This window comes from Candidatus Paceibacterota bacterium, assembly GCA_035652395.1.
GTDB lineage: Bacteria > Patescibacteriota > Minisyncoccia > Phycocordibacterales > CAJBRS01 > JADGRH01.
The window spans coordinates 112,666-209,154 of record DASRDX010000012.1; the positions used below are offsets into that span (position 1 = coordinate 112,666).

The 96,489-nt window shown below is 42.9% G+C and carries 109 protein-coding genes, 4 tRNA genes and 1 pseudogene (1 of these 114 only partly in view); 77 read left to right on the forward strand and 37 right to left on the reverse strand.

Annotation, left to right across the window (positions count from 1 at the left end; all coding sequences use genetic code 11):
- Positions 1-964, reverse strand: the 5' portion of a protein-coding gene (dnaN, locus tag VFA52_03375; GenBank protein ID HZS43229.1) for a DNA polymerase III subunit beta. The gene continues 140 nt to the left of window position 1, outside the view; only the first 964 of its 1,104 coding nucleotides appear in the window; its start codon is at positions 962-964; its stop codon lies beyond the left edge, outside the window.
- Between the two features lie 235 nt (positions 965-1,199).
- Positions 1,200-2,531 (reverse strand): chromosomal replication initiator protein DnaA, encoded by a 1,332-nt coding sequence (gene dnaA / locus VFA52_03380; protein ID HZS43230.1) that lies wholly within the window; start codon positions 2,529-2,531, stop codon positions 1,200-1,202.
- A 313-nt stretch (positions 2,532-2,844) separates the two neighbouring features.
- Between dnaA and rpmH the strand changes: the two genes are divergently transcribed.
- The 3 genes from rpmH to VFA52_03395 are packed head-to-tail and all read left to right on the forward strand — an operon-like array spanning position 2,845 to position 4,121.
- Positions 2,845-2,979 carry a 50S ribosomal protein L34 gene (gene rpmH / locus VFA52_03385; protein ID HZS43231.1) on the forward strand — a complete coding sequence of 45 codons (135 nt, stop codon included), beginning with the start codon at positions 2,845-2,847 and terminating at the stop codon, positions 2,977-2,979.
- Between the two features lie 55 nt (positions 2,980-3,034).
- Positions 3,035-3,358 (forward strand): ribonuclease P protein component, encoded by a 324-nt coding sequence (gene rnpA / locus VFA52_03390; GenBank protein ID HZS43232.1) that lies wholly within the window; start codon positions 3,035-3,037, stop codon positions 3,356-3,358.
- Between the two features lie 34 nt (positions 3,359-3,392).
- A complete protein-coding gene (locus VFA52_03395) occupies positions 3,393-4,121 on the forward strand; it encodes a YidC/Oxa1 family membrane protein insertase (GenBank protein ID HZS43233.1) in 729 nt (242 codons plus the stop codon).
- On the opposite strand, the gene VFA52_03400 is transcribed toward VFA52_03395, so the two are convergent.
- From VFA52_03400 to VFA52_03455, 12 genes are all read right to left on the reverse strand, one after another.
- Positions 4,118-5,518, reverse strand: a complete 1,401-nt coding sequence (locus tag VFA52_03400; protein HZS43234.1) for a hypothetical protein — start codon at positions 5,516-5,518, stop codon at positions 4,118-4,120. The two genes, VFA52_03395 and VFA52_03400, sit on opposite strands and share 4 nt — an antisense overlap.
- Positions 5,518-6,444 carry a pilin gene (locus tag VFA52_03405; protein HZS43235.1) on the reverse strand — a complete coding sequence of 309 codons (927 nt, stop codon included), beginning with the start codon at positions 6,442-6,444 and terminating at the stop codon, positions 5,518-5,520. Before VFA52_03405 ends, VFA52_03400 begins: the two co-directional genes overlap by 1 nt.
- A gap of 43 nt (positions 6,445-6,487) precedes the next feature.
- Entirely contained in the window at positions 6,488-7,552 is a 1,065-nt protein-coding gene (locus VFA52_03410) for a hypothetical protein (protein HZS43236.1), read from the reverse strand.
- Positions 7,553-7,588: 36 nt separating this feature from the next.
- Positions 7,589-8,029 (reverse strand): hypothetical protein, encoded by a 441-nt coding sequence (locus VFA52_03415; protein HZS43237.1) that lies wholly within the window; start codon positions 8,027-8,029, stop codon positions 7,589-7,591.
- A gap of 2 nt (positions 8,030-8,031) precedes the next feature.
- A complete protein-coding gene (locus tag VFA52_03420; GenBank protein ID HZS43238.1) occupies positions 8,032-9,855 on the reverse strand; it encodes a DUF87 domain-containing protein in 1,824 nt (607 codons plus the stop codon).
- A 20-nt stretch (positions 9,856-9,875) separates the two neighbouring features.
- Complete coding sequence (locus VFA52_03425) at positions 9,876-10,514, reverse strand: hypothetical protein (GenBank protein HZS43239.1); 639 nt, start codon at positions 10,512-10,514, stop codon at positions 9,876-9,878.
- A 2-nt stretch (positions 10,515-10,516) separates the two neighbouring features.
- Positions 10,517-10,966 carry a PrgI family protein gene (locus VFA52_03430; protein HZS43240.1) on the reverse strand — a complete coding sequence of 150 codons (450 nt, stop codon included), beginning with the start codon at positions 10,964-10,966 and terminating at the stop codon, positions 10,517-10,519.
- Positions 10,966-11,340: a four helix bundle protein gene (locus VFA52_03435; GenBank protein HZS43241.1), complete on the reverse strand. Its 375-nt coding sequence runs from the start codon at positions 11,338-11,340 to the stop codon at positions 10,966-10,968. Before VFA52_03435 ends, VFA52_03430 begins: the two co-directional genes overlap by 1 nt.
- On the reverse strand, positions 11,340-12,152 hold the full coding sequence (locus VFA52_03440) for a hypothetical protein (protein ID HZS43242.1): 813 nt from the start codon (positions 12,150-12,152) through the stop codon (positions 11,340-11,342). Before VFA52_03440 ends, VFA52_03435 begins: the two co-directional genes overlap by 1 nt.
- Before the next feature lie 9 nt (positions 12,153-12,161).
- The gene (locus VFA52_03445) at positions 12,162-14,117 is read right to left on the reverse strand and encodes a hypothetical protein (GenBank protein HZS43243.1); all 1,956 of its coding nucleotides are present in this window, start codon (positions 14,115-14,117) and stop codon (positions 12,162-12,164) included.
- On the reverse strand, positions 14,117-16,015 hold the full coding sequence (locus VFA52_03450; GenBank protein HZS43244.1) for a hypothetical protein: 1,899 nt from the start codon (positions 16,013-16,015) through the stop codon (positions 14,117-14,119). Before VFA52_03450 ends, VFA52_03445 begins: the two co-directional genes overlap by 1 nt.
- A 68-nt stretch (positions 16,016-16,083) precedes the next feature.
- Positions 16,084-17,157 carry a thrombospondin type 3 repeat-containing protein gene (locus VFA52_03455; GenBank protein ID HZS43245.1) on the reverse strand — a complete coding sequence of 358 codons (1,074 nt, stop codon included), beginning with the start codon at positions 17,155-17,157 and terminating at the stop codon, positions 16,084-16,086.
- A 15-nt stretch (positions 17,158-17,172) separates the two neighbouring features.
- On the opposite strand from VFA52_03455, the gene VFA52_03460 reads away from it, so the two are divergent.
- The 3 genes from VFA52_03460 (at position 17,173) to VFA52_03470 (ending at position 21,226) form a co-directional block, all read left to right on the forward strand.
- Complete coding sequence (locus tag VFA52_03460) at positions 17,173-18,156, forward strand: peptidoglycan-binding protein (protein ID HZS43246.1); 984 nt, start codon at positions 17,173-17,175, stop codon at positions 18,154-18,156.
- A 3-nt stretch (positions 18,157-18,159) separates the two neighbouring features.
- A complete protein-coding gene (locus VFA52_03465; protein ID HZS43247.1) occupies positions 18,160-19,353 on the forward strand; it encodes a D-Ala-D-Ala carboxypeptidase family metallohydrolase in 1,194 nt (397 codons plus the stop codon).
- A 121-nt stretch (positions 19,354-19,474) separates the two neighbouring features.
- Positions 19,475-21,226 carry a peptidoglycan-binding domain-containing protein gene (locus tag VFA52_03470; protein HZS43248.1) on the forward strand — a complete coding sequence of 584 codons (1,752 nt, stop codon included), beginning with the start codon at positions 19,475-19,477 and terminating at the stop codon, positions 21,224-21,226.
- Here VFA52_03470 and rsmA read toward each other — a convergent pair.
- Genes rsmA through VFA52_03485 form a run of 3 tightly spaced genes read right to left on the reverse strand, consistent with a single transcriptional unit; the run spans position 21,209 to position 24,528 of the window.
- Positions 21,209-22,006, reverse strand: coding sequence for a 16S rRNA (adenine(1518)-N(6)/adenine(1519)-N(6))-dimethyltransferase RsmA (gene rsmA, locus VFA52_03475; GenBank protein HZS43249.1), 798 nt, complete (start codon positions 22,004-22,006; stop codon positions 21,209-21,211). The two genes, VFA52_03470 and rsmA, sit on opposite strands and share 18 nt — an antisense overlap.
- Before the next feature lie 4 nt (positions 22,007-22,010).
- Positions 22,011-23,936 carry a UvrD-helicase domain-containing protein gene (locus tag VFA52_03480; GenBank protein HZS43250.1) on the reverse strand — a complete coding sequence of 642 codons (1,926 nt, stop codon included), beginning with the start codon at positions 23,934-23,936 and terminating at the stop codon, positions 22,011-22,013.
- A 22-nt stretch (positions 23,937-23,958) separates the two neighbouring features.
- Positions 23,959-24,528 (reverse strand): hypothetical protein, encoded by a 570-nt coding sequence (locus VFA52_03485; protein ID HZS43251.1) that lies wholly within the window; start codon positions 24,526-24,528, stop codon positions 23,959-23,961.
- Between the two features lie 288 nt (positions 24,529-24,816).
- Here VFA52_03485 and VFA52_03490 point away from each other — a divergent pair, with 288 nt between their 5' ends.
- Positions 24,817-25,848, forward strand: a complete 1,032-nt coding sequence (locus tag VFA52_03490) for a peptidoglycan DD-metalloendopeptidase family protein (protein ID HZS43252.1) — start codon at positions 24,817-24,819, stop codon at positions 25,846-25,848.
- Positions 25,849-25,902: 54 nt separating this feature from the next.
- Here the strand turns inward: VFA52_03490 and VFA52_03495 are convergent, their stop codons facing one another.
- The 6 genes from VFA52_03495 to rpsO form a co-directional block, all read right to left on the reverse strand.
- Positions 25,903-27,465, reverse strand: a complete 1,563-nt coding sequence (locus VFA52_03495) for a YifB family Mg chelatase-like AAA ATPase (protein HZS43253.1) — start codon at positions 27,463-27,465, stop codon at positions 25,903-25,905.
- A 53-nt stretch (positions 27,466-27,518) separates the two neighbouring features.
- Positions 27,519-27,884, reverse strand: a complete 366-nt coding sequence (locus tag VFA52_03500) for a TraR/DksA C4-type zinc finger protein (protein HZS43254.1) — start codon at positions 27,882-27,884, stop codon at positions 27,519-27,521.
- Between the two features lie 31 nt (positions 27,885-27,915).
- Positions 27,916-28,926, reverse strand: coding sequence for a hypothetical protein (locus VFA52_03505; GenBank protein HZS43255.1), 1,011 nt, complete (start codon positions 28,924-28,926; stop codon positions 27,916-27,918).
- Positions 28,927-28,952: 26 nt separating this feature from the next.
- A complete protein-coding gene (locus VFA52_03510) occupies positions 28,953-31,061 on the reverse strand; it encodes a polyribonucleotide nucleotidyltransferase (GenBank protein HZS43256.1) in 2,109 nt (702 codons plus the stop codon).
- A gap of 160 nt (positions 31,062-31,221) precedes the next feature.
- Positions 31,222-31,761 (reverse strand): NYN domain-containing protein, encoded by a 540-nt coding sequence (locus VFA52_03515; protein HZS43257.1) that lies wholly within the window; start codon positions 31,759-31,761, stop codon positions 31,222-31,224.
- Positions 31,762-31,788: 27 nt separating this feature from the next.
- Positions 31,789-32,055, reverse strand: a complete 267-nt coding sequence (rpsO, locus tag VFA52_03520) for a 30S ribosomal protein S15 (protein HZS43258.1) — start codon at positions 32,053-32,055, stop codon at positions 31,789-31,791.
- A gap of 103 nt (positions 32,056-32,158) precedes the next feature.
- Here rpsO and xerA point away from each other — a divergent pair, with 103 nt between their 5' ends.
- The 3 genes from xerA to VFA52_03535 all read left to right on the forward strand — a co-directional run bounded on the left by xerA (position 32,159) and on the right by VFA52_03535 (position 34,518).
- A complete protein-coding gene (gene xerA, locus VFA52_03525; GenBank protein ID HZS43259.1) occupies positions 32,159-33,079 on the forward strand; it encodes a site-specific tyrosine recombinase/integron integrase in 921 nt (306 codons plus the stop codon).
- Positions 33,080-33,212: 133 nt separating this feature from the next.
- Positions 33,213-33,668 (forward strand): hypothetical protein, encoded by a 456-nt coding sequence (locus VFA52_03530; GenBank protein ID HZS43260.1) that lies wholly within the window; start codon positions 33,213-33,215, stop codon positions 33,666-33,668.
- Positions 33,669-33,747: 79 nt separating this feature from the next.
- Positions 33,748-34,518: an exodeoxyribonuclease III gene (locus VFA52_03535; protein HZS43261.1), complete on the forward strand. Its 771-nt coding sequence runs from the start codon at positions 33,748-33,750 to the stop codon at positions 34,516-34,518.
- 450 nt (positions 34,519-34,968) lie between these two features.
- Here VFA52_03535 and VFA52_03540 read toward each other — a convergent pair whose 3' ends face one another.
- Positions 34,969-36,462 (reverse strand): HD domain-containing protein, encoded by a 1,494-nt coding sequence (locus VFA52_03540; GenBank protein HZS43262.1) that lies wholly within the window; start codon positions 36,460-36,462, stop codon positions 34,969-34,971.
- A gap of 67 nt (positions 36,463-36,529) precedes the next feature.
- Here VFA52_03540 and VFA52_03545 point away from each other — a divergent pair.
- The 8 genes from VFA52_03545 (at position 36,530) to VFA52_03580 (ending at position 41,582) form a co-directional block, all read left to right on the forward strand.
- A tRNA-Arg gene (locus VFA52_03545) sits at positions 36,530-36,601 on the forward strand.
- Positions 36,602-36,791: 190 nt separating this feature from the next.
- Positions 36,792-36,862, forward strand: a tRNA-Gly gene (locus VFA52_03550).
- 426 nt (positions 36,863-37,288) lie between these two features.
- The gene (locus tag VFA52_03555; GenBank protein HZS43263.1) at positions 37,289-37,669 is read left to right on the forward strand and encodes a YraN family protein; all 381 of its coding nucleotides are present in this window, start codon (positions 37,289-37,291) and stop codon (positions 37,667-37,669) included.
- A 62-nt stretch (positions 37,670-37,731) separates the two neighbouring features.
- Positions 37,732-37,804 (forward strand) — tRNA-Pro (locus tag VFA52_03560).
- 385 nt (positions 37,805-38,189) lie between these two features.
- A complete protein-coding gene (locus VFA52_03565; GenBank protein ID HZS43264.1) occupies positions 38,190-39,068 on the forward strand; it encodes an MYG1 family protein in 879 nt (292 codons plus the stop codon).
- A 96-nt stretch (positions 39,069-39,164) separates the two neighbouring features.
- On the forward strand, positions 39,165-39,875 hold the full coding sequence (locus VFA52_03570; GenBank protein ID HZS43265.1) for a hypothetical protein: 711 nt from the start codon (positions 39,165-39,167) through the stop codon (positions 39,873-39,875).
- A 72-nt stretch (positions 39,876-39,947) separates the two neighbouring features.
- Positions 39,948-41,288, forward strand: a complete 1,341-nt coding sequence (locus VFA52_03575) for a hypothetical protein (protein HZS43266.1) — start codon at positions 39,948-39,950, stop codon at positions 41,286-41,288.
- Positions 41,289-41,582 (forward strand): RNHCP domain-containing protein, encoded by a 294-nt coding sequence (locus tag VFA52_03580; protein HZS43267.1) that lies wholly within the window; start codon positions 41,289-41,291, stop codon positions 41,580-41,582.
- Here VFA52_03580 and VFA52_03585 read toward each other — a convergent pair.
- Positions 41,579-42,847, reverse strand: coding sequence for a trypsin-like peptidase domain-containing protein (locus VFA52_03585; GenBank protein HZS43268.1), 1,269 nt, complete (start codon positions 42,845-42,847; stop codon positions 41,579-41,581). The genes VFA52_03580 and VFA52_03585 overlap by 4 nt on opposite strands.
- 122 nt (positions 42,848-42,969) lie before the next feature.
- Here VFA52_03585 and VFA52_03590 point away from each other — a divergent pair.
- Positions 42,970-43,040: transfer RNA gene (locus VFA52_03590), tRNA-Gly, on the forward strand.
- Positions 43,041-43,132: 92 nt separating this feature from the next.
- Here the strand turns inward: VFA52_03590 and VFA52_03595 are convergent.
- The 3 genes from VFA52_03595 to clpP form a co-directional block, all read right to left on the reverse strand.
- Positions 43,133-43,405 carry an HU family DNA-binding protein gene (locus VFA52_03595; protein ID HZS43269.1) on the reverse strand — a complete coding sequence of 91 codons (273 nt, stop codon included), beginning with the start codon at positions 43,403-43,405 and terminating at the stop codon, positions 43,133-43,135.
- Positions 43,406-43,596: 191 nt separating this feature from the next.
- Complete coding sequence (gene rny / locus VFA52_03600) at positions 43,597-45,129, reverse strand: ribonuclease Y (GenBank protein ID HZS43270.1); 1,533 nt, start codon at positions 45,127-45,129, stop codon at positions 43,597-43,599.
- 363 nt (positions 45,130-45,492) lie between these two features.
- The gene (gene clpP, locus VFA52_03605; protein HZS43271.1) at positions 45,493-46,065 is read right to left on the reverse strand and encodes an ATP-dependent Clp endopeptidase proteolytic subunit ClpP; all 573 of its coding nucleotides are present in this window, start codon (positions 46,063-46,065) and stop codon (positions 45,493-45,495) included.
- Between the two features lie 111 nt (positions 46,066-46,176).
- Between clpP and VFA52_03610 the strand changes: the two genes are divergently transcribed.
- Both VFA52_03610 and VFA52_03615 read left to right on the forward strand, forming a co-directional pair.
- On the forward strand, positions 46,177-46,893 hold the full coding sequence (locus VFA52_03610) for an RsmE family RNA methyltransferase (protein ID HZS43272.1): 717 nt from the start codon (positions 46,177-46,179) through the stop codon (positions 46,891-46,893).
- Between the two features lie 2 nt (positions 46,894-46,895).
- The gene (locus VFA52_03615) at positions 46,896-47,069 is read left to right on the forward strand and encodes a hypothetical protein (protein HZS43273.1); all 174 of its coding nucleotides are present in this window, start codon (positions 46,896-46,898) and stop codon (positions 47,067-47,069) included.
- On the opposite strand, the gene VFA52_03620 is transcribed toward VFA52_03615, so the two are convergent.
- The 4 genes from VFA52_03620 to nusA all read right to left on the reverse strand — a co-directional run bounded on the left by VFA52_03620 (position 47,060) and on the right by nusA (position 50,295).
- Entirely contained in the window at positions 47,060-48,073 is a 1,014-nt protein-coding gene (locus VFA52_03620) for a trigger factor (GenBank protein HZS43274.1), read from the reverse strand. The two genes, VFA52_03615 and VFA52_03620, sit on opposite strands and share 10 nt — an antisense overlap.
- Positions 48,074-48,087: 14 nt before the next feature.
- Positions 48,088-48,303 carry a hypothetical protein gene (locus VFA52_03625; GenBank protein ID HZS43275.1) on the reverse strand — a complete coding sequence of 72 codons (216 nt, stop codon included), beginning with the start codon at positions 48,301-48,303 and terminating at the stop codon, positions 48,088-48,090.
- Position 48,304: 1 nt separating this feature from the next.
- On the reverse strand, positions 48,305-48,886 hold the full coding sequence (locus VFA52_03630; GenBank protein HZS43276.1) for an inorganic diphosphatase: 582 nt from the start codon (positions 48,884-48,886) through the stop codon (positions 48,305-48,307).
- A gap of 116 nt (positions 48,887-49,002) precedes the next feature.
- Complete coding sequence (gene nusA, locus VFA52_03635) at positions 49,003-50,295, reverse strand: transcription termination factor NusA (protein HZS43277.1); 1,293 nt, start codon at positions 50,293-50,295, stop codon at positions 49,003-49,005.
- 222 nt (positions 50,296-50,517) lie between these two features.
- Between nusA and VFA52_03640 the strand changes: the two genes are divergently transcribed.
- The 12 genes from VFA52_03640 (at position 50,518) to pgk (ending at position 61,867) form a co-directional block, all read left to right on the forward strand.
- The gene (locus tag VFA52_03640) at positions 50,518-51,741 is read left to right on the forward strand and encodes a fibronectin type III domain-containing protein (protein ID HZS43278.1); all 1,224 of its coding nucleotides are present in this window, start codon (positions 50,518-50,520) and stop codon (positions 51,739-51,741) included.
- Positions 51,742-51,743: 2 nt separating this feature from the next.
- Positions 51,744-52,070 carry a hypothetical protein gene (locus VFA52_03645; GenBank protein ID HZS43279.1) on the forward strand — a complete coding sequence of 109 codons (327 nt, stop codon included), beginning with the start codon at positions 51,744-51,746 and terminating at the stop codon, positions 52,068-52,070.
- 40 nt (positions 52,071-52,110) lie between these two features.
- Positions 52,111-52,734 (forward strand): tail fiber domain-containing protein, encoded by a 624-nt coding sequence (locus VFA52_03650; GenBank protein HZS43280.1) that lies wholly within the window; start codon positions 52,111-52,113, stop codon positions 52,732-52,734.
- Between the two features lie 2 nt (positions 52,735-52,736).
- On the forward strand, positions 52,737-53,492 hold the full coding sequence (locus VFA52_03655) for a hypothetical protein (GenBank protein ID HZS43281.1): 756 nt from the start codon (positions 52,737-52,739) through the stop codon (positions 53,490-53,492).
- A gap of 124 nt (positions 53,493-53,616) precedes the next feature.
- Positions 53,617-55,356, forward strand: coding sequence for a GspE/PulE family protein (locus VFA52_03660; GenBank protein ID HZS43282.1), 1,740 nt, complete (start codon positions 53,617-53,619; stop codon positions 55,354-55,356).
- Between the two features lies 1 nt (position 55,357).
- Positions 55,358-56,569, forward strand: coding sequence for a type II secretion system F family protein (locus VFA52_03665; protein ID HZS43283.1), 1,212 nt, complete (start codon positions 55,358-55,360; stop codon positions 56,567-56,569).
- Entirely contained in the window at positions 56,566-57,030 is a 465-nt protein-coding gene (locus tag VFA52_03670) for a prepilin-type N-terminal cleavage/methylation domain-containing protein (GenBank protein ID HZS43284.1), read from the forward strand. The genes VFA52_03665 and VFA52_03670 overlap by 4 nt, the downstream gene beginning before the upstream one ends.
- Positions 57,020-57,544 carry a type II secretion system protein gene (locus VFA52_03675; protein HZS43285.1) on the forward strand — a complete coding sequence of 175 codons (525 nt, stop codon included), beginning with the start codon at positions 57,020-57,022 and terminating at the stop codon, positions 57,542-57,544. Before VFA52_03670 ends, VFA52_03675 begins: the two co-directional genes overlap by 11 nt.
- Positions 57,544-58,068: a prepilin-type N-terminal cleavage/methylation domain-containing protein gene (locus VFA52_03680; protein ID HZS43286.1), complete on the forward strand. Its 525-nt coding sequence runs from the start codon at positions 57,544-57,546 to the stop codon at positions 58,066-58,068. The genes VFA52_03675 and VFA52_03680 overlap by 1 nt, the downstream gene beginning before the upstream one ends.
- Position 58,069: 1 nt before the next feature.
- Positions 58,070-59,905, forward strand: a complete 1,836-nt coding sequence (locus tag VFA52_03685; GenBank protein ID HZS43287.1) for a choice-of-anchor R domain-containing protein — start codon at positions 58,070-58,072, stop codon at positions 59,903-59,905.
- Between the two features lie 79 nt (positions 59,906-59,984).
- Positions 59,985-60,740 carry a triose-phosphate isomerase gene (gene tpiA, locus VFA52_03690; protein ID HZS43288.1) on the forward strand — a complete coding sequence of 252 codons (756 nt, stop codon included), beginning with the start codon at positions 59,985-59,987 and terminating at the stop codon, positions 60,738-60,740.
- 8 nt (positions 60,741-60,748) lie between these two features.
- Positions 60,749-61,867, forward strand: a complete 1,119-nt coding sequence (pgk, locus tag VFA52_03695; protein HZS43289.1) for a phosphoglycerate kinase — start codon at positions 60,749-60,751, stop codon at positions 61,865-61,867.
- A gap of 11 nt (positions 61,868-61,878) precedes the next feature.
- Here the strand turns inward: pgk and VFA52_03700 are convergent, their stop codons facing one another.
- Positions 61,879-62,139, reverse strand: a complete 261-nt coding sequence (locus tag VFA52_03700; GenBank protein HZS43290.1) for a hypothetical protein — start codon at positions 62,137-62,139, stop codon at positions 61,879-61,881.
- 36 nt (positions 62,140-62,175) lie between these two features.
- The gene (locus VFA52_03705) at positions 62,176-62,583 is read right to left on the reverse strand and encodes an HIT family protein (GenBank protein ID HZS43291.1); all 408 of its coding nucleotides are present in this window, start codon (positions 62,581-62,583) and stop codon (positions 62,176-62,178) included.
- A gap of 30 nt (positions 62,584-62,613) precedes the next feature.
- On the opposite strand from VFA52_03705, the gene recJ reads away from it, so the two are divergent.
- From recJ to VFA52_03720, 3 genes are read left to right on the forward strand one after another with little or no spacing between them, the layout of a single operon-like run.
- Positions 62,614-64,320, forward strand: a complete 1,707-nt coding sequence (gene recJ / locus VFA52_03710; protein ID HZS43292.1) for a single-stranded-DNA-specific exonuclease RecJ — start codon at positions 62,614-62,616, stop codon at positions 64,318-64,320.
- Between the two features lie 2 nt (positions 64,321-64,322).
- Positions 64,323-65,030 (forward strand): ribonuclease HI, encoded by a 708-nt coding sequence (gene rnhA / locus VFA52_03715; GenBank protein HZS43293.1) that lies wholly within the window; start codon positions 64,323-64,325, stop codon positions 65,028-65,030.
- Positions 65,031-65,070: 40 nt separating this feature from the next.
- Complete coding sequence (locus tag VFA52_03720) at positions 65,071-66,492, forward strand: ComEC/Rec2 family competence protein (GenBank protein ID HZS43294.1); 1,422 nt, start codon at positions 65,071-65,073, stop codon at positions 66,490-66,492.
- On the opposite strand, the gene VFA52_03725 is transcribed toward VFA52_03720, so the two are convergent.
- Positions 66,489-67,091 (reverse strand): Fe-Mn family superoxide dismutase, encoded by a 603-nt coding sequence (locus VFA52_03725; protein ID HZS43295.1) that lies wholly within the window; start codon positions 67,089-67,091, stop codon positions 66,489-66,491. The two genes, VFA52_03720 and VFA52_03725, sit on opposite strands and share 4 nt — an antisense overlap.
- Positions 67,092-67,188: 97 nt before the next feature.
- On the opposite strand from VFA52_03725, the gene VFA52_03730 reads away from it, so the two are divergent.
- Positions 67,189-68,028 carry an MBL fold metallo-hydrolase gene (locus tag VFA52_03730; GenBank protein ID HZS43296.1) on the forward strand — a complete coding sequence of 280 codons (840 nt, stop codon included), beginning with the start codon at positions 67,189-67,191 and terminating at the stop codon, positions 68,026-68,028.
- Between the two features lie 38 nt (positions 68,029-68,066).
- On the forward strand, positions 68,067-68,396 hold the full coding sequence (locus VFA52_03735) for a hypothetical protein (GenBank protein HZS43297.1): 330 nt from the start codon (positions 68,067-68,069) through the stop codon (positions 68,394-68,396).
- Between the two features lie 17 nt (positions 68,397-68,413).
- On the opposite strand, the gene VFA52_03740 is transcribed toward VFA52_03735, so the two are convergent.
- A complete protein-coding gene (locus VFA52_03740; GenBank protein HZS43298.1) occupies positions 68,414-68,656 on the reverse strand; it encodes a bL28 family ribosomal protein in 243 nt (80 codons plus the stop codon).
- A 44-nt stretch (positions 68,657-68,700) separates the two neighbouring features.
- On the opposite strand from VFA52_03740, the gene VFA52_03745 reads away from it, so the two are divergent.
- The 6 genes from VFA52_03745 to VFA52_03770 all read left to right on the forward strand — a co-directional run bounded on the left by VFA52_03745 (position 68,701) and on the right by VFA52_03770 (position 73,266).
- Positions 68,701-69,321 carry a site-2 protease family protein gene (locus tag VFA52_03745; GenBank protein HZS43299.1) on the forward strand — a complete coding sequence of 207 codons (621 nt, stop codon included), beginning with the start codon at positions 68,701-68,703 and terminating at the stop codon, positions 69,319-69,321.
- 51 nt (positions 69,322-69,372) lie between these two features.
- On the forward strand, positions 69,373-69,780 hold the full coding sequence (gene rpsL, locus VFA52_03750) for a 30S ribosomal protein S12 (protein ID HZS43300.1): 408 nt from the start codon (positions 69,373-69,375) through the stop codon (positions 69,778-69,780).
- A 9-nt stretch (positions 69,781-69,789) separates the two neighbouring features.
- Entirely contained in the window at positions 69,790-70,260 is a 471-nt protein-coding gene (gene rpsG, locus VFA52_03755) for a 30S ribosomal protein S7 (protein HZS43301.1), read from the forward strand.
- Between the two features lie 90 nt (positions 70,261-70,350).
- Positions 70,351-70,572 (forward strand): hypothetical protein, encoded by a 222-nt coding sequence (locus VFA52_03760; GenBank protein ID HZS43302.1) that lies wholly within the window; start codon positions 70,351-70,353, stop codon positions 70,570-70,572.
- A 92-nt stretch (positions 70,573-70,664) separates the two neighbouring features.
- Entirely contained in the window at positions 70,665-72,806 is a 2,142-nt protein-coding gene (gene fusA / locus VFA52_03765; GenBank protein ID HZS43303.1) for an elongation factor G, read from the forward strand.
- Positions 72,807-72,897: 91 nt separating this feature from the next.
- Complete coding sequence (locus tag VFA52_03770; protein HZS43304.1) at positions 72,898-73,266, forward strand: VOC family protein; 369 nt, start codon at positions 72,898-72,900, stop codon at positions 73,264-73,266.
- Positions 73,267-73,311: 45 nt separating this feature from the next.
- On the opposite strand, the gene VFA52_03775 is transcribed toward VFA52_03770, so the two are convergent.
- A complete protein-coding gene (locus VFA52_03775; protein ID HZS43305.1) occupies positions 73,312-73,767 on the reverse strand; it encodes a hypothetical protein in 456 nt (151 codons plus the stop codon).
- A gap of 414 nt (positions 73,768-74,181) precedes the next feature.
- On the opposite strand from VFA52_03775, the gene tuf reads away from it, so the two are divergent.
- The 33 genes and pseudogenes from tuf to VFA52_03940 all read left to right on the forward strand — a co-directional run.
- Positions 74,182-75,384 (forward strand): elongation factor Tu, encoded by a 1,203-nt coding sequence (tuf, locus tag VFA52_03780; GenBank protein ID HZS43306.1) that lies wholly within the window; start codon positions 74,182-74,184, stop codon positions 75,382-75,384.
- A gap of 169 nt (positions 75,385-75,553) precedes the next feature.
- A pseudogene (gene rpsJ, locus VFA52_03785) lies at positions 75,554-75,853 on the forward strand (30S ribosomal protein S10).
- Positions 75,854-75,884: 31 nt separating this feature from the next.
- On the forward strand, positions 75,885-76,493 hold the full coding sequence (rplC, locus tag VFA52_03790; protein ID HZS43307.1) for a 50S ribosomal protein L3: 609 nt from the start codon (positions 75,885-75,887) through the stop codon (positions 76,491-76,493).
- Position 76,494: 1 nt separating this feature from the next.
- A complete protein-coding gene (rplD, locus tag VFA52_03795; protein ID HZS43308.1) occupies positions 76,495-77,139 on the forward strand; it encodes a 50S ribosomal protein L4 in 645 nt (214 codons plus the stop codon).
- A gap of 16 nt (positions 77,140-77,155) precedes the next feature.
- Entirely contained in the window at positions 77,156-77,440 is a 285-nt protein-coding gene (rplW, locus tag VFA52_03800; protein ID HZS43309.1) for a 50S ribosomal protein L23, read from the forward strand.
- Positions 77,441-77,449: 9 nt separating this feature from the next.
- Positions 77,450-78,292: a 50S ribosomal protein L2 gene (gene rplB, locus VFA52_03805; GenBank protein ID HZS43310.1), complete on the forward strand. Its 843-nt coding sequence runs from the start codon at positions 77,450-77,452 to the stop codon at positions 78,290-78,292.
- Positions 78,293-78,655: 363 nt separating this feature from the next.
- A complete protein-coding gene (gene rpsS / locus VFA52_03810; GenBank protein ID HZS43311.1) occupies positions 78,656-79,015 on the forward strand; it encodes a 30S ribosomal protein S19 in 360 nt (119 codons plus the stop codon).
- An 11-nt stretch (positions 79,016-79,026) separates the two neighbouring features.
- The gene (gene rplV, locus VFA52_03815) at positions 79,027-79,359 is read left to right on the forward strand and encodes a 50S ribosomal protein L22 (GenBank protein HZS43312.1); all 333 of its coding nucleotides are present in this window, start codon (positions 79,027-79,029) and stop codon (positions 79,357-79,359) included.
- A gap of 1 nt (position 79,360) precedes the next feature.
- On the forward strand, positions 79,361-80,029 hold the full coding sequence (gene rpsC / locus VFA52_03820) for a 30S ribosomal protein S3 (GenBank protein HZS43313.1): 669 nt from the start codon (positions 79,361-79,363) through the stop codon (positions 80,027-80,029).
- A 9-nt stretch (positions 80,030-80,038) separates the two neighbouring features.
- On the forward strand, positions 80,039-80,458 hold the full coding sequence (rplP, locus tag VFA52_03825) for a 50S ribosomal protein L16 (protein HZS43314.1): 420 nt from the start codon (positions 80,039-80,041) through the stop codon (positions 80,456-80,458).
- Positions 80,459-80,494: 36 nt separating this feature from the next.
- A complete protein-coding gene (rpmC, locus tag VFA52_03830; GenBank protein ID HZS43315.1) occupies positions 80,495-80,692 on the forward strand; it encodes a 50S ribosomal protein L29 in 198 nt (65 codons plus the stop codon).
- A 29-nt stretch (positions 80,693-80,721) separates the two neighbouring features.
- Positions 80,722-80,949 carry a 30S ribosomal protein S17 gene (gene rpsQ, locus VFA52_03835; protein ID HZS43316.1) on the forward strand — a complete coding sequence of 76 codons (228 nt, stop codon included), beginning with the start codon at positions 80,722-80,724 and terminating at the stop codon, positions 80,947-80,949.
- A gap of 2 nt (positions 80,950-80,951) precedes the next feature.
- Entirely contained in the window at positions 80,952-81,323 is a 372-nt protein-coding gene (gene rplN / locus VFA52_03840) for a 50S ribosomal protein L14 (protein ID HZS43317.1), read from the forward strand.
- 12 nt (positions 81,324-81,335) lie between these two features.
- A complete protein-coding gene (gene rplX / locus VFA52_03845) occupies positions 81,336-81,641 on the forward strand; it encodes a 50S ribosomal protein L24 (GenBank protein HZS43318.1) in 306 nt (101 codons plus the stop codon).
- A gap of 27 nt (positions 81,642-81,668) precedes the next feature.
- On the forward strand, positions 81,669-82,223 hold the full coding sequence (gene rplE, locus VFA52_03850; protein ID HZS43319.1) for a 50S ribosomal protein L5: 555 nt from the start codon (positions 81,669-81,671) through the stop codon (positions 82,221-82,223).
- Between the two features lie 307 nt (positions 82,224-82,530).
- A complete protein-coding gene (locus VFA52_03855; GenBank protein HZS43320.1) occupies positions 82,531-82,716 on the forward strand; it encodes a type Z 30S ribosomal protein S14 in 186 nt (61 codons plus the stop codon).
- Positions 82,717-82,729: 13 nt separating this feature from the next.
- Positions 82,730-83,122 (forward strand): 30S ribosomal protein S8, encoded by a 393-nt coding sequence (gene rpsH / locus VFA52_03860; protein ID HZS43321.1) that lies wholly within the window; start codon positions 82,730-82,732, stop codon positions 83,120-83,122.
- Between the two features lie 38 nt (positions 83,123-83,160).
- Positions 83,161-83,694 carry a 50S ribosomal protein L6 gene (gene rplF / locus VFA52_03865; GenBank protein ID HZS43322.1) on the forward strand — a complete coding sequence of 178 codons (534 nt, stop codon included), beginning with the start codon at positions 83,161-83,163 and terminating at the stop codon, positions 83,692-83,694.
- 5 nt (positions 83,695-83,699) lie between these two features.
- On the forward strand, positions 83,700-84,041 hold the full coding sequence (gene rplR, locus VFA52_03870) for a 50S ribosomal protein L18 (GenBank protein ID HZS43323.1): 342 nt from the start codon (positions 83,700-83,702) through the stop codon (positions 84,039-84,041).
- Between the two features lie 53 nt (positions 84,042-84,094).
- Entirely contained in the window at positions 84,095-84,739 is a 645-nt protein-coding gene (locus tag VFA52_03875) for a 30S ribosomal protein S5 (GenBank protein HZS43324.1), read from the forward strand.
- A 5-nt stretch (positions 84,740-84,744) separates the two neighbouring features.
- Positions 84,745-85,185, forward strand: coding sequence for a 50S ribosomal protein L15 (rplO, locus tag VFA52_03880; GenBank protein ID HZS43325.1), 441 nt, complete (start codon positions 84,745-84,747; stop codon positions 85,183-85,185).
- A complete protein-coding gene (secY, locus tag VFA52_03885; GenBank protein ID HZS43326.1) occupies positions 85,185-86,456 on the forward strand; it encodes a preprotein translocase subunit SecY in 1,272 nt (423 codons plus the stop codon). The genes rplO and secY overlap by 1 nt, the downstream gene beginning before the upstream one ends.
- 105 nt (positions 86,457-86,561) lie before the next feature.
- On the forward strand, positions 86,562-87,170 hold the full coding sequence (locus VFA52_03890; GenBank protein HZS43327.1) for a nucleoside monophosphate kinase: 609 nt from the start codon (positions 86,562-86,564) through the stop codon (positions 87,168-87,170).
- 3 nt (positions 87,171-87,173) lie between these two features.
- Positions 87,174-87,944, forward strand: a complete 771-nt coding sequence (gene map, locus VFA52_03895) for a type I methionyl aminopeptidase (GenBank protein HZS43328.1) — start codon at positions 87,174-87,176, stop codon at positions 87,942-87,944.
- Positions 87,945-87,985: 41 nt separating this feature from the next.
- Positions 87,986-88,522, forward strand: a complete 537-nt coding sequence (locus VFA52_03900) for an NUDIX domain-containing protein (protein HZS43329.1) — start codon at positions 87,986-87,988, stop codon at positions 88,520-88,522.
- Positions 88,523-88,660: 138 nt separating this feature from the next.
- Complete coding sequence (locus tag VFA52_03905; protein HZS43330.1) at positions 88,661-89,155, forward strand: hypothetical protein; 495 nt, start codon at positions 88,661-88,663, stop codon at positions 89,153-89,155.
- Positions 89,156-89,219: 64 nt separating this feature from the next.
- The gene (locus VFA52_03910) at positions 89,220-92,003 is read left to right on the forward strand and encodes a TraM recognition domain-containing protein (protein HZS43331.1); all 2,784 of its coding nucleotides are present in this window, start codon (positions 89,220-89,222) and stop codon (positions 92,001-92,003) included.
- Positions 92,004-92,010: 7 nt separating this feature from the next.
- Positions 92,011-92,358, forward strand: coding sequence for a hypothetical protein (locus VFA52_03915; protein HZS43332.1), 348 nt, complete (start codon positions 92,011-92,013; stop codon positions 92,356-92,358).
- Positions 92,345-92,950 (forward strand): nucleoside-diphosphate kinase, encoded by a 606-nt coding sequence (locus tag VFA52_03920; GenBank protein ID HZS43333.1) that lies wholly within the window; start codon positions 92,345-92,347, stop codon positions 92,948-92,950. Before VFA52_03915 ends, VFA52_03920 begins: the two co-directional genes overlap by 14 nt.
- Positions 92,951-93,572: 622 nt before the next feature.
- Positions 93,573-93,962, forward strand: a complete 390-nt coding sequence (locus VFA52_03925; protein ID HZS43334.1) for a hypothetical protein — start codon at positions 93,573-93,575, stop codon at positions 93,960-93,962.
- Positions 93,963-93,980: 18 nt separating this feature from the next.
- Positions 93,981-95,348: an MBL fold metallo-hydrolase gene (locus VFA52_03930; GenBank protein ID HZS43335.1), complete on the forward strand. Its 1,368-nt coding sequence runs from the start codon at positions 93,981-93,983 to the stop codon at positions 95,346-95,348.
- Positions 95,349-95,364: 16 nt separating this feature from the next.
- Positions 95,365-95,997, forward strand: a complete 633-nt coding sequence (locus VFA52_03935; GenBank protein ID HZS43336.1) for a hypothetical protein — start codon at positions 95,365-95,367, stop codon at positions 95,995-95,997.
- A gap of 70 nt (positions 95,998-96,067) precedes the next feature.
- A partial coding sequence (locus tag VFA52_03940; GenBank protein ID HZS43337.1) for a hypothetical protein occupies positions 96,068-96,489 on the forward strand: 422 nt, incomplete at its 3' end.

A 96,489-nucleotide genomic window follows, 5' to 3' on the forward strand; every position in this document is an offset into this window, starting at 1 on the left:
AATTAAAACTAATCTCTAAATCTTCTCCCTTAAGAGCGGCTTCCAGTTTGTCCTGACTTTCCCCCACCTCACCATTTCGACTACTTAATTCAAAAAGTTTGTTTTTGGGGGACAAAGACAGACTAATCTGATTAAAGTTGTTGGAAAATATATTGGCAATCTTTAAAGCGTTAATTAAATCCTGTTTTAGAATTACCGCTTCGGAGGTCGATTCTTTTGGAATAATTTGTTTGTAGTCTGGGAAAATTCCATCCACCACTCGGGAAAATAATCTTATACCGGGAAGTTCGAAAGAAAGTTGATTTTTATTGAGCGATAATTCCACCTGGGCTTCACCTGTTTGCTCCAAGACGCGCACAATTTCCGGAATGTTTTTAAAAGGAATCAAAATTTGCGAAAAATCTTTTTTGTTTTTTATTTTTAGTCGCTTTTCGGCCAACCTAAATGAGTCTGTGGCCACAAACACCACCTCATCATGATCTGGGTAAATAAAAACACTAGAAAGCTCTGGCTTCATGCTGGAAACAGAGGCACTATACCAAACGGATTTAAATCCGCGGATTAAATCCTTGGTGTTAAAAGTGATTTTTTGTCCGTTTTCTACTTTTGGAATGGAGGGAAAATCTTGGTGTGGAACAGCTTTAATTAGGGTCTGGTGTCGCCTGGTAGAAACTTTTAAATTTCCTTCTTTTGTTTCAAAGCGAATATTTTTGTCCTCTAAAGAACTGTTTATGAAATTATTTAGGACGCTCCCAGGCACAGCCACTTCCCCTTTTTCCTCGGTCTTTACCGGCACCTCCAGCTCAATTCCGATGTCTAAATTAGTGGCTTTAATTATTAGGTTGTTGGTTTCCGCCACGAAAAGAACACATTTCAAAACCGGCAAAGTGGCGCTTTTCGCAGTAATTTTTTCAGCTAAAGATATAGCTGTGCTTAATTTTTCTTTCAATCCTTCTAATTTCATATTGTTAACAAGTATTAATATTTCTCTTTATAAAATTTATTATTGCTATTATGGGTGTGGATTTGTGTATAACTTTTTTAAACCATAATTTAGAACACCTTTTTCAATTCCTTTAATTTTTTATTGGGGATAATTGAATTATACAATCTTCCAATATTTAACCTTTTATAAGTTTATGTTGTTTTCCCTAAAATTCTCCCCACCAGCACAACTACTTTCCCCATCCTTTACCTCCCTATATCAACGCCCTAATCTGATTTAGCTCCTGGGCCAGTAAATTATCCACCTTCAACTCATTTTTTATTTTCTCACAGGAATGAATAACAGTGGTGTGGTCGCGGCCACCCAATTTTTGACCAATGGTCGGATAAGAGACGTTAAAATCTTCCCGCAAAATATACATTGATAACTGTCTTGGCCGAACCACTTCTTTCCGCCGAGTCTTGTCGTAAATACTATCCTCCTCCACATTATAAAAGCCAGCCACAATCTTAATAACGTCTTTCACCGAAACATTTTTAGTCGGTTTGGCACTGTTTTTAATGAGAGTTTTGATTTCCAGAAGATTTAATTCCCGCCCACGGACCTCGGACTGATGAATGAGGCTGTTTAAAATTCCTTCAAGCTCACGAATGTTTCCTTGAATGGAAGTGGCTAAATACTGCGAAACCTCCTGCGAAAGACTGAAATTGTGAGCCCGACTTTTAGTTTCCAGGATAGCTACTCGCGACTCGTGATCGGGCGGAGGAATATCAACAATCATACCGGCCACAAACCGAGACTTTAAACGCTCTTCCAGGTTCGGAATAAAATTAGGATGAATATCGGAGGAGAAAATAATCTGTTTGTTGTTGTCATGAAGGTGGTTAAATAAATGAAATAACTCTTCCTGACACTTGTCTTTGTTGGAAATAAACTGGATATCGTCCATGATCAGGACATCGTATTTTCGGTATTTGTCCTTAAAATTGTTCATTTTATTGGTCTGGATGTGGTTGACGACGTCTTGAGCGAATTTTTCAGAAGTAATGTAGTAAATTTTTTTGTTACTCTGAATTTTCAAGTGATTGCCAATAGCCTGCATCAAATGAGTTTTACCGAGGCCGGTATTTCCATAAATGAAAAGCGGATTGTAAGCGATAGGTTTTTTAATAATGGCCTGGGCGGCAGCGTACGCCAATTCATTAAACGGACCGACTACAAAAGAATCAAAAGTGTAACGCGGGTTAAGATTATCTTCTTTGTTGATATAAAGATCTGAAAAAGGCAGCTCTTTAGTCGGTTGCGGCGCAAAAGAAGCTTCCTGTTTAGGAGCGGTGGTTGAAGTAATGGTGTATTCGAGCGAGCGGATATTTTCTTGGAGCGAGCGGAGAATCCTTAAAATATTTTTATGGAATTTATTGACTAACCAGTCTTTAACAAAAGCGCTAGGGACGGCTAAAGTTACCACCCCGTCTTCTTGTTTAAGAATATAGGTGGGTTTAAACCAGATGTTAAAGTTTCCTTTTGATACCGAAAGCTCAATTTCAGCCAGCACCTTGTCCCAAAGTTTCTTGTTATCTAACATAGTTTAAACACCAGATAAAGATTTAATAAATTTTTCTCATTATAGCCCTCTCTCCAAAATAGCAATCTTGTGAACAGTTTATAAGTGTGTTGATAAATTGTGGATAGTGGAGCCGACAGAGTTTTTGGCAGACTGTCAAACCAGCCACTTTTTGAATTTTAATTGTATAGCAAGAAACACTAATAAATTTTTGTATTCGAAATATTCAGAGAATACAAGAAGTTTTAACTTTACGGTAAAGAGTCAGCAAGCTCCGACATTCGAACAAAGAGATTTTTTTGGCACAGAGCTAATTTTGAGCTATACTACTTCCATGTCACGAACTTATCAACCGAAAAAGCGAAAAAGAGCTAAAACTCATGGTTTTTTGGTCAGGAATCGAACGAAAGGCGGGCGCAAAACCGTTAAAAGACGACGCCAGAAAGGCAGACGACGACTAACTGTTTAAATAACCCATCTCCTAAATCTCCTAGATTTTTAGAGGACTCTACCTCTAATCTATTATGACTAAAATACAGCGCACCAGCCGCGAACTCTTCAAGAGAGTGATGAAAAAAGGGCGAGGACGAAACTCAAAACACCTATCTTTAAAATTTTTACCCCTTCAGGCTGATGAAAAAAGTTTTGTCGCCGTAGTTTCCAAAAAAAATTATAAAAGAGCGGTGGATCGTAATAAATTGAAGCGCCGGGCGCGGGCCATTTTCCGGAAATTAGAGGAAAATGCCGCGCCCGGCTCCTACATTCTTTTTTTAAAATCCAAATCCCTCCTCCTCACTTATCAAGAGCTTGAAAAAGAAGTGGCCGATTTAATCGGAATTAATAAATAAGATAGGCTCGTGGCATTCATGTTACTATAATTAAATGATCCAATACTTTTTCAAACCGCTCTTCTATATTCCCCTCTACAATGCTCTAGTTTTTCTTCTCTCTATCTTACCGGCTGCCAGTGTGGGTCTCGCCGTCATTCTTTTAACCTGTATTGTCAAATTAATTCTCTTTCCCTTAACTCGCCAATCGGTTGTTACTACCGCTAAATTAAAAAAACTTGAACCGGAACTGGCCGTTCTTCGAAAACAATACGAAAAAGACAAACAGGAACAAGCTCGGCAAGTAATGGCATTTTATAAGAAGAACCAAATCAATCCTTTTTCCGGAGTTTGGCTTTTGCTGATTCAAACGCCTATTATTTTAAGCCTCTATTACATTTTCTTAAAAGGAGGGTTGCCAATCATTGATGTATCTCTCCTTTACCCATTTATTCACCCGCCGCAGGTGGTGGACATGACATTTTTGGGTCTTAACATCGCGCACCCCCAATTTATTTTTGGCCTCCTGGCCGGCGTTACACAATTTATTCAGATTCAATTGTCTGTACCGCCGGTGAAAAAGCTGGCTGACGGCACAACCCCAACTTTCAAAGACGATTTGGCCCGCAGTATGAATATGCAGTTTCGTTACGTGCTGCCTGTCGTCATTTTTATTATTTCCCTAAAAGTTTCCGGAGCAGTCGCTCTTTACTGGGCGACCAGCAACCTATTCATTATCGGGCAGGAATTAGTAGTTCGACGGCAGCTTAAAAAAACCTCTTAATGAGCCGGCGGAGTGTAAGGAGTGCTGGTTGGAGCTACAACAGGGCCTGTAGTAGCTGGCGTGCTGCTAGAAACAATTGGACCGGGAGGCTGCGTAATTAAAAGATTCCACAAGGTCAGATCTCGTTTGTTGGTAAACATTAAATAATTTTCGTTTGGATCAAGCGAAAGATTGACGGCGTCGATTGCTTGTTTGGTTAGATCGGCCGTTCTGGCAACGACAGTACGTTCTCCAGTCTGAACATTGATTTTCCAGAAATTATCGTTGAAGAAAACACTTCCCTGATACCAAACGTCCGGATAGTTTCCTTTCTTCACTAAAATTGGCACGGCACAATAAACCACCGTAGTTGCTTTCTGACTCCAAACACATTTTTCGGGCAGAGTTTTCAAGGAAAGACTGGAAGCGCTACCGCTTTTAGTGTTGAAAAGATTTAAATCAAAATCCACCGTATTACTTTCGTTAAAAAGAATATAACTAAGATCCGGTGAGGTTAAAGTAGTTAAGCCCGGCACATTTCCCAGAACTTTAGTTAGGGAACCTGTCGTACTATTCATAAAGAAAACATAGCCGGGAATATAAGCTGAAGGTCTGGTGGTCAGAGTTAAAGTGTTAGTCTTTGGCCAACTAACTTGCCACTCTTTTAAGGGGAAATTAAAAATCTGTTTTGGCTTGGCATTATTTGGCGAAGCGACGGAACCTATTCCTCCCTGCCCCCCGGCTCGGAGATAAAAAATCTGGTCTCTCCCCGGCGAGAGAGCCAACTCCGTAATATTTTCCGGCAGGGCATAAGTGAATAAAGATTTTGGCCCACTATTTCCTCCGACCGTTGTAGTGGTGGCGGTGGAGGTGGAAACTAGAACATAAGAAGTCTCAATTGTATTTTCGTCAGAGCCTAAGTACCGAAGTAGCGCTGAATTACCCTGATTAGTAATAAGAGCTTGGTAGATTTTAGGCAGCGTGGTGTTAGTTATTTCAGCCACATCCAAAGAATCAGGTTTGGTTTCAAAGAAGTGGCTAGTAGCCCGATCAACATACCGAATAAAAGTCTGAACCAGAGAAACATTTTTAACTTGTCCTTGATTATCTACCGTGGTTGAAGCCACCACTCGTTGAATAAAACCCGCGCCCGCTACCGGCGCTTTAGTAACCTGGCGCAAACGCGGAATGGTGACCATCGCACCGCTATCAGATTGAATGGTAGCCGTCGGGCTGGAACTAGCCGTTCCTTCCGGGCCGCCGTTAAATAAAGAAAAAATTGTACCAAAAATTCCTCCAGAACTTTGACCTTGCGACGACGACTTTCCTTTCATAATAGCCAAAGCAAATAAGACGCCGATAATTATCACCACAATTATCAAAACAACTATAACAATTTTAACTATTCTTGAAGTCATTAATGTTTAGAATTATAGAAAGTAAAGCTGAGATTACTTCCGTCATAAACAGCATTCTTTCCCGGCACCGCCAATCCCAGTGTTTGAGCGGCGTGAAGTGAGATCTCGCCGTATCCAGTCGCGCCAGCGTCTCCTACAACGGCCCAGGCGGTTTTACCAGTCTTGCTATCAGTTATTAAAACAGGAGTTCCCATGGGAATACCTGAACCAGTGGGCACTGCTACATAGTTGTCAGTTGTGGCATCCAGGCAAGAATTATTCGGGACATAACTAGTACAACTTTTATGTGTGGTCGGATCCAAACCCGGATCAGTTCGTCCGTCGGTATCAATAGCCACATTATCAGAGTTAATAGTGTACCCTTCTATGTAGTTGTCGTTTGAATCCAGTAAATAATTGGAGCCATCGGGGTTAATCACCGCAGTAGAGCCGTCATTGTAATCAATGTAATGGATTCCGTTACTATCATATTCATCAGCGATACCATTGCCTCCACCAGTTGTACCAACGGTCCCGCCCGGACCATATTGACCAGCCGGCACCAGAGTTCCTCCTCCAGTCTGAGCGGCCCCGCCAACAGAAACAGGAGTAATTTGAAGATTGGTTTTAAGAAGGGCCGGATTAATAGTGTTAAGAATAACGTAGGCTCCCAAAGCCAGAATCAATCCCCAAATCGCCGAAGTCATTCGGTTGATTCCTTCGGATTTATTAGAAACAGCATCACTTGACATATATTGGATTCCTCCAATGACTATCATGATTACAGCTAAGCCGCTGGCTAGAGCTACCCCGAACTTAAACATAGTATTTAGATATCCGCTCAAACCTCCGGCTGCACTGTTTGTGTCAGTGTAACCATCGATTGGGGCCAAGGGCACATATCCTTGGGCTAACCCGACAAGCGGGATCGCAAAAAACCCCAACATACTAATTAGAAAAAAGATTTTAAAAAGATTATGAAATTTTGATTTAGAAAGAAGCATTTTGGCTACTATTGTTTGAGAAGTTAACAATGATATTGGTGGAAGCGGACTGTAAAATACTTGACGGCACAGTGGCCGATACAGAAATCGCGGATTGTCCATTTTGATTATCTGGCTTTCGGAAAACTACTTCACTTTGATGAGGATCAAGAGCCATGGCTGAATTATTTAGATACCAAGCATAATTAATAGTCTTATCAGTAGGAGAAGTGGCACTAAAATAAAATGGAAAAGCGCCAAATGTAACTTCCGAGGCGGTTAAATCGAACTGGCTGTCTAAAATTTTATTAAAAAGAATGCCGTTTAGCGGACTGTCTTCATATAAAAGTACTTGAGGATTTTGAGACGCTACACTTATAGCTCCCGAACCACTAATGTTATTTTTTACCAAAGACGCCTCAACACTTACATTAATTGGTTGATTCAAAATATCGCCGGTAACAGTCAGGGTTCGTTTACCGTATCCAGATTTGTCTCCAAGTACGGAATTGTTTAGGCGCCATTTATACACCAAAGTGTTAGGGTCCACCGTCACCCCATTCGAAACAAAATTAGGGAGAGCAACGAAGGTTAAAGTGCCTTGAGGTGGATAGAGACGTTTCCCTTCATAAAATGGGGGCACATACGAATTTGCTTCCCAAACAATATCAACGCTGGCCGGACTAATATTTACCGTCTTCGTAATTCTAGTGCCGTTAACCGGTAAAATAATAACCTGTACAGCCGAGAGACTGCCTGCCGCGCCAGTTGTAAATTCAAAGGAGGTAGCACCCACGCCGTTTTTTTGAACGACTCCATTTACTAACCAGGAAATGTCAGCTCTATTTAGATCCGTGCCAAAGGCTTCAAGAGAAAGATTAACTAGTTGACTTGGTGCAGGATTTTCAGGATTAACCTTAATATTTATCTGCTCCTCAAGCCCAGGAATTAGACTAGGTAAAGAAGGACTATTATAGTCCGTATTCTGGGCGTAGCCAATTGAGAAAAAAGAAAAAAGAAGAATCAGTAGAAGAGAAAAAGTCAGCCGAGAGTATAAATGACTAAACTTCATTCTCTCAATTATATAATTTTAGACCCTTTTTTACTACTAAGCGGTATCTCCGAGGGTATCTGATGAGGCATTTTCAATCGAAATCTTATTGATTTGCTTCTGATTATAAACATCATCTTCTTCTCGGGTAATTTCAGTTACTTGTCGAACAAAAGCCCTAACACTTGGTTCAATCAACCCTTTTTTGGTGCGGCTAAAGGCGAAGACGTTCACAATGGGAATGAGAGATAGAACAAATTTGCCGGCTGCTGCCCCAGCTATTTTCCCTTTGAAAACTGAAACACCTTTAGTGGCAAACCAGAAAGCAAACATACAATAAACTAAAGCCATAAAAATAAAGCTCACTATCTCTCCTATTCCAAACCAGTCACCGAGAATATTTACTAGAAAATTAATCCCATAGGCAGCCCAAGCCACTGCCCCCATCAACATTTCTGAAGCGGCAGATATTCTGTTGCGTGTATAAATAACTGCCATGATTAGGTCTGCGTAGATTCTTCAGCAACTTGAGCCTTGGCCTGTTTGATGGCCAGAAGCTGGTGCGGATCGGAAGTGATGATCTGATCTTCGGTGTAAGAAGCGATGACTTTAATGGCGACGTGTTTGAGGCCGGCGAAGAAAATTCCTTCCCCAACATCTGATTCCAAAAGCAGGTATTTTTCTTCCTCGGTTAAGTTGAAAGTTTTCTGCACCACATCAATGGAAGAAGCCGATTGTTTCATTAACATTTGAATTGACGAGTTCGTGATAATTGGCATGCCGTATTGCGACTTCATGAAATCTTCCACGTCTTGAGTAATGGTGGCGAGCCCCAAGAAATATTTTCGGCCTCGTTTAGCCAGACCGAGTAAGAACGAAGCGGTGTCTTCCGATTTCATCATCCACCAAGCCTCGTCAATTACCAACAAACGCTTTTTCAGTTCCTTGCGAATAGAATTCCAAATGAAGTGAGTGACGATATACATTGCAACCGGTTTTAATTCATCTTCCATGTCGCGAAGTGAAAAGACCACGAACTTCTTATTAATATCCACGTTTGTCGGGCGGTTAATAAATCCGGCCCAAGTTCCTTTAGTGTATTTTGAAAGTCTTTGAACCAGCGATTCTCCCCCCTCCATGCCCGCCAGCACCAGTTCGAAGTCTGAAAGAAGGGGTGGCTCAATATTGGCGAAATTGCTCTCGGAAGTGATATCTTTAAGAGCGTAAGTTTCAGTGATGGCCCGATCAATAATGGAATCTTCTTCCGGAGTTAATCCTCCAAGCATTAACCGGAATAGACCGACTAAATTCACAATGTTGGAGCGCAAAATATCTGCTTGTGATTCGTCTTCGCGAGCGATTGGCAAATCAAATGGATTGATGTGGTTGTCGGAAGTCAAAGAAATATTGAAGTATCGGCCACCAGTCGCTTCGGCTAGGAATTCATATTCTCTTTCCGGGTCAATGACAATGACATCGGTATCGAACATCAACGAACGCAGAATTTCCAGTTTAGTGAAATAAGATTTTCCGGAACCGGCCTTGGCAAAAGTAACGGAGTTGTAATTTTCCAAAGAAAAGCGATCAAAGAGAATCAAGCCAGAATTATGACGGTTAATTCCGTAAAGAATTCCTTTATCGGAAGTTAAATCAAAAGAAATAAAAGGAAATAGGCTGGAGAGCGGCGAGGAATTTAATTTTGATCGAACTTCCAGAAGGTCGGTAGCAATTGGCAGAATGCTTTTATATCCCTGCTCCTGCTGGAAAAGAGCCGGTTTGACGTAAACTAGACTGGCTTCCAGAATCGATTTCACTTCGGATTCCAATTTATCCAACTCACCTTCATTGGCTCCGTAAATGGAAATGTAAAGACCGACATCAAAGATTCTTTCTTGGGCTTGTTGAAGATTGTCGCGAAGTTGTTCCAAATCCTGATAAGCAGTGTCAAGAACTGGATCGCGTACCAGTCCTTTTTCTTCCCGAATGGAAATCTGACTTTCTACTTCGGCCACCTTTTTCTGAAACTGGCGGAGAATAGTGGCAGTATCAATCGGATGAACAAAAATGGAAATATCGAAGACCTTGTCCAAGTTGATGATGGGAGAAAACCATGATTCGCCAAGAAATCTAGGGTAGGAAATGACAAAGAAAGTGCGCACCATTTTATCACCCAGATTCATTTCCCGCGGCGTAATTTTTAGGGCAGACGGAGCGATAATATCTTTCAGCTCCAAAACCCCTGATTGATAAATCTCCTGCGGCAGGATGGAAGTAATCTTAGGTGTCTCCTTCTGTTCGGGTTTTAAAAAGTCCAATAAAGCCATGGTTTTTTGGGAATTATACCTTAAGTGAGAGGAATAGGTTTTTCCGTATCTCCCGGATTAAAAATTTTATAAAAGAGCTCGATTAACTCCTCTGTTCCGAGCTGAACCACTCGAATACCGCAACGCACCAACCCCTGTTCCACAACGTCAATTCGCTGTTCCAGCTGGGTTCGATGCTCCTCAAAACTTTGGATGTTATCAGCCGCCACTTCCTTTGGGTTTTTTCTTTTCAAGAATCCCCCACCAATAGTTTTTTTGGCTTGAAGCATGGCCGGAGTATATGGAATAACAATAAAAAAACTTTTAGTCATGATATTGGTGTTTTCAGTAAAATTTTTGATGAACTCAATGTATTCATGAGTCTGGATTTTCATCAGATCGATTTTTTGTTCTTTTTCCCGCTGCTCGAGAAGGGCGATGTAAGGACGAATGTCGAGTTTGCGCGACTGAACGAAAATCTGAATGGAAAAATTCAGGGAGTTTAGAAAATTTTGAAATTGGAAAATAATGGAATTCTGCTCATCCGCTGATTTCAGGGCAAAGTTTAAAGAAGAAGTCATAATTAAGGAGCGCAATGATCCGTCTTTCAATACAATAACGCCGTCTCGAATTTCTTTGATCGGTACAAATTCCTGTGTTGCTTTTGAAGGAGTAGCCATTTTTAAATTCTTAAGCCTAAATCTTCATCGCGCTTCTTGCGAGTTTCCTGTGAATAAAGAGTGTCATTGATGTCCAGACTCCAAGTTAAATCTTTCAATTTGCTTTCGGAAAGCTTTGGCACATAAATGGAGGAAACAGCGGCACTTTCTTCTTTTTTCTCTTCCGGTTTTCTCTCTTCCTTTTTCCAGATGTAGAGCTTGTGACTGATGGCGTAATTAAAAGCCGATTCCATAAGGAGAATAAACGGACGATTATTGACCTTGTAAAAAGCCAAAGCGATTCCCAGGCCGAGCGATCCTAAAATGGGTAGGACGGCTACGTAAAGAGGAAGGTAACGGAAAAAAATGTAAGAAAGTCCCGCTCCACCGGCCAAATAAAGGAACTGTTTGAAAGTTAGCGGTCCAAAGATCTTATCCTCTACTTCAATGAATTGTGGAACTTGATAGCGCATTATCGCTTACCTCCCTTGACCAGCTTGCCGATTTCCTTACTCACAAGGGCGGTTTGTGATGCTATTTTATCAAATGAATCGGGCTTTAGATAGCCGAGATCGCGCGCTACAAGAAGATAATTTTGAATTTCCCGCACCGCCTTTAGGGAAAAGGTGTAAAACTGCACCTTTTCCCTAAAGGCGGTGCGTCCAAAACCCTCCGCAATATTGGTAGTAATGGCCAGAGCCGAACGTTTTAACTGGCTACTTAAACCACTCTGATCCTCTTGAGGAAAGTTTCGGACCACTTTGAAAATAAGGAGGATTAATTGATGACCTTCCTGCCAGGCGCTAAGATCGGTGAAGGATTTTATTTTTTCAATCCTTATTTCCATCAATTAACAGGTTCTCGATACGGATCGATTTTAGAAGGAGTGGGCGGTGTGGGAGTTGGTGGTGGCGTTTCTTTTACTTCGATTTCTTGTCGCGGGGCTCGCACGGTTTCAGTCAATTTGTCCGGAAGGATAGTAGCAGCCGGAACTTCAGAAGTTGGTGTACTTATTGGTTGCGCCTTCGGCGCAACCTCAACTCTCTCTTCCGTTCGGCTCTTCATCTCTTCCTCCATGGCTGCCCTTCTAAAATCATCCATTCTTTTAGCATCGGTGGTCACGCTCATATCACGATCTCTCAACCTTTCGCCAATATTTGCCAGTCCACTAGAACTTCTTTTCGGCATTACATTTTGGTGGTCCGGTACAGTAATTGGTCTAGAATGTGCCGCAACTCTCACTGGCTCCTCAATTTCTCTCAAAAGATTGTCTTTATTTAGATTTTGTTCGCTCTCTGTATTAGATTGACGAGCCTCTTGTGCGTCCTCCTCTTTAATTTTTTCTGCCATTGTCTGAAGAGAGGATTTTATAGAAGAAAAAATACTATTATTTACATCATCAACAATTAGCGAGGCTTTATCTCGGGGGATTCTAAGTTCCCGTACTAAATTATTAAGATACTCATCAGCGCTTTCAAGACCCACCAAAATCATCAAGGTTTCATTCTCTAATATGTCGGCCTGGTCAATGTGGAGCTGATGTTTCTTACTAATTTCCGCCAGCTTTGCTCCAATATCATTATTCAAAATAGCCTCCTTAATATTACTCGGAAGGTTTTGGAGTTGTGGCTCTATGATTTTAAAAATTTCTTCGTTCATGAATCTATATTAATGAGTTGGTGTCCCGGGGCTTGGCTTATTTCTTCCCTCATCTGTATTTTTGGCAATATCCTCAAGTTTTCTTTCCATCTTACTTTCAATTTTACCTTCTTTTTCCAAGATTTCTCTAATCTTTTTAAAACCACTTTCTTCTTCTTTTTTCTTGGATTCATCTAAATAAAGTTTTCCCTCTCGCACATTCTTCCTCAATTCTTTAGCGGCCGCACGACGGGAACCGACCTTAAAACTACTAGCTTCCAGTTCCTCCGTTTGTTTTCTTTGTTCCTCAAGTCTGACATTTTTACTAAATTCATTTTGGGCCGCCTCTAAATCTTTTTGCGCGCCCTCTCTAGCGCGTGAAGCGTCAGCCAAATTCTTTCGTGCCTCTTTTGTTGCCGTATCGCCAACCGCTGTCGTTAACTGTTGTTTAGCAGCCTGATAGTCCTGTTCAGCCTTTTCTCGAGCCTTTCGAACATCTTCTGTTTTGAGGGGCATTTCTCTTTCTAGTCTGTTACCAGCTCTTTTATCGGCCTGAAGCGCTTCAAATTTAGTACGTCTTGTATTGATTTCTTCCACCCGCTTATCTATATCTTTAACGGACTCTTTTGCTCCAAACCTAGTCGCAACAAGTCTTCCGGTAGTTGCTCTTTTTACTGCGTCTCCAACACGAGTATTCCCAAATCTTTCAAATCTCCCTCCCTTCTCGAAAGATTTGTTAAGTGCATTAATACCAAAACCCCGCACAGCACTCCTACCAGCGATCCCTTGTGCGCGTTTTCTTATCCCGTGAAAAGTTTGAAGAGCTAATTTTCCTCCTCGCGTTCCCCCGTTTTTGGCTAAAATTAAGGAAGCAATAAGAAAACCTATGACAACGGCATAACTAAACAGTACTCCAATAGCCGCCCTGCTACCCGAAGCGAGAGCCACAAAAGGGTTTCCTGAAATATTTTGATTATTTAGAAATGAGGTGGAATTTAAAATTCGGAGACTAACCCAAATCAACATAAAAAAAATGGGCGCAACCAAAGCTTCAGAAAATAATTTATCCCACCACTGAGAAGCGTATTTATTTGTTTGGGGTAAGATCATGGCGATAAAAGCCACCGGCGAAAAAATCATCAGGATAACTAACATTAGAAATCTGACAATGAAAATGATTGCTCCTGCCAAAAATACAAAAGCAGCTATTAAATAAACTACAATGCCTAACACAATAGCCATTAACTTAACGTTCGCGTTTGCCGTCTGGTTAACTGGATCTTCTACATAATTTCCATTTTGGTCAGTTTGATAATTATAAAGATCTTTTAGGTGTAGCGGACCAACAAAGGCATCCATTAAACCAGTTGCCGTTACTCCATTTGTATTTGCAGAATTATTTAAAGGCAAAGCAGAATAAAAGCTGTACGAAAAGTAATTTGAGGCATCTATAATCACTTTGGTAAAGAAAAGGCTAAAATTAATTAACAAGGCAATAATAATAAGATTAATCAATAACTTTTTGGTATTAAAACCGTTAATTTGAAGAATAGTCGAGATGGCGATAAACAGAATAATAAAGATAAAAAAGATATTGGCTAAATCTCGAAAAGCTTTCCACGCTTCAGGCAAAGCTCCAATACGATCAATATTGTCTCTCATATGAATTACCGTCTGGTCGATAATGAAATTGAAAGCCACAGCCACTAACCAAAAAATAAAAGCAGCTATCTTTAGAATAAGATATAAGAATGTTATGAAATATCCATAGATAACACTTAAAGAATAAGTAGCTACCGCTTTTCCTCCAGAACTCAAGCAATCACTGGCCGAACCCGTTACAATTGACCACAATCCGTCATTCCCTGCCTTTAAACAATTGATAAGACCGCTGCTCTGGGCATGAGTTACATGGGCAGAAGCAAAAAAGACAATGGCTACAATTATGAAGAAAATTTTTAAAATCTTTTTATTTACTCGCTTCATCACTGTTGAATTACTTTAAATAATTGTCCCAACGCCGTTTGAATCAAATTGTTTACTAATTGAGTGACCATTTGATCATATCCTCCAGCGTTATTGGCCAATCTTTGAGTAGCCAACTGGTTATTTGCATTAAATTGAGCTAAAGATTGAGCACCCGTAACTTGGGTTAGACAATTGGTAGGTTGCCCGAAAGCATCTACTGTTCTTACGCCACTACAACTGTCTATGTTTAATTGTCCTTGGTTGGCTAAATATTTTAAAGTCTCAGACCTATCACTTTGATTGAGAGCAGTCTGTAGTTGATCTGTCAATTTTAATTCCGCACCAAAAATATTGTAATCATCGTTTTGGCTAACGGCAAAGATTCCATCAAGACCTTGTTGATTAACCGCCTGAGCATTATATGGCGCTAACCCGCCTCCACCCGACGAATAATTTTTAACTAAATTTTGAATCACTTGACCTTGAAAGGGGGCACCACTATTTTGAGATTGTAAATAAGTGAAATAATTTTTTGCAGTCTCATTTTGGACTCCTAATAAAAATTGTGAAAGATTCTGAACGAAAGCAGGGTTGCCATTGAAGGCGGTATACATCCAATTAAGGGTGGACTGCTGAATGTATTTGATCATAGCGTTTTCCAAACAATATGAGACAGCGTCCCAGCTCGGTTGATTTGGGAAACCAACTTGAGCCGCTCTAATATAACGTGCATCGTTAGCATTTTGAGTAACGCTGCCATTGATTTGAGGCAAGGTGCTGGTGATGTATGGCGCTGTTGCGTCATTGATATCAATTGAGCCTCCTCCACCAGCGCCTCCTCCTCCTAGGCGTTTTGGAGTGGCCAGAAGAGCACGGTCTCCCGAGATTACTCCCCTGATCGCCGGTGTCAGAATCTGACCGATAGTACAACCAAGAGCGTTAGTAGTGGCTTGAGAAATTCCTTGAAGTGCGCTGGCTTGCGGTCCAACGGTACTTGCTCCGCCCCCAGTATAAGAAGCGACTTGCGAGCGAGTTGGACGCGTACTAGTGCCGGTAGTGGTTGCTCCATTATTCAAATCGCCGGGCGCGCTGGCAAAATCGGAAAAGTCCTGACTGAAATGCCAATAAAGATCGATGTATGAGCCGGCCGGCACATTCAATAATCCATTACTATTAAGATATGGCGGCGTGTTAGTAGTTAAGAAATTAATACTGACAGATTTTCCGGCAATTGGAATGTCGTCATGACACGTCACATTATTAATACAAAGAGTGAAACCGGAATACCATCCGTCGGGTACGGTTACGGAAACAGTGTGCAAACCCGGAGGTAAAGTGTCGAAAGAATAACTGGTAGTTGTGGCCGTATATCGTCCGTCCAAGGTAACAACTTGAGAATCGGCCACGCCACCAATCGGTACTTTAAATCCCATAATGCAATCTGCCGTGCCTCGACACAGATAGAGAGGACCTTGATATGTGCTGGTTGAATTGCAACTGTTGCCACTACAATCGTTTGTAACATTAAAAGCATAAGCATTGCTGGTGCCGTTGGCGTTAGTAATGGAAATTGGATAAGCACCGCTCGGTAGTGGCGTAGTGCCGTCACTTAAAGTGGTTGGAACATTAAAAAATAGCGAGGTGCCATCCGGTGAACTAATGCCGCTTAAGTGTTGATTGCCAAAGTTAACTGTGTTGTTAGATGAAGTAAAACCGGTGCCGTATAAATTAACGACTGTGCCAGAAGGTCCGGAAGTCGGAGTTCCATTGCTTAGAGTAACCGCCGAAGCTTGGGCATTTGCATTGTAAGATCTGACGAAAAGCTGCGCGATTTTAGGGACGACTAAAACGGCCACTAAGACTACGGCTATGATCGCCACTCCCCAAATAATTTTTCTGTATTCAATTTTATTCACCTCGTAAAATAAGCCTTTATTTTAGCGATATTTTCTGGACTTCTATTGAACTTCCCCTCTTTTAAAAATTAGATGTTATTCCACATCAATCCAGGCTCATCTTTATTGAAGATTATAGCATTTTCCCGCAGATATTGGGCAATTTTAAGGTAGAAAGTGGGTAAAATATTGCGGTTGTTCTGATAAAGTTTAGCGTCCAGCACTCCTTTTACGGGGTCGGTCTGATAATTATTCAAATCTGAAAGAGCTACATACATTTGATTGTAACCGTTGACGATCGAAAGATGGATTTCTCCTATTTCATTCGGTACGGCAATTTTAGAAAGATCATTTGCCAACTTTTTATAATAACTGGCGGATTGATCGTAGGTTGGATTGGAAATGAGTAAATAATCGTCCGAATCTTTCTGGTAAACTGAAGCAAGGGCGTTAGCGTAAGTTTTAATTTGATCTTTAGATGGAGAGTTTATGATATTCAAACTATCCAAAGTATATTTTTGAGCGGCTGGCGTAGAAGAGGGAACGCCGGAGAGAATATTTTGAATTAAAGTGCTTTTGTCCGGTTCTGAAACTTTACCGTTTTGATCTTGAGCTGTTAGATAAGAAGTAAAGAAATTTTTGGAGAGACTTTGAGTGAGATTGTTACTGGCAGAATTGTCGGTAGAAACGGCGATCTGTACGGCAGTGGTGATACGCGAATCTCCCGCTGAAAGGTAATCAGTGTAAGGCGGCGAGGCTCCGTTCGAACTTAGTTTGCTTGGGTCTCTTCCTTCATTTACTTCTACCCCGTCCAATGTGCCGTCACCGTCCGTGTCTGGATTTTTTGGATTGGTGTGCCAGATATTTATTTCCGCGTAATCACTCAAGCTGTCGCTGTCGGAATCTTTCTGGTTTTGAAGATTGTTTGCGGCTGAATATGAGAGATTTTTCTCGCCCAAAACCGAACTGGCGATATGATTTTTAGAAATAAAGACAACTAAAATTACCACTAGAGCAAGAATGCCGAGATAAAGGATTTTTTTACTTGGTTTTTTACTGTTTGGAGTCAAGAAAGTAAGCCTTTTAGCTATTATAGCATGGGGAAGCAAGCGGCCGGCCGTATCTTCGGCCGGCCGCTTGCTTCCCCAATCATTGTGCGCCATAATTAAGTCGTCTTTATGAAAAAATTTTTCATACCCCTTTCTTTTACTCTGTTATTTCTCCTCTTATCATTATTCTTTATCTCGGAAACAAAAGCCCAGAATACTACTTATATCCCGCAAGGTAGTTTTCACTACGGTGCCACTGGATCCGAAGTAGAACGGCTTCAAGACGCTTTAGTTGTCTTAGGCTATCTCCAACTCTCCTCCAGCGATTATGATAATGGCGGCTATGGTAGTTTTGGACCGAAAACTCGAGCAGCGCTAGCTCAATATCAAGCGGATAACGGAATTTTTGGCGGAAACAATGGATATTATTACGGCCCCCAGACACGTCAAAACCTCCAAGACGATCTAAGTGTTTCAGCAAGCTCTAATCCCAATTCAGGATTGGCCGTTCAGCCTACTGTTCCTGGAGCGAATGGTGGCATATCTTCTAACGGCTCTACTCAAACTTCGCCACCGCCAGTTGTTAACGGAAACCCTACTCAGTCGAACAATTCAACCGCCAATCCTCCCGCTTCTCAGACAACTACTTCTTGTTTTAAACCGACCACTTCTGTTCCCTCTTACACATTACAAGCTCGAGTTACTTATTTCTACCCAGGTGACGGATCTTTCGGGGGTTGGGGAACGGCTACTAATTTAGATCTTCATAATTTTGTTCTCAGTCAGAATTCACCTTACTTTCCATACCCTTGTCGTATCTTTGGAGCAGCCGCCGTGGATCCGCATCTTATTCCTTATGGAAGTTTAATTAAAGTCTCTACTCCTTCGGTTGGAGATTTCTATTACATTGCTGCCGACACCGGTCCAGATGTGGTGTCTCGCAAAGCTTCCATAAAGTCCAGATCGTACGGAGCAGATGGCAAACCGCTTCCAATTGTGGACTTATTTAGTCAAACTCCGAATTACAATGCATTCAACAGTGTTGTAACCATTACTCCGAAATTTTTCACGATCAGTGGGGGTAGCTACAATGTTTCTGGTGGTTCAATTTAAACTATGTTACTCAAAACTAAAATTTTTTTACTGTCCCTCTTGATTTTCAGTCCAATTTTCTTTATTCATGCCGAAAACTATCTTTCCATTTCCGCTTCCTCCACCTTCTCCCGCGATCTGGGCCTAGGCAATCGTGGCCAGGATGTTGAAAATCTACAATGCATTTTAGAAGTCAGTACACCCACAGGCTATTTCGGTCCGATTACCCAAGGAGCTCTGGTGCAGTTTCAAAATGCTCACGCCGCTGACATCCTAACTCCGGCGGGGTTAACTCAAGGTACCGGTTATTTTGGGGCCAGGACTCGAGCCTTCATTAACACACAATTAGCTCAAAAAGGAGCAACCTCAACTACTCCAACTTGTCCGACGTATGTACCGCCTGGTTCCACCCCAACTCCTACTCCAAATCCTTTACCAAACCCACAACCAACACCGAATCCAAGTCCTAATCCCAGCCCAACCCCGACCTCATGTCCAACTGGCTACAGTTGCACCCCAACTCAGCCCGCTAATTGTCCTATCGGTTATAGTTGCTTACCTACACAACCAACCTTCAATTCTTATGGACTAAACGGTTACGGGAATATCAGTGATCCTTACAACAATCCTTACTCCGCTTACAGTCCTTCTATAAACGCGAATGCTTACACAAACCCGAATATTAGTCCGTTAGTTGGTCATGCTTCTCCCAATAATCAATATGCTGCATATGCCGAGGACGTTAATCCAGCCGAGCTTCAGGCTTATCTGAATCACGGTTGGTATTACGGTAAAGACAATGGCGGAAATGATTGCCGAATTGATCCCGTAATCGAATTCTTGATTGAAAAAGTGCCGAAGCTTTTCCCATGGGCACAGGTCAATAGCAGTTGTAGAACGCAAGCATATAACAACCAGGTCGGAGGCTCTCCATCCTCTGCGCACATTACCGGTGAGGCAGTAGATTTTGGCAGTCAAAGTGGTATGAGCGGCCTCCTAAACAGTACCGATCCAAAATGTCCGGCCAGCATCAAAGCCAATTGTTTGGGTCAGGGGCAGCAACTAGTTATCTGGGCTCAGCGAAACGGCGCTATCTTAGGATTACATCAAATCATTTTCGACGGAGTCTTATACAATTCTCCCGACGGAATAAACTGGACAAATAAACCATATACTGAATACGGGGGTCACTATGACCATGTTCACCTTGGCCGCTAATACTGAGGGAACAGCTCATTCGATATACATCCTGGACTGTGACAAAAAGCAGCGACCAAAATCAAAGGCCGCTGTTTTCTTTCTCTTGTTGCCTTTTTCTATTGGGGTATAATTACTTCAAATGAAAAACAAATCTATTTTTTTCAGTCTTTTAATAGCCGCTCTCTTAATCCTGTTCGCTAAAAATTTTTCCTCCCATATTTTGGCCCAAAGTTACTCAAGTCTATTTAATAATCCTCAGACCACTACAACCACCACTACCACTACTCAAACCACCGGCACCTCCTTTACACCGGTCTATGCTAATAGCCGCTGGTCCGAAGATACAATGCGAAGCTATTTCGGCCAGTACAACATTAGCGTAGGGAACGGTGCCACGGTATATGGTTTGGGAAACTTTGCTGTTACCGGCATCATTTCTTTGAAAAAAACCACTGACTATTACAATGCTGTAGTTCGCGGATCGAATACGCCAGCCAATATTGTAGTTGTACGAGCTACCGAAACTTACGGAATAGACAAACCTGTTCTTGATGTTCAAACCGACGCCGTCTTGGATAATTTCATTACTACTTTGGCCACCAATCGCGGCAATACTTCAAGTGGCAATCTCTATCAGCTCGGGGACGATTACTTCTTTCAGCAAAGCGGCTACTGGCACATCATCTTCGGCCCCTCAAATGGCGCATTTGTTAAAAACACCATTGCCTTCTTTGGTATCGTCCGCGACAATTTCAATGTTCAGCATCCGACTTTGACTAACACCAATGTCCCCTCTTCCGTTAATTTTTATCGAACCCTTTCACTTGGATCGAGCGGATCGGACGTCCGAGATCTTCAAAAACTTCTTAATACTGATCCTTATACTCAAGTCGCCCCAAGTGGTGCCGGCTCTCCCGGAAACGAATCAACTTACTTCGGTGCTCGCACTCAAGCGGCGGTCAAAGCTTATCAATACAAAAACAATGAAATCCTGGATGCGGCCGGCATCACTACTCCTTCCGGCATCGTTGCTTCGTTCAGCCGCGCTCATCTCACTGCATATTGGAATTATCTAAATACAAATTTGCGCGGCACCGGTCATTCTCCGGTTTTGCAATACCCAACTCCAACTAAACCACTTCAGGATATTCCGTTAAACGGCACTTATCCGGCCACGACTGTTTCTGCTACTTCCACCATAACTATTACTCCGACAACCACCCCAATTGCTGTTATTACTACTCCTAATGCGCCAACTTATAGCGGCTCATACGGAGACCTGCCAGTGCAAGGCAACCCTAACGACTCACTGAATAACTTGCCGGTCTTTCAACAGCCACCAGTGGTTAATGGTAGCAATGTTACAGATCCAAATAACTCCGCCAATCAATCGAGCGCCCAACAGCCGTCATTACTTCAAAGCTTACTACCAACCATTCTGCAGACAGCTACTAGATTTTTGACGGGTAGTACGGGAGGATTAGGGGGACCTTCTGCTCTACCTGAATTTGGAGGCCATACTCTCTATAATTCAGTTTATGACAATAGTCCTTATAAACCGTGTGGAGTTAGCGCAGCAGTTTCTATTGTAGTAAACGATAATTCGGCCAAACCCACCGGAATTAAACCCATTGTCTTGGCACAGTCTCCCTCAACACTATTAATTAATGGATCTCCTCCTATAGGAGCTTGTGTTTTGGGTAGTTATACTCCAAGTGGCGCTGCAGCTATTGCTGGCTGTCAAACCAAAGTCAAAATAAATAACCAGGATGTTGTGGTTCCCGGAACAGGGCAGGCCCTCAATATTGACCCACAATTCCAGCCTTATAAAGTACTTCCGGTTACGGGTGCTATCGGTATGATGAATCAAAATTCAGGAGCTTGTCACTAAACTCCTCCAATTTTCTAAACTCAAATCCTCTGCCCGAGATTTTTCCGAAAGGCCGCAACTTCGGAATTTCTCCGGCCAGGAAATGGCGCCGATAGGCGCCATTTCTTTTAGATTACTGACGAGAAATTTGCGCTTGTGGGCAAAACCGGCCCGCACCAGATCGAAAAATTTTTCCTCATCAATTTGATTATCGTGAAAAATTTTTCTGGAAATATCTTTAATTAAAAGAATGGCCGAATCTACTTTCGGTGCCGGCGAAAAATACTTCGCCGGCACCGTTTTAATATATTTCGGCTCTCCATAAGCTTTAACACTAATCGAAAGCAGGCTTTCTTTGCCGTCTTTCGCTACGATTCTTTTCGCCACTTCCTTTTGGAGCATCAAAACCATCAATTCCGGTTGTAACTTAGCCGTGAGGAACTTTCGCAAAAAAGTACCAGTAATGTAATAAGGAATGTTGGCGATAAGCTTATAGCTTATAGGGATTAGCTTATAGAAGTTTTCAAAATCAAAATTTAAGATATCCTGATGGATTAACTGAAATTTTCCACTCTTTATCTCATTTGAGAATTTTTCTTGAAGTTGTTCAATTAATCGATCATCTTTTTCTACGGCAATCACTTTAGCTCCGGTGGTCAGCAAGGCTTCCGTCAACACTCCTTTTCCGGGGCCAACCTCAAGCACTAAATCTTCTGGCTTGAGGTTGGCCACCTTTATAATTTCAATTACCGCCGCTTTTGACTTTAAGAAATTTTGACCGAGTGATTTTTTTGCCCGCATAGAATTAATCGTAATGAATAGTTTTTTCGCTCAAATTCTCTTCCGGCTCCAATAGTTCCTCGTCAAGATCAATAATAAATTCAGACGGAATGCTAATTCGTTTGGACCCGTAGATGGTGCGCACCGAGGCATAAGATAAATACAATTTTTCTTTTGCTCTGGTCAGAGCCACGTAAAAAAGTCGTCGCTCCTCTTCCTGATTTTCCTCGCTTAACTCCTCTTCAGATAACCGAAGATGCGGAAAAAGCTCGCTTTCGAGCCCCGAAATGAAGACATAAGAAAACTCCAGACCTTTTGAGGCATGAACGGTCATTAATTTTACTGATCGTCCCCTTTCTTCCATCTCATCTTGATCAGTGGCTAAGGCTGCGTCGGCTAAAAGCTCTTCAATTCCCTCCTGTGGTGCCAGAGCATCATATCGGGTCGCCAAGGTTACTAATTCTTTCATGTTTTCCAAGCGCTCCTCGTCTTCTTCTTTGCCTTTTTTATACATTTCTTCCATACCGCTTTCTTTAATGATGTATTTAATAGTATTCGAAGGTTTTTCTTTCAGAGCTTGAATTTGAATTCTCGACAAAAGATTTCGAAATTCCGCAATTTTCTTTTTTATTGCTGGCGAAAGAGCCTCCTCTCTGTTAGAAGCAATGGCTAAAAGAGTAACTTTGCCCAAGCCACGAGCTGGTACGTTAATAATTCTTTTAATATCGGAGAGACTGTCAGGATTAAGAGCCGCTCGCAAATATGAAAGAACATCTTTCACCTCCTTTCGTTCAAAGAAGCGTACCCCTAAAATTTGATAAGGAATTTCCCGCATTAAAAACATTTCTTCAAGTACGCGAGACTGGAAATTGGCGCGATAGAGAACGGCAATTTCTTCCGGCGCCACCCCACCCTCAATTAATTCGGCTGATTTTCGAGAAATGAAATCGGCCTCATCAATTTCATCATATGCGCTATAAAGCCCAATCTTAGCGCCACCCTTTTTTCGAGTAAAAAGATTTTTCTCCTTGCGATGAACATTTTTCTGAATGATTTTATTGGCGGCTTGAAGAATGATTTCGCTAGAACGGTAATTTTCTTCCAGCAGAATAATCTTGGCTTCCGGATAATCCTTTTCAAAATTTAAAATATTCCGAATATCGGCCCCCCGCCAGCTGTAAATGTTCTGATCAATATCTCCAACTACGCAAATATTTTTTTCTTTCTCGGCCAGAAGTTTGGCAATCATATACTGCACTCTATTAGTGTCCTGATACTCATCAATGTGAATGTATCGCCAGATTTTCTGGTATTTTTCCAGAATTTCTCGATTATTTTTTAAAAGATCAACCGTTTTCAATAGCAAGTCATCAAAATCCAAAGCTCTTTCTCGTTTTAGAATTTTCTCATACTCCTGCCAAACTGATGCCGCTATTCGGCCAAAATATTCACGGCCCACGGACTCAGCGTATTCAGTCTGATTAATGTTATTACCTTTTTCTCGGGAAATTACGTGCAAAATTTTAGCCGGCTCAAATTTTTTCGGATCCAGATTAAGAATCTCAAGAGATTCTTTGACCGCGCGCTTGGAGTCCGCGCGGTCAAAAATCGAAAAGTGTCTCGGCAAATCAAGTAGCCGCGAATTTTCTTTTATGATGTGCACTCCTAAGGCGTGGAAAGTGGAAACAAAAGGTCGTTCAAAAAAAGAAATGGGACGATTAAGTTCCTCGTCGCTCTTAAGAAGATCAAATACTCTTTCGCGCATCTCCTTGGCTGCTTTGTTGGTGAAAGTAATGGCCAAAATAGAATGCGGCGAAACACCCTCCTTAATTAAATGAAGAATCCGATGGGTAATAGTCTTAGTCTTTCCGGCACCCGCACCGGCCAAAATTAAAAGCGGACCAGAAGTGGTTAAGACCGCTTCTTTTTGCCGTTCATTTAAATTTTCCATCAGGAAAACTATAACACACTGGCTAAGCAGCCTTCTTCTTAAAAGATTCCTCTTCCGCTTTCCTTTCTAGAACAGCCAAACTAAGCTTGGCTATTCTATCCAAATTCTTTTCAATTTGTTTTTGATTGCCAAGTTCTTGGAGGTTTGTATTTTCAGCTTTTAATTTTTCAATTACTACCGGCGCTTCCTTTAGAAACCAATCTAAATCGTTCCTGAATGAGGGAGCTTTCGAGAATTTTACAATTTTCTTTGACTCGTTTGGTTCGAAGAATTCAGGCTTAAAAGCATTCGGAAAATTTTTATCAAGATAATCAATTAATTTATCAACCCTGCTCTGCAGATTATCTGATTGATAAATATCTCGCCTCTCTTCATTTTCTTTAAATTTCTCTACCTTTTTCCCATGCGGACGTTCTTTTTGTCGATGACTTTCTCTCGAGGCGGCGCCTGGACTCTCAGTAGATTTAGGGCCATCATTTTTCAGATATTTTTCCACGTTTTCTGCCTGTCTAAGTTGATTTTTCTCGGCATTTTTAATAAAGGCATTTTGAAGGTCAGCCAACCCCTCCGGTTCAGGCTTATTTTCAGGCATTTTTTCCATGATTTAAAATTATACCTAATTTTTTGATTAGGCGCAAGGGTGAAATGGCTCAAAATAAGGCTAGATTTGTCCACACCCTACCGGCCAAAGCATTGACAGGCTTGGCCCATAAAATATCATTATGTCTATCACTGATATCATGCCAATTGGGTGAGAGGGATCCCCCGATAGAAAGGCAGCAAATTCTGATTTATCATTAATTTTAGGCTTATTTTATCCAACCGTCGGTCTACTGTTTCTTATACTAAACGTCTTTTAACTGGCCTCTTCTACGGAAGAGTGATCTTTGCTTTGATTGTTATTTCCCTCCCCGCCAATAGTCAGGCCAGTGTTTTCTTCTTTGTTAACGGCCTATTCTCAAGCGCTAGAGCCGCCGATGTCACCCCGGCAACCGCTCTTAACTCCCAGAAAATAGCTCTATTGGAGCCCGTTTTGAATATTGACCCAAATCCCACCAAAGCTAGCTCAACCTTAGCTGTTGAAAATAACGCCCTGGTTACGGAAGCCGGTCCGGTAGGCGGCGGAGCCCAAGCTTTTAATGATTCTGCCTCTTCGGACCAGATTAGCCTCTATACTGTTCGTGACGGAGATACCTTGCCCGGTATCGCCAAAATGTTTGGAGTATCAGTCAACACTATTTTGTGGGCTAACGATTTGAAGAAGGGTGCCACCATTCATAAAGATCAAGTTTTAACCATCCTGCCAGTCTCCGGAGTGAAATATACAGTTAAGAAGGGAGACACCTTAGGAAGTATTGCCAAACAATTCAAGGGAGATGTAAATGAAATTGCCGTCTTTAACAACCTTGAAGATGGGCAGAGCCTTTCTCCGGGAGACGAACTGATTATTCCTAACGGCGAAGCCAATTCTGTAACACCTACAGTTTCTACTTCTAAAGCAAAGACAACCGGTTTGATAGGTTCAGCTGGAACGTCCGTTAATTTCAATGGCGGGCCGGTTGACTCCGGGGCCTTGCGACGCCCAATTGATGGTGGAGTTAGAACACAAGGTATTCACGGTCATAATGCCGTTGATCTAGGCTCTCCGGTTGGAACCCCGATTCATGCAGCTGCCGGTGGAGTAGTATTGATCAGTAAGAATAATGGTGGCTGGAACGGCGGATATGGAAATTACGTGGTAATCTCTCACCCAAATGGTGTACAGACGCTGTATGCTCACATGAAATCCACCACCGTTTCAGTTGGTGAGCACGTCGCTCAAGGAGAAACTATTGGTTACATTGGCATGACTGGCGACACCTCGGGCCCTCACGTTCACTTTGAAGTTCGAGGAGGAGTAAATCCTTTTTAAGAAGTTTTAGATAAGAGCAAGATTAAGAGGCCAAGCGCAACGCGCTTGGCCTCTTTAAATTTCCACCTTTTTAGGTCGGTATTGCAAAGCCTCGAGCATATGATTAACTTCCACCTCTTCTTTCTCTTCCAGATCGGCAATGGTGCGAGCCACTTTAATCAAACGATGATAGGCTCGAGCCGAAATATTAAGTTTGTAAGCGGCCTGATCTAAAATTTCCCGCACTTTCTTCTGAAGCGGTACTAAGGTCAGAAGATCTTTCGGCCGAATCTCGTTGTTAGTTAGAATGTTCAAGCCTGATTTAGCTAGCCTCTCCTTACTTCTAGCTCGCGCCTTGAGAACCCTCTCTTTAAAATCATCTGTCGTTTCCCCACTTCTTTCACTTCCGAGCTTTTTGTAATCAATTTCACTCACTTCAAGCCAGAGATCAATTCGATCTAAAATTGGTCCGGAGAGCTTGCGCTCGTAATTTAGCAAGTTTTGGCTGCGACAGAGACATTCTTTATTTTTACTTCCTCGATTACCGCAGGGACAAGGATTCATAGCTGCCATTAAAATAAAATTGGCCGGAAAAATAGCCGAACTTTTAGTTCGGGCTACGCTAACCACCTTTTCTTCAAGCGGCTCTCTCAAAGCATCAATCACTCGTCGGTCAAATTCCGGAAATTCGTCCATAAAAAGCACTCCGCGGTGTGCCAGAGTTACTTCGCCGGGTTTGGGAATAGTGCCTCCACCAATCAAGGCCGGATAAGAAGAGGTGTGATGTGGCGATCGAAACGGCGGATATAAAATCAAAGGCGTGTTTCCGAGATTGCCGGAAACGGAATGAATGGAAGTTACCTCGAGCATTTCCGAAAAGGAAAGAGGCGGGAGAAGATGACAGAAAGCCTTAGCCAGCATCGTTTTGCCCGTGCCAGGCGGACCAAACATTAAGACATTGTGAGCCCCGGCGGCGGCGATTTCTAATCCTCTTTTGGCTTTTTCCTGACCTCGAATGTCGCCAAAATCAATTTCATATTCCGTCATTTCATAGAGAATGGGAGTGGAAGGCGCGGGCGAAAGTTTTGGTGGAGAAGAAGCGGCCGGCTCCGCCGGCCGCTTCTCATTCAAATGCTCCACCGCCTCTTTAAGAGTGGCTACTCCAAAAACATCTATGTCGGTAATAATGGCCGCTTCTCGCACATTCTCCATCGGCACATAAACTTCTTTAAAGTGGTGCTGCTTTGCCTCGATTACCAAAGGCAAAACACCTTTAATAGCTCTTAGCTTTCCATTGAGCGACAATTCGCCTAAAAATAACTTCTCTCTCGGATCAAATTTAATATCGTCAGCCGCCAATAAATATCCCAGTGCCATAGCTAAATCAAAATTCGGTCCCTCCTTTTTTAAATCGGCTGGAGCCAGCGAAATTACCACTTTCTGATTTTTATGTTTTGGTGAAGTAAAGCCACTGTTCTTAATGGCCGCTCCGATGCGATCTTTTGATTCCTCGACCGCTTTATCCGGCAAGCCCACTACTGAAAACTGGTAAAGTCCTTTAGCTAAATCAACCTCAATATCAATAACGCGCGCTTGGAGCAGATGACTTTGAGCGCTATGAACTTTGGAAAAACTCATGCCGCCCATTTTAGAATGGGCGGCATGAACATCCCTTAAAAAAATTATAAAAACTAACTTAACTTAACGTTCAAGTGAGCTTTGCAGGTTCTGGCCGCTGGATTGGCTTTCAATCTGTCTGCTTCAATCTCCGCCTGACAGACTTCGCATTTTCCATAAGTACCCTTTTCGATCTTATCCAAAGCTAAATTTATATCGTTTAATTGAGGCTCCAACTCTCGAAGAATGGCCGCATCTCCCTCAATATTGCCAATTTTATCAGCCACTTCGTTTCGATCAGAAGTCAAAATATCCAGATTTTCAGCAGCTGGCTGCCAGTCGTTTGGATTATCAGGATCCTGCCGACTCAGGCCTTTTAATTCGGATAACAAAGTTTGCTTTTCCGATTCCAATTTACTTTTGAAAAAATTTATATCCATACCTGAAGTATACCAAGAATTAAATTCCTGCCTATTGAAGCTGTTTATTTTGTAAATAACGGCTCAAAATCTCATCAAAAGCGTTATGACTCTGGACTAAAACAATCGTATTGGGATCGAGGAAAGAATAAATAAGCAGAATATTACCATTCTCGTCTAAAAGAGTTCGCGTGTCGCGATTGTCAAAGACCTCGTCCTTAAATGGAGTGGGCACAAAATTTGGATTTCCGTTTCCTGTCGGTAAACCAAAGAGGGCAGCCAGATCAGCTTGCATATTACTCTCCCATTGCAACATTCCGGAAAAAGCATTTTGATAGGAGTCAGTTTTTAAGATTAAAAACGGTTCCGGCCCGTTAGAATTTTGATAAAACCCCACAAGATAGCCGGACAGAGAACGATACAATGAACCCGGCAGACGTGCCTGCAGCAGATTCATGAAATCCTGAGTCGATAAAACTTTCCGCCCCACTTGATCAACCGAAGTAGCGTTGCCTAAATTACCTCTGACGGTGACAACGACACTTTCCACGGAGCCGCTATCAAGACTAAGTGGTTTAATAGCTTGAAACTGACTGAGAAAAGATTGCAGAGTGACGCTATCCAATTTTATTTCAACCTGTTTATCCGGATGAATAATTTCGTGAGGCAGGTTTACGGTTAGAACCCCGGTGTTTTTGGTTTTGCTAATCAAAAAATAGCCGACGATTAAAAAACCGGCCACAACTAAAACCACGCTGGCAGCAATGATCACCACGCGTTTTTTAGATTCCTTGCCAACTGCTTCCGCGGTCAGACCCTGTTTTTCTTGACGGCGTTTTTCAGCCACAGCCATCTTGATAACGGAGACATTGTCGCGTTGAATTGCCTCCGCCACATCGCTTTGATAGGTCTTTATAGCCTTAATTGAACCTTCCTGTTTTTCTTTTTTGGCTTCAGCTAAAGCCTCCGACAGTTTTTCCGCCGGACTTTTATCGGTTAGAGGTTTAGACGGCTCCGAATTATTGGGAGGGGGATTATTTGGAATAATAGGATTGACTTCCATCCCTTAATTTTACCTTAAATCAAGAATTAAGAGGACGAAGCCGGATTTTTAATGAAATCTGGATCAGCTCGTTTAATGGAGAGATTAATTCGGCCCCTTTCATCAACTTCTTTTACAACAATGGGTACTTTTTGGCCTTCCTTTAAAACTTTAGAGACGTTTTCAACTCGAAATGGAGCAATCTCCGAGATGTGAACCAGCCCTTCGGTAGAGCTACCGATTTTCACGAAGGCTCCGAAATCCATAATCTTAATAACGGTCCCTTCAAACCTCTCTCCCGCTTTATATTCATGAGTCATCTCCTCAATAATACTTTTGGCTTTTTCCGCTGAACCTTCCTTGCCCGTAAGATAAACCGTTCCATCATCTTCAATATCGATTTCAGCTCCGGTTTTTTCCTTAATATCTTTAATTGTTTTTCCACCCCCTCCAATTACCAAACCGATTTGATCCGGTTTTATTCGAATGGAAATAATTTTTGGCGCTTTTGAAGAAATATCAAGTCGCGGCGCCGGAATTTCTTTTTCAATCTGATCAAGGATTTGGAGCCGTGCTTTTTCAGCTTTTTCAAAAGCTTTTTCTAAAATATCGAGCGGAATGCCGTCAACTTTTACATCCATTTGAACAGCCGTTACTCCTTCACGAGTCCCAGCCACTTTAAAATCCATATCACCATGATGATCTTCGGGGCCTTGGATGTCAGTCAACAGGACATAATTTTTTTCATCCTTCATCATTAAACCTGAAGCAATACCGGCTACCGGCGCTTTAATTGGTACGCCCCCATCCATGAGAGCCAGGGTAGAAGCGCAAACCGAACCCATGGAAGTGGAGCCGTTTGAAGCCATAGATTCTGAAACAAGGCGAATAGTGTAAGGAAATTTTTCTTTATCCGGAATGACGGCTGTCAGGGCCTTTTCCGCCAGATTACCATGACCGATCATTCGGCGATTGAGACCGCCCATGCGGCCTGTTTCTCCCGTAGAAAACGGAGGAAAGTTGTAATGATGGAGAAAGCGCTTTTCAGTCTGAAGCTCCATGCCGTCAATAGTTTGAGAATCTCCCGGGCCTCCTAAAGTTAAGGCTGAGAGCACGTGAGTGCCACCTCGGTAGAAAATGCCGGAGCCGTGAAGCATGGGAGAAAGGCCGCCGGCCTGGACGTAAAGCGGCCGGATTTCGTCGAGGCCGCGGCCATCAGGCCGGCGGCTTTTTTCAACCGCTTCACGATGGATAAGATCGTTAACCTTTTCCTCAAAATATTCATCGGCCAGCGAGACTTTTCCTTCCGGAAAAGTCTCATTATACAAAAGAAGCCACTCGTCTTTCAAAGCATTTGCTTCTTTCTTGCCGGGTCCGGAAAAAACGGCCGCCTCTAATCTCGGCTCTATCTTTTCGGCAAAGAGATCAGCAGCTTTTTCTTCAAATACTGGAAATTCTACAATTAATTTTTTCTTGCCGCGTTCAGTGATAATTTTTTTCTGGAAATTCTGAATTTTTTCAATTTCCGCTGAAGCCAGACGCAAGGCCTCCATAACAATTTGATTGGGCACTTCTTTGGAACCCACCTCAATCATGTTGATGTTGCCGTCTTTGCCACAGGCCACTAAATCCAGATCAGCTCCTTCTCGGTCAGTGTAAATAGGATTAATTATCAGATTAGCCTCCCCTTTTCTGCGACCAATTCGAACGGCACTGGCCGGCCCATTCCAAGGAATATCTGATACACCTAAAGCTAAGGAAGCCGCCAGAACGGCTAAAACATCCGGATCATCCTCATCAATGGAAAGCACCATTAGCACTACCTGCACATCGTGACGCATTCGGTGATCGAAAAGTGGGCGAATAGTTCTGTCCACCGCGCGGCCCGAGAGAATAGCTTCATCCGATGGGCGGCCTTCGCGTCTGGTGAATTGACCACCAAGAATTCGTCCGGCCGCATAAAATTTTTCCTCGTAGTCAACTGTTAGAGGAAAGAAATCACCATCTTTTGGTTTCTTCGACATGACGGCCGAAGCAAAGACTACCGTATTGCCGTACCGGATAATAACTGAACCATTAGTCTGGTCGGCTAGATCATTAAATTCAGCTGTAAGAGTTTTGCCGCCAAACTCCACTGAATATTCTTTTTTTTGCATGACGCTCTGTAGCGTCCAAATTCTAAATTTGAAGAATAATTCCTAGAACCTTCTTCAAACCTACTTATTTGAACGCTAAACTTACTATTAATAAAATAAAGATAACACAGCTATAGGAATTTAAAAAGGGCCGGCCTGCGGCCGGCCCTTCGTATTAAAACTATTGCGCTTGCCGCGGACCACTCCTTCTTCCCGCCCCGCCCATCAAGTATTTTCGCGGACTACTATCCAAATCTAAAAAATCATCTACCACCTCTTTCAATTTTCCGGAAGCGGATTTACCGAAGGAAACTCCTTCCACCTGGCAGCCATTCATCTGTAGATACTCAACTAAAGGTATGAAATCTCCATCTCCAGAGACAATCACTACTGCATCCAATTTAGGGGCTAATTTGATGGCATCTACCGCCAGACCAACATCCCAGTCAGCCTTCTTGGAACCGCTGGAGAAAATCTGGAGATTTTTAGTTTTAGTCTCAATCCCCATTTTTACCAAGGCCTCAAAGAAGTTTTTTTCATCTCCGGCTTCAGTGGTAATAACATAAGCCACCGCCCGCACCAGAATTCTTCCGGCCAAAGCGTCCTTTAATATAGCCCCAAAATTCACTCTCGCCCGGTAGAGATTTTTGGCGCTGTGATAGAGATTTTGTGCATCAATAAAGATGCCAACCCGCTGCTCTTTATGTTTTATAACGGCCATCGCTCCAGATTAACTAGTTTTTCCAGTCTACTTTTTCAGATCAAGTTTCTTCAAAACGCTTTGATATCGTTTTGGATCTTTCTTTTGAAGATATCGAAGATGACTTTGGCGGTCGGCCACTAACTGAAGCAAACCACGTCGAGAATGATTGTCTTTGAGATTTTTCTTCAAATGTTTAGCCAACTCATCAATACGCCTACTTAAAATAGAAATTTGCACTTCCGGCGAACCAGTATCGGTATCGTGAACCCGACTTTCTTTGATCACGCGCTGTTTTTTAGTTTTCGTTAACATGGAACAATATTAACATAAAACTGGAAATTTTACAAGTTGGCTCAACAGAGCGGTTTTAGGGCGGCGGTCTTCGACCGCCGCCCATGCTATAATATTTTGCGACATGACCCTTGAAGATTTAAAAAGAGATTTCTTGGATCACTTGGAGATTGAAAAAGGCCGCAGCTTGAAAACTCGTGCCAATTACAGCCACTATTTAGACAAATTTCTATTTTTCGCCAAACTGAAAAACCCCGCCGATATTAGCGAGGACCTCATTCGGGAATACCGTCTGTGGCTTAACCGTCAAAGTGACGGGAAGGCCGGCACTTTAAAAAAGCGCACTCAAAACTATTATTTAATTGCTCTCCGAGCCTTTTTGAAATATCTGGCCAAACGAAAAGTCTCATCTCTCTCTCCAGACGTTATTGAATTGGCGAAAGTGCCGGAGCGCTCGCTTGATCTGATTGGAGCGGAAGACTTAAAGAGATTGATGAAGGCTCCCGACGATGAAAAGGACGAATTAAAAAAACTCAGAGATAAAGCCATTTTAGAGCTCTTTTTTTCTACCGGTCTCCGAGTTTCAGAGCTCTGTTCCCTCTCTCGCGATCTAGATCTCCGCAAAGACGAATTCTCAATTCGCGGCAAAGGTGAAAAGGTGAGAGTGGTTTTTCTTTCGAATGAAGCGAAAGAGGCGATAAAAAAGTATCTAGATAAACGGGTAGATGTGGAAGATGCTTTGTTTGTTCAGCTGAAGAGCCCGATTGGTAACAAAACCGAAGCCAAAGAATTGCATCGGTTAACTGCGCGTTCAATTGAAAGAATTGTTAAACATTACGCTATTAAAGCTGGTATTTCAAAAAAAGTGACGCCGCATGTTCTTCGCCACAGTTTCGCCACCGATCTTTTGGAGAATGGGGCAGATTTGCGAGCCGTTCAAATGCTTCTTGGCCACGCCAACATCACTACTACCCAAATTTATACTCACATTACTGACAAACACCTGAAGGAAATTCACAAGAATTTCCATAATAAGAAAAAATAAGAAGGATTTGGCTGCTTCGCCGCCAAACTCTTCTTGACGAAAAGGCAAATCGTAGTAAGGTTGTCGCTGGGTCACATTTTTTGTGAATGGCTCATTCAAAACCTAACCGTAAAAATTCAAAAAAAGGAAAATAATGATTGCAGCAAGAGAACAAAGCTACCTATCCATTCGTCTGCCTGGAGGTAAAAACCCAGAGCTTCGGCGCATCGAAGATAGGCTTAATCAACCTCTAATCGAAACTCGGCATCAGATCAATGAAGCCCAGTCTACCTTGGAGGCTTGGTATGAAGGAAGAAATGGCCACAAAGACGCGGCCTACCAACTTTTCGGAGCTTTCTGGCGTGATCACTCCAAGAAAGAGATTTCGGTAAATGAACGGGGTCTGGTGGCGGAGGTCGCCTTTTACGCCGAAGGAAGCTCAAAAGCGGCTGTGATTTTTTTCCGAATCGAACCACAAAAAGCGGTAATGAAAAATCGGAAAGAAATTCTGCCCGAATACAACTTATTGGTCCGAGCTCAAGTTCGGCGAATGGTTGATGCCCTACGCAATACCAGCGACAGCTACGGCAATATCACCAAGGTTGTCTAACAGCACATTATTAGCTAGTCGTTCTTCAAGGGACGACTAGCTTTTTTATTTTTTCTCAATTTCACGCTAAGATTGTTTCATGAAAATCATCTCATGGAACGTTAACGGCATTCGAGCTTGGCATAAAAAGGGCTATTTAGAGTGGTTTTTAAAGGAATCTCCCGATATTTTCTGTCTTCAGGAAACCAAAGCTCATCCGGAGCAGCTTACGGAGGAACTGCGAAACCCAAAGGGCTACCACTCCTATTTCGATCATTCAAAGGGACGTAAAGGCTATAGCGGCGTCGCGGTTTACAGCAAAATTAAGCCGGAAAAGATCGAATACGGCCTGGGAGTAAAGGAATTAGACCAAGAGGGGCGTTTCATCGCTCTGCATTTCAAAAAATTTGTCCTGATTAACACCTACTTCCCTAATGGCGGTGGCGGTCCGGTTCGCCTTAAATACAAACTTGATTACTACAAGGCGTATTTAAAATACGCCGATAATTTAAGAAAAAAAGGCCAAAAAATCATCTTTTGCGGAGATATCAATACTGCTCATACCGAGATCGATCTGGCCCGCCCTCGTGAAAACGTTTCACATACAGGATTTCTGCCTATAGAAAGGGCGTGGTTAGATAAGGTAATAGAACATGGTTACATTGATGTCTTTCGTCACTTTTACCCCCATAAAACTGGCGCTTACACCTACTGGGATTCTTACAGTTTTGCTAGGGATCGAAACGTCGGTTGGAGAATTGATTATTTCTTCGTTAGTCCGGATCTAATCAAAAAAGTCAAAAATATGGCTATTTTAAGCGACGTTTTTGGCTCGGACCATTGTCCTATTCTTTTAGAAATCGACATATAAGCAGACTTCTAAGTTATCCCCAGCCTTGTCCTTTACATGTCCTTTAGAAAGCCTTATCATAAAGGACAGATTCTAGCAGCGAACGTTATTAATCCCTCTTGACGCAAGCTTGCTAAAAGTTCGTTCCACATAAAGGACATTTTGTAAGATATTTTCTCGGTTGAATTCCCAAACAAATTTTTTACCAATTGGCAGACGAGTGTTTTCTCCGGAAAATTCTCTCCTGCTAAATTACCTCTTGGATTCAAACCCGTGGAAACTTCACTCGATGTCACTTTATGCTTCAAAAGCCGCATCGCGCCTTCATCAATAGCCGCCTGCGGCTTTTCTCTTTCTCCTCCTAGGGTTGAGAAAGGAAAGGATAGTCTAACGAATGAAAATAACCTCTCTTTTGCCGAGAATTTGGTCCTCCAACCTCTCGGAAAAGAGAGGTTATTGAAATAAGTTAGACTATTGTACCCAATATTTCTTTCTTATTTCCTTCACTTCTTCTTCCTGTAATCTCTCCTTCCTTTCCTTTCCTTTCTCCCCTATCTTTTTTAATTGCTCCTCAGTTAATTTGCTTAAATCTACTGCCCTCTCATAAAGGTGTTCTTTAGTATTCAAGGAAGGATCTTCCAAAACTTCTTCAAGCAAGGCATGCAAAATATAGCCAATCTTTGGTCCGGAAGGTAAGTTTGCCACCTCCATAATTTTACTGCCATCAATTTTTAACATCCCGACTGAAACCGGGTCATGCATCACCTCTTCAATCATTGATTTGTATTTTCTCAAGCGATACGGATCTTCTTTTGGTCTTCCCGTACCAATACGGTCGCAAATTCTGAGATTCATAAGATTCCAGACGTTCTCCTTACCCACATTTTTAAGCAAGCGTCTGACAGCCGACAAAGTAATTTGGTCGGGATCGGAGAAAAACATGTGCCAACGAATTAGTTTAGTTACTTCTTCAATTAATTTATTCGGAAAGCGTAAATCATTTAAAATTTTAGCAGCCACACGAGCTCCCACTACATCATGCCCGTGAAAAGTCCAGTCTTTTTTCTCGTTTGACCAGCGTCTTGATTGAGGCTTGGCAATATCATGAAGCAATGCGGCTAACCGAATTTCTAGCGACCACCCCTTGTCCGCCGCCGCTTGCAAGCTTTTTAATAAGTGTTCAAAGACGTCATAAGCGTGGGCTTGGTTTTGTTCAATTCCGGAAGCTTTCTCCAGTTCAGGGATAATAAACTTCAACACACCTAGGTTTTTAGCCGTTTTTAAGGCATCAGCCGGTTTAGCGGACATTAAAATTCTAACGAACTCTTCTCGTATTCTCTCTCGGGCAATGTTCTTCAGGAGACCCGCATCATTTTTAATAGCCTCTTCAGTTTCTGGGGCAATCTTAAATCCAAGTTCAGCTGAGAGTCTGATGGCTCGTAAAATTCTTAAACCATCTTCTTTGAATCTCTCATTCGGATCTCCTACGGTTCTAACAATTTTCTTTTCAATATCTTTTTGTCCTTGATAAAGGTCAACCACTTCCCCATCATAATTTTCTTTAGCTGTTGCAACAATTTTCAGAGCAATGGCATTGATAGTAAAATCCCGTCTCTTTAGATCATCTTCCAGATTTTGACTAAATGTAACGGAGTCAGGATGTCGATTATCCGAATAAGTGGCTTCCAGACGATACGGAGTCATCTCCACCACTTTCAAAGTTTCATCCTCCGCTTCTTCATTAACTACTCCAACTGTTCCATAATCGTTTTCATAGAAGGTTTTATCGAAATTTTGAATGATCTCTTCGGGCGTGGCGTTTGTAGTAACATCCCAGTCTTTCGGCTTGCGCTCCAAAAGCAAATCACGAACACAGCCACCGATTAAATAGGCTTCAAAACCAGCCTCTTCTAATTTCCTAGTTATTCGTGAAACTTCCGGCGGAATGGAGAATTTTCTAGACATTTAATGATGATATTTTATTATAGCTTTGGCCTTTTCACTAATTTTGAAGTATTATATTTCAACTATTGCTCCCGTGGTGAAATGGATATCACGCGACGCTTCGGACGTCGTATTGTGGGTTCGAGTCCTGCCGGGAGCGCAAGCCAGAAAATCTGAACTTCTTCAGATTTTTGCGGACTTGCGCTGGCCGGAGCGATGTCGCCCGGTTCTAGGCGACCGCGAGGCGGGGTCGCGAACACTTAGTATTTTGCAAGATTTAAGGCCGCAGCAAAAGACTTAGTGATTCGTGACCGCAAAACCAGTTTTAAGGTTATATAATAACAATATCCGCGGGTATGGTTTAGTGGTAGAACACATCCTTGCCAAGGATGAGACGGGAGTTCGATTCTCCCTACCCGCACATTAAAGACATTTCTAGTGCCAGATGGCGGACGAGAATCTTTGAAAGAGTTCGATAACTCTATGATACCAAGACAGCTAACTCTAAGATCTAGGAAAGAGTTTTTATCATATTTGTCTGTCTACCTGCTCTAAATTCCAACAGGTCTGGCAAATGGGATTTGTCTTATATTTGTCCTAAACCCAAAAATCGAAATGGCTTAAAATAAGGCTAATTTTCAATTTGCTGTGGATAACTCGGGGGATATGTGTATAAAGGACATAAAAATGACTTTTATGACCTTTTGTATAGGAGAAACATAGAATAAATAGGGTATTTATGTTTCACATGAAACGTTACTTATGAAACTTTCCTTTAAGACTTCGAACTCTCAACCTTTATGAAAAATTTAAGAAAATTTTAGGCCCATTTTGATTTAATTGTTTCATGAATAACCAAGGTATAGGACATATTGGAGAAAGCTTAGCCTGCAAATTCTTATGCAATAAAGGATTTAACATCATTGGGCGGAATTTCTTGAGAAAATGTGGAGAAATAGATGTCATAGCTCGAAAAGAAGGTGTCCTGCACTTTATTGAGGTCAAAACTGTTACTTGTGAAAACCTGAATGTTATTCATGAAACAAATACCTACCGTCCCGAGGATAATATTCATTTATATAAAACAGAGCGACTAAAAAGAGTAATTCAAGTTTATTTAGTAGAAAACTACATTAAACAGAATTGGCAATTTCATGCCATTACGGTTTTATTCGATCCTATAAGAAGGGAAGCCAAGATAGATTTCTTAGAAAACCTTGTCCTTTAGCGGGGTGTCTTTTAGGAAAATTAAAAAATGTGTGTTAGACTTTTTCAATCTTTATTTTTTAACGGGGCGTGGTGTAACGGCTAACATTCTTGATTTGGGATCAAGCGACTCCGGGTTCGAATCCCGGCGCCCCGAAAATTGCAAAGCAATTTTCGTCGACCGGGATTCGAACCCGGAAAACTAACGCCCGGGTCGAATAATTCTATGGTAGCAAGTCTGTAAACTCGAATGTTCGGATAATGTTACACATTTTCCCGGCGATCAAATCTAAATAAAAACAAACCCCGCAAGACGTCTTGCGGGGGGCTGTAGAAAAGATTGCATTGCCCGGTAGGCTGCCACCTTATCTTTCTTTGGCTCAAAACGGTCAGGTTGCCATCCGGCCTGTCAAAAGGCCAACCGTGTATAAGCTTGTAAATAGTATACATTATATATTAGGAATGTCAAGAAATTCTTGTGTTTTATAATTTTTGGTATAGTATTGTTTCTGTTAATTTAGTATTAACTTTTTATTTTTAACGTGAAAATCGTTACTCATAGTGGGAGTTTTCATCAAGACGAACTCTTTGCTTTAGCCGCTCTGCAGATGGTTTATCCTGATGCCGAGATTATTCGAACTCGTGATCCGGAAATTATTTCCAAGGCGGACATTGCTGTTGATATTGGCGGCATTTATGATCCGGCCAGTAATCGTTTTGACCATCATCAGGAAGGGGGAGCGGGAAGACGCGGCAAGAATGGCATGCCGTATGCTTCTTTCGGTTTGGTTTGGAAAAAATTTGGCCGGCAAATTTGCGATGGGCGCGCCGACATAGCTGATCTGGTGGATCGAAAAATGATTCAGGCTATCGATGCGGCCGACAACGGAGTGATGGTTTACGCCCCAGTTAATCGTGAGATTCAGCCGTATTTATTTGATAACTTCTTGAACGCCATTACTCCGACGTGGCGCGAAGGTAAAAGTATTGATGATGCTTTCAAACAAATTTTGAGCATCGTGAGATTAGTGCTTGAAAAAGAAATTGAGAAAGCTAAATTCTTTTTTGAAGAAACTGAATTGGTCCGCCAAGCTTATCGGGAATCGGAAGACAAAAGAATTATTGTCCTTGACCACCCGTATCCTTGGAAGAGTGTTTTAACAAAATATCCGGAACCGCTTTTTGTTATCTATCAGGATCAAAATACTGATGAATGGGTGATTATGGCAGTCAAGAAAGATCCGCGAGCTTTTATTTATCGAAAACTTTTTCCGGCCAATTGGGCAGGGAAGATCGGCAAGCCTCTGGCAGATGAAATCGGCATTCCGGATGCGGTTTTTTGCCACAACAAACGCTTCATTGCCAAAGCCTGGTCCAAAGAAAGCGCTATAAAGATGGCTAAAATAGGCCTTAATACGTAGAGCTCTTGATTTTTACGTTAAGTATGATATAATGCAAAAAGAAGCTATTCATTCCGAATAGTCCTCACGAAACAATTTACAAAAGGAGATCGTACTTTGATACCCAAATTTAATCTTAAGGGCAGCATTCCAGCGCTGGTCTTAAAATGGTCAGTGACTAATCCTCACCTTGTACCGCTTGGAGCAGTTTTTACTCGCAGTAAGAGTAAAAAAGATTATCAGAAACGGGCCGAAAGGGTTTTCGGTATATCCACCGTCGATGAAATAGGAAACTCTGGATTTGAATTGCCGGAAACCAAAATCGGACGAGTCGGAATTCAGAGCGTAGAGAATCTGATGAATCGATTTTTACGGATCGAACATCGGATCAGCAGGAAACCCGATCACATTCCCAAGCAGGCCATCTTGTTTTTCTTTGTTCTCAATGAAAAAGATTTACAGGAGGCTGTGCCCATGTCCGGCGAGCACGCTCAAGCCCTCAGATGGTTTGCCATGCAAACCTTCGAAGGCTGTCGAATCTGGAACAATGGTGAACGAGTAGTCATTGATTTGGTCAAGCGTTTGCCGGAACAGAAAGCGGTGCACTGTATGGATTTACGTTCAGACAGTAAGCATGGCTGGCAGCTCTGTTGGGTGCCTCTTCCGGAAGGTGTTAATCCCGCGCCCACAGCGACACATCCAAAATTCCTGACAAAGGAGTATGTGGATTATCAACGGCGGGCAGAGGAAAAACTTTTCCAGCAAACTCGCAGGTCTCTCGAAAACCTGTTTGAGGTTGCCGACAGGCAAGTGGCTATGGCCAGATAAAAATTCAAACCGCGCGGAAACGAAGTTTCCGCGCGGTTTTTGCTTAAGCGTTTATATAATATAATCAACAGAATGTTATCTCCACGCAGTATCGTCTATAGCGGCATTTTTCTCACGGAAGATTCAAGAAAAATTCTTTTAGAAAAAATACGGCCTCTATACGAAAATATTTTTGCTCATCATGTTACGGTCAAATATCGTCCCAACAGCGAGGAGATTTTTAATTTTCAGCCTGGAAAAGAATATGAACTGGAAATTGTCGGGGTTGCTTCTGACGGGAAAAGTCAGGCGGCGGTAATAAAAGGTTTTAAGACGGAAAGTGAGGTCACTCACGTCACCATTTCAACTTTGGGGGAGACAAAGCCAAATTACTCAAAAGATCTTCTAAAGTCTGCCAAGATTGAAAATTTAAAACCGTTTAAAATAAAAGGGAAATACGGCTTTTTTTGTGACGGACCATATTTTTTTGAATTCCCGACGTTTAATATTTCCACTGTTCAAATTCCTACCCGGCCGCAGCCCGATACAATTATCGCCCTGTTTCTTTTAAATGAATATGCTTCTTCTATTTTTCAAGGTATAGATTCGGCCGAGATTAAGTGTAATCCAATCTTTCCTAAGGATGAGACCTTTGAAAGCTTGCTTCAAAAAGGAATACTGACTATTGATTTTGAACAAAGCATATTCGATCATCATAATAAAGATTTTTCTACAGCTTCTGAAAGTGTTGCCGAGTGGTGCAATATCAGAAAAAATAAAGAGATTCAAAAACTTTTGGAATTTGCCAAACGCTCGGAAGAAGGTAAGGGGACTATTTCATCGGACGCTATTGATAAAATGTTTGGTTTAGATGGCTTGATTATGGCCTTAAATCGCGTTCACTTTGCTGATCCAAAAGAAGTTTTTAGAATCGTGGAACCTATTTTAGCCGGTCATCTGAGGGATATAACTGAAAAATTAATTAATACCCCTGTGGTCTGGGCTGAATTACTAACCAATGGAAAAGGTAAAATAATTAAATGCCATACAAACATTGGTAATTCAAAAATTGCTTTTGCTGAGTCTGATAGTCAGAACTTGCCAGGGTTTTTACGGTCATACCAAGGCGAAAGATGTGACTTATTCGTTCAAAAACTCAGCTCTGGTCATATAAATATATTAAGCAAAGCCAACAATAACCTTGATCTATCCAAACTTGCCGGGATCATTAGACAAGCGGAAGCCTTAATACAAAAACGACCAATCAATTCTGCAGATTTAAGACAGGCCGGCCGCCTTCCGGAAATTCCTGAATGGTATTATGACAAAATTACGAATTCTATTCTGAATGGTGGAAGAAACGTCGGAGATGTTAAACCAACTAGTATTTCATGGGGAAGTTTCGAAGCTCTAATTAAAAAATCTTTTGAATAGATGTTTCAGAAAAACAAAGAAGATTTTATTTGTGAGAAGTGCGGGCATGAAGTGAAAGGGACGGGATACACCAATCATTGTCCGAAATGCTTATGGAGCAAGCATGTGGATATTAATCCCGGGGATCGTCTGAGTGAATGTGGAGGGATGATGGAGCCGGTACGGGTGGAGGGACGCACCGGCTCTTATGATTTTGTCCACCGATGTTTACGCTGTGGCTACGAAAAGAGAAACAAGGTTTCGCCCGAAGACGACTTTCAGAAAGTGATTGAAATTTCTAGGAAGGCTGATTAATGAGGTAGATAGTTAAACAAAGTGGATTCAGAATTTTTAAAATTATTTACCAAAGTGGCAATGTCGCGGTTTAAAAAGGAACTCAAGGTGTATCCAGTATGAGTTTTTAAGTCGACATTAATGTAATTGAGAGTAATGGCCTGAATATCCTGCTCTGAAGTATTACTGTTGTCTGGAACGGTGGTGGCGATCAGAGCAATCATTTGGCCGGCTTGATTGAGGATGCCCCCACCAGAAGCTCCACGTTCAGCTAGAGAACTAGCTGTTGTTCTAATTAGATCTTTGCTGTTAGTGCCGGTGAAGGTGTAAGCGTCGATAACATTCATCAGGGCTGTTTGAATGGGTAGATTTTTCATAACGGTGGTGCCGGAAAAACTACTAGCTGGATAACCAACTCCTAAAATGGAGGTATTAGGTGAAAGGGAATTAATAGATGTATCTAAAGAAAGATACGGAAAACTCCCGGGAACACTTCCGCCATTTATACCCGCCGTGACTGCTACTAAAGCGTAATCGCCAGCGCCGGTTTCTTGCGGCTGGTTCGCATTATTAATATTTGCTCCGTATTGGCGAAGCCATTCCTCTGAAATATGTACAAGAGACGCTTTGTATTGAGCCACGGCTGGAGAGCCACGACGAATAACACATTGTTTATTGGGATCCTGAAAATAATCGTCTAGGAGAAGGTGATCGGCCACATGAGCATTCGTTAAAATGATGCCTTTGGGATCAATTATGACGCCACTGCCAGTCAGTATTTCAATAAGATTGCCGGATTGGCTGGTGCAATAAATATTGACGATGGCGGCCCGAGCCTTTTCATCCAGACTGGCATTGGCAGGAGGAGTTTGTGGTGGCGTAGCTGGAACTTGAGAAGGGAACGAAGAGGAGGCGGGTTGAATTGGAATGTTTGGAATGACTGGCACCGGATTTGGGGCCGGAGTTTGAATGACTGGAATCTTTGGAGCGATCGGAGATTCAGTTTTGGGAACGGAAATTTTAGGAAAGGCCGGGACTTGAATAGCCAAAGTTGGCAACTTTTCTTTTTTGGTGGAAGTACTGGTGTTTGAAGGCCGGGTGCTCGAAGCATTAACACTAACAGCTGTTGGTACCAGAGGAGCGTAAGTAGAAAAAGAAGTAGTGGCCAATCGTTGTTCAAGACCGGGCAAACTGACTGACTTGTGAGTGGGTGGAGTGGTATAAGGAAAACCCAAAAAAGAACCGATTGAAAGAAGAATGGCGATGAGGGGAGAGAGAGGGTTCATTGATGGTTGTTGAAATTATAAACACAATTGCCCGCATATACCAGATTTGCTAGGATAATTCTACTCTAAGGAGCTCCGAACTCGAAGGTTCGGAGAATGTGAGATGTTTTAACTCGTGTTAAGCGGGATTAGTTTATTGGTAAAACATCAGTTTTCCAAACTGAGGTGGGGAGTTCGATTCTCCCATCCCGCACTTTAAAACAAAAGGCTGGCGCTTCGCGCCGGCCTTTTGTTTAGTGAGACGAAACTGTAATTTGTCCAAAAGTTCTACCGATTTTTGGACACCTATTTGACTGCGTCTTTCAGAGCTTTAGCTGCTCTGAATTTTGGTACTCGCATAGCGGCTACCTGGATAGATTCGCCGGTGCGAGGGTTGCGAGCGGTTCTAGCTGCTCGTTGTTTAGCTACGAAAATACCAAGGCCGGAGATTGAAACTTCTTCTCCTTTCTTGAGAGTGTTGACGATTGAGTCGATGACAGTATCCATTACTTTTTCAGCCTGAACTCGAGTCCCCCCGAGCACCTGCTGAATAGCTTCTACAATTCCTGCTTTATTCATTTGAGTGTTTTTGGCTAATAAATTTAGCTCGACCACTTTTAAACCTATCCATAACTACGAAAATTATTATATATTAGGCCATTTTTTAGGCAAGCGGAGTAAATATTTGAAGAAGTGTTAAAAAAAGGGCGGCCGCAAAGCGGCCGCCCTTTTTATTCCCGTCAATAGTTATGTCAATACTCCTCTTACCACTACCTAGCAAACTCTACTGCCCGATTTTCCCTAATAACCGTTACCTTAATCTCCCCCGGATATTTCAACTCCTCTTCAATTCGTTTGGCAATATCCTGTGCCATTTTCTGAGCTTCCAGATCGGAGACCTCGGTCGGAGTAACAAAGATTCGAATCTCACGGCCGGCCTGCAAAGCATAAGATTTCTCCACACCCTTGAAACCGGTGGCAATCGCTTCCAAATCTCCCAAGCGCTTCAAATAATGTTCCATGGTGTCTCGGCGGGCGCCCGGTCGTCCCCCGGAAATAGAGTCGGCTGTCTGAACAATGATAGATTCAATAGTTTCGTAAGGATATTCCTCGTGATGTGCCTGCATGGCCTTAATTACTTCTTCTGGAGCTCCGAATTTCTGGAGAATGCGTCGGCCGATTTCCACGTGCGTGCCGGCCACCTCATGATCTACTGCCTTACCAATGTCGTGAAGCAGCGCTCCGGCTTTAGCTACTTGGACATTGGCACCCAATTCTTCCGCCAACATGCCGGCAATGTGAGCCATTTCAATTGAATGCTGCAGAACGTTCTGACCGTAACTGGTTCGGAAATACAGGCGTCCCAAAATGGAAACAATTCTCGGATCAAGATTGAAAACGCCTGTTTCATAAACTGCGTGCTCTCCTTTTTCCTTGATGATTTTATTTATTTCCTGTTTAGCTTTCTCTACCTCCTTTTCAATTTTAGCCGGCTGAATACGCCCATCTAAAATAAGATTTTCCAGAGCCAGTCGAGCAATCTGACGACGAACCGGATCGAAGGAAGAGATAGTAATAGAGCCCGGAGTATCGTCAACGATAATTTCTACTCCCGTTTCTCGCTCGAAAGCCTTGATGTTCCGGCCTTCTTTGCCGATAATCTTTCCCTTAATTTCGTCGGAAGGAATGTCAACGTTCGTAGTGAAAAGATCGGCCGAGACGGAAGTAGCCAATCGCTGAATAGTCGTGGATAGAATATCTTTGGCTCGCTGTTCCAGTTTTTCTTGGCCGAATGTTTCCATCTTCTTCATTCGGGAGAGAATCTCTTCCTCATATTTTTTCTCGACACTCTGGAGAAGTTGCTCTTTAGCTTCTTCCTGTCCAAGCCGAGAGATTTTTTCCAATTCAGTGCGCTTCTGACTCTCCAAACTATCCACTCTTTCCTTAATCTCTTTTACTTCAGCAATTTTACTCTTAATATTTTCCACCTCGTGGTCGATATCGGTCTGGCGAGTATCCAATAGCTCCTCCTTCTTGATTAAGCGGTCCTCAGTCTTCTTTAATTTATCTTCTTTCTCTTTAATTTCTTCGCGAATCTGCTTTAAAGTGCCCGCCGCTTCTTCTTCGGCGGCCAAAGTAATTCGCTTAGCTTCCTCTTTGGCATCAAGCATCATTTGCTTGATCTGAAGTTCCATTGAACCTTTTTTCCCCAAAGAAACCAGCACTCGAAGAAAATAACCGACAACTAAAGCCACCACTCCGGTGGAAGCTAGCATTAGAAACAATATTTTTAATGAAATCATGGCGAAATTGATTTCGCCTTAGGCGCCCAAAAAACTTATGAGACTAGATATTCAATTCTTAAGGATTTTAACATTTGAATAAAAGTGAAGAGTCGGTGCGGAATCAAGGTCATCTGTGGCGGTCTAAAACAAAATCGAAATTTAAATTTTAATGAAATCAATATACATCATTCGTTACAGATTGTCCACGTAGAGTTGTTGACACTGAATATGAAAGATGTTATAATCAATAAAACATTCACATTAGAAAAAATGTAGCCGATTACAAACGGGAACCCAGAGGGAAATGGCAAGTACCGTCAATTCTTCGGTGATGAGGTTCTTTGTATAGAGCCCCTCATATTTTTATGAGGGGCTCTTTGCTTAATTCAAAACCTTATCAATAATGCCGTATTTCTTGGCTTCCTCGGCGTTCATCCAGAAATTTCGGTCAACGTCCTTTTCAATCTTGCTCAAAGGCTGACCCGTATTTTTAGCCAGCATTTTATTTAGAATTTCCCGATTTTTCAGAATTTGTTTGGCCGTAATTTCAATGTCCGAGGCCTGACCTTCCACGCCACCGGACGGCTGATGAATCATGATTTCGGAATTAGGCAAAGTAAATCGTTTGCCCTTCTTGCCGGCAGATAGAATCATTGCTCCCATGGAAGCGGCTACGCCGACGCAAATCGTAGAGATATCATTCTTAACATGATTCATCGTATCAATAATGGCCATACCGGCTGTCACCATGCCACCCGGGGAATTAACATAAAGATTGATATCTTTTTTCGGATCTTCCGATTGCAGAAATAAAAGCTGGGCAATAACAATATTAGCCACATTATCATCAATTGGGCCGCCCAAAAAAATAATATTTTCGCGCAAAAGGCGAGAGTAAATATCGTAAGCGCGTTCGCCGAATTGGGATTTTTCAATAACTGTTGGAATAAGCATATTTGAGTTGAAGGTTAAAGGTTAAAAGTTAAAGATAATAATGCGGTGAGTATAGCAGATGGTATTTAGGGGGCAAGTAGCGAGCGGCCAGAAATTCTCTATACTATTAGTATGAGATTACATCGATTCCTGCTCACTGAGGAGATAGCCGATCGCAAAGAGGTAATTATTTCCGATTCAGACCTAATTCATCAATGGCGGCAGGTTTTTCGGTTTACAGTAGGCACTCAGCTTATTCTTTTTGACAACTCCGGATTTGAATATCTTGGCTTAATTTCTAAGCTTTCCCACCTTGGGGCAGTCGTTCGAATTTTGAATAAAGAAGATAGAAGCACCTCGTTACCTGAAGTTTGCCTTTTCGCCGCTCTGATAAAGAAGGATAATTTTGAGTGGATTATTGAAAAAACCACAGAATTGGGAGTTTCACAGATTGTGCCTATTATTTCTGATCGAAGCGAGAAGAAAGGTTTGAATATGATACGAGCTAAGAAAATCATCAAAGAAGCTAGTGAGCAATCTGGAAGGGTGAAGTTAACCAGGTTGAATGAGCCCACCGATTTGGAGGAGTTGCTGAAGAGTTTAGATAAAGGAGATGAAGAGAAGGTGAAGATTTTCTCAATTGATCCCAAAGGAAAACCTTTTGATGAAAAGATCTCGGCAAAGATTGCGAGAGAAGTCGGAGTGTTTGTCGGACCGGAAGGAGGCTGGACGGAAAGGGAACTGGAATTATTTAAACGCAAAAGGATTCCGATTTACAGTCTCGGCTCTCAAATCCTCCGAGCCGAGACTGCCGCCGTGGCAATTGCGTCGCTTCTCCTCCTGAAATAAATATGAGTTCAAAACCTTTAATCTGGATCGGAATGTTTATTGGTTCAACTATCGGCGGATTTATTCCGAGTCTTTGGGGCGCCGGCTTTTTCTCCTTTTCATCAATAATCTTGACTACCGTCGGAGGAATTTTCGGGATCTGGGTCGCTTTTAAAATCAGCAACAATTATTTTTGACTCTCCAGAAACTGCCAAACTTTTTCATTAGTGAGAATTTGTTCAACGTAAAGACGGGCTCGCATCGGATCGGCGTCTTTATGATGGGACAGAATATGTTCCATTTCCTGTTCAACCGCTTTTTTGTCGGCTTCAATTTTTTCTTCCAAGGCAATCTTGGCTAAGATCAATTCCATTTTCACTCTCTTAATGGCATCATCTTTCCATTCATCTTTTACATCGGCTTCAGTTTTGCCGATTTGTTTAAAATAATCTTCCGGTTTTAGGCCCATGCCAGAAATATTGCCTTTAAATTGAGCCAGCATCTTTTCTTTTTCGCTTTCAATCAAGACTTCGGGAATTTCCACCTTTGTTTTGTCAATGATCTTGTCAAGGAGGGTCAATCGTTCTTTCTCTCGCAGGCGCAATTCTTTTTCCAGTTGTAAATTTTCTCGTAATTTAGTTTTGAAATCTTCCACATTTTTGAAATCGCCAAAACTTTTTACCAATTCGTCGGTCAACTCCGGAGTCGGATCCGTTTCAGTTTTTCGCCGACTCTCTCGAGCTCGAGTCAAAGTTTCTTCAAATTCCTGATCAGTCACCTCGGCTTTTTCGGCCGTCTTCATGGCTTCTTTGGCTATTTTTTTATAATCCGGCAGCGAGAATTCCGGCAGGACGGCCAGGGTGATTTTAAAAACAACGGGATTTTTAGCCGCCAGTGTGGGGATGGCAATTTGGGGACGCCCGACCGGATTAACCTTGGCCTCGGTGAGAATTTTTAAATAAAGATTTTCTAGGGCGAGCGAGGCCGACTCTTCCAATAGGCCGAGCTCGCCGACTCGCTCAATTAAGACTTTTTCCGGAATATGCCCCTCGCGAAAGCCGTCAATCTTAAGACGGCTATTGAGGTTTTTCACCGCCTCTTTTCGGTAGCTTTCCACTACTTCTTCCGGAATTTCCGCTTCAATCTCAACTTGAGAATGAGGAAGAGGCGCAATCTTTAAGATTTTAAAATTTTGGTTCATATTAATTAGAGAAATTAACTGGAAGTGGCGCTAACCTGAATATTTACTTCGTTGGGCTGGAAATTGGTGTAAGTAGTAGTGGCTGAAGATTCGGAATTTCGCTGGTTTAATCGAGGGGCCAATTTGTATTGCCAGAAATAATAAGCCCCAAAAAGTAGGATTAAAACAACAATGATAATGCCGATAATGCCTCCGACGGAACCGGCTCCTTTTTGAGAACCCTGAGTCATATTATTTGGAAAATTTTTCTTTGTAGATTTGAATAGATTTTAGAACAGCTTCGGTCGCCGCATCCTTTCCCTTTACTTCACCAATAGTTACCACATTATCATCTCCTTTTAACTTCTTGTAAGTCTCAAAGAAATGTTGAATTTCGCGAATGGTGTGCTTGTTAATATCTTTCAAATCATTGACGTCTTCCCAGCGTCGATCTTTAACAGGGACGGCTATGATCTTACAATCTGACTCGCCGTCATCAACCATTTCCATCATGGCTACCGGCCGGACCTTTACTAATACTCCAACTTGAATAGGGAAGGTTGAAAGAACAATGACATCTAGAGCATCATTGTCCTCCCACAAAGTCTGCGGGGCGAAACCATAATCAACGGGGTAAGGAGCATTGGAATAGTTGGCCCGGTCAAGCGCAATCAAACCGGTTTTCTTATCGATTTCGTATTTATTATTTGAACCTTTTGGAATTTCAATAATAGTATTGAATTCTTCGGGAACTTTATCGCCGAGCGGCACATCGTGCCAAAGATTCATCCCGTTAGAAGCAGGGCGCATTTCGTCTGATTGATTATTGCTCATAATGGTTATTTATTAAGTTGACTGATTAAGTAATTATTCTATCTTGCGACCGTGGCTTCTAACGGGATTCATCCCTTGAGTCATATGTCGGAAAAACGACAGGGCTTTCCGACAAATTACAGGATATTAGATGATTCAGCTTCTGAAGTTTTTGAGCTCTCTGTTTCACTCGGAGTTTCTTCGGGTACTTCAGCAGGTTCATTTTTTATTTTATCCTCCGGCGCGCTTTTTGCATCTTCTTCAGTTTCGGTCTCCACCTCCGCTTCTCCTTCCGCTAACTTTTCACCTTTGGCCGACTGAATGTCAATTCTCCAGCCGGTTAATTTAGCGGCCAATCGAACGTTTTGACCTCCTTTACCGATAGCCAAAGACTGCTGATCTTCCGTCACTTCCACTACTGCCATATTCTCCTCCTGATTGATGTTGACACTCAAGACTTTAGCCGGGGAAAGGGCGTCTTCAATAAATTTATCGGGCTCGGCTGACCATTCAATAATATCAATTTTCTCGCCGCCAAGCTCACTCATGACAGTGGATACGCGAACGCCGCGCTGGCCCACCATAGAACCAACCGGATCAATGTGAGGATCGTTAGAAAAGACGGCAATTTTAGAACGTGATCCGGCTTCTCGGGCAATGGCTTTAATTTCCACCGTGCCGTTGGCAATTTCCGGTACTTCCGCTTCAAAGAGCTTGGCCAGAAATTTCGGATGAGATCGGGAAAGTCGCAGGAAAATACCGCGAGGAGTTTCTTCTACGCGAGAAAGATACATTCGAACGCGCTCTCCTTGACGATAATGTTCGCCGGGGATCTGTTCTTCATAAGGCAGAATGCCGCTGGCTCGGCCCATATCAATGAAGATGTTGCCGCGTTCAATGCGCTGAACGGTACCGCTGACGATTTCACCTTCTCGTTTACCGTATTCAGCCAAGACGGAAGTTTTTTCCGCCTCGCGAATTTTCTGAATGATTACTTGCTTGGCAGTCTGCGCCGCGATGCGGCCGTAATCGCTTTTCATTTCAAGAGGGAAGATTAATTCTTCTCCAACTTCTACACCCTTCTTAATTTTGCGGGCGTCTTCAATTAAAATGTGATGCTCCGGATTAAAACGAACTTTCAAACCTTCTTCGGCGGTCTCCGGATGATCAGCAATTGGTTGTGTTCCTTCTTCACCCTCCTCTTCAAAGACTACTTTGGATTCATCCACCACAATTTTCACCTGATAAAATTCCGCCGTGCCGGTATTAAGATCAAACTTGGCGCGGATATATTGACCGCGCTTGCCATACTCTTTTTTGTAAGCAGTAGCCAGAGCCATTTCAATGGCCTCAATAATTTTTTCTCTTGGGATGCCGCGTTCCTCTTCCAACTGGTCGAGAACGGAGTTAATAACTTTTAGATCGAACATAATGTTACGCTTATGGGCGTTAGCTTATAGCTTGTATAAATTTGGTAAAAAAAGAGTTCGCCGTGAGGCGAACTGTCGTGCTCATAAATATATAGGAGTCAAGAGTTTTGTCAACTGTATCGAAGAGGGCGGCCGGCGAAGCCGGCCGCCCTCTCTATTAACAGCTCTTATTGCTATTCACCTGTCCTTCCTCTATTATTATGTATGTATATCTTTTCTAAAATGACTAAAAAGATCATTTTCGCACTTGTTCTCCTTATCCTCATCTTAGGTGGTATCTTTTTAACTTTTAAAACTCAACCGGCAGCTCTGGCCCAAAGCGGCACTTTCACCGCTGGAGTTCACGCTGTGCATGGTTATGCCTGGTCCAGTAATTTCGGCTGGATTAAATTTGATCCAGCGTTCGGCGGAGTCTTTGCCAGCACGACCGGAGCCTCAAGCGCCATTCTCACCGGTTACGCTTGGTCAAATCCCCAAGACGGAGCGGCTGCAAGCAACAACATTGGCTGGCTAAGTTTCAATGATTATTCCGGTTGTGGATCTCAACCAACTATTGATCTTTCGACGGGTGCTGTCAGTGGTTGGGCCCGTTTTTATAACGCCATCAGTCAGTCCGGCAACGATGGAAACTGGAGCGGTTGCGTTCATTTAAGCGGTCCAACTTACAGCTCGGCTGTGACAACGGGCGCTAGTCCAAGTTTTACTCAAGGCAGCTACTGGTGGGGCGGCGATTTTCCAACAGCTTCAAGTAGTGTCGGCTGGATTCATCTTTGCGGCAGCAATTACTGCGTTACCATTGACGCGGCCACTACCACTCCGGCTACTGCACCCGGTGTTCCGTCAAATTTGCATCAGACAAACGCCGGCGTCTGCGATAGCTTCGGTGGTATTGTCAATCTTGCCTGGAATGCCGGCAGTCCTGCTCCAAATACTGCGAACGGCGGAGGTTATTACGTTTATCAAACTGATTCAACCGGCAACACTACTATTAAGAAAACAGTTTCTTACTCGACAACCGCTTCTATCGGAGGCTTGGCTGTAAATGGGACCTTCTACTTTAAGGTCACCGCCATTAATGTCGGTGGCGGCTCAGTGGCCGAGAGTGCCCCAACTTCCGTAGTCACTACCACTAGTTCAAAAGTCTGCAACAGCGCCAACACAGCCATTATCTTCAATGCTGTTCCTCCAACCGTGCCGAGAGGAGGCACTTGCAAACTGGTCTACACGGTTTCATTCCCAAGTGGTTGTACCATTACCAGCGCCGGCAATCAGGATTCGGCCTTTCCATTCTCTTTTGTTTCCGCCACCGGTACTACGCCTTCCAATCCGACAAGCGGCACGACTACCACCTCAAGAATTTACAAGACAATTGATTACACCCTAACTTGCGGCAGCTTAAGTGCTAAGACCACTTGCGCCATTGCGCCAGCTTTTAACGAATTCTAAATATGTATCAGGATAATTTTTTCATTCGTCACCGAGTCAGCATTCTCATCATCGTTGTGTTGGTCTTTTTATCGGCCGGTATAATTATCTGGGTTAATCTCAATAAAATGACTCCCGCTAATGAAGCGACTAATAAACCGTCTTCTCTCTATCCCGGTTTAACTGATCAAGAAGTGAGCACTTTTATCAAAGAAGGAAGTGCTTCCACTACCGTAACCCCTTATCCTGACCAGAAAGTAAAATATGATAAAAATTTTTCATCTACTGGACAATCAGCCTTAACAGCTTCCGAACAGGAAGCGGCTCTGAAGGCAATGAGTTCGAAGTAGAGGAGAAATAAAGTAATAAAATAATAATTAAATTAAAATTATGAAAAAAATAAATAAAGAAATATTGTGGTCAGTTCAGGTAGTAGTTATCGCTTTAATTATTAGCGCCTTTGGCAGTTATGTTTTTGCCGCGTCCTTTGCCGAACCAACTTGTGCTCCAACCGGCTGTAATGCCGATGCGCCGCTTAACGTTTCCGGTACAGCCCAGATTAAAAGCGGTGGATTAATTGTAGCTGCTGGAACCGGTATCACTACCGGTCTTGCCGTAGTGACAGGAAAAGTAGGAATTGGCACAGCTAGTCCAACTCATGCTCTGGATATTACTACTACCGGTGGAACGGATGGAGCGGTACAGGCCAGCGCCTTCTATTACGCCTCCGATCGAAATTTGAAAAATAATATTGCACCGCTCTCCAATTCTCTAGACAAGGTCATGCAGCTTCAGGGAGTTTCTTATAACTGGAAATCAAATGGCAAAGCCGATGTCGGATTGGTAGCCCAGGATGTTCAGAAAGTTTATCCGGAACTGGTTAGCTCGGGGGCTAGCGGCCTATCAGTTGATTACGGACACTTAATTGGTCCGATGATTGAAGCGATAAAAGAGCAGCAGAAGGAAATTAATCAACTTAAAGCAGAAATTAATCAACTTAAAGGACAGAAATAAAGATGTCTTTATCTTCCAAGATAAAAAAGAATTATTTTGTACCACTTTTGGTTATTATCGGTCTGGTTCTTTTCGCTTCCGTAGTCTATGCCGCCGCTACTCAATACGTTTGTCCTTCCCGATCAGGCCCGGATTTTTCCAGTCAGGGTCACCTGAAAGATTGTTATCGAGTTAATCTCAACCAAAGTGTTACGATTGCCGCCACCACTTCACCGGCAGCTGAATGGGGAGTTTGTGCCATCGTCAATAATCAAACCGGCGTAAAAGATCTCTTCATCCCCGCCAGTACTTCTGCAGAATGGCAGAGAGTTTGGGGCACCACTACAGCTCAGAGAGCTAAACCCTTACCTCTCGGAATGTTTGTAAGCCTCTGTCAAAACTCTGGAGGCGCCGGTGGAGCAACCTGTGAGCGAGATTTTGGTTCGGGTGGTGGCAACAGCTACTTTGGAGGCGGGGGCGGACAATGTCAAAGCCCTAGTTGTGCTAACAATAACGCAAAAACAGGCGAAAAACAGAGTATTAGTAATCAGATTGATGCTGTCCCCAGCTCAGTTTGGGGGCCCAATACCAAGGCCAACGCTCATAAGGCCTTAAACCAAAGCGGCGGCACAGTTACCACCAATGGATTAACTCAAAATTTTGATTACGACTTTAGTTCTGAAGTTGACGCCGATTCTCAACCTGGCCACCGATCAGTCGTATCCAGCATGAGTTTTGGTGGGCCGACTACCAATAACTCACCCGTTCCTTGTCCGTAAATTTAGGAGCCCCGAGCCGCGAAGCGGCTCGGGGCTTTTTCATTACATTTTGTTATAATTAACTCAATGTGAGTTGATTGATCTCATAGACCTTTGACTTTTAACTTTCAACTTTCACTCTCGCGTGTACATCAACGAAAAACAATTAAAGGAATTCATCTTGGACTCGGGACTTGTCACCCGAAAGGACTTTGAAGGCTCGGAAAAAGAAGCGGAAACCAAGAAAATCAGTATTGGCGAAGTCTTGGTCAATAAAGGCAAACTCAATGAAGATGATTTGCGCCGAATTCAGGCTTATGTCTTAGGCATCCCCTTTGTGGACTTAAAGAGCCAAAAAGTGGATTTTCAAGTCCTTTCTCTTATACCCGAACCAATTGCCAGAAACCATAATATCGTGGCTTTTAAAGCTACCCCGACAGATTTGGAAGTGGCAATGTTGGACACTGATGATTTGAGCGCCATTGAGTTCGTCAAGAAAAAAGTAGGGCTGCGTATTCTGCCACGCCTGACTAACACCGAATCAATGAAGGCCGTTCTCCTTCAATACCAGAAATCTTTGAAGGCTGACTTCGGAGATCTCATTCAGAAAGAAGCCAGTGCACTAAAAAGAGCGGATGGTGATCAGAGCGAGAGCGATCTAAAAAAGATTGCCGAAGATCTGCCGGTAGTTCGCATTGTTGATACATTATTGAAACACGCTATTTTGCAGAACGCCTCTGATATTCACATTGAGCCTCAAGAAAACGAAGTACTAGTACGTTATCGTATCGATGGATTACTCCACGATGCCATGGTTTTGCCAAAACACGCCGGCAACAGCATCACTGCTCGCATCAAAGTTCTTTCCAATTTAAAACTTGACGAAAAGCGTCTGCCGCAGGACGGACGTTTCAAGATTGATATGAATAATGAGAAAGTCTCTTTTCGTGTTTCAATTCTTCCGACTTATTACGGAGAAAAAACTGTCATGCGATTATTGCGCGAGAGCGTTTCAGGGTTTACCCTCGAAAGTCTGGGTTTTCACGGTCGCGCCTTGGAATTAATTCATGAAGGAACGAAGCTGGCCACCGGAATGATCTTAACTACCGGTCCGACCGGCTCGGGAAAAACCACGACGCTCTACACGGTCCTGGATATTTTAAATACTCCTGACGTCAATATTTCCACCATTGAAGATCCGGTGGAATATCAGATGAAGCGCATCAATCAAAGTCAGGTCAAACCGGATATCGGCTTCACGTTTGCCAACGGTTTGCGTTCATTAGTTCGACAGGACCCAGACATTATTATGGTGGGGGAAATTCGAGATAATGAAACGGCATCACTCGCTATTAACGCGGCGTTGACCGGTCACCTAGTTCTTTCCACCCTCCACACCAACAGCGCCGCTGGCGCCATTCCACGTCTGATGGATATGAAAGTGGAACCGTTTCTTTTGGTTTCTACCTTAAACATTGTCATTGCTCAGCGATTGATTCGACGTCTGACAGCCAGTAAGGAAAAATATTTCTTAAACAAGGATGAATTTGGCACTATTTCCAAGTCGGTGAATATGGATCGGGTCCTCAAGGCTTTAAGAGAAGAGAAAATTGTTGAACCAAATGCCACCTGGGAAAAAATTCCTTTTTATAAACCAAAGCCATCGGCGGAATCTGATGACGGTTACAAAAGTCGAGTTGGTATTCACGAAGCTCTGAAAGTTACTCCCACCATCAAGGACATGATCATCAAAGGAGCTACCACTTCGGATATTGAAGAGCAGGCTAAAAAAGAAGGAATGCTCACCATGATTGAGGACGGCATTTTTCAGTGCGTTCAAGGCATCACTACCATTGAAGAAGTTTTGCGAGTGGTAACGGAATAAAATGAAATTTAAATACAGCGCCATTAATAAAGACGGAATGACTTACGAGGCAGTCAAAGAAGCCCCGGACAAGTTTACTTTTTATCGCAATTTAAAGAGAGATGGCGAATCCATTATCTCGGTCAAAGAAGTGAAGGGGGGAATGAGTTCAATTAATCTAAACTTTAGCCTCTTCGGCGGCATTAAGATGCATGACAAAATTCTTTTTGCCCGCAATTTAGGTGGGATGCTTGAGGCGGGTCTGCCACTTTCGCGCGCGCTCTCAGTATTGGAGAGACAGACCACCAATAAAAGATTGAAAGCTACTTACGCCGCTCTGAACGGTTCCATTACTTCAGGCAAGTCCCTTCACGAAGCCATGGCAGAATTTCCGAAAATCTTTAACACCCTTTTTGTTTCCATGGTTAAGGCCGGAGAGGAGGGCGGCAATCTTTCCGGTTCTCTGAAGCAAATTGCCATTCAAACTGACAAGACTTATCAGTTGAAACGAAAGGTGAGAGGAGCCATGCTCTACCCCGGTATCATCGTTTCCGTCATGATCATTATTGGAATTTTAATGATGATCTTTGTGGTGCCGAGTCTGACGGCTACCTTTGAAAGTCTTAATTCGCCGCTTCCAGCTTCCACTAAATTTGTCATCGCCTTAAGCAGTTTTCTTAAAAATAATTACATTCTGGCTATTATTGTAATGGTGGCGGCAATCGCCGGAGTTTATTTTGGAGCCAAGACAACAAAAGGGAAAAGATTTTTAGACTTTCTAGTTTTACATATTCCAGTCATCGCTCCCATTATCAAGGAAACTAACGCCGCCCGTACCACTCGCACCCTTTCATCGCTTCTTAGCTCGGGAGTGGATTTGATTTTAGCTACGGCTATCACCGGCGAAGTACTCCAAAACTCTTATTACAAGGAAGTTTTAATTGAGGTTCAAAAACGAGTAGAAAAAGGAGAGCCGATTTCCACTTTGCTTTTGGAAAAGACTAAACTTTATCCAATTTTTGTCGGAGAAATGATTAATGTAGGGGAAGAAACCGGTCGGCTTTCGGAAATGCTTCTAGAAGTGGCGACCTATTACGAGGAGGAGGTGGAGGAAAAGACGAAAGATATGTCCACAGTCATTGAGCCATTTCTGATGGTCTTCATCGGACTCGTGGTAGGGTTCTTTGCCGTTTCCATGATTACGCCACTTTATTCGGTGATGAATAATATATGAGAAACTCGAAAGCGGGATTTACTATTTTGGAAATTCTGATGGTAGTAGTAATTTTGGCCATTCTCGTAGGCATCTCTTACACCGCCTTCAACAATCTCAATAGTTCTGAAGCACTGGATACGGAGACAAACACTATTCTTTCCATGATTGAAAGGGCCAGAGAGCGAACTATCTCTTCTGAAAATAGTATTGAGTATGGTGTTCACTTTGCTTCTACCACTGCCGTGCTTTTTGTCGGCAAAACATATTCCGCCGGATCTTCCACTAGCGAGACGAAGAATATTAATTCAAAAGTGAAAGTAAACAGCATTAATTTAACCGGAGGAGTGGCCGATATTTATTTTAATAAATTAAGCGGCAAGCCAAGCGCCACCGGAACAATTGTTTTTTCCTTGCTAAGCAGCACTTCCAGCGTAAAGACTATTACCATTTATAATACGGGTCTAAGTGATGTTAAATAAAGGTATAAATTACAACTCAAAAGTCTCAACTTCTGTCAGAGAGAAATCCGGCTTCTCTTTAATTGAAGTAGTAGTGGCGGCTTCCATCATCACCATTTCAGTTTTAAGTATTATGGCCGTCTACGGCACTTTTATTAAAAACAATTTTGATAACACCGCCTCCATCCAAGCGGCTTACCTGGCCGAAGAAGGAATTGAAGCCGCTAAATCAATGCGAGATTTTGGCTGGGCAAGTAACATCGCTACTTTAACCAACGGCACCACTTACCGTTTCTATTACAATACCTCTTTAAATAAATGGCAGGCGACCACTACCGTTTCGCGCATTGATAATGTTTTTGATCGCACATTCACGGTAGGAACGGCTTATCGAGACGGCAGTGATAATTTAGCCACTTCCGGCACAGCTGATTCAAACACCAAACTGGTGACTGTAAATGTCGCCTGGAACAAGAGAGGAGCCACTTCAACCAAGACTCTACAGACATACATTACTAATTTGTTTGATAACTAATGAAATTTCGTAAAGTTTACAGCATTCATAACGGATTTTCGCTGGTAGAAATGCTGATCTACATCTTTTTGTTGAGTCTTCTGTTGATTGTCGTAATTAACAGCATGGTTATTATTGTCTCTTCCTACCGAAACATTAAAAGCACTGAAGCCATTGAGAGTTCGGGTCTCTCCGCTATGGATCGGATGGAAACGGAAATCCGCAACGCCCAAAGCGTCGACGCTATCAATAGTGTCTTTAGTGGAAGTGGCACTTCCAGTATTTTGACCATCAATACTTCCACTACCACTCCGGCCAAAATCAAATTTTATGCCTCAAGCACGATTTTGGCGGTGGATGAAGACGGTATCTATAACGGCCCTCTCATTTCTTCCGGCGTTCGATTGAAAACTTTAATTTTCAGATCGATTAGTACTAGCACCTCGGCGGCTATCAAAATAGAATTAGAGATTGAAAGCGGGACAGGTCCTTCTTATAAATCAGCCAAGTTTTATGATACAGCTATTTTACGAGGGAGTTATTAATATGAGAATTTTAGATTTTAAATTAAAAGGTTTTGCATCGCCTGCCGGGAATAGGGGGCAGGCGATGCTCCTGGCAGTTGTTTTCTTTCTCTTCATTAGCCTTACCATTATTCTCGGCATTACTGTTCCCGTTGTAAATCACATCAAGAATGTCACCATTTCCAATAATTCCAAACAGAGTTTCATTATTGCCGAGGCCTTGAATGAAGATGCTCTTTATCGTTTGAACCATAATAAAAACTTATCATCTTCTTTAAGTCTGGCTTTAAATGGGGCCACCGCTTCAGCCGCCGTTACCACGAGCTCTGGTGCCAAACAGATTATCTCTCAAGGAGCGGATAATCACATCAATCGTTCTGTTAGCACTACTTTTACTCAAGGGCAGGGAGTGGCATTTAATTACGGTGTTCAAGTTGGTCAGGGCGGATTCACTTTAATGGGCGGATCAAGTATTAATGGAAATGTTTATTCCAATGGTGACATCGTTGCTACTGATGGATCGTCAATTACTGGTAGCGCCGTCGCTGCTGATAGTGCTGCTCTAAACGCTGACCAAAACAATAATTCTCCTAGTACGCCGCCTTATAACATTTCTTTTGCCAGCTCGAGTGCCAATCAGGATATAGCCCAAGCTTTTCAAGTCTCCACTTCTTCACCAGTCAATAAAATTCTCTTTTATGTCAAAAAAGTTAGTACTCCGAGTGACGCAACCGTCCGCATCGTTTCAGATAATGGCGGTTCTCCGGGCACCACTGTTATTGACAGCGGAACTCTTAGTGCTTCTCAAGTCACCACAAGCTACTCTTGGGTAACGGTTACTTTTAGTTCAAATGCTGTCCTCTTTCCAAACACTACTTACTGGGTAGTAATTGACGCGGCTTCAAATGCCAGTAAATACTATGTCTTGGGCGCAAATACCAATACTTACACCATTGGGTCTTTAAAGCTCGGTACATACGGCGGCAGCTGGAATACAGTTTCTCCATCGGGCGCTGACGGATACTTTACCCTTTATCTTGGTGGAGTAACTTCTACTATCGGCGGTGGATCCTATGTTGGCGCTATTAATGTTGGTTCGGCTGGAGTGGGAGATGCCTGGGCTTACGATGTTGAGGGCGGCAGTGTGGCGGGTCATTTATATTGTCAGATTGGCCATAATAATAATAAAGCTTGTGATACTTCTCGAGGAGATCCGTCGCCTGTAAGCTTTCCCATTTCAGATGGCAATATTCAAGAATGGAAGGATGAGGCGGACGGCGGAGGAATAATTACCGGTGCCACCAATTGTCATGGCGGCTATACCGGCGGAAATTGTATCGTCGATTATGCGGGAGCAACTTTCGGGCCGGGTAAAATTACCGGCAACTTAACAGTCAATGGCGGCGGAACTCTTACTTTAACTGGTACGGTCTGGGTTCAGGGAACTATCACTGTTACCGGCGGCGGCGCTATCCGTCTATCTTCTTCGTATGGATCAAGCGGTGGTGTTCTACTCACCGATGGCTGGGTAGATCTTAGTGGCGGCGGTCAATTAACCGGCTCAGGAAGTTCAGGCAGTTATTTGCTATTACTAACCACTAGTCAGTGTCCCAATAGCGGCAGCTGCAGCGGACACAATGCCATGGATGTTACGGGCGGGGCCGGCGCCGTTATTTTGAATGCTCAAAATGGAGTGATGTCGCTTGCAGGTGGGGTAAATGCTAATGAAGCCACGGCTTATAAGATTAGCGCTGTCGGAGGTACTACTGTCACTTATCAAAGTGGACTAGCCAATCAGAATTTCTCCAGCGGACCGAGCGGCGCCTGGAATGTTTCGAGCTGGCAGCAGACACTTTAAATTTGAAGAGTAGGCTAATGTAGAAGAAGGCCTTTTCACTTCGCGAAAAGGCCTTCTTAGCTATGTTATAATTTCTAGAATGTCGCGGCGAAAAAAAATTATTGTCGGAAACTGGAAGATGAATCCGGAATCTTTGCGCGAAGCCGTCAGAATTTTCAGCAAGATTAAAAAAAGCTCTAGCCGCCTCGATACTGAAATAATTATTTGTCCTCCCGCTATCTATTTAAACAACTTAACTTCGGGCCGAATTAAGATCGGAGCCCAAGATGTTTCCGCGGAGACCAAAGGGGCCCACACTGGTGAGATTAGCGCTGAAATGCTGGCTAAAAATAACATTAAATACGTCATAGTTGGGCATTCGGAGAGACGGAGCATGGGGGAAACGGACGAAATCATCAATAAAAAAATTGAAACCGCTCTTTTTTACGGCCTAAAAATCATTCTTTGCGTCGGCGAGTCAAAACGTGACGAGCATGGCGAGTATTTAAACTATCTGAAAAGCCAGCTGAAGAATTCTCTGAAAAGAATCAATCGAAAGTATCTAAAAAATATTTTAATTGCTTACGAGCCACTATTTACTATCGGACGAAAAGATTTTGAAGCCATGTCTCCGCATGATATTCATCAAATTGTTATTTTAATTCGCAAAAATCTATTGGATCATTTCAGTGATCCGCTTGCCGCCAAAGTACCAATACTTTATGGCGGTTCAGTCAGTGTGGAGAATGCCGCTTTGATCGTTGAGGGAGGGGAAGTGAACGGTCTTTTAATTGGGCGCCAGAGTCTTAATCCGGAGCAGTTCGGAGAAATTATCAGGAGAGTGGCTCGCGTTTAGAAACAATTATGTTGGAAATTAAAAACATCAAAGAGGCGGGCGACTTAGCGGGCAAAAAAGTCATCGCTCGGCTTGATCTTAATGTACCAATAGAAAATGACCAGATTACCGATGATTTTCGCATTCTAAAATTGCTACCCACCATTCAATATCTTCGGGAAAACGGAGCAATTACTTTGATTATCAGTCATTTGGATGCTGAGGGAGAGACTTTGGAGGTGATCGGAAACTATTTGAACGAGAAGTTTCCGATCACCTTTTTAAAAGATCTTTTTTCTGCCGAAACCGAAAAGAAAATTCAGGAGGCCAAAGCCGGCGATGTATTTTTATTTGAAAATATCCGACAGTATCCGGAGGAAGAGAAAAATGACGAGGAATTCGCGAAGCGAATTGCTCGTCTCGGTGATCTCTATCTCAATGATGCTTTCCCAGTCTGTCATCGTTGCCATGCTTCCGTTGTCGGCGTGCCAAAATTTTTGCCTCATTACGCCGGTTTCCAGCTCCAAAAAGAAATTGAACATCTTTCCTTGAGCGAAAATCCGGAGCGACCATTTTTATTTATTTTAGGGGGAGCCAAATTCAGTACCAAGCTGCCACTGATTCAAAAATTCTTGGACCGAGCAGATTATTGTTTTGTAGCTGGCGCTCTTTCAAATGATTTCTTCAAAGAAAAAGGATGGGAAGTCGGAATTTCCCTTACCGATCCGACACCCTTTGACCCGAAAATGCTGGAAAATCCGAAATTAATTCTGCCGGCTGAAGTAATGACTAAAAATGGCGATCAGATCGTGCCGAAAAAACCAAGCGAATTAAATAAAGAAGATAAAATTGTGGATGCGGGTCCCGCAGTTCTAGAACAACTAAGGGAGCTTATTCAAAAATCCAAACTAATTATTTGGAACGGACCACTCGGTTATTACGAAGATGGCTTCGATCAGCCGACCAAAGATTTAGCCAAGTTGATAGCCGAGTCCGTCGCCACCTCGATCATCGGTGGCGGCGACACCATCGCCGCCATTGAGTCGCTCGGTCTTCAAGACAAATTCACATTCGTCTCCACCGGCGGGGGCGCCATGCTGGACTTTCTTCTTGACGACACCTTGCCGGGAATAGAAGCTTTAAAATAAAAAGACCGTTTTTACGGTCTGGCAGCGCTAACCATTGCAGAGAAAGCTCTTAAGACTTCAGGAGCGGTCTTATAAGTTTCATCGTGACCCTCACCGTAGGCTTTTTTTGAGGAAATTTTCGACAGACCGAATGGCTTGTCTTTTGTAGCGTTATACTCAATTACGTACTCAGCGCCCTGATAACGAATGCCCAAAAAGTTCTCGTCATTCTTAGTTATGGTTAGCCCCTTTAATCCCTGTAGAGAGATCTCTAGATCATGTAAGGAGTTCATCTACTCTCATTATACATAACGAAGAATTAAAGCAATTTAAATTGAACTTCGAATTTTCTCTGCGGTTTTTTCCATTTCTCCTTCCTTGTAGGGCTTATGAACTCCCCATTTGAAATCATCTTCAATGTATCTAGGAATAATGTGTATGTGAGCGTGAAAAACCAACTGACCCCCGGGTTTTTCATTATTCATTACCAAGTGAATGCCATCGGCGAGAGTGCCGTGCTTAACTGCAATAGCCACCTTCTTGACCGAAAGCATCAGGCGACAGAGTTCTTCGTCTGGTATGGTGTAGAGATTTTCAAAATGATCTTTCGGAATAACCAAAACATGGCCGGGATTTGAAGGATGAATGTCCATAAAAGCCAAAGTATATTCATCCTCATACACTTTCTCGGCCGGAATTTCTCCTGACACAATTTTACAGAAGACACAATCTTGCATGATCAAAGTATATGTTAGAATAGCCGCAAAATGAAGTCTTATAAAGTCAGAAAAGCGCTTAACGAAGCTGAAAAAGAGCAATTAAAATCATATCCGGAGTTTTTGCAACATCTGCTGCATCATCGCGGCCTCCGGTCGGAGGAGGCTGCGGAAGAATTTCTATTTCCGCAATATGAAAAAGGCGTTCACGATCCATATCTGATGAAGGATATGGAGAAAGCCGTCACTCGCATCATTGAAGCTATTGAAAAGGGCGAGAAAACGGTCATTTTCAGCGACTTTGACGCTGATGGCATTCCGGGAGCGGTGATACTGCACGACTTTTTCAAGAAAATTGGCTATGAAAATTTTGAAAATTATATTCCGGATCGCCACAATGAGGGTTACGGTCTGAATTTAGAAGCCATTCAGAAATTTAAGGACCTCAACGCCTCTCTTTTGATTACCATTGATTGCGGCATTTCCAATTTCAAGGAAATTGAAAAGGCAAACGAGCTCGGCATCGATGTCATCATCACTGATCATCACTTGCCTCACAAGAAATTACCGCCGGCTTTTGCCATTCTCAATTCCAAACAGGAAGACTGCAGTTATCCATTCAAAATGCTCTGTGGGGCCGGCGTGGTTTTTAAATTAATTCAGGCTATTTTAAAAAAGTCTCGCTACTCTATTAAAGAAGGAATGGAAAAATGGTATCTGGATATGGTTGGCTTTGCCACTCTCTCCGATATGGTGCCACTTCAGGGTGAAAACCGCATCTTTGCCCACTATGGCTTGATGGTTCTCCGAAAATCTCCGCGTCCGGGCTTATTGGAATTGTTTCGACGAACAGATATTAATCCACGGTTCCTTTCTGAAGATGATATTTCTTTCAGCCTAACTCCGAAAATCAATGCCGCCTCCAGAATGGGCTCACCCATTGAAGCTTTCGAATTACTGCACACCAGCGATGTGGTGCGGGCGCGAGAACTTTCCGAGTCTTTAATTAAATTGAATGACGAACGAAAAGGCGTAGTGGCGGGCATGATTCGTGAAATGAAAAAAGCTATTGAAAACAGAGCCGATCAGATTGGAGAAGTAATCGTGCTCGGAAATCCAAAATGGCGGCCATCACTGCTCGGACTCTGTGCCAATAATCTGGCGGACGAATTTCAGAAGCCGGTATTTCTCTGGGGCAGAGAGGGGAGCGGCCTGCTGAAAGGATCAGGCCGCTCGAACGGTTTGATTGACCTTTCAGTTTTAATGAATGAAGCCAGTTCCGAAATTATCTTGGAATATGGCGGCCACGCCTACGCCGGTGGCTTCTCAGTTGCTCCCGACAAAATTCATTTACTGGAAGTGGAATTAAACAAGGCCTATCTAAAAGCTAAAGTGGAAGCAGTCTTAACTGAGGACTTTGTAGACAAGAAAATATCTATTGATGAAGTTAACTGGGACATTTATAAATTGATTGAAAAATTGGCGCCTTACGGTGAAGGTAATCCCAAGCCGGTATTCCTCTTGGAAAATCTGGAAATAAATGAAGTTAAAAATTTTGGCAAGACGAATAATCATCTCGAACTCTCTTTCTTGAATCAGCTAGGTAAACGCGTCAAGGCAATCGGGTTTTTCATGAGTGAGCAGTTTAGTCACAAGTCACTGGCGGCCGGCGACAAGATTAATCTCGTGGCTACTTTTGAGAAATCAAACTTCCGAAATTATCCGGAACTGCGCCTGCGAATTGTTGATATAATTTAAGAATGCTTCCAAAGATTTTAATTTTTACCGATGGTGCCGCTCGCGGCAATCCCGGTCCTGCCGGTTGGGGAGCGGTGATTGTTCACGATAAGGAAGTAAAAGAGATTGGCGGATTCGCATCGAATTCCACCAATAATCAAATGGAACTTACGGGCGCCATCAAGGCTTTAAAAGAAGTGGAAGATAAAGATCTTCCCATCGAACTTTTTACCGACTCATCTTATTTAATCAACGGTATTACTAAATGGGTCAGCGCTTGGCGCATGAATGAGTGGAAGACTAAAGCCAAAAAGGAAGTCTTGAATCGAGAGCTCTGGGAACAACTCGCAGAGCTGGTGGAGAACAAGAATATTGAATGGAAATATCTCGGTGGGCATTCCGGTATTGTCGGCAATGAAAGATGTGACCAAATTGCTACCGAATTCGCCGATGGTAAGCGGCCCGTTCTTTTTAGCGGGCCGCTTGATAAATACGGGCTTGATATTTTGAATTTTAATTTAGATGAAGAAAAAGCTGCCCAAAAGGCGGCCGCCCGAAGCCACCAGCGGGCAGCCGCCTACTCCTACGTCAGTCTTGTCAACGGCAAAATAAAAACTCACAAAACTTGGGCTGATTGCGAAAAGCGCGTCAAAGGTAAATCCGGCGCTAAATTTAAAAAAGCTACCAGCAAGGAAGATGAAAAAGAGATAATTAAGGAATTCTCTAAATAATCTTTAAATATTTTTTAATTCAAATACTTAAACTTCAAGCATGAAGTTTTATATTTTCGTCTGGAGTTTTTTCGCTCTGGTTTTCCTAATTTCTATTTTTGGATTGTTGAGGCATAAATATGATCCTATTTTCTTCTCAAAAATTAATACCAATGTTCACCTAACTGGTGTTGTAGTGGATGAGCCAGATCAGCGGCAAAACAGCACCAATTTAGTAGTTTTACCGGAGAAGATTCTTGACAAAAGTATTGACAAAAAACACTCGGAAAAAATTTTGGTTCGAGCGCCACCGAATACCATCTTTCAATATGGTGATGAGGTTGAGATTGATGGGAAACTGCAGTTACCGCAAAAAATCGATTCTGAAAATGGCAATTCATTTAATTATCCGGAATATCTGGCCAAAGACGGAATTTATTATTTGATTAATCGAGCCGAAGTTAAAGTTATTTCATCCGGGCACGGTAATTTCCTTAAACGACAACTGTTTAGAATCAAAAATCTCTTTCTCGGAAATCTCAAAAAAGTTTTACCTGAACCGCATTCGAGCTTTGCCGGCGGCTTGATCGTGGCTGGTAAGAAATCTTTGCCCAAAGATTTGCTAGATCAATTTCAAAAGACCGGTACTCTGCAAATTGTCGTCTTGTCCGGCTACAACATTACTATTGTGGCGGAAGCGATGATCAGATTTTTTAGATTTCTGCCCGGCGCCGGCGGCTTCTTAGCCGGCGCCGTCTCTATTATTTTGTTTTCGATTATGGCTGGCGGCACCTCTACCATAATTCGTGCCGCCATCATGGCTCTGATTTCTATCTTGGCTAAGCTTACTCATCGAGTTTATGATGCTCGCCGAGCTCTATTTTTAGCCGGCTTTCTGATGGTGCTCCAGAACCCGAGAATTTTAGTCTACGACCCGTCTTTTCAATTAAGTTTCATGGCCACCCTTGGCTTAATGACACTCTCTCCATATTTCGATCGCCGGCTAAACTTCTTGCCGGAAAAATTTCAGATTCGGCAAACCGCTTCAGCCACAACTGGAGCTCAAGTCTTTGTGACACCGATTCTTCTTTACCAAATTGGGCAGATTTCTCTAATTTCAGTACCAGCCAATATGCTGATGATGGTTATTGTTCCGTACATAATGCTAGCCGGATTCATCAGCGGCCTTCTAGTCTTTATTAGTCCGATTATTGCTTTGCCGGGGGCTTTTATTTCCTATCTAGCTCTCTCTTACGAATTATTTATCTTGAAATTTTTCGCCAGCATTCCTTTCGTTTTGTTGAAAATTTCATTCTCTTTTTGGCTTCTGATCATTACTTACGGATTTTATATTTTCATTTATTTCCGGAAGAATAAAACTGAATTTAAGATCAAAGAAAGCGGCCTGCCTTTCAATCGCCGGCAGGCCGCTTTGACCGATTTCTCCGAGGTCGAAGATATCAAAATAATAGAAAATTCTTAAATTGCTTTCTCAAACCTATCTTCCACCACGCCCCAATTGAGATTTTCGAAGAAGGCTTCTACATATTTCTTCTTGTCGGCGGGAGTGTAATCGAATAGGTAAGAATGCTCCCACATATCGAGACCTAGCAGGAATCGTAAGGAATTTAAGTGCCCGAGGTGCTGCTCGTCTATCCAATGATTAAGAATTTTACCGGTGCGTTGGTCAAGGTACAGGTTGGCCCAGCCGATGCCGCGGGTCATGGCGATTTGTTTGAATCCTTCCAGCCATTTTTCAAAACTGCCAAATTGATCAACAATGCTTTTATAAAAGGCCCCACCGGCGCTAGCGGCCATTGGGCCGCCTTCAAACTGCTCAAAGTAATATTCGTGATTGCGCATGCCGTTAAATTCAAAAGCAAAACGACGTCTTACCTCGGCCAGTGAAAATTTGCCGCCCTCATCCTCCGTCTCGCCGTAATCGGCTTGAATTTTCATAATGAGATTGGTGTTTTTAACGTAGCCGGCGTAAAGCTTAAGGTGCTCCTCGATAGTTTTCTTTGAAATTCCCTTGAGTTCGGGAATATTAAATTTTTTCTCAACATAAGGATCTTGAGGCATAGATTTTAGAGTTAATTAATAATGATTTTAAGACGTATTTTATATAGTAACATTTCTGATTGTCTCGAAATACAAATCTAAAATCATTCTAGCTGTAGTGGGTCTTTTGGTTCTCCTTAATTTAGCTATCTGGTATGTTGCCGTTTGGGAGAATCGCGGCAACATTTTGAAAGTGGCTTTCCTAAATATCGGGCAGGGCGACGCTATTTTAATAGAAGCGCCGAATGGCAATAAGATGATGATAGACGGCGGCCCCGGAGGGGCCGCCGTCGAATCAGAACTCTCCAAACAATTGCCATTTTACGATCGTCACCTCGACTTAATCATCCTGACTCATCCCGATGCCGATCATGTGGCTGGATTTCAATCAATTCTTAACGACTATCAAGTGAACGAAGTAATGGAACCGGGTTCAAACACTGACACAGAAACCTATAAGAAAATCGAGGACACTATAACAGCAAAAAATCTCCCAAAAGTTCTGGCTCGTCGCGGCATGCGCATTATTTTGGATCGAAGGCGAAAAATTTATTTAACTATTCTTTTTCCGGATCGCGATCCGGAAACCTGGGATACTAACACCAGCTCAATTGTGGCGCGGCTGACTTACGGGCACAACTCCTTTCTTTTCCAGGGGGATTCACCTCAAATGATTGAAAATTATTTGGTTTCGCTTGATGGCGCCAATTTAAAAAGCGACGTCCTAAAAGCCGGACATCATGGCTCCAAAACTTCCACCAGCGATTTATATGTGCAAACAGTTCAGCCTGTTTACACAGTCATCTCCGCCGGCCTCCACAACCGCTACGGTTTTCCTCATCACGATACGATCGATATTCTGAATAAATATCACACTCAGCTCTTAAAAACTTATGAATTGGGAACCATTGTTTTGAAAAGTAACGGAACAAATTTGACTTACGACAGCTCTCATTGACAGCTCAACCTAAAGAGCTAACATACAACTGGAATAATATGGAAAAAGTTACCCGCGATTTTGAAGTGATCGTCTTAAAACCGCTCATAACTTTTGCTGGAAATCAGGAGTCTATTAGGCGGGTTCGATTTGATCACAAGGATCTTCGACGCAAAGGTCAATACTCGAAAATCAAATCAGCTGCCCTAGCAGAAGTAGAGGAGGAAGTTCGAGAAATACTAAAGTGTGTGGATCCAACTGACTCACTCACCGAAGAAAAACTCAAAGAGAAGGGGATGCAATACTACGATATCACTATCATTGAACATACTTCTACGATTAAGATCGATTTAACCGAAGAAGAAATTCCTGTCCACGCACCGAGTTAATCTCGGGGCGTTTTTATTTAGATTACCCCGGCTTTCTTTAAGGTTTGGTAGGCTCCATTCTTTTGAATGGTCTTGAGAGCTCGAGTGGAGAGATTGAGAGTCATATATTTTTGTAACTCTGGAATATAAATACGCTTTTTCTGCAGGTTCGGGTACTTCCGAACACGCCCAGTCGGATTGAATTGGGTAGCTCGAGTGCGGTTGGAGTAACCACCGCCGACTCGGGAACCTCGTTTTGTTACTGCACAAACTTTAGCCATAATTAAAAGGATGCTATCATAACTTTAACTTCCTTGGCAAATTTATGACTGATTCCACTACTCTCATTTTTTCCATTGTTATCCTGCTTTTTTCTGTCATTATCCATGAAATTTCCCATGGCTATGCCGCTGAAAGACTGGGAGATCCGACCGCTCGTTATGCCGGCCGCCTGACTCTCAACCCTATTCCACACCTTGATTTAATCGGCTCCATTCTTCTTCCTCTGCTTTTAATATTTTCCGGCTCGCCTTTTATGATCGGCTGGGCCAAGCCGGTGCCCTACAATCCATTCAATTTGCGTAATCAGCGTTGGGGAGAAGCTATCGTAGCCATTGCCGGTCCCTTGGTAAATATTTTTATCTTTCTTCTCTTCGGGCTGATTATTCGATTTTATGCCGACGTTCTGTCTCTTCGAGCTCTAACTTTGATGAGTACGGTGGTGCTGATTAATATTGTTCTGGCTATATTTAATCTGGTGCCGATTCCGCCACTCGACGGCTCGAAGATTCTTTTTTCCATTTTGCCCTATCGAGCCAGAGCTATTCGCTTTAATCTAGAGCGATATGGGTTTGTTTTAGTGTTGGTCTTTGTTATCTTTTTTTGGCAATATCTGACCCCCTTAATTGCTTCGATTTTTGCCACGGTGACCGGTATTCCGGTTTAACCCCCTAATTTGCAATTTTAATTTTCATGTATTACATTAATAGCCACCTTTATGGCTACTATTAATCAGTTAGTAAAACGAAAAAGAGTAAAACCGATCCGCAAAATTAAGGCGGTGGCTTTAACGCGCACTTTCAATACTCTGAAGAATCGACCGGGGTACAATCCCTCTCCTTTTAAAAGAGGCGTCTGTACTAAGGTTACGACTAAGACTCCAAAGAAGCCGAACTCCGCCATTCGAAAGATTGCTCGTGTCAGACTGACTAACGGCATGGAAGTAACCGCTTACATTCCGGGTGAAGGTCATAATCTACAAGAACACTCGGTAGTTTTACTTCGATCAGGAAAAGTAAAGGATATTGGTGTTAGATACACCATTGTTCGAGGCAAGCTTGATGCAACCGGAGTCGAGAAGCGCCGAAAGGTTAGAAGTATGTATGGGACGAAGAAACCTAAATAAAAAGTAAGAATGCGAAGAAAAGTTAAAAATAGAAATAAAGTTCGACCGGAAGCGACCTACGATTCAGAGAAGGTGGCTAAGTTTATTAATTACTGCATGGAAAGAGGCAAAAAAAATGCCGCTCGAAAAATTGTTTACGGCGCTTTTGAATCAATCAAGGAAAAAAATAAGACGGATAATCCTCTGGAAGTATTCGATACCGCTTTGAAAAACACCGCTCCTCAAATGGAAGTGCGATCTCGAAGAGTGGGAGGCGCTAATTATCAAGTGCCGCGAGAAGTTCGACCGGAGCGACGTCAGCAACTTTCAATGAAATGGATTATTCAGGCCGCTAAATCTAAAAAGGGTCAACCAATGCATCTTAAATTAGCCGATGAAATCATTGCCGCTTCTAAAAATGAAGGAGAAGCCGTGAAGAAGCGCGAGAATACTCATAAGATGGCGGAGGCCAACAAAGCTTTTGCTCATTTTGCCTGGTAATCAAAGACTAAATTTTAATTGAGAAAGAAAGCGGCGCCGAAGGCGCCGCTTTCTTGTTTATTTTAAATTTAATGCTATAAGTGGGTCAGAATGACTCGAAGGATCATTAAAAAGATTTGCGAAGCTGGCCCAATTGGTCTTGATGATTTAGCTCAGCGCCTTTCGGCGAATGTTCCGGAAGATCAAAAGGAGTGGAAACGCAATCAAATTAAGAAAGCAGCGTCTCGGCTTCAGAAAAAGGGAATTTTGCGGCAGGATAAACGTGAGCGGCTCTCCATCAACCCGGCCAAAATCAATCTAAATCGCGCCTAAAGCCGGCGCGATTTTTAATTGCCAACTTTTTAAATAAATGATATCTTTTGAAAACGACTCACCGAGTCGTTTTTTAAATCAAAAATTAAGACATGAATCGAGATTATCCTTTAGAAAGAGTCCGAAATTTCGGAATTATTGCCCACATTGATGCCGGAAAGACTACCACTTCCGAGCGTATTCTTTATTACACCGGAGAATCACACAAAATTGGAGAAGTTCATGAAGGAAACACAACCACGGACTGGATGGAGCAAGAGCGAGAGCGTGGTATCACCATTACGGCCGCCGCCATTACTTGTTTTTGGAATCCAACCTATATGGGAAAGGATACCTCCAACAAGATGCGTTTTAATATTATCGATACCCCAGGACACATTGACTTCACCGCCGAAGTAAAGCGATCACTTCGAGTGCTCGACGGAGCCGTGGTAGTTTTTGATGGAGTAGCTGGAGTAGAGCCACAATCAGAGACAAACTGGCGATATGCCGACGACGGAAACGTGCCTCGAATCTGTTTTATTAATAAACTTGATCGTCTAGGTGGCAGTTTTGAACGATCTTTCCAATCAATTTTGGATCGTTTGACTAAGAATGCAGTGAGAATGCAGATTCCAATCGGAGTGGAAGATAAATTTGAAGCAGTTATTGATCTTCTGAAAATGAAAGCCTACTACTTTGAAGGCAATATGGGTAATGAAATTATAGAGAAGGAAATCCCGGCCGAATATTTAGAAGAGGCCAAAAAATATCGACACGACTTAATTGAGAAAATCGTTGAACAGGATGACGCCCTAATGAGCGCATATCTCGAAGGAAAAGAACCAGCCATTGAGGATCTGAAGAAGACTCTGCGCAAGGCCACTCTTGAAGTAAAACTAGTGCCCGTTTTTACAGGATCAGCTTTGAAAAATAAAGGAGTTCAGTTGATTCTTGATGCCGTGGTTGATTATCTACCTTCACCTTTAGATATTCCACCGATTACTGGAATTGATCCAAAGACAAATGAGCCAATTATTCGACATGCTTCCGACGAAGAACCATTTGCTGCTCTGGCCTTCAAACTCCAATCCGATCCGTTCGTCGGACAGCTGACTTTCTTCCGAGTTTATTCTGGAACGATTGAAGCCGGCTCTTATATTTACAATTCAACGACTGGAGACAAGGAGCGATTGGGCCGAATTGTCCGACTCCAAGCCGATAAACGGGAAGAAGTGAAGAAGGTATTTGCCGGTGAGATTGCGGCAGCTGTCGGATTAAAGAGTGCCAAGACCTCCCATACTTTCTGTGATGAAAAAAATCCGATCATTCTGGACCCAATTAAATTCGTTGAACCGGTTGTGTCGTTAAGAATAGAACCCAAAACTAAAGCAGATCAAGAAAAAATGGGCATGGCTATGAAAAAACTTTCCGATGAAGACCCCACCTTCAAAGTCAGCTCAAACACTGAAACTGGCGAAACCATTATTTCAGGAATGGGCGAGCTTCACCTGGAAATCATGATTGATCGAATGAAGCGGGAATTTGGAGTGGAAGCTAACGTTGGTCAGCCACAAGTAGCATATCGAGAAACCATTACTGGCACGGCCGAAGAAGAACATAAATATATCAAGCAATCAGGAGGAAAAGGTCAGTACGGGCACGTTAAGATTGTCATTAAACCGATGGAGCCGCTTGATCCAGAGAAAAAAATTCCTAAAAACGTTAGTCGTTATGACGATTTTGAATTCATCAATAATATCAAAGGAGGGGTCATTCCGAATGAATTTATTCCGGCCGTCGAAAAAGGAGTGCGTGAAGCTATGACTCGAGGCATTGTAGCTGGCTTTCCAATGGTGAATGTTTCCTGTGATTTAATTTACGGCTCATATCATGATGTAGACTCATCAGAAATCGCTTACAAGATTGCTGCTTCTCAAGCTTTTCAGGCAGCCGCTAAAAAAGCCCGACCTGTGATTTTGGAACCAATTATGAAATTAGAAGTAGTGGTACCGGAAAAATTCATGGGCGATATCACTGGAAATCTCAACTCTAAACGTGCTCAGATTGAAGGCATGGAAGATAGATCAATGCTTCGAGTAATCAAGGCCAAGGTGCCTCTTTCGGAAATGTTCGGATATGTCACATCTTTGCGTTCAATGACGGAAGGCCGTGGTTCAGCCAACATGGAATTTGATCATTACGAAATCGTGCCACCGCAAGTGGAAAAAAGTATAGTCGAAGCTCGTAAATAATTTTTAGCTCTGCAGTAAATATAAATAAAGGAGCGGCTGCGAAGCAGCCGCTCTTCTGCTATGATGAACCCATTAATATTAATCTTAAACTATGAAAATTCTAGCTGTTGATTATATTTATCATGACGTCAGCGATCTTTCTAAAGCATTAGTCTTTTATAAAGATGTGCTGGGACTAAAATCTACTTTTGAAGGAGATAAATTCGCCGAATTTGATTTGAGTAATGTCACTTTAACTATCGGCAATTTTGCCGAAGAAAAACCAAAAGAGAAAAAGGAAGGACCATCAGTGGGCCTCGCCGTAGACGATGTTGGCGAAGCGATTAAATATTTGAAATCAAAAGGCGTGAAGGTTCTTCAAGATTTTATCGATACTCCAGTGTGCCACATGGCCATGATTACCGATCCTGACGGAAACCAGATAACTATTCATAAGAGAAAAGATGGGACTGTCGGTTAAATTAAATAAAACAGCCGAAGCGCACTAACTTTCGCGCTTCGGCTACTATTCAGCTTGCAGAAAGGCCTCCTTCAACCTTTCAACCCGATCTTGGAGAGAGTGATCGAGTTTCGGTAAGTCATTTTCGAAAGAGATTGCCAAGCTGCTTCCTTCTTCTTCCCAGGGAAGTAAAGTAACAAACCTTACGAAGCGACGATTTGGGAAATGAGGACAGATTGCTGCAACTTTTATCCCGTCTCTTGCTTCGTAGGCAATCTTTGTGGAAGGGAAAAGTTGGCTGCCGGAGGGAGTTGAGGTTAGCTTCAGATAATCAATTCCACCATTTACTCGGCCCAGATAGAGATCAGTCTTTGAAACATCTCTCCTTTTGGGTGGCGTCCCATCCATTATTTCATCAGGATGTTGGTGGATTACCACCATCAATTGGTTGAAGTGTTTTCGGAGCTGTTCGTTGAAAATCCTTAAATTGTCGAGTTCGGCCTTCTTAAAGGTAGGATCCATAGTCTTTTGTTCTGGCCCTAAGGTTACTTTAAGAATTTCTTATGTCAAATGATAAAAGAGAGGGGCGGCCTTCGGCCGCCCCTCTCTTTTATCCTCAATTTTTCCCCATCTTCTCCCCATTTTTAGATCGTCCGTAATCCGCTTAACGTTGACTTCTCTCTTTAGTTTGTTATCATCACTCTTACACGTTTTGCTAAGACCCTCTTGGGTCAAACGGCCTAAACGAGGGACCACCATGTTCGCTACGGCGAACTTGTGGAATAAGAAATCATGTTTGCAGACTCTGGAGAGATGCAGACAGGTTTAAATATTAATAATTATCATTAATTCAGGGTTTAGCATTTAGGGTCTAGGGTTTAGTTGAGAACTTTCTTTACTACACCCTTACCCCTCAATCTAATCTCTAAAAAATATATGGCAGATTTTGATCGTTCAAAGCCACACGTCAACGTTGGAACCATCGGTCACGTTGACCACGGCAAAACCACCACTACCGCCGCCATCCTTCATGTTCTGGGAAATCTCGGAAAGGACAAAGGATATTCGGCTCGAGTGGAAGGAGTAGATGGTATTGACAATGCTCCGGAAGAAAAGGCTCGAGGTATTACTATTGCTCTTCACCACTCCGAATATGAGACACCGAATCGTCACTACGCTCACATTGACGCTCCGGGTCACGCCGACTACATCAAGAACATGATTACCGGTGCCGCTCAAATGGACGGCGCTATTCTAGTAGTAGCCGCTACTGACGGCGCTATGCCCCAGACTCGCGAGCACGTTCTTCTGGCCAAGCAAGTTGGAGTGCCAAAAATCATCGTTTACTTAAACAAGTGTGACATGGTGCCCGACAAAGACTTGATTGACCTGGTTGAGGCTGAAATTCGCGAACTTCTAACCAAGAATGATTTTGACGGAGACAATGCTCCGGTCATTCGAGGCTCATCCACTAAAGCTCTGGAAGCCAAGAGTTTTGATGATGAGGGAGCTAAGCCAATTATTGATTTGGTTAACGCTCTAGATACTTACATCCCAACTCCAGTTCGAGAAACCGATAAGCCGTTCCTGATGCCGGTAGAAGACATCTTCTCAATTGAAGGACGAGGTACGGTAGTAACCGGAAGAATTGAACGAGGAAAGGTAAAAGTTGGTGAGGAAGTTGAAATTGTCGGTTTGAAACCTACAACTAAGACCACTATCACCGGTATCGAAATGTTCAACAAGTCTCTTTCAGAAGGTATGGCCGGAGACAACGCCGGAATTCTGCTTCGAGGTACTAAGAAAGAAGATGTACATCGAGGACAGGTTTTGGCCAAAACTGGATCTGTGACGCCTCACACTGACTTTGAATCGGAAGTTTACATTCTGAAAAAGGAAGAAGGTGGACGACACACCCCATTCTTCACTGGTTATAAACCTCAATTCTACATTCGAACTACTGACGTAACCGGAGAAGTAACTCTAAACGAAGGCGTAGAAATGGTTATGCCGGGAGACACCGTTACTTTCAAAGTCAAACTCGTTGCCCCCGTAGCTCTTGAGGAACAACAGCGCTTTGCTATTCGCGAAGGAGGCAAGACTGTCGGCGCCGGTGTAGTTACTAAGATTACTGCTTAATATTAGCCATATGCCTAGAACGGCTAAACCAAAAAAAGCAGACTCAGCCGCTGCGCCAAAGAAGGTGTCTAAGAAGAGCGGCGCGACCTCAAAACGCGCCGCCAAAACCGCTTCGCCTGCGGCGAAGCCAACTGAAAAGCGGGCCACCGCTCCTACTGAAGCGACTTCCAAACTTCGTATCAGAGTGCGGGCTTACGAATCTAAAATTCTTGATCAGTCGGTCAAGCAAATCATGGATACGGCTCTTCGATATGATGCCAAAGTTCTCGGACCGATTCCGCTTCCAACGGAAATCAAAAAGTACACTGTCAACCGAGCTGCCTTCGTTTACAAAAACGCACGAGAGCAATTCGAAATGCGAGTTCATAAAAGACTTTTGGACATTGTTAATCCGGGCGCCAAAGTTATTGAAGCCCTAACCAACTTAAGTCTGCCTTCCGGAGTCAGCATTGACGTTAAGATGATTTAAGCTAGTATCAAAATCTGCATCTAAAACAGATATGAAATTTTTACTTGGAACAAAACAGAAAATGACGGAAGTTTTTGATGAAAACGGCACGGTTTATCCCGTAACGGTCATTAAAACTGCTCCGCTAACTGTTACTCAAGTAAAAACCAAAGAGAAAGATGGCTACGAAGCCGTTCAAGTCGGTTTTGGCGAGAAAAAAGAAAAGAGAATGCGAAAAGCCGAAAAAGGTCATTTAAAAGATTTAGGCAACCTTCGACATTTAAAAGAATTCCGAACGGCTGTCGGAGACTTAAATCGCGGTTCCAAAATCGAGCCGGCAGTTTTTGTCGCTGGTGATAAAGTAACCGTTTCTGCCACCTCTAAAGGCAAAGGCTTTCAGGGAGTAGTAAAGCGTCACGGCTTTCACGGCGGTCCGCGCAGTCACGGCCAGAAACATTCAGAACGAGAACCGGGTTCAATCGGCACGGCCGGTTATCAGCGAGTCTTCAAGAATCGGCGCATGGCCGGTCGCATGGGTGGCGAGAGAGTAACGGTAAAAAATCTGGAAGTAATTAAAGTTGATCCGGAAAATAATGAATTGTTAATCAAGGGAGCTATTCCCGGCGTTCGCGGAACTCTGGTAGAAATTGTTGCCAAATAAAATGGAAGCTAAAATCTACAACCAAAAAGGCAAGGAGTCTGGCAACATTACGCTGCCGGAAAACGTTTTCGGATTGCCTTGGAATGCCGATCTGGTTCACCAGGTTGTTACTTCCATTCAAAATAATCAGCGAAACGCCTGGGCTCACACCAAAGATCGCGGCGACGTCTCCGGTGGAGGCAAGAAGCCATGGCAGCAGAAAGGCACTGGCCGAGCCCGACACGGTTCTACTCGCTCACCGATCTGGGTTGGTGGAGGTGTCGCTCACGGACCACGCAACGACAAGAACTACAAGAAAAAGATTAATAAGAAGATGAAAGCCAAGGCTCTTTACACCGTGATTTCCAAGAAGTTAAAGGACGGCGAAGTTATTTTCTTAGAAAATTTAAATTTTGCCACTCCAAAAACTCGTGACGCCAAAGGACTTTTGACTTCTCTTAAGGTTAATCGCTCCGCTTACATCGCCATTCCAGGCAAAGATGAAAATGTAAAGAAAAGTTTTAACAACTTCAGCAATTTGATGGTGGAAGAAGTGCGAAATTTAAATGCTTTGGATATTCTCAATCACAAATTCTTAGTAATCACCAATCCGACCGAATCGGTAAAATTTATTGAAGGCAAGATGGCGGCTAAGAAGAAAGAATAAATATTAACTGATCATCATGAGTTTGAATTTAAAAAACCAAAACGCTATCATTCGCCCTCGGGTTACCGAGAAAGGTAGTTTGGTTAATTCGGCTAATGTCTATACTTTTGAAGTAACCACCGAGGCTACCAAGAAAGATATTGCCCGTGAAGTAAATCAAGTTTACAAAGTGAAGCCGATCAAGGTGAACATCACCAAAAATCCCGGCAAACAGGTAATGCATAAAGGCATGGTCGGTCGAACTCGAGGGGTGAAGAAAGCTTATGTTTATTTAAAAGAAGGAGATAAGATCGAGTTCTAGAGACTTTTTATGAAAAGTTATAAACCCACATCACCATCACGCCGACAAATGAGCCATGTCTCTTATCGTGGAGTTTTTAACGCGACCGAGCCGGAGAAATCACTGACCAAAGGATTCAAGCGTTCAGTCGGGCGAAACAATCAGGGACGCATCACTACTCGTCACAAGGGTGCCGGTCACAAGCGTCTTTTCCGAGAAATTGATTTTCGATTTGATAAAAAGGACATTCCGGCCAAGATTTCTACCATTGAATACGATCCAAACCGCTCCGGCTTCATCTCTCTTTTAATTTATGCCGATGGCGAGAAACGATACACCTTGCTGCCGAAATCTTTGAAAGTGGGTGATAGTATTCTCGTTTCCGAAAAAGCCGAATTAAAATCAGGAAATCGTCTGCCACTTCGAAATATTCCAGTCGGTACTTTTATTTACAACGTGGAAGTAAAACCGGGCTCTGGTGGAGTCCTTTCCCGTGCTGCTGGCAACTATGCTGAAGTGGTGGCGCAGGACGAAGGATATACTCAAGTGAAGTTGCCTTCCACTGAAGTGCGAAAAATCAAAGACAGCGCTTGGGCTTCCATCGGCGAAGTTTCAAATGATGAAAACCGTCTGCAGAATTTCGGTAAGGCCGGACGTTCTCGCTGGAAGGGCATTCGTCCAACTGTCCGAGGTACGGCTATGAACCCAGTGGATCATCCATACGGAGGAGGAGAAGGCCGCCAAGGCCGTGGAACTCGCCGCGCTAAAAGTATTTATGGTAAGCCAACAGGCAAAGGCCAGAAATCTCGCCGCGCTAAGAAATACTCCAATACCATGATTGTTTCTCGAAGGAAGGTAGGGAAGAATAGATAAAATTAAAAACCGCCGAAAGGCGGTTTTTGATTCAAATAACGTATGAGATAATTAAGGTGTGAAAAAATCTAGAGTATTTAGTTTAATTTTTCTAATTTTAGCTTTGATTATGTTTTTATATTATGGGGTAAACCATCAGACCCTTTTCTTGCTGGGGGTAGTACCAGTATTCTGGGGAGGAATTTTTATAATACTCTCTATAGTATTTTTCCTGAGTTCGTTTATAAGAAAAAGAAAATAGGGGGTTAGGCACCCCTTTGTCTTTTGTTTATCAAAATTTCATCTAAATCGGGCTAATTTGACAGCCTCTTTGCTTCTGCTACTATGTTTTAAGCCGCCGATGGCGGCATTTTCAGTCAAAAAATGACACGATCACTTAAAAAAGGTCCCTTTGTGGACGCCAAATTATTGAAGAAAATTGAGGGAAAGAAGCCGACCCAGACCGGTGTGATTAAGACTTGGGCTCGTCGAAGCGACATCAGTCCGGAAATGATCGGCTTTACCTTCGGGGTGCACAATGGCAAGCAGCATCTCGAAGTTTTCGTTACGGAAGAGATGGTCGGCCACAAATTAGGGGAGTTTTCACCGACTAAGAAGTTCCTGCGACACGGAGGAAAGATGCAGAAAGAACAGGAAGCGGCTGCTCGCGAAGCGGAAATTAACGCCGCCAAATCGGCCCGCGCCGCCGCCGACGCCACTGCCAATAAAGCTCCCGCCAAATAATTTTCACTATCATGCGCGCCGCTCTTAAAACTTATCGACAGTCCCCTCGCAAGGTCCGCTTAGTAGCTGATCTCATTCGCGGCAAGAAGGCCACTGACGCTTTAGTTACTTTACAGTTTGCCAACAAGAAGGCCGCCCAAGAATTGAGTAAACTCCTGAAGAGCGCCATCGCTAACGCCAAAACCCAAAACCTTAGCGAGACCGATTTGTTTGTGAAAGAAATTCAAGTCAATAAAGGAGTAACTTTGAAGAGAATTATGCCCCGAGCCCGAGGATCGGCGTCAGCCATTAATAAACGCACCAGTCACATCACCATTTCCCTCGGCACTAAAGAAACAAAATAAAATGTCACATACCGTTCACCCATATTCCCATAGATTAGGCATCATTCGAGACTGGAAGTCTCGCTGGTTCGGTATTAACAAACAGTATCGAGACTATCTTCGCTGCGACATTTTACTCCGTGAATGGCTGGAGAAAAAAATGCGCGGTCTTTTTGTCAGCTCAATCGAAATGGAGCGCAATCAGAAAAATTTGCGAGTCATTATTAAAAGTTCCCGACCAGGTATGATCATCGGCCGCAGCGGTGAAGGTGCCACTAAACTCCGAAATGATATTTTGAAGCAGATGCGAAAGCTTGGTATCGAACCAAAAAATGAAGAATTAAAAATTGATATTGAGGAAATTCGCTCACCGGAATCCAATGCTTCCATTATTGCCCAGATGATTGCCGAGGGGCTCGAGAAGCGCCTGCCTTTTCGACGAGTAATGAAGCAGATGGTTGATAAAGCCATGGCTAATCGTGATGTTCAGGGAGTTAAGATTCTCCTTTCGGGTCGTCTCGGCGGCGCCGATATGTCTCGAAAAGAGGAACTTAAAAAGGGTCGCATTCCACTTCAGACTTTCAGAGCCGACATTGATTTCGTTCGATACGAAGCCAATCTGCCTTACGGCAATATTGGTATTAAAGTCTGGATTTATAAAGGCGAGATTTTTGAGAAAGACAGAAAATAATTTTTATTTATGCTATATCCTAAAAAAGTAAAACATCGAAAATGGCAGACTACTCGTCGGAATGCAAAAAAGGATCGCGTGGAGACGCGAGGCATTGAAGTGTCTTTTGGTTCTTACGGTCTAAAAGCCGTGAGTCCCGCTCGTATCAAATCAAATCAGATTGAATCGGCTCGAAAGGTTCTGGCTCGCTCTGTCAGCAAAGTTGGTAAAATCTGGGTTCGAGTTTTCCCGGACCGACCTTTTACGGCCAAACCGGCTGAAGTCGGCATGGGGAAGGGAAAAGGCGATCTCCAGGGCTATGAATTTCAGGTTTTCCCTGGACGGGTTTTGTTTGAAATTGATGGAGTGGAAGAGGCTGTAGCTCGAGAGGCTCTGCGAAAGGCAGGAACAAAGCTTCCCGTAAAGACCCGAATTGTTTCCAGAGTATAACTGAAGCGCAAGGAGCTTGCGACGACATTTAAAGCCATGAAAAAAACAACTTACAAAGGAAAAGACGAAAGAGAATTGGCGAAAACTCTCAAAGAAAAACGAGAAGCGCTAAAGAATTTTCATTTTAATCTTTCCGGAAGCAAGGTTCGAAATGTCAAAGAAGGCAGGGGACTCCGAAAAGATATTGCCCGCATTCTGACTGAACTTAATCAACCAAAAGTATCGGCAAAATAATTATGGCTACCACAAATCCCCAACCGAATATCCGTCGCCGCATTCTTTCCGGTGTTATCATGTCTGACAAAATGAAAGACACTGTCGTTGTGCGAGTGGAAAGATATGTCAAACATCCGAAATACGGTAAATACATCAAGCACGCCAAACGATACAAAGCTCACGATCCGGGCAATGCTCACAAGATGGGAGAGAAAGTCCGAATTGAAGAGTGTCGTCCGATTTCCAAAGATAAACACTTTAAAGTAATTGCTTAAATATGATTCAGCCACGTTCCATCGTAAATATTGTAGATAATTCCGGCGCCAAGATCGGTCGCATTTTCAAAGTACTTGGCTCTTCCAAGAAGCGATATGCTGAAATCGGCGAGGAAGTAGTTTTGTCTGTTCAGAAGGCCGAACCTCGAAAGCAGGTCAAAAAGAAGGACGTTCTTCAGGCCGTGGTGGTTCGTCAGAAGAAAGCCTATCGGCGCAAGGATGGTTCATATGTTCGCTTTGATGAGAACGCCGTTGTGATTTTGGAGAAAGGCAAGAAAGAGCCGATCGCTGGCCGTGTTTTCGGACCAATTCCTCGGGAAATTGCTGAATTCGGTTATCAGACTATTGCTTCACGGGCTCCGGAAATCGTTTAAATCCTTAGACTTATGAAGATCAAAAAGGGAGACAATATCATAGTAATTACCGGCAAAGACAAAGGCACCACAGGCAAGGTGGCCAAGGCCTTTCCTGCTAGAAATTTAGTCCTGATTTCCGGAGTGAATATTAAAAAACGACACCAGAAATCCAAGCGGGCTGATCAGAAAGGTCAGGTTGTGGAAGTATCTTCACCCATTCATGTCTCCAATGTGATGGTAGTGGACGATAATGGTAAGCGTGGCCGAGTAGGTAAAAAATTGGTCGGGGAAAGTTATGTTAGAGTTCATAAGAAGTCGGGAAAAACAATTCAATAAATAATGTCGCAAGCTCCTATAAGATTCATGCCAACCGTAAAAGAAAAACAGAATAAAATGTTCGACACCCTGAAAGGGGAATTTAAATATAAGAACAAGATGCAGGCGCCGAAGGTGGTGAAGGTTGTTCTTTCTTCCGCTACCGGTTCCATTAAGGATCCAAAGAAAAAAGAATTGATTGCCGACCGTCTGACTAAAATTTCCGGCCAGAAGGTTTCGCCTCGAGCGGCCAAAAAATCGGTAGCTTCGTTCAAGATTCGACAAGGCGATCAGATTGGTTACCAAGTAACTTTGCGCGGTCCGCGAATGTTCGACTTCTTGGAGAAATTAGTGAATGTTTCCTTGCCGCGAACTCGTGACTTCCGTGGAGTGAAACTTTCGGCTCTGGACGATTTGGGAAATTTTACTCTCGGTATCAAAGAGCACACTATTTTTCCGGAAACTTCTGATGAGGAATTGAAAGATGTTTTTGGTTTGGCAGTGACGATCGTTACCACTTCAAAAGATAAGAAACAGACCGAAAAATTCTTGGAAAGTCTCGGATTTGTCTTCCGTAAGACGGAAGCCAATCAAACTAAATAATTAGAAACGGCGCCGAAGGCGCCGTTTCTCTTAATATAAAAAGTCGCTCTAGGAGCGACCAGTGCCCGAATGTTTATCCAGCCAGTCAATCGGGAGGACTATTCCGAAGAAAATTAAGGCCAAAATGGTGAAATCTGGCCATTGATACCATACAACTTCACAGTTAAGAACTTTCATCTCTGGTCACCTTATCACACAAAAATCAGCTTTCAACCCTCTATTTGACTTCCTTTCTCCCTCTGATAAGATGATTTTACGCCCATTTTTGGGCTGTTTTTATCAAATAAACAAGCTCGCAAGTTCCTAAATGGCAAAGACTTCCGTAAAAGCTAGAGCGGCTCGTCCGCCAAAATTCAAAAGTCGAGTAGTCCGACGCTGCTTTCGCTGTGGCCGAAAAAATGGCTACATGCGAGATTTCGCTCTCTGTCGTATTTGTTTCCGTGAAGCCGCCAACGAAGGCAAGATTCCGGGGATTAAGAAGTCTTCTTGGTAATTATTTTACAATCATGCGCGACCTAATTGCTGATCTCATCATTAAAATCAAGAATGCCAACATGGCCGGCCATGAAACGGTTACTTTACCTTATTCAAAAATAGGCAGTGCCGTTTTAGAAGTCTTGGAAAAAGAAGGATATGTTCAAGGTCTAAACAAAAAAGGCAAGAAAATTACGAAATCAATTGAAGTCGGCTTAGTTTATGAAGACGGGAAAAAACCTAGAATTACCGGAGTCGAGAGAGTTTCAAAATTTTCCAAAAGAGTTTATCAAAAAGCTAAGGAAATCCGATCGGTTCGATCAAACTTTGGCATGCTCGTTCTGACTACTCCCAAAGGTATTTTGACTGATAAAGAAGCTAGGAAGGAAAAAGTGGGAGGAGAAGCCTTGTTTAAAATTTGGTAATTAATAGAATTCTATAAATAACGTCATAATTTTTTTATATGTCTCGCGTCGGCAAACAAATCATTCAAATTCCATCTAATACTGAAGTAAAAGTTTCTTCAGGCTTTGTTGATATTAAGGGTCCGAAAGGCACTCTTTCCAAGAAGTTTAGTGACGCAATTGAGATTAAAGTTGATGGCCAAAACGTAACCCTAATGCCTACTAAAGAAGATTTGGAAACGCAGGCTCTCTGGGGCACTTATGCATCACATCTCGCCAATATGATTGAAGGCGTAAATAATCCTTACGTTAAGAAGTTAGTGATAGAGGGCATTGGTTACCGAGCCGAAGTTTCCGGCACTAATTTGGTTTTAAATCTCGGTTTTTCTCATCAGATAAAAGTGGAAATTCCTGCCGAATTAAAGGTGACGGTTGATAAAAATATTTTAACTGTTTCCGGCGCGGACAAAGAGCTGGTTGGTCAGTTTGCTTCCAAAATCCGTGCCATGAAAAAGCCCGAACCATATAAAGGTAAAGGTATTCGATATGAAAAGGAAGTGGTCAGACGAAAACAAGGCAAGAAATCTGTTTAATAATAATGAAAACAAAGACTGAACAAAGAAATAGACGACGTAAGAGAATCAGAGCCAAAGTCTCTGGCACTAAAAGCATGCCTCGACTTTCGGTCTTTAAATCAAACAAATACATTTATGCCCAATTGATTGATGATGAGGGAGGGAAGACTCTTGCCACCTCATCTTCTATGAAGGTGAAAGGAAAGGGCAAGACTGAACAGGCCAGAAAAGTTGGTGAAGATTTGGCTAAAAAAGCTGAAGCCCAGAAAATCAAGAAAGCCGTTTTTGATCGCGGTGGTTTTGTTTACACTGGTCGAGTCAGAGCTTTGGCGGAAGGAGCCAGAGAAGGTGGTTTGAAATTTTAATATTTAATTAAACATTACAACTCTATTAACTAGGAGTTTACGACGGCATTAACATGAATGATGAAGATAAAAATTTAAATACGAAGGAGGAAGCGGTAGCCCAAGAAACTGTAGCGACGACCGATTCTTCCGCCGCTTCGGCCGCGCCGAGCCGCGACCAAGGCAATCGTCGCGGCTCTTCATCCGCCCCCGGCTTTTCCCGCGGCCCTCGTCAGAAAAACGAACGTAAGCCTCGCCGCGAGCCCAGAGCTCGTCCGGAATTTGATCAGCGTATCATTGCTATTCGCCGCGTTACTCGAGTGGCCGCCGGAGGACGACGTTTTAGTTTCAGCGTGGCTTTAGTGGCTGGAAATCGCAAAGGTCAGGTTGGGGTAGGAACCGGTAAGGCCGGAGATACTTCTCTCGCCATTGAAAAGGCCCTGAAAAACGCCAAGAAAAATATGATTACCATTCGGACTACTAAAGAAATGTCCATTCCACACGAAGTTGACGCAAAGTATTCCAGCGCTCGCGTAGAAATTATGCCTGCTCGCGGACGTGGAATTACCGCCGGCAGCTCCGTCCGAGACGTTATTGATTTGGCCGGCCTGAAAGACGTCACTGCCAAACTTCGATCGGGCACTAAAAACAAACTCAATAACGCCCGAGCCGCGGTTAAAGCTCTTAACACCCTGAAAGTTTCCAAAGTGGCTGCCTAACTATCATGCAATCAAATCAATTAAAAAGAATTCATAAAAATAAGAAATCGGCCCGAGTTGGTCGCGGCGGCAAACGTGGTAAGACTGCCGGACGTGGCACCAAAGGCCAGAAAGCTCGCGCTGGGCGCAAATTGCGACCGGAAATGCGCGACATCATCAAGAAACTGCCAAAACGACGCGGCCGCGGTAAAAACTCTTTCTTAAGTATTCAGGAAAAACCCTTAATTATAAATCTCACCACTTTGGAAGCAGTTTTTGAGAATGGCGAAAAAATTACCCCTTCCTCTTTAGTCAAAAAGAATGTTGTCAGTCTCTACAAAGGCCGCACTCCTCGGGTAAAAATTCTAGGCGACGGAGATTTCAGCAAGAAAGTGGAAATCTCTGGCTGCTTGGTTTCAGCGGGAGCCAAGAGTAAAATAGAAAAGGCTGGTGGAAAGATAAGCTAATGCAACAATTCACGGACAAATTAAAAGCCGTCTTCATGGATCCGGCCATTCGCCGCCGCATTATTTTCGTGCTGGTGGCTTTAGTCCTTTTCCGTTTATTGGCCGCCATTCCGGTACCGAATATTGATAAGACTCAGCTCGCCAATTTCTTTAATAACAATGCCTTCTTCGGACTCTTGGGCATTTTCTCCGGAGGCGGTCTCTATACTCTTTCCATCATCATGCTCGGAGTGGCCCCTTACATTACCGCCTCCATTGTCATGCAGCTTCTCACCATGATGTCACCGAGTCTGAAAGCTATGTATCAGGAAGAAGGGGAGGCCGGCCGCCGAAAATTCACTCAATACTCGCGACTGCTCACCGTACCACTCGCCGTACTGCAGGCTTTTGCTTACATGATTCTTTTTCAGAAGCAAAACGTAGTGCCACATCTCGACACTCTTCAACTTGTCACTAACATCGTAGTTATCACCGGTGGCTCTGTTCTCTTGATGTGGATTGGCGAGCTCATCACCGAATTCGGAGTGGGAAACGGCGTTTCAATTTTAATTTTTGCCGGTATTGTTGCCCGACTGCCGCAAGACTTAGTTCAACTCTCCTACACTTATGATCCGGCCCAGATTCCTGTCTATCTATTATTCTTAGCCGCTGCTCTATTAATTGTCTATGGAGTGGTAGTGATAACTGAAGCTGAACGGCCCATTCCGGTCACATACGCTAAAAGAGTAAGAGGCAATAAAGTCTATGGCGGAGTTTCTACCTATCTTCCTCTTCGTCTCAATCAATCCGGTGTTATTCCGATTATCTTCGCTCTCTCCATTCTGTTATTTCCTCAAATGATTTTCCGTTTCCTCCAAACTTCCTCACATCTTTGGGTAGCCAATGTTTCTACCTCTATCATAAATCTTCTGGCTAATCAGTGGTTCTACGGCATTGCTTATTTCGTGCTGGTCTTTCTCTTTACTTACTTTTACACGGCTGTCACTTTTGATCCCGAGTCAATTTCCACCAATCTGCAAAAAAGCGGCGCTTTCATTCCGGGAGTTCGACCAGGGGCTTCTACTTCGGAGAACTTGACGAAAGTCTTGACACGCATCACTTTGGTGGGAGCTCTATTCCTCGGCGTTATTGCCGTTTTGCCGCTTGTTGCTAGAGGTTTTACTGGCAATCAATCCTTGGCCATTGGAGGTACGGCTCTTTTAATTGCCGTCTCTGTCGTTCTTGATCTAGTGAAGAAGCTTGATGCCCAATTGGGAATGAGAGAGTATTAGAGGATAGCTTATAGGCATTAGCTTATAGCTTATAGAAAAACTTTTAGAAATAAGATAATATGTTTTAACGTATAAGCTAATGCCTAACACCTATCAGCTATTTTTATGATTCCGCAGACTTTTATTTTTATTGGACGCAGCGGTTGTGGTAAAGGTACTCAATCCGACCTCTTACATAAATACATTAATGCAAATGATAAAGATGAGCATCTGATTTTTTATTTGGAAACCGGCGCTCGATTTCGGGAATTCATGGAAAAAGAAAATTTTTCCAGTAAACTCGCCAAGGACATTTCTCTCAAGGGCGACCGTCAGCCGGATTTTTTAGCGGTCTGGATGTGGTCAAATATTCTTCTAGAAAACTTCACTGACAGTGAACATCTTATCGTCGATGGAGCGCCGCGCTCACTGCCGGAAGCCAGGGTTTTTGATTCCGCCATTAAATTTTATCGAAGAAAAAATACGACAGTTATTTATTTGAATGTTGACAGAAAATGGTCCGAAACTCATCTCCAGCGGCGCGGCAGAGCTGATGATATTAATGTTAATGAGGTTAAGAGGCGTCTGGACTGGTTTGAGAAAGATGTTGTTCCGGCAGTGGAATATTTTAAGGAGAATAAAGATTATCGATTTTTTGAAGTTAACGGAGAGCAGACGCCGGAGAAAGTTCACTACGACATCATTCAAAAAGCTTTTGGAGAAAATCTAAAATAGACGATGGTAAGGCTGAAAACAGAGGAAGAAATCAAGAAATTGCGGCAAGGAGGAAAAATCCTTGCCGCAATTCTCAAAGAGGTCGCTACTCGCGTCGCGACTGGCGTGAAGACTCGGGAATTAAACGACTTAGTTAATGAATTGTGTGAGAGAAATAAAGTCATTCCAGTCTTTCTCAATTATCAGCCCGATGGCGCCGACCGACCATACCCAGCTTCTATTTGTATTTCTATTAATGATGAGATCGTGCATGGCATTCCGAACGAAGGCGAAGAGCGTATTTTAAAAGAAGGGGATGTGGTCTCCCTTGATATGGGTATTTCGCATGAAGGAATGATTGTGGACAGTGCCATAACTGTCGGAGTAGGGAAAATCGATAAGTCGGCCGAGAAGCTTTTAGCGGCCGGAAAAGAGGCCTTGGCGGCGGGGATTAAAGCCGCCAAGGCCGGAAGCCGCACCGGCGATATCGGTGCAGCCATCGAAGCCGTGGCGAAGCGCCACGGCTTCACTCTCCCCGAAGAGCTCGGCGGCCACGGTGTCGGCTTCGCCGTTCACGAAGATCCTTTTATTCCCAACTTCGGCAAACCCGGAGAGGGTGTCATCTTAAAATCCGGCATGGTTCTCGCCATTGAACCCATGCTAAACGAAGGATCAAAAGAAACAGTTGTGGATAAAGACGGCTATACTTTCCGCACCAAGGACGGCAAACGAAGTTGCCATTTTGAACACACCATTGTAGTTACAAAAAACCAGCCAGAAATTCTAACGATCTAAAACTTGCAATTTAAAGAGAACTAATTAATATCGCATTAGGTATGCATCATCCAGATTTAGAAAAGGAGATTGCGCAAATCATCGCTTCTCCCGAATATGACCCAAAAGTTCAACAAGAATTTGCCGCTCTTTTAAATGAAGGAAAATTCTTGCGAGAAGAGGGCGCACGAGAGCATTTCAGCCTCTATTTTCTTCCATACAACAAAAAAGAGGGCAAAGTATTTCTGGTCCATCACAAAAAGGCTGATCAATGGCTGGCACCGGGCGGTCACATTGATTCAAACGAAACTCTACTTCAAACCCTCAATCGAGAGATTGAAGAGGAGTTAAGAGTGGTAAATCAGTTTTCTTCTCTGCCAAAACCATTTCATCTTTCTATTGTGGAACTAGAGAATCCTCGACCAGATTGTTTAAGACATTACGATATCTGGTACCTCTTTGAAACAGACGGGGCTAACTTCCAAGTAAACCCCGCTGAGTTTAGAGAAACCAGGTGGTTTACCGTGGAAGAAGCCAGAAAAATTCTTCGGGACAAAACCAATTTGGAGGCCCTCAATAAACTCAACGCTCCCTCTTAAGCAACTTAAATCCGCTTTCAGAAATGACTGCGGATTTTTATTTAATTGACAAACTATTCGCTCGCCCTTATGGCGATTTTTTTACCCATTGCTCATTTATCGCTCCAATGCTAACTTATTCTTAGAAAGAACATATCTATGGCCAAACCCATTATTCATGCTAGAAGTAGCGCCAAAATCTTTGGGGGCAAGCCCGAAGATTATCTGGAGATTCATCAGCTCATTGACTCGAGTCGGGGAGCTTTTCCTGATTTGCGCCATCGCACTCTCACCCACAACACTTGGTTTGTAACAACAATTCTGCCGCTCATATTCGGTGAGACCCGGAAAAACTCAGACAATAGGGAATACTCCATTCGCGACATAGGAGAAAGACACGTCATGGAGGATTTTGGCGGTAAGTTCATTCCTTCAGCTCAAGATTTTCTTACTGAAGTGGAATTCAAACCGTGGATGGATAACGGAAAAGGAAATTCTCGACCGCCAAGTTATCGAAAGCTAAAGAACTTTCTCAAAACTGTGCCAAAACAGACTGAGAGTGCTTTGAAAAAGAACAAGCGGCGGCGGCCACCAAACAACGGGGAAGCTGAGGAATTCCTTCCTGGTTGTCGCGGGAACGGAATGATTGATTAATCTTTGATTATTGACGGACATCCTTTGATGTCCGTCTTTTTATTTAACTGGTATAATATTTCAAATGGAATCTCCTACTTTGACATCTGCGGAGACAAAATTCTCTTCCCCGGAAGAAGAGCTTCAATATTTGCGCGAAAAAATCGCCCAGAAAGAGCGCGAATTATCTAAGAATAAGGAACAATTTACTCGCGAAGAGGTTATTAAAAGTGAGTTAAAAGATTACAAAAGTCAGGTTCCGGCAGAGACTTTAAGTAAGGGTTACGCTCTGATGGAGCCGCATGTAGACGCCATCGTTTTGAATCTGGTGCCCGAAACTCACGACATTAAAATGGCTGAACTTCTCGGTATTCTTCAGGAGAAGGGGATAATGAACGCTCTTCAGATTGTGGAGAAACTGAACAATCCGCACATTGAAGATGACTTCCATCGTTTTCTAGTGGAATACATTAAAGAGGGTTTCCCTGTGGAAGGTTTAAAGGAGAAAACAATTCTATCCAAAGCTCTCCGACACACCCTTTATGAAGTGTCACTGCCGAGCGAAGCGGAGAATAAAGAAGAAAAGCAAAAACAATTGAAGGAATTACTTTCCTCCATGGAGCAGTTCTACGCCGGCATGCTTTCAGTCTCGGAGAAGCAGAGCAGTCTGCGAGCCGAAGAAAATTTCTTTACTATTGAGCTCTCTAATGCCATCGGCAGTCAGGAATTTATTTTTTACGTTTCAGTGCCCGATTCCAAACGGGATCTTTTTGAAAAACAATTACTTTCCATTTTCCCTCGCGCCACCATCACTCTCCAGACTAATGATTACAATATTTTTACCGATCTGGGCGCTACTGCCGGCTCATTTGCCTTTCAATCCCAGAATCCCATCTTTCCGATAAAAACTTATGAGCAATTTGATTATGATCCGCTGAATATTATCCTTAATACTTTTTCCAAGTTAGAGCAGCATGGAGAAGGAGCGGCCATTCAGCTCGTTTTTAATCCGGCCGGCGATTACTACACCGCTCATTATAAGGAGGCTCTAGGAGAGATTCAAAAGGGAGTGCCACTGAAGAAGGCTATTGATATCAAGCACAGTTTCTTGGGAGAACTTTTTAAAACTAGCAAGAATGTGGCGACGGATCTGGCCAAATCTAATAGAGAGGAAGAAAAACCGCCTCGAGACGAAAAAGCCATTGAAAATATTCAGGCTAAAATTTCCAGTCCGGTAGCTGAAGTTAATTTAAGAATTGTCACCTCGGCTAAGACAGAATTCCGGGCCAGTGAAATCCTTTCCGACATTCAATCCGCTTTCAATCAATTTGATAATACGATTGGAAATACTGTTAGATTTCGAAAAGAGAATGGAGCGAAGTTAGCCAAACTAGTTCGAGATTTTTCTTTTCGAGTTTTTTCCAAAGAGGAAAAGATGGAGCTTAATTTAAAAGAGGCCACTTCCTTGATGCATTTTCCGGCCGGAGCGGTGCGCTCGGCCGAACTGCGTTCAGCCCGTGCGGCCACCGCTCCGGCCCCCCTTGATCTCGCTTCTGACGGCATACTGATCGGTATCAATCGCCACCGAAATTTGGAAACCAAGATTTTTATGTCACCTGAAGATCGCCTGCGCCACTTCTACACCGTTGGCCAGACCGGTACCGGCAAGACTACTTTTCTCAAGAACATGATCATTCAGGACATCCGAAATGGCGACGGTGTTTGCATGATCGACCCACACGGCTCCGATATTCAGGAAGTGTTAGCCAATGTTCCACCAGAAAGATATGAAGATGTGGTTTATTTTGATCCAAGTTATACTCCGAGGCCGATGGCTCTGAATATGCTGGAATATGATCCGCGCTATCCCGAGCAGAAAACTTTTGTGGTCAATGAAATGCTCTCTATCTTCAACAAGCTCTTTGACATGAAAGTGGCGGGCGGTCCGATGTTCGAGCAGTATTTTCGTAATGCCACAATGCTGGTGATTGAGGATCCGGAAAGCGGTAACACCTTGCTGGATGTTTCGCGTGTCTTAGCCCAGAAAAGTTTTCGTGAGATGAAACTTTCGCGCTGCAAGAATCCAATCGTTGTTCAATTCTGGCGTGACATTGCCGAGAAGGCGGGAGGCGAGTCGTCACTGGCTAATATTGTGCCGTACATTACTTCCAAATTTGACGTCTTTCTATCAAATGAAATTATGCGACCGATTATTGCTCAAGAGCACTCCTCCTTTAATTTTCGGGAGATCATGGATAATCGTAAAATCCTTTTGGTCAATTTGGCTAAGGGGAGACTTGGAGATATTAACGCCAATCTCATCGGTCTGATTCTGGTCGGTAAGATTTTGATGTCTGCTTTGTCCCGCGTAGATTCGCTGGGCCGTGACCTGCCGCCGTTCTATCTCTATATTGATGAGTTTCAGAATATTACTACCGACTCAATTGCCACCATCCTTTCCGAGGCTCGAAAATACAAATTGTCCCTTACCATTGCTCATCAATTCATCAAGCAGCTTGAGGAAAAGATCAAAGATGCCGTGTTTGGTAACGTCGGTACTATTGCTTCATTCCGAGTTGGAAGCGAGGATGCCGAGTTTCTGGAAAAACAATTTGCGCCAATTTTCAGTGCCCACGATCTTATGAACGTGGATAATCATAACGCTTATATTAAAATGCTCTCGCACGGTAAACCAGTAAAACCATTTAGTATTGAACAAATTGGGTTTCTGCCAAAAGGTGAGCCGGAAATTACGGATAAGTTGAAGGAACTGTCGTATTTAAAATTCGGCTCCCAACGAGCAGAAGTGGAAGAAAAAATCATGGAGAAATATCGGACAATTTCAGCCAAGCCATCACCCATGCTATAGTTTTAAAATGGCTTTTAAATATGATGAATTTGATATTGCCGCTATCGAAAAGACTTTTGATGAAGTAACGGATCAGGACGTAAAAGATGCGGTGGAAAATATTCAACATGAATTGGGAGAACATGGAATCTGGGGGGAGGCTTTTCCAGTGACCACAGAAGGGAATATTGATTTTGAGAAGGGTAATTTTAGATTACTTTCTCCTAATATTAAGACGGTGAGCCACGTTTATGAATTAGCCAGAAGGCTTGAAGAGAAATATCCTCAATATCAAGTTGTAATTGAACAGTTACAAGAATATAATACGCTACGCTTTACTGTATTAAAAAGAGAGCAAACAAATGCCACATCATAAAGAAGAACGAACACTAGTAATTATAAAACCGGACGGAGTTCAAAGGACTTTAATCGGCGAAATCATTAAACGCTACGAGCAAGCGGGACTTAAACTGATTGGCATGAAGATGATGGTGCCGACCGTCGATCACGTGGAAAAACATTATACTCTTGACCTAAATTGGCGGAAAATAACCGGCGAGAAAACCATTAAAGGCTATCAAGACAAAGGGCTAACTCCGCCTTCCATGGATCCGTTTGAAATCACCGGCCGCATTTTAGACGGGCTGAAAAAATATCTGACCAGCGGTCCAGTTATTGCCATGGTTTGGCAAGGCGCCCATGCGGTGAAGATTGTTCGAAAAATCACTGGCGGTACGGAGCCTCTTACCTCGGACGTCGGCTCTATCCGCGGAGACTTTGTTCTGGATTCGTATCAGATGTCAGATACTGATGGCCGAGCGGTTCGAAATTTGGTTCACGCTTCGGGCTCGGTTGAAGAAGCCGACATGGAAATTAAGCACTGGTTTAAAGATGAGGAATTGACTAAATATCGCCTAGTTCAGGACGAGATTCTCTACGATGTTAACCTGGACGGGATTTTGGAATAAAGAAATTCTAGGGCTACCTTTACAAAACATCATAATTATGCTATAATATAGAAGAATTTTGAACCTTAACAAACCTTGAAAGGAGGTTTAGATGTACGACCAACGTCGATACAAAAGAGATTTAAGAAAAGCAGTTAAACCACTAAAGCAGAGAGGAAAGGAATTCTTAAGGGCTGTTCCTAAAGGTTCCCTCAAATCATCCTGGCCAACATTCAGAATGGTGCTACGGCTCGCCCTATTTCTAGTGCAAGCGCTCTTCTTCAGTGGTCGGAAAATTCTCAATAAATAAGGGAATCAGATGAGCCAGTCTTAATGCCGTCCGGACGAATTCGGACGGCATTTCTTATTTTTATTCTATCTAAAACAGGAGATAAATTTTTAATAAAGTCTAGACTTGCATTTATTTTGGAGAGGAGAATAATGGGGGCAGGATTATTCAAAGACATTGTCTAGATTACTAACGTAATCAGGGAGCCTATTTTGTAGATGAGAACCTTGGTTTTCACCTCAGGGCACCCACCTGGCATAAAGCTGGGCTAAATGTCAGAGGATAATCCTATCGAAGAGCCGTTTGCCGGAAGGCAAACGGCTCTTGGTATAATGAAAGTCTAAAAATCAGTCCATGAAATCTTTTTTTATCCTTCTTCTTTCCTTAATATTGATCGGTATCACCATAGGTATCGATCATCTTTCTAAACATTTTTATTTATACTGGCAGACCGGCTGGATTGACGCTTCAGTCCACTTTTTAGGCGGTTTGAGCGCTACATTATTTTTTAGTTGGGTATATTTTTACACCAATCTATTTAAAAATCCTTTACCCAGAAAGAAATCTACACTTGTTCTATTTGTTTTATACATTTTAATAGTCGGTATTCTCTGGGAGATTTACGAATATCATTTCGGTTTCAGTTTTTTCTCTCAATATTTCGTTTCCGACACTATCTCTGATTTAAGTATGGACGTTTTAGGCGGTTTGCTGGCTTATTTTCTGACAACTTTTTTGATTTAAGATATACTACTGGTATTAATGAACGAAAAATTGAAACTAACCTTCTGCGGTGGAGCTAACTCGGTAACGGGGGCTAATTTTCTATTGGAAAGCGATAAATTCAAGATCTTAGTTGACTGCGGACTTGAACAGGGAGATCCGAATGCTGGAGAAATTAATCGGCGGCCTTTTATTTTTGATCCGGCAGCCATCGACGTCTTATTGGTCACTCACGCTCATACTGATCATTTAGGTCGAATACCGAAATTGGTGAAAGACGGCTTTAAAGGCCGCATAATTTCCACCATTGAGACTAAAGAATTAGCTCCTTTGATGTTGGAAGATAGTGTCAAATTATTAAACCAAGAAGCCGAAAGGAATGGAGTTTTACCGATTTATGAAATGCCAGATGTTCAGAAGACTATTAGCCTCTGGCAAAGCATACCGTACCACCAACAGACAGAAATTTTACCCGGCTTTTCCGTCTACTTGAAAGATGCTGGTCATGTTCTCGGCTCGGCCATGATTGAACTCACTCATAACGGCAAAAAAATCGTCTTCACTGGAGATTTGGGTAACAGCCCATCACCACTTTTAAAAGACACCGAGGCTATCACAGATGCAGATTATCTATTGATGGAAAGTGTCTACGGTGACCGCAACCATGAATCAGCCACCCTTCGACGGGATAAACTGGAAGATGTTATTGAAGAAACTGTCAAAAGAAACGGCGTTCTGGTAATCCCGACTTTCTCCTTGGAAAAAGCCCAGATCATCATCTATGAATTGAATAATTTAGTTGAGCAGGGTCGGATTTCGGTTGTGCCAGTCTATATTGACTCGCCGCTTGCCATTAAAATCACCGAAATTTATAAACGCCATCCGCAAAATTTCAATGACGTGGCTCGCGCGGCCGTTGAAAGAGGGGACGATCTTTTTAATTTTCCGAAACTCCATTTCACCTCTACCTCTGAAGAATCAAAAGCTATTTTAGGTACGCCTAATCCGAAAATTGTTATCGCCGGCTCCGGCATGTCCACCGGCGGTCGCATTCAGCATCACGAAATTAATTATCTTTCCGATCCGAAAAACACCTTGCTCTTTATTGGCTATCAGGCGGCTGGCTCCGTCGGCCGTCAAATCGAAGATGGTGCTCGCTCAATTAATCTTCTCGGTCAGAATGTTCAAATTAAAGCCCAGATCGCCAAGATTGACGGGTTTTCCTCTCACAAGGACTCCGAACACCTGATTGAATTTGTGGAAAATACTGCTGATACCGTTAAAAAAATTTTTGTAGTGATGGGAGAAAGTAAGTCGGCTCTCTTTTTAGTTCAGCGTCTGCGCGATTATCTTGGTCTTCAGGCCTATCATCCCCGAGAAGGAGAGAGCGTAATGCTGGAATTCTGATATAATTTTTACAATTATGGCGATTGATAAACACGGTCATTTGAAAATTAAAGTTGCTGTTTCCGGAGCAGCCGAGATGGGATTTCTCGGGCAGGTTGCATACGATAAAGCCAAAGAAATCGGCCGCGAAATTATTCGCCAGGATGGCATTTTAGTTAGTGGGGCCACTACCGGTTTCCCACTGTGGGCGGCTATTGGGGCCAAGGAGGAAGGCGGAATGTCTTTCGGTCTCTCTCCGGCCTCAAACGAAGTGGAACACGTAGAAACTTACCGCTTGCCGGTAGATTACATGGATTTAATTATTTATACCGGCTTTGGTTATTCCGGTCGCGATCTTTTAATGACTCGCTCCTCGGATGCAATTATCATCGGACCAGGCCGAATTGGCACTATTCATGAATTTACTATTGCTTATGAAGACCTTAAACCGATTGGGGTTTTGACAGGTGATTGGGAAGATACGGACGAAGTAATTAAAAATATTATGGACAAGAGTCACCGGCCAAATGATAAGGTCGTCTTTAGCGATGATCCAAAAATTTTAGTTCAGCGGGTTATGGAAATGGCTCAAGCCGATAAAGAAAAACATAAATATGTTCACATGAACGATGATCATATTGGAGGAACGGTAGGCGAGAGAGTGCTTTAAAAGAAAGAGGCCAAAAGTTCAGGCCTCTTGTCTCTCAGTGTGATATAATCCTCCATATTCTCGAGGGAAAATGAAACACTGCTTCTATAAAATCTCTTTCTCTTTTCTAGCCACTCTCCTTCTCCTCCGCTCTTTCTTTGACTCCACCAAGGCTCTCTCCAAAGAAGAAACTACTCCCATCCCACTAAAGAGAGAAGCCACCTCCTCCCTCCTCCTCAAACCCTACCTCTCCCTCCTCCTCAAACACTCTCCCTTCTCCTCTCTTCTAATCACTCCAGCTTACGCAGCTGAGGGAAGCTCCTCTCCCTCCTTTTTCTCCTCCCTCCTCAACTTCTTCAAAAATCTCTTCTCGAAGCCTACGACTGTAGAGATTATCAATACCACTCCCACTGCTCCAAAGACTCCTACTCCTCCAGCAATCTTCAACCCTCCCGTCTCCACTCCTCCAAATTCCACCTCAAACCTCATCCACAACACCACCATCATTAATGG

What these genes read in the sequence shown, in the direction of transcription:
- dnaA (HZS43230.1), bottom strand. Translation starts at nt 2,531, where the DNA reads ATGTTAGATAACAAGAAACTTTGGGACAAGGTGCTGGCTGAAATTGAG.
- rpmH (HZS43231.1), top strand. Translation starts at nt 2,845, where the DNA reads ATGTCACGAACTTATCAACCGAAAAAGCGAAAAAGAGCTAAAACTCAT.
- rnpA (HZS43232.1), top strand. Translation starts at nt 3,035, where the DNA reads ATGACTAAAATACAGCGCACCAGCCGCGAACTCTTCAAGAGAGTGATG.
- VFA52_03395 (HZS43233.1), top strand. Translation starts at nt 3,393, where the DNA reads ATGATCCAATACTTTTTCAAACCGCTCTTCTATATTCCCCTCTACAAT.
- VFA52_03400 (HZS43234.1), bottom strand. Translation starts at nt 5,518, where the DNA reads ATGACTTCAAGAATAGTTAAAATTGTTATAGTTGTTTTGATAATTGTG.
- VFA52_03405 (HZS43235.1), bottom strand. Translation starts at nt 6,444, where the DNA reads ATGTTGGGGTTTTTTGCGATCCCGCTTGTCGGGTTAGCCCAAGGATAT.
- VFA52_03410 (HZS43236.1), bottom strand. Translation starts at nt 7,552, where the DNA reads ATGAAGTTTAGTCATTTATACTCTCGGCTGACTTTTTCTCTTCTACTG.
- VFA52_03415 (HZS43237.1), bottom strand. Translation starts at nt 8,029, where the DNA reads ATGGCAGTTATTTATACACGCAACAGAATATCTGCCGCTTCAGAAATG.
- VFA52_03420 (HZS43238.1), bottom strand. Translation starts at nt 9,855, where the DNA reads ATGGCTTTATTGGACTTTTTAAAACCCGAACAGAAGGAGACACCTAAG.
- VFA52_03425 (HZS43239.1), bottom strand. Translation starts at nt 10,514, where the DNA reads ATGGCTACTCCTTCAAAAGCAACACAGGAATTTGTACCGATCAAAGAA.
- VFA52_03430 (HZS43240.1), bottom strand. Translation starts at nt 10,966, where the DNA reads ATGCGCTATCAAGTTCCACAATTCATTGAAGTAGAGGATAAGATCTTT.
- VFA52_03435 (HZS43241.1), bottom strand. Translation starts at nt 11,340, where the DNA reads ATGGAAATAAGGATTGAAAAAATAAAATCCTTCACCGATCTTAGCGCC.
- VFA52_03440 (HZS43242.1), bottom strand. Translation starts at nt 12,152, where the DNA reads ATGAACGAAGAAATTTTTAAAATCATAGAGCCACAACTCCAAAACCTT.
- VFA52_03445 (HZS43243.1), bottom strand. Translation starts at nt 14,117, where the DNA reads ATGAAGCGAGTAAATAAAAAGATTTTAAAAATTTTCTTCATAATTGTA.
- VFA52_03455 (HZS43245.1), bottom strand. Translation starts at nt 17,157, where the DNA reads ATGGCGCACAATGATTGGGGAAGCAAGCGGCCGGCCGAAGATACGGCC.
- VFA52_03460 (HZS43246.1), top strand. Translation starts at nt 17,173, where the DNA reads ATGAAAAAATTTTTCATACCCCTTTCTTTTACTCTGTTATTTCTCCTC.
- VFA52_03465 (HZS43247.1), top strand. Translation starts at nt 18,160, where the DNA reads ATGTTACTCAAAACTAAAATTTTTTTACTGTCCCTCTTGATTTTCAGT.
- VFA52_03470 (HZS43248.1), top strand. Translation starts at nt 19,475, where the DNA reads ATGAAAAACAAATCTATTTTTTTCAGTCTTTTAATAGCCGCTCTCTTA.
- rsmA (HZS43249.1), bottom strand. Translation starts at nt 22,006, where the DNA reads ATGCGGGCAAAAAAATCACTCGGTCAAAATTTCTTAAAGTCAAAAGCG.
- VFA52_03480 (HZS43250.1), bottom strand. Translation starts at nt 23,936, where the DNA reads ATGGAAAATTTAAATGAACGGCAAAAAGAAGCGGTCTTAACCACTTCT.
- VFA52_03485 (HZS43251.1), bottom strand. Translation starts at nt 24,528, where the DNA reads ATGCCTGAAAATAAGCCTGAACCGGAGGGGTTGGCTGACCTTCAAAAT.
- VFA52_03495 (HZS43253.1), bottom strand. Translation starts at nt 27,465, where the DNA reads ATGAGTTTTTCCAAAGTTCATAGCGCTCAAAGTCATCTGCTCCAAGCG.
- VFA52_03500 (HZS43254.1), bottom strand. Translation starts at nt 27,884, where the DNA reads ATGGATATAAATTTTTTCAAAAGTAAATTGGAATCGGAAAAGCAAACT.
- VFA52_03505 (HZS43255.1), bottom strand. Translation starts at nt 28,926, where the DNA reads ATGGAAGTCAATCCTATTATTCCAAATAATCCCCCTCCCAATAATTCG.
- VFA52_03510 (HZS43256.1), bottom strand. Translation starts at nt 31,061, where the DNA reads ATGCAAAAAAAAGAATATTCAGTGGAGTTTGGCGGCAAAACTCTTACA.
- VFA52_03515 (HZS43257.1), bottom strand. Translation starts at nt 31,761, where the DNA reads ATGGCCGTTATAAAACATAAAGAGCAGCGGGTTGGCATCTTTATTGAT.
- rpsO (HZS43258.1), bottom strand. Translation starts at nt 32,055, where the DNA reads ATGTTAACGAAAACTAAAAAACAGCGCGTGATCAAAGAAAGTCGGGTT.
- xerA (HZS43259.1), top strand. Translation starts at nt 32,159, where the DNA reads ATGACCCTTGAAGATTTAAAAAGAGATTTCTTGGATCACTTGGAGATT.
- VFA52_03530 (HZS43260.1), top strand. Translation starts at nt 33,213, where the DNA reads ATGATTGCAGCAAGAGAACAAAGCTACCTATCCATTCGTCTGCCTGGA.
- VFA52_03535 (HZS43261.1), top strand. Translation starts at nt 33,748, where the DNA reads ATGAAAATCATCTCATGGAACGTTAACGGCATTCGAGCTTGGCATAAA.
- VFA52_03540 (HZS43262.1), bottom strand. Translation starts at nt 36,462, where the DNA reads ATGTCTAGAAAATTCTCCATTCCGCCGGAAGTTTCACGAATAACTAGG.
- VFA52_03555 (HZS43263.1), top strand. Translation starts at nt 37,289, where the DNA reads ATGAATAACCAAGGTATAGGACATATTGGAGAAAGCTTAGCCTGCAAA.
- VFA52_03575 (HZS43266.1), top strand. Translation starts at nt 39,948, where the DNA reads ATGTTATCTCCACGCAGTATCGTCTATAGCGGCATTTTTCTCACGGAA.
- VFA52_03580 (HZS43267.1), top strand. Translation starts at nt 41,289, where the DNA reads ATGTTTCAGAAAAACAAAGAAGATTTTATTTGTGAGAAGTGCGGGCAT.
- VFA52_03585 (HZS43268.1), bottom strand. Translation starts at nt 42,847, where the DNA reads ATGAACCCTCTCTCTCCCCTCATCGCCATTCTTCTTTCAATCGGTTCT.
- VFA52_03595 (HZS43269.1), bottom strand. Translation starts at nt 43,405, where the DNA reads ATGAATAAAGCAGGAATTGTAGAAGCTATTCAGCAGGTGCTCGGGGGG.
- rny (HZS43270.1), bottom strand. Translation starts at nt 45,129, where the DNA reads ATGATTTCATTAAAAATATTGTTTCTAATGCTAGCTTCCACCGGAGTG.
- clpP (HZS43271.1), bottom strand. Translation starts at nt 46,065, where the DNA reads ATGCTTATTCCAACAGTTATTGAAAAATCCCAATTCGGCGAACGCGCT.
- VFA52_03610 (HZS43272.1), top strand. Translation starts at nt 46,177, where the DNA reads ATGAGATTACATCGATTCCTGCTCACTGAGGAGATAGCCGATCGCAAA.
- VFA52_03615 (HZS43273.1), top strand. Translation starts at nt 46,896, where the DNA reads ATGAGTTCAAAACCTTTAATCTGGATCGGAATGTTTATTGGTTCAACT.
- VFA52_03620 (HZS43274.1), bottom strand. Translation starts at nt 48,073, where the DNA reads ATGAACCAAAATTTTAAAATCTTAAAGATTGCGCCTCTTCCTCATTCT.
- VFA52_03625 (HZS43275.1), bottom strand. Translation starts at nt 48,303, where the DNA reads ATGACTCAGGGTTCTCAAAAAGGAGCCGGTTCCGTCGGAGGCATTATC.
- VFA52_03630 (HZS43276.1), bottom strand. Translation starts at nt 48,886, where the DNA reads ATGAGCAATAATCAATCAGACGAAATGCGCCCTGCTTCTAACGGGATG.
- nusA (HZS43277.1), bottom strand. Translation starts at nt 50,295, where the DNA reads ATGTTCGATCTAAAAGTTATTAACTCCGTTCTCGACCAGTTGGAAGAG.
- VFA52_03640 (HZS43278.1), top strand. Translation starts at nt 50,518, where the DNA reads ATGACTAAAAAGATCATTTTCGCACTTGTTCTCCTTATCCTCATCTTA.
- VFA52_03645 (HZS43279.1), top strand. Translation starts at nt 51,744, where the DNA reads ATGTATCAGGATAATTTTTTCATTCGTCACCGAGTCAGCATTCTCATC.
- VFA52_03650 (HZS43280.1), top strand. Translation starts at nt 52,111, where the DNA reads ATGAAAAAAATAAATAAAGAAATATTGTGGTCAGTTCAGGTAGTAGTT.
- VFA52_03655 (HZS43281.1), top strand. Translation starts at nt 52,737, where the DNA reads ATGTCTTTATCTTCCAAGATAAAAAAGAATTATTTTGTACCACTTTTG.
- VFA52_03665 (HZS43283.1), top strand. Translation starts at nt 55,358, where the DNA reads ATGAAATTTAAATACAGCGCCATTAATAAAGACGGAATGACTTACGAG.
- VFA52_03670 (HZS43284.1), top strand. Translation starts at nt 56,566, where the DNA reads ATGAGAAACTCGAAAGCGGGATTTACTATTTTGGAAATTCTGATGGTA.
- VFA52_03675 (HZS43285.1), top strand. Translation starts at nt 57,020, where the DNA reads ATGTTAAATAAAGGTATAAATTACAACTCAAAAGTCTCAACTTCTGTC.
- VFA52_03680 (HZS43286.1), top strand. Translation starts at nt 57,544, where the DNA reads ATGAAATTTCGTAAAGTTTACAGCATTCATAACGGATTTTCGCTGGTA.
- VFA52_03685 (HZS43287.1), top strand. Translation starts at nt 58,070, where the DNA reads ATGAGAATTTTAGATTTTAAATTAAAAGGTTTTGCATCGCCTGCCGGG.
- tpiA (HZS43288.1), top strand. Translation starts at nt 59,985, where the DNA reads ATGTCGCGGCGAAAAAAAATTATTGTCGGAAACTGGAAGATGAATCCG.
- pgk (HZS43289.1), top strand. Translation starts at nt 60,749, where the DNA reads ATGTTGGAAATTAAAAACATCAAAGAGGCGGGCGACTTAGCGGGCAAA.
- VFA52_03700 (HZS43290.1), bottom strand. Translation starts at nt 62,139, where the DNA reads ATGAACTCCTTACATGATCTAGAGATCTCTCTACAGGGATTAAAGGGG.
- VFA52_03705 (HZS43291.1), bottom strand. Translation starts at nt 62,583, where the DNA reads ATGCAAGATTGTGTCTTCTGTAAAATTGTGTCAGGAGAAATTCCGGCC.
- recJ (HZS43292.1), top strand. Translation starts at nt 62,614, where the DNA reads ATGAAGTCTTATAAAGTCAGAAAAGCGCTTAACGAAGCTGAAAAAGAG.
- rnhA (HZS43293.1), top strand. Translation starts at nt 64,323, where the DNA reads ATGCTTCCAAAGATTTTAATTTTTACCGATGGTGCCGCTCGCGGCAAT.
- VFA52_03720 (HZS43294.1), top strand. Translation starts at nt 65,071, where the DNA reads ATGAAGTTTTATATTTTCGTCTGGAGTTTTTTCGCTCTGGTTTTCCTA.
- VFA52_03725 (HZS43295.1), bottom strand. Translation starts at nt 67,091, where the DNA reads ATGCCTCAAGATCCTTATGTTGAGAAAAAATTTAATATTCCCGAACTC.
- VFA52_03735 (HZS43297.1), top strand. Translation starts at nt 68,067, where the DNA reads ATGGAAAAAGTTACCCGCGATTTTGAAGTGATCGTCTTAAAACCGCTC.
- VFA52_03740 (HZS43298.1), bottom strand. Translation starts at nt 68,656, where the DNA reads ATGGCTAAAGTTTGTGCAGTAACAAAACGAGGTTCCCGAGTCGGCGGT.
- VFA52_03745 (HZS43299.1), top strand. Translation starts at nt 68,701, where the DNA reads ATGACTGATTCCACTACTCTCATTTTTTCCATTGTTATCCTGCTTTTT.
- rpsL (HZS43300.1), top strand. Translation starts at nt 69,373, where the DNA reads ATGGCTACTATTAATCAGTTAGTAAAACGAAAAAGAGTAAAACCGATC.
- rpsG (HZS43301.1), top strand. Translation starts at nt 69,790, where the DNA reads ATGCGAAGAAAAGTTAAAAATAGAAATAAAGTTCGACCGGAAGCGACC.
- VFA52_03760 (HZS43302.1), top strand. Translation starts at nt 70,351, where the DNA reads ATGACTCGAAGGATCATTAAAAAGATTTGCGAAGCTGGCCCAATTGGT.
- fusA (HZS43303.1), top strand. Translation starts at nt 70,665, where the DNA reads ATGAATCGAGATTATCCTTTAGAAAGAGTCCGAAATTTCGGAATTATT.
- VFA52_03770 (HZS43304.1), top strand. Translation starts at nt 72,898, where the DNA reads ATGAAAATTCTAGCTGTTGATTATATTTATCATGACGTCAGCGATCTT.
- VFA52_03775 (HZS43305.1), bottom strand. Translation starts at nt 73,767, where the DNA reads ATGGATCCTACCTTTAAGAAGGCCGAACTCGACAATTTAAGGATTTTC.
- tuf (HZS43306.1), top strand. Translation starts at nt 74,182, where the DNA reads ATGGCAGATTTTGATCGTTCAAAGCCACACGTCAACGTTGGAACCATC.
- rplC (HZS43307.1), top strand. Translation starts at nt 75,885, where the DNA reads ATGAAATTTTTACTTGGAACAAAACAGAAAATGACGGAAGTTTTTGAT.
- rplD (HZS43308.1), top strand. Translation starts at nt 76,495, where the DNA reads ATGGAAGCTAAAATCTACAACCAAAAAGGCAAGGAGTCTGGCAACATT.
- rplW (HZS43309.1), top strand. Translation starts at nt 77,156, where the DNA reads ATGAGTTTGAATTTAAAAAACCAAAACGCTATCATTCGCCCTCGGGTT.
- rplB (HZS43310.1), top strand. Translation starts at nt 77,450, where the DNA reads ATGAAAAGTTATAAACCCACATCACCATCACGCCGACAAATGAGCCAT.
- rpsS (HZS43311.1), top strand. Translation starts at nt 78,656, where the DNA reads ATGACACGATCACTTAAAAAAGGTCCCTTTGTGGACGCCAAATTATTG.
- rplV (HZS43312.1), top strand. Translation starts at nt 79,027, where the DNA reads ATGCGCGCCGCTCTTAAAACTTATCGACAGTCCCCTCGCAAGGTCCGC.
- rpsC (HZS43313.1), top strand. Translation starts at nt 79,361, where the DNA reads ATGTCACATACCGTTCACCCATATTCCCATAGATTAGGCATCATTCGA.
- rplP (HZS43314.1), top strand. Translation starts at nt 80,039, where the DNA reads ATGCTATATCCTAAAAAAGTAAAACATCGAAAATGGCAGACTACTCGT.
- rpmC (HZS43315.1), top strand. Translation starts at nt 80,495, where the DNA reads ATGAAAAAAACAACTTACAAAGGAAAAGACGAAAGAGAATTGGCGAAA.
- rplN (HZS43317.1), top strand. Translation starts at nt 80,952, where the DNA reads ATGATTCAGCCACGTTCCATCGTAAATATTGTAGATAATTCCGGCGCC.
- rplX (HZS43318.1), top strand. Translation starts at nt 81,336, where the DNA reads ATGAAGATCAAAAAGGGAGACAATATCATAGTAATTACCGGCAAAGAC.
- rplE (HZS43319.1), top strand. Translation starts at nt 81,669, where the DNA reads ATGCCAACCGTAAAAGAAAAACAGAATAAAATGTTCGACACCCTGAAA.
- VFA52_03855 (HZS43320.1), top strand. Translation starts at nt 82,531, where the DNA reads ATGGCAAAGACTTCCGTAAAAGCTAGAGCGGCTCGTCCGCCAAAATTC.
- rpsH (HZS43321.1), top strand. Translation starts at nt 82,730, where the DNA reads ATGCGCGACCTAATTGCTGATCTCATCATTAAAATCAAGAATGCCAAC.
- rplF (HZS43322.1), top strand. Translation starts at nt 83,161, where the DNA reads ATGTCTCGCGTCGGCAAACAAATCATTCAAATTCCATCTAATACTGAA.
- rplR (HZS43323.1), top strand. Translation starts at nt 83,700, where the DNA reads ATGAAAACAAAGACTGAACAAAGAAATAGACGACGTAAGAGAATCAGA.
- VFA52_03875 (HZS43324.1), top strand. Translation starts at nt 84,095, where the DNA reads ATGAATGATGAAGATAAAAATTTAAATACGAAGGAGGAAGCGGTAGCC.
- rplO (HZS43325.1), top strand. Translation starts at nt 84,745, where the DNA reads ATGCAATCAAATCAATTAAAAAGAATTCATAAAAATAAGAAATCGGCC.
- secY (HZS43326.1), top strand. Translation starts at nt 85,185, where the DNA reads ATGCAACAATTCACGGACAAATTAAAAGCCGTCTTCATGGATCCGGCC.
- VFA52_03890 (HZS43327.1), top strand. Translation starts at nt 86,562, where the DNA reads ATGATTCCGCAGACTTTTATTTTTATTGGACGCAGCGGTTGTGGTAAA.
- map (HZS43328.1), top strand. Translation starts at nt 87,174, where the DNA reads ATGGTAAGGCTGAAAACAGAGGAAGAAATCAAGAAATTGCGGCAAGGA.
- VFA52_03900 (HZS43329.1), top strand. Translation starts at nt 87,986, where the DNA reads ATGCATCATCCAGATTTAGAAAAGGAGATTGCGCAAATCATCGCTTCT.
- VFA52_03905 (HZS43330.1), top strand. Translation starts at nt 88,661, where the DNA reads ATGGCCAAACCCATTATTCATGCTAGAAGTAGCGCCAAAATCTTTGGG.
- VFA52_03910 (HZS43331.1), top strand. Translation starts at nt 89,220, where the DNA reads ATGGAATCTCCTACTTTGACATCTGCGGAGACAAAATTCTCTTCCCCG.
- VFA52_03915 (HZS43332.1), top strand. Translation starts at nt 92,011, where the DNA reads ATGGCTTTTAAATATGATGAATTTGATATTGCCGCTATCGAAAAGACT.
- VFA52_03920 (HZS43333.1), top strand. Translation starts at nt 92,345, where the DNA reads ATGCCACATCATAAAGAAGAACGAACACTAGTAATTATAAAACCGGAC.
- VFA52_03925 (HZS43334.1), top strand. Translation starts at nt 93,573, where the DNA reads ATGAAATCTTTTTTTATCCTTCTTCTTTCCTTAATATTGATCGGTATC.
- VFA52_03930 (HZS43335.1), top strand. Translation starts at nt 93,981, where the DNA reads ATGAACGAAAAATTGAAACTAACCTTCTGCGGTGGAGCTAACTCGGTA.
- VFA52_03935 (HZS43336.1), top strand. Translation starts at nt 95,365, where the DNA reads ATGGCGATTGATAAACACGGTCATTTGAAAATTAAAGTTGCTGTTTCC.